Origin of the sequence: Azospirillum endophyticum (genome assembly GCF_016595245.1) — a bacterium.
GTDB classification, from domain to species: Bacteria; Pseudomonadota; Alphaproteobacteria; order Azospirillales; family Azospirillaceae; genus Azospirillum; species Azospirillum endophyticum.
Genome location: NZ_JAENHM010000035.1, coordinates 32,360 through 142,802, shown reverse-complemented (window position 1 = coordinate 142,802; position 110,443 = coordinate 32,360). Strand labels below are relative to the sequence as shown.

The window sequence follows — 110,443 nt, the reverse complement described above, 5'->3', positions numbered from 1 at the left end:
GACCGGCCCCAGCGGCAGCGGGAAGCCCAGCCCGAGATTGACGAAGGCGACCGCGGCCAACTGTCCCAGCACCGCGACCCAGCGGATCAGGATCAGCGTGCGCAGCGTGATGCGGCCGTCGGGCTGCGCCCAGTGCGGCGGGGAGACCGGAATCGGTGCGGTCAGCGCGCTGGCGATCGTCACCATGATTGGATTCCCCGGGCGTCATGCCCCTGGCGGTTGCGGCCGATCCCGCCATATTCTGTGCCCATGACCGAGCAGACCATGACGTCCCGTCCTTCCGCCGCCGCCTTGTCGGCCGCCGCCCAATCGCCCGCCATCCGCGCCGATGGGTTGACCAAGCGCTTCCCGACCCCGGACGGCCGGGGCGTGACGGCGGTCGACGCCATCTCCGTCACCGTGCCGCGCGGCAGCGTCACCGGCCTTCTCGGCGGCAACGGCGCGGGCAAGACGACGACCATCTCGATGCTGCTGGGGCTTCTGCTGCCGACGGCCGGGACGGTGGAGATCCTGGGCGTCGACATGGCGCGCCATCGGCATGCCGTGCTTCCGCGCATGAACTTCTCCTCTCCCTACGTCGAACTGCCCCATCGGCTGACGGTGCGGGAGAACCTTACCGTCTATGCCCACCTCTACGGTTTGACATGCGTCAAAAAGCGCGTCCAAGACTTGGCCGAGCATCTTGACCTGTCGCGTTTTCTCGACCGCCCGTCCGGTGGGCTGTCGGCGGGGCAGAAAACCCGGGTGGCGCTGGCGAAGGCGCTGCTGAACGATCCGGAGCTTCTGCTGCTGGACGAGCCGACGGCGTCGCTCGACCCCGACACCGCCGACTGGATCCGGACCTATCTTGAGCGGTACCGCCTTCGCACCGGCGCCACCATCCTGCTCGCCTCCCACAACATGCTGGAGGTGGAACGGCTGTGCGACGGCGTGCTGATGATGCGGCAGGGGCGGATCGTCGACCGCGGCGCCCCGTCCGCCCTGCTCGCCCGCTATGGCCGCCAGACCCTGGAGGAGGTGTTCCTGGACATCGCCCGCGCACCCGACGACAGGATCCTGGCCGGGGAGGCTGCCGATGCAGCCGAATGAAGGCGCCGTTCCGCGGGCGGATTTCTCGTTGCGCCGGGTCGGCGCCATGGTGCTGCGCTACTGGTACCTGCTGCGCGGATCCTGGCCGCGCATCCTGGAACTGGCCTACTGGCCGACCATGCAGATGATCCTGTGGGGCTACATCAACCAGTTCATGGCATCGAGCAGCGGCGGCGGCAGCGGCTGGGTGGCGCAGGGCGCCGGCGTGCTGGTCAGCGCCGTGCTGCTGTGGGACGTGCTGTTCCGCGGTCAGCTCGGCGTGTCGATCTCCTTCCTGGAGGAGATGTGGTCGCGCAACCTGGGCCATCTGTTCGTCAGCCCGCTCCGCCCCGGCGAATGGGTGACGGCGCTGATGACCATGAGCCTGCTGCGCACCCTGATCGGCGTGCTGCCGGCGGCGGGGCTGGCGATCCCCTTCTTCGGCTATTCGGTCTTCGCGCTGGGGCTGCCGCTCGCCGCCTTCTTCGCCAACCTGATCGTGCTGGGCTGGTCGCTGGGTCTGCTGATCGTGGCGCTGATCCTGCGCTACGGCATGGGGGCGGAGGGGCTGGCCTGGATCGTCGTCTTCATGCTGGCCCCGGTCAGCGCCGTCTATTATCCGGTGTCGGTCCTGCCCGCCTGGCTCCAGCCGGTGGCGCTGGCCCTGCCGTCGGCCCATGTGTTCGAGGGGATGCGGGCGCTGGTGTTCGACGGCACCCTGCGCTGGGACCATCTGGCCTGGGCGGTCGGGCTGAACATGGTCTACATGGCGGGCGGCATCGCCGTGTTCCTCTACGCCTTCCATCAGGCACGGGTGCGCGGGGCGTTGCTGCAATCCGGCGAATAGCGGATAGAGTGTCCGCCCAATTCCGTCAGCGACACCGGAGACCGCCGCCATGACCCCGCCCGCCCGCGCCCCCGGCCCCGACCTGTTCGACCGGCTCATCACCGGGGCACGGCCGGACTGGTCGGCCTATGTCGACCACGCCTTCGTGCGCGGGATGGGCGACGGGACACTGCCGCAGGACTGCTTCCGGCATTATCTGGTGCAGGACTATCTGTTCCTGATCCATTTCGCCCGCGCCTATGCACTCGCCATCTACAAGGGCCGCGACCTGCGCGAGATGCGGGCATCGCTGGGCGGGCTGAAGGCGATCCTGGACGTCGAGATGGACCTGCATGTCGGCCTGTGCGCCGGCTGGGGCCTGCCGGCCGCCGAGCTGGAACAGGCGGCGGAGGCCAAGGCGACGATGGCCTACACCCGTTATGTGCTGGAAACGGGCTTGCGCGGCGACCTGCTGGACCTGCATGTCGCGCTCAGCCCCTGCGTCATCGGCTATGCCGAGATCGGCCGCCGGCTGGCCGCATCGCCCGGTGCACTCGACGAGGCCAATCCCTACCGCGCCTGGATCGCGGAATATGCGGGTGAGCCCTATCAGGAGGTGGCGCGTTCGGCACGGGACAATTTGGACCGGCTGGCAGCAGACGGAATGACGGAAGCCCGCTTTCCCCGGCTGCTGACGATCTTCCGGCAGGCCTGCCGGCTGGAGGCGGATTTCTGGGAAATGGGGATGACGCTGGCCGCGTAGGCCGCTCACCCCGCCCCTGGCCCGCTCTCGCCGCCGGCCTCATCCGGCTGCACCCCCGTGTAGATCGCGCGGGGACGGATCAGATGCTCGGTTCCCCGCTGTTCCATCGCCTGGGCGATCCAGCCGACCGTGCGGCCGAGGGCGAACAGCATGAAGGCCGCCCCCTCCGGCAATCCCAGATGCCGCCGCAGGGCCACCAGGGCGATGTCGATCGTCGGCGCCTGTCCGGTCAGTCCTTCTGCGGCGCTCAGCAGATCGGCCGCCACCGGAAACTCCGGCAGCACCCGGGCCAGCAGCGCCTTCGCACGGACGTCGCCGTCGGGATAGAGCGGGTGTCCGAAACCTGGAATCCTCTCGCCCGCGGCCAGCCGCCGTTCGAGTTGCGTGGCCATGGTTTCCTCTGGCGCCAGTCCCGCCCAGAAATGCTCGTTTCGCATGGTGGTCGCTCCATGCCGGGTGCCGGACAAGGCACAGAGCCCGCCAACGACCGCCGCCCGCAGGCTGGCGCCGGTCGAGGCGATGCAGCGTGCCGTGAAGCTGGAGGCGTTCAGCTCATGGTCGGCACACAGCACCAGCGCCATGCGGACGAGATCGGCCCCCGCCTCGTCCAGCCTCCATGCGGTCGCCAACTGCCGGTGCAGCGGCGCCGCGCTCGGCCGGGTGCGCAGTGCCGCGGCGAAGAGCAGGCGCAGCAAGCCACCGCAACTCTCGAAGAACCGACCATCGACCGGCCGCCAGGATGCCGTCGCCTCGTCGGCAGCCGCCGCCAGCAGCAGGATGGGCAACGCCTCGGTCGGCGGGGCCTCCGCGCAATGCGGCAACAGCGCCTCATAGCCGGGCAGACAGGCCGGCGGCCCCGGCGGGAAGGCGGTTTCCACCGCGCAGCCCCATAACAGGGCCGCCGTCTCCTCCAGCGTCGCCGTGGCGGCCAGACGGACGGCGTCCTGTCCACGGTAATAGAGCCGCCCACGCCGGATCAGCGTGATCGCCGATTCCAGGACCGGCACCCCCCAATCCAACGTCGACTTGGCGACCTCCTTCGGCCGCCGTCCGCGTTTACGCTCCGCCCTCAACCGTTCGACCTCATCGGACAGATAGCGGCTTTGCCGTGGATCCGCCGCGGCGTGGGCCTGCAGCAGGCCGCGGCTGACATAGGCATAAAGGGTCTGGCGGGACACTCCCAGCCGCTTCGCCGCCTCCTCGGCCGACAGGTAGACCGCCATGGCGTCCTTCATATTGATTGAAACAATCAAGATTGACGATATGACCAGCCGGCGATGAAGTGAAGGCGGAGCGACGCAGACTTCGCTCTTCCGATGGAGAAAATCATGGCGCTGATGAACGGGGACTCCGGTTCCCCGCAACGCACGGCCCTTGCCGCGATCTGGCGGGCCGCCGGCGGCGACGACCGCCTTCTCGACTCGGTCGAGCTTCGTGGCGAAGGGAACCTTCCCTCCGTCTTCGCGGTCAGTGCGCTGGCCACCGCCGCAATGGCTGCGGCCGGTCTGGCCGTCGCCGAATTCAAGGAAGCCGCCTTCGGCCACAGCCCGTCCGTGACGGTCGACCACCATCTGGCCTCCCTGTGGTTCGGAACCTCCGTGAAGCCGCTGGGCTGGAACCTGCCGCCCGCCTGGGACCCGATCGCCGGCGACTACGAGGCGAGGGATGGCTGGATCCGCCTTCACACCAACGCCGTGCACCATCGCGACGCCGCCCTTCGCTGCCTCGGCGCATCGCCCGACCGCGATGCGGTGGCCGCCGCCGTCCGCCGCCGGGACGCCGACGCGCTGGAAAGCGCCGTCGTCGGCGAAGGCGGGTGCGCAGCGGCGATGCGCGATCTCGTATCCTGGCGAAGCCACCCGCAGGGGCAGGCGGTCGCCCGGGAGCCGCTGTTGTGGTGCGAGGCGCAGGAGCCGTCTGGCGCCGTTCGCCCCCCTGCCCGTCCCCCTGCCCGGCCGGAGCGTCCCTTGGCCGGCGTGAAGGTGCTGGACCTGACCCGCGTCCTTGCCGGACCGACCGCCACGCGGTTCCTCGCCGGCTTCGGAGCCGAAGTGCTGCGCATCGACCCGCCCTGGTGGGACGAACCCGCCCTTCTCCCTGAAATGACGCTCGGCAAGCGCCGCGCCCGCCTCGACCTGCGCGATCCCGACCAGCGGACACGCTTCACGGAGTTGCTGGCCCAGGCCGACCTGCTGGTGCACGGCTATCGCGCCGATGCACTCGAAGGTTTGGGGCTCGACCTCGGGACCCGGCAACGCCTCCGTCCCGGCCTGATCGACGTGTCGCTGAACGCTTATGGCTGGACCGGCCCCTGGCGGAACCGGCGGGGCTTCGACAGTCTGGTGCAGATGAGCGGCGGCATCGCAGCAGAAGGGATGCGCCGTTATGGCAGCGACCGGCCCAGCCCCCTGCCCGTCCAGGCGCTCGACCATGCCGCCGGCTATCTTCTGGCCACCGCCGCGGTGCGCGGCCTGACCCGCCGGCTCGCGGACGGGCGGGGATCGAGCTGGCGCACGTCGCTGGCCCGGGTCGGGGCGTTGCTGGCCAAATTGCCGTCCTTGGAGAACGGCTCCTCCATGCCGGCCGCCGACGCCCGCGACTTTGTCGGCGGTCCGGAGGATACGGCCTGGGGACCGGCCCTGCGCCTGAAGCCCGCCGCAACCGTCGAAGGATCGCCGATCCGCTGGGACCGACCGGCCGGACTGCTCGGCACGGACGAAGCGCGCTGGTGAGCGGTTGCCGCCGACAGGTGGCCGACTTACCCCAGCGTATGTTCCAGCAGGATCTTCGCCCCCAGCCCGATCAGCACCACGCCGCCGGCCATCTCGGCCCAGCGTCCCAGATGCGCACCGGCCGCACGCCCGATCAGCACGCCGCCGAACGCCACCGCGAAGGTCACCACGCCGATCAGCACCGATGTCGTCACCATGTCGACATCGACCAGCGCCAGACCGGCGCCCACGGCGGCGGCGTCGATGCTGGTGGCGACGGCGGTGGTCAGCAGGGCCAGCCATTCGGCACGCGGGCTGCGCGCCGGGCCGCAATCCTCCTCGGCGTCCTCTTCGCCGTCCAGGATGGCGTTGCGCAGCATCGCACCGCCGACAGCCAGCAACAGGCCGAAGGCGATCCAGTGATCGACCGACTCGACGAGGCTGGCGAAGGCGATGCCGACGCCCCAGCCGACCAGCGGCATGGCGAACTGGCAAACGCCGAAGGCGGCGCCGACGCGCATCGCCTCGGGCAGGCCGGCACGGCGCGAACAGGCGCCGCGACCGAGCGCGGCGGCAAAGCTATCCATGGAAAGGCTGAAGGCGAGCACGAGGGACGTGGCGATCATGGCTATTCCCGGGCCAGACAACACAGTGGAACCGGACGCACTCCGGCTGGCCGCGGAGATGTCCGATCCACTGGTCTCGCCGGGTCGACCCTCTGGCCGCCGTGCGCGCCATGGTGGTAACGGCCGGAGGCCGGAACCATCCAAGTCTGTTGACGCGAACCCCGCCGGACCGATGCCGGAGGGTGGCTACTCCCCAATGACGGCGGAACTCCTACAGGGACCAAGGTCTTGGGTCAAGCGTCCGATTGCCGCAGGTGCGAGATGCGGCCGCGCAGATAGGTCGCGGCGACCGAGCGGTCATCGCCCAGCGTCACCTGGATGAACAGCTCTTCCTCCAAATCGCCGTCGACCGTCTTCATGCGATGTCGCATAGCGGGCGTCGCCGCCGGGTCGAGGACGACGAGATCGGCCCAGCGGCCGGGCTCCAGGCTGCCGATCTCGCCGCCCATGCCCAGCGCCTCGGCATTGCCGCGGGTCATCCAGTGCAATGCTGCGAGCGCCGGCAGATTCCGGCGCCGAAGCTGCAGCACCTTGTAGGCCTCCGCCGCCGTGCGCAGCATGGAATAGCTGGTGCCACCGCCGACATCGGTGGCGATGGCGGTACGCACCGGCCGCTCCGGCTTCGACAGGGCATCGAGGTCGAACAGGCCGCTGCCGATGAACAGGTTGCTGGTCGGACAGAACACGGCGACCGACCCGCTCTCCGACAGCCGGGCCATCTCGGCTTCCGACAGATGGATGCAGTGGCCGAACAGCGAGGTCGGCCCCAGCAACCCGAAGCGGTCGTAGACGTCGGTATAGTCGCGGGCACGGGGGAACAGGCGGCGCACCTCGGCGATCTCGTCGGTGTTCTCCGACAGATGCGTCTGCATGTGGACGCCGGGATGCTCGCGCAGCAGGGCGCCGGCCGCTTCGAGCTGCGCCTCGGTCGAGGTGATGGCAAAGCGCGGGGTGACGGCATAGCGCTGCCGGCCCCGCCCGTGCCAGCGGCCGATGAGACCCTTGCTCTCGCGGTAGCTGCTCTCCGCCGTGTCGGTCAGGGCCGGCGGGGCATGGCGGTCCATCATCACCTTGCCGGCGATCAGCCCGGCGCCGCGCGCCTCGGCCTCCGCGAACAGGGCGTCGACCGACTGCGGATGGACGGACCCATAGACCACCGCCGTGGTCGTGCCGTTGCGCAGCAGCTCGTCCATGAAGAAGCCGGCATTGGCGGCGGCATGGGCCGGATCGGCGAAGCGCTGCTCCTCGATGAAGGTGTATTTCTCCAGCCAGTCGAGCAGCCGGGCACCATAGGAGGCGATGACCTGGGTCTGCGGGAAATGGATGTGGGTGTCGATGAAGCCCGGCAGGACCAGCTTGCCGCTGTGGTCGTCGACCGCCACCCCCTCCGGAACCCGACCGCGCAGATCGGTCCACGCCCCGACCTCCAGGATGCGCCCGTCGGCCCCGACCAGCAGCAGCCCGTCGTCATGATAGGTCAGGCAGTCGAGGTCCCCCGGCCCGGCGGGCGCGCGATGGAAGCTGAGCAGGCGGCCACGGATGGCGGCAGCAATGGACTGGTCGGGCATTGGGGTCCAACTGGCAAATGGTAGATACAGGGTAACGAAGTCAGGTTAACGGTATGCGACGTAAGGCCCTCTCTCCCCCGGGGAGAGGGAGGGGACCCACGCCGAAGGCGTGGGGAGGGTGAGGGGGCCGGCGCGCTTCGCGCGCCGCCAAGGGGCATACTGCCCCTTGGCAATCCCCTGGCACGGGCGTCCCGCCCGCGCTGCCCCCTCATCCAACCCTCTCCCCAGGGGGGCTACGGGATGCACAGATCTCGCGCTTGCGGCAGGAAAAGCATCTTAACGTTGCGCGTAGCCCCTCTCCCCTCGCGGGAGAGGGGGTGGGGTGAGGGGGCGCAAGTTTGATTTCCACCGACCTCCGGCCGGCCGCCCCCTCATCCCAACCCTTCTCCCGCGAGGGGAGAGGGGCTATTCGCTAGAGAAAGTTGCATCTCGTTCGCAGAAGCGCGATCTGTGCATCCCATAGCCCCAGGGGGAGAGGGCTTATAGGCGCCCTTCTTAACCCGGCTTCGGAGCCCTGATGGTAGATAGAGAGGCGAGAGAGTTATTTCGTGTCACCCGACCACGCCGCCAATACCGCGCGTTCCTGCGGGGTGATTCCGGTGATGTTGGCCGGGGGCATGGCGCTGCTGAAGCCGGCTTGCAAGCGGATCTGCTCGGCATGGCGGCGGATGCCGTCGCCCTCCAGCACGACGCCGCGCGGCGCGGTGGCGATGCCCTCCCACACCGGCTGGGCGGCGTGGCACATGCTGCACCGGGTGGAGACGATCTCCTCCACCTGATTGAAGCCGACCTTGACCGGCGCTCCGGCCGCCGTGTCGCCGGTCGCCGGCCCCAAGGTGCTGAGCCAGACGCAGCCGAGCATGCCGGCGGCGGCGATGCCCCAGGTCCACCAGGGCGTCGGCTTGCCGGCATGGCGGCTGTTGAAGAAATGGCGGATCGCCGTGCCGACCACCAGCACCAGCGCCACCATCACCCAGTTGTAACGGGTGGAGCTGACCAGCGGATAATGGTTGGACAGCATCAGGAAGACGACCGGCAGGGTCAGGTAGTTGTTGTGCAGCGACCGCTGCTTGGCCTTCTTCCCCAGCGACGGGTCCGGCGTCTCGCCGCGCAGCATGGCGGCCACCGTCCTGCGCTGGTTGGGAATGATCAGCATGAAGACGTTGCAGGCCATCATCGTCGCCATCAGGGCACCGACCTGCAGCATGGCGCCGCGCCCGCTGAAGATCCTCGTCATCGCCCAGGCCGTCGCCACCAGCATGACGAAGCCGGCAACCGCGAGCGCTCCGTCGTTGCGGCCCAGCGGCGATTTGCACATCAGGTCATAGGCGACCCAGCCCGCCACCAGCGCGCCGGCACTGATCGCCACCGCCTGCCAGGGATTGAGCGCCAATACGTCCTGGTCGATCAGGAACAGGTCGGCGCCGCGGTAATACAGCACGCACATCAGGAAGAAGCCGCTGAGCCAAGTGGCGTAGGATTCCCACTTGAACCACGTCAACTCCTCCGGCAGCTGCGGCGGGGCGACCATGTATTTGGTCATGTGGTAGAAGCCGCCGCCATGGATCTGCCAGGCGTCGCCCGCCGTCCCGGCCGGCGCACCGGCGCGGCGGCGCAGCGAGGCGTCGAGATGGATGAAGTAGAAGGACGATCCGATCCAGGCGATGGCGGTGATGACGTGCAGCCACCGCGCCAGGGCGTTGATCCATTCCCACAGGATGGGCTCCATCGCGCGCACGCTCCTTCCGGTCAGGTCGAGACGTCGACTGTACGGCGAGTGTGCGGGTGCGGAAAACCACTCGTCCATCCCAACAGCTTCAAAAAATGACGAAAGATGGAAGCCGCCCGCGAGGCGTCTTCAGGAGGGACGCAACCGCGGCACCCTTGATCGGAGTGATGCCGACAGTTTCGTCTTCCATTAGGTTGCGTAATGCATGAGATTATGATTATTCCATTTCCTAATTCCCCAGACGGTTTTAACCGGAACTCCGCTCATCGGGTCGGGGGTAGGAAGGATGCAAACGTTAGACGGTCTCGCACTTTTCGTGTTGGCGGCGACGATGTCTCCAGGCGGGGCCACGGCGCTTGCCACCGCATCGGGCATGAACTTCGGCTATCGGCGATCGCTTCCGCTGATCCTTGGAATATCCCTGGGCCTCGCCGTCATGGCCGCCGCCGCAGCGGCCGGGATCGAGGGGATATTCGTTGCCGTACCGGTGATACAAACGGCGGTGAAGATCGCAGGAACGCTTTATCTTTTGTGGCTGGCGCTCCAGCTGTCCCGAACGGGTGCCCCCAAGACGACCGGATCGGCCGCCAGCCCGGCGAGCATCGCCGGCGGCGCCTGGCTGGTCCTCTACAATCCGAAGGGTTGGGCGATGACCACCGGAGCCGCCGCATCATTTTCGTCGATCGCCGACGGGCCGGTCGCAACCGCCGTTCTCCTTGGATTCGTGTTCGGATGCTTCGCTTCGTTCTCGTTGTCGGTCTGGTGCCTGGGCGGCCAGCTGCTCCGGCGCGTCCTGACCCGGGATTGGGAATGGAGGGCTCTCAACATCGCGCTGGCGCTTCTGCTGGTTGCCTCGATCCTGCCGATCTGGACCCAGTCATGACTGCCGATCCCTTTCGCCGGAAGGCGGGTATCAGCAACAACATAGGTCGATCGCACTACCCCGATCGGCAGCGGATTGCCAATCGCGCGGTGAGTTGGTAGAGGACCCCACCCCTTCCTCGCACCGGTCGGCCATCCGCGATGCACATGTCCGGCAGCACCGTCACCCGCCGCGCCCTTCTGATGCTGCTCGCCGCCGCCTTGGCGTTGCTGGCGATCATCGTCATGTCGGGGTGGCTGGCCGACAGCACACGGCAATATTCCGGGTCCCTCAGCCGGATGACCGCCCTGCGGGTGGCCGCCGGGACCCTCCTCAGCCAGTTGCAGGACGCCGAGATCGGGCAGCGCGGTTATCTGCTCACCGAGGATCGCCGGTACCTCAAGCCTTACGAGGCCGCCGACGCCGCGGTGGAAAGCACGATCGCCCGTCTGCGCGAGCTTGCCGACGGGAACGCCGACGAGCTGCGCATCGTCGACCGCCTCGCCGTCCTTGCCGCCGGCAAACGGGAGGAACTGGCGGAGACCATCGCCCTGATGAAGGCCGGACGCCGGGACGAGTCCCTGGCCATCGTGCGCACCGGCCGCGGCATGAGTCTGATGGACGATGCCCGGCGTTCGCTCGCCGACCTGATCACCCCCGCCGACGCCCAGCTCGACACCCAGCTCGGCGCCCTGACCCGTCAGGCCAGGATATCGGGCTGGGTGGCGAACCTGGGCGGCCTGTTCATCCTGCTGGTCGTCGGCGGCGCCGTATGGATCGCGCTCAGCTACACGCGCGCCCTCATGCAGGCGCAGCGCGCGATCCAGTCCCTGAACGACTCGCTGGAACAGCGCGTGTCCGACCGCACCATGGAATTGCAGCGGGCCAATGACGAAATCCAGCGTTTCGCCTACATCGTCAGCCACGACCTGCGCGCGCCGCTGGTGAACGTGATGGGCTTCACTAGCGAGCTGGAGGCGGGGCTGGCGAGCGTGACCGCCGACCTCGACCGTCGGCCGGCGGAGGGCGACGACCCCATGGCGGCTGAGGCGCGGCGGGCGGTGGCCGAGGACATGCCGGAGGCCATCGGCTTCATCCGCACCTCGACGACGAAGATGGACCGCCTGATCAACGCCATCCTCGCCCTGTCGCGCCAGGGCAGCCGTACGCTCAGCCCCGAACCGGTGTCGATGCAGGCTCTCCTGGAAAACGCGGTCGGCAGCTTCCGCCACCGGGCCGGCGAACTGCGCTGCGCCATCGACATCGCCGGCCCCCTGCCGTCCCTGGTCTCCGACCGGCTCGCCCTGGAACAGGTGTTCGGAAATCTGCTCGACAACGCGATCAAGTATCTCGACCCGGCCCGGCCCGGCCGGATCGCCATCCGGGGACGCGCCGAGGAGGATCGCCTGACCTTCGAGGTCGCGGACAACGGCCGCGGCATCGCGCCGCAGGACCATGAACGCATCTTCGAACTGTTCCGCCGATCCGGCGTGCAGGACCGTCCCGGGGAAGGGATCGGGCTGGCCTATGTCCGGACGCTGGTTCGGCGCCTGCAGGGCGACGTCACCGTCGATTCGGTTCCTGGACAGGGCAGCGTCTTTCGCATAAGCCTTCCCAGGATCCTCACCCTGGCCTCGGAGAAGCCTGCTCATGATGCGTGACCCCCAGACGGTGTGCATCGTCATGATCGAGGACGACGAGGGCCACGCCCGGCTGATCGAGAAGAACATCCGGCGCGCCGGCGTGACCAACGAGATCGTGCCCTTCACCGACGGCACCAGCGCGCTCGCCTATCTGTTCGGAGCGGATGGGTCCGGTCAGGCCAGCATGGGCCGCGCGCTTCTGATCCTGCTGGACCTGAACCTGCCGGACATGACGGGCGTCGACATCCTGTCCAGGCTCAAGGCCAACCCCCATACCAAGCGTTTTCCCGTCGTGGTGCTGACCACCACGGACGACCGGCAGGAAATCCAGCGCTGCTACGACATCGGGGCCAACGTCTACATCACCAAGCCGGTGAATTACGAAAGCTTCGCCACCGCGATCCGGCAGCTGGGGCTGTTCTTCTCCGTCATCCAGGTCCCAGAGGCGGAGGCATGACCGACCCGGCCATACGCATCCTCTACATCGACGACGACGTTGCCCTGGCGCGGCTGGTGCAACGGCGGCTCGAACGGCGCGGTTACGCGGTGGAGTGGGCGAAGGATGGCCAGGAAGGCTTGAAGCGGCTGGAGCGGGGCGGCATCGCGGTGGTCGGTCTGGACCACGAGATGCCGGGCGCGACCGGGCTGGACATCCTGCCCGCCCTGCTGTCCAGGGAGAACGCTCCGCCGGTCGTCTATGTCACCGGCGCCGGTGACACGCGGGTGGCGGTCGCCGCGCTGAAGGCCGGCGCGGACGATTACGTTCCCAAGGAAACCGGCGAGGGATTCTTCGACCTGCTGGCGGCGGCGATCGGGCAGGCGCTCGAGAAGGCCCAACTGCGCCGGGAACGGGAACGGGCGGAGCAGGAGGTGCGCGCCGCGCGGGACCGGGCGGAACTGCTGCTGAAGGAGGTCAACCACCGGGTCGCCAACAGCCTGGCCCTGGTGGCTGCCTTCGTGCGGATGCAGCGGTCAGGCCTGTCCGATTCCATGGCCCGCGCCGCCCTGGAGGAGACCCAGGCGCGCATCACCGCGATCGCCGGCATCCACCGGAGCCTCTACACCTCCGACGACGTGCGTTCCGTCCGCTTCGATGCGTATCTGGAAACGCTTCTCGCCGAAATGCACACCGCGATGGCCTCCCGGCGCCCGGACAGCTTCGTCGTCGTCGCCGATGCGGTTTCGGTGCCGACCGACAAGGCGGTGTCCCTGGCGGTGATCGTGACAGAGCTGGTCACGAATGCCTGTAAATATGCTTATCCCGAAGGCCGGTTCGGCAGCATCCGTGTCCGGGCGAAGGCCGCCGAGGGACAACTGTCGGTGAGCGTCGAGGATGACGGCGTCGGTTTTTCCGGCGACGATTCTCCGCAGGGAACCGGTCTCGGCACCCGCATCGTCCAGGCGATGGCGACCAGCCTGGGTGCGCTGCTGCATCACGACCGGCAGCATGCCGGCACCCGGGTGACGCTGACGATGCCGTTGCAGCCGCTGTGACCATGTCCCGCTCCGGCGGGACGGCGGCATCGCCGGGATAAGCCCATCGCGGCGGAGGACAGCCGAGTCCACCGCCACGCCGATCACCGCCTTTCGAACGATCCCCGCACTTGGATGCGTCGCCACCGGCTGCCCTCCCGGCCGCTCTTGTCAGTGGCCGGGCAGGAGAGTGCGGACCGCTGCGCCAAACCCCATGGACAGGATGTCGCACCCAAGCTATACCTCCGCCAACGAGGTGAGTAAGCACTTACTTATCATAAGCGATTGTTTCGGCACCCCCCGATGGCCCCACGCCTCGACAGCAGCGCCCGCAAGCGGGCGATCCTCGACGCCGCCTTGCCGCTGTTCGCGCGCAAGGGCTTCGCCGCGACCACCACCAAGGAGATCGCGCAGGCCGCAGGGGTGTCGGAGGCGCTGATCTTCAAGCATTTCCCGTCCAAGGCCTCGCTGTACGAGTCGATCTTCCTCTGCTGCATCGACGGCGACCCGGAATATGAGAGGCTGGTGGCCCTGTCACCGGGCACCGACACGCTGGTGCAGATGATCCAGGGGATGGTGAACTACTTCGTGATCGAGCTGCCGGCCGATCCGAACGAACGCGCCCGCCACCGCCTGTCGATCATCAGCCTGCTGGAAGACGGCGAGTTCATGCGGCAGGTCTTCGAGGGCATCCGCAGCCGCTTCCTGCCCTGCTTCACCGCCTCCATCCAGGCCGCCGTCGCCTGCGGCGATCTGGTGCCGGGGCCGGTCGACGCCGAGAGCGGATTCTGGCTCGCCGAGCATCTCTGCGAGATGATGGCGACCGTCTGCCTGTCCGGCGGGGCGATCGTCCCCTATCCTTGCGGCCGTCCCGAGCTTGCCCGCCAGACCATCTGGTTCATCCTGCGCGGGCTCGGGCTCAGCGACGCGGCCATCGCCGCGCAGGAACGGGGCGGACGCTTTCCGTCCGTGCCTTCCCGATCACCGCCTGCCACATCCCTGCCTGCCAAATTCCCGCCTGAGGGCGGACCCGAGAACGACCACCCCACACCCGAGAGACCGGAGTAGCCGATCGTGACCCTGGACCATTCGCCAAAGACCGAGACGTCGTTCGGCCACCCGGCGTCCGAGCCGGGCCACGGGGCTGCTCCCCCTGCCCCGCCGCGGCCGCCGCGCAAGCCGGTCACCCGCGGCCGGCTGACCCTGCGCATCGTCATCACGCTGGTGGTGCTGGGGCTGCTGGGCGCCGGGCTCTACGGCTTCAACAGCTTCCGCTCCAAGGCGATCGCCGACTTCTTCGCCAACAACAAGCCGCCGCCCACCCCGGTGGCGCTGGCGGAGGCGACGGTGCAGACCGTGCCGAAATACCTGACGGCCATCGGCACGCTGCAGGCGGCGCGCCAGGTGACGGTGGCCCCCGAGGTCGCCGGCCGCATCGACCGCATCCCCTTCGAATCGGGTGCCCGCGTCAAGGCCGGCGACCCGCTGGTGCAGTTGAACGACGCCACCGAGCAGGCCGACCTGCTGGCCCAGCGCGCCCAGGCGCGTCTGGCCGAACTGAACCTGGAGCGCTACCGCGACCTGCGCCGCAGCCAGGCGACGCCCCAGAGCAACGTCGACCAGTATCAGGCGCAGCTCGACGAGACCAACGCGAACATGAAGCGCACCAGCGCGCTGATCGGCCAGAAGCTGATCAAGGCGCCGTTCGACGGCGAGCTGGGTATCCGCCAGGTCAATGTCGGCGACTACGTCAATCCGGGCGCCACCATCGTCACGCTGACCGACCTGTCGCAGCTCTACATCAACTTCACCCTGCCGGAGCAGTCCTTCACCAAGCTGTCGGTCGGCCAGGGAGTGCTGATCAACGTCGACGCGCTGCCGGGCCGCGATTTCGAGGCGAAGATCACCACCATCGAACCGCAGGTCAGCGCCGACACCCGCGCCGTCAAGGTGCAGGCCACCATGGACAACCGCGAACGCCAGCTGCGGCCGGGCATGTTCGCCAACGTCCGCGTCGTCCTGCCGCCGCAGCCCAACACGCTGACCGTGCCGGAAACCGCGGTCGACTACACCGTCTACGGCGATTCGGTCTTCGTCGCCCAATCGCAGAAGACCCCCGACGGCAAGGAGCAGCTGGTGGTGGAGCGCAAGCCGGTGAAGATCGGCGACCGCCTCGCCAACAAGGTGGAGATCCGCAGCGGCCTCAACCCCGGCGACCGCGTCGTGGTGTCGGGCCAGCTGAAGCTCGCCAACGGCGCCGCCGTCGTCCCGGCGGAGACGAACCCGCTGACCCCGCCGCAGACCCTGCCGCAGAACTGAGGCCGACGCCATGGGCAGTTTCACCGACATCTTCATCCGCCGGCCCATCCTGTCCGTCGTGGTCAGCCTGCTGATCCTGCTGATTGGGGCCCGCGCGCTGCTGGAGCTGCCGATCCGGCAGTATCCGCAGCTGCAGAACACGGTCATCACCGTGACCACCAGCTATCCCGGCGCCTCGCCGGAGCTGATGCAGGGCTTCATCGCCACGCCGATCGAGCAGGCGGTGTCCTCGGCCGAAGGGCTGGACTATCTGACCTCCTCCTCCACCCAGGGGCAGAGTGTCGTCACCGCCTATGTCCGGCTGAACTTCGACCCCAACGTCGCGATGACCGACGTGATGGCGAAGGTGCAGCAGGTCAAATACCAGCTGCCGCGCGAAGCGAACGACCCGGTCATCCTGAAGTCGACCGGCGAGACGACCTCGATCCTCTATATGGGCTTCTCCAGCCCCGAATTGTCGGGGGCGGCGATCTCCGACTACCTGACACGCGTGGTGCAGCCGGTACTGTCCACGGTGGAGGGCGTCGCCCGCGCCCAGATCCTGGGCGGCCAGACCTTCGCCATGCGGCTGTGGCTCGACCCGGTCAAGATGGCGGCGCGCAACATCTCGCCGGCCGACGTCTCGGCGGCGATCACCGCCAACAACTACCAGTCGGCCCCCGGACAGACCAAGGGCGTCTTCGTCATCGCCAACGTCACCGCCAACACCGGCCTGACCGACGTCGAGCAGTTCCGCGAGATGGTGGTGAAGGCCAAGGACGGGGCGCTGGTGCGCATGCGCGACATCGCCACGGTCGAGCTCAGTTCCAAGAGCTTCGACGCCAGCGTGGCGATGAACGGGCAGCAGGCGATCTTCATCGGCGTCGACGCCACCCCGACCGGCAACCCGTTGAACATCGTCGCCGACATCCGCAAGATGGAGCCCGACCTGCGGCGCAACCTGCCGCCCAACATGAACATGGAGATCGTCTACGACAGCACCCGCTTCATCCAGGCGTCCATCGACGAGGTGGTGAAGACGCTGCTGGAGGCGGTCGCCATCGTCATCGTCGTCATCTTCCTGTTCCTCGGCAGCCTGCGCTCGGTTCTGATCCCGGTGGTCACCATCCCGCTGTCGATCGTCGGTGCAGCCACCTTCATGCTGGCGCTGGGATTCTCGCTGAACCTGCTGACGCTGCTGGCGATGGTGCTCGCCATCGGGCTCGTGGTCGACGACGCCATCGTGGTGGTGGAGAACATCCACCGGCATATCGAGCACGGCAAGTCGAAGGTCGCCGCGTCGCTGATCGGCGCCCGCGAGATCATCGGGCCGGTCATCTCCATGACCATCACGCTGGCGGCGGTCTATGCCCCGATCGGCCTGCTCGGCGGCCTGACCGGCGCGCTGTTCCGCGAATTCGCCTTCACGCTGGCCGCGTCGGTGATCGTGTCGGGTGTGGTGGCGCTGACGCTGTCGCCGATGATGTGCTCCGTCATCCTGAAGGAGGGGGAGCCGGGCCGCTTCGCCGCCTTCCTCGACCGTCAGTTCGAACGGCTGGCGGGCTGGTACGAGCGGCGGCTGCACGGCATGCTCGACTATCGCGCCGCGACCCTGCTGTTCGCGGTCGGCATCCTGCTGTCGGTCGGCTACCTGTTCGCCAACACCATGTCGGAACTGGCGCCGGAGGAGGACCAGGGCATCCTGTTCGGCATCTCCAAGGGGCCGCAATACGCCAACCTCGACTACATCGACAGCTTCGGCAAGCAGATCGACGAGACCTTCGCCTCCTTCCCCGAGACCGACACCCGCTTCATCCTGACCGGCCTGCCGACCCTCAACCAGGGCTTCGCCGGCATGATCCTGAAGCCGTGGGCGGAGCGCAAGCGGTCGGCCAAGGAACTGCAGCCGCTGGCCCAGGCCGAGCTGGGCAAGGTGACGGGCATCAACGTGTTCCTGGTGTCGCCGCCGGCCCTGCCCGGCTCCACCGGCGGCCTGCCGGTGCAGATGGTGATCTCCAGCCCCGGCGATTACCGCACCATCTTCGACGCCATCGAGCGGATCAAGGACGCCGCCACCAAGAGCGGCATGTTCATCGTCACCGACAGCGACCTGCAATATGACAGCCCGGTGGTGCGGCTGAAGATCGACCGCGCCAAGGCGGCCGACCTCGGCCTGACCATGCAGTCGGTGTCGAGCACGCTGGCGGTGCTGGTCGGCGGCAATTACGTCAACCGCTTCAACCTGAACGGCCGCTCCTACGAGGTCATTCCGCAGGTGCCGCGGGCCGAGCGGCTGACGCCGGAATCGCTGACCAACTACTACGTCACCTCAGGATCCGGCGCCCAGATCCCGCTGTCCACCGTGGTGTCGGTGGAAACCGACGTCGAGCCGAACGCGCTCAACAAGTACAACCAGCTCCCCTCGGCCACCTTCTCCGCCGTGCCGATGCCCGGCGTGTCGATGGGCCAGGTCGTCGAGTTCCTGGAGGAGCAGGCCCGCACCCAGCTGCCGGCCGGCTTCAACCACGCCTACCTGTCGGAATCGCGGCAGTTCGTGACCGAGGGCAGCCAGCTGATGGTCACCTTCGCCTTCGCGCTGATCGTGATCTACCTGGTGCTGGCCGCGCAGTTCGAATCGCTGCGCGACCCGCTGGTGATCCTGGTGTCGGTGCCGATGTCGATCTGCGGCGCGCTGCTGCCGCTGTTCTTCGGCGTTGCCACCATGAACATCTACACCCAGGTCGGCCTGGTGACCTTGATCGGCCTGATCTCCAAGCACGGCATCCTGCTGGTGGAGTTCGCCCGCGAGATGCAGCTCAACGAGGGCGTCGACCGCCGCACCGCGATCGAGCATGCCGCCCGCGTCCGCCTGCGCCCGATCCTGATGACCACCGCAGCGATGGTGGTCGGCCTGCTGCCGCTGCTGACCGCGGCGGGCGCCGGTGCGGCCAGCCGCTTCTCCATCGGTCTGGTCATCGTGTCCGGCATGCTGATCGGCACGCTGTTCACCCTGTTCGTCCTGCCGGCGGTCTACACCCTGCTGGCCAAGGACCATTACGCCGCCTCGCGTTCCGACCGGGCGGAGCAGCTGCGCGGCATGACCTGAGGCGCCGGGCCGACCACGTACGGTTCAGTCACAGCGTCAACGCAAACAGGCCCTTCCCGACCGGGAAGGGCCTGTTTGCGTTGGCGTGCCATCGCCGGAAGCACGGCCGATGGGAAGGACTCTCAGCGGTGCAGTGCGGCGCGCTGGAGCGGGTCGAGACCGTCGCTCTCCATGGGAGGCGCCGAAGTCCCCGTCGCCCTGCTCAACAGTTTGGCGGTGGCCATGGCGAGCTGGTTCTGGGTGTAGGGCTTGGCAAGGCGCGGCAGGTCTGCGCCGGTGCCGTCGGGCAGGTCGGCGTAACCCGTCGCCAGAAGCACCGGCAGGCCCGGAATCATGGCCTGGGCCGCCCGGGCGAGTTCGACGCCGGTCATCCCTGGCATCGCATAGTCCGTCAGCAGCAGGTCGACCGGTTGCCCGCTGCGTAGGATTTCCAACGCTTCGCTGCCCGAATTCGCCTCGACGACCGTGTGCCCGAGATCGGCCAGCATGTCGACGGTGCTCATGGCGATCAGCATGTCGTCGTCGACCACGAGGACCAGGCCGGGAGACGCGTCGACCGCCGCGGCCGCCGGCGGCTCCGCCACCTGGACCGGAGTGGTCGCCTTCGGCAACCACAGCTCGACGAGCGTACCCTCTCCCGGCACGCTCGACAGCCGGAACGCGCCGCCGGACTGCACCGCCAGGCCATGGACCATCGACAGCCCGAGACCGGTTCCCTTGCCGATGCCTTTGGTCGAGAAGAACGGCTCGATCGCCCGCGCAAGCGTCCGCGCATCCATGCCCGTGCCGGTGTCCCGCACGCAGATATGCGGGTGGGCGCCCGGGGGCAGCTCGGAGGAGACGGAAACCGGCGTCTCGTCCAGCGACACGGTCAAGGTGCCGCCATCGGGCATCGCGTCGCGGGAGTTGATGGCGAGGTTCAGGATCGCCAGTTCGAGTTGGTTCGGATCGATCAGGGCCGGCGGCAGGGTGGCGGGTGCCTCGATCCGCACCACCACGCGTGGCCCCACCGAGCGTTCCAGCAAGGTCCGCATGCCATCCAGCAGACCCGTGAGGTCGACCGCCTGCGGCTGCAGGTCCTGGCGGCGGGCGAAGGCAAGAAGCCGCTGGGTCAGCGTCGCCCCGCGCTGCGCCCCCTGCATGGCACCGTCGAACAGGCGCTCCGTCGTCGGATCGTCGGGAAGGCGCTTGCGCAGCAGTTCCAGATTACCGAGCACCGCCATCAGCAGGTTGTTGAAGTCGTGCGCGACGCCGCCGGTCAACTGGCCGAGGGTCTCCAGCCTCTGCGTCTGGCGCAACTGCTCTTCGGCGCGTTCGCGATCGCGCATCTCGGTGCGCAAGCGTTCCAGCGTCGCCTCCAGCTCGCCGGTGCGCTCCTGCACCGTGGCCTCGAGCGTCGTCGTGAGACGCTGCAAGGCCTCCTGCGCCGCCTTCTGCGCACCGATGTCGACGATGACCGCAAGCGCTCCGGCCAGTTGGCCGGCACCGTCGCGCACCGGCACGCCGCTGACCCGGAGCCAGGTCGAGGAGCCGTCCGGAAACCGGTGGGTGAACTCGACGCCATGAACCATTTCGCCGCGCAAGGCACGCGCTCCGGGGAACTGGTCCTGGGACAGCAGGCGCCCCTGGTCGTCATACCCGATCCAGGCGTGATCGTCGCTCGGCTGCCGGGACGGGATCACCGCATCCGGCACGAATCGTTCGAACGCCGGGTTGCACAGCATGATCCGGCCATCCCGGTCCATCAGCGAGACGCCGACCGGCAGATGCTCGATCAGCGTCGTGAAGCGGGCCCGCTCGCCGGCCAGATCGGCCAGGAGGCGATCGCGCTCGACCAGATGCGCCCGCGCCTCGAATTGGCGCCGGCGCCCGCGCAGACAGGTGCGCACCACGCTGACCAGCGTGGTCGGGTGGAAGGGGCGTTCGATGAAGGTGACGTTGCCGAGCAGTTCGGTCAGGCGGGCGGCCTCGGGCGTCCGCTCGGCGCCGTCACCGCGCATGGTGAGCAGCACGACCGGAAGATCCGACCAGGGCGGCTGCGCGCCGATCCAGGCGACGAGCCCCTGGAGGTCGGCGGCGCGCACGGCTTCCTCGACCAGGATCAGCAGCCCTATCCCGTCGTCCAGCGCATGGCACAATGCCGGCAGGTCGGGACAGGTCTCCGCGGCGATCCCGATCTCGCCCAGCAGGGCGGCTGCGACGGCGGCATCCCGTCCGCGCGGCGCCAGGATCAGCGCGCGCTCCGTGGTCTCAACTTTGCTCATGCCGGCCCGCTCATGCTGGCCCCCGCTCACGCCGGATCGTCCCGGATCAACGGGATGTCCTGGCCGCTGTAGACGGGCACGCCGCGCAACACGCCCTGGAACTCCACCAGCGGCGGCCCCACGGCGATGCCGCGATCGGTAACCAAATATTCGCGGATCGTGTCCTCATGCGGACCAGCCCGCTTCTTGATCACGGAAATCGCCCGGCGGACCCGGCCCAGCGCCTCGAAATAGCGCAGCAGCACGACGGTGTCGGCGAGATACGTTACGTCGACCGGCGACTGCATGTCGCCGATCAGGCCATGCTGCGCGATGGTGAGGAAGGTCGTGACGCCTTGCCGGTTCAGGAAGAGCAGCAATTCGTGCAGATGCATGACGAGCAGTTGCTCCTCCAGCATCGCCGCCTGATAGCCGTTGAGGCTGTCGATCACCACGGTGCGGATGTGATTCTGCTCGACGCAGCTGCGCACTCGGTGGGTGAACTCTCCGGGAGACAACTCCGCCGCGTCCACCTGTTCGATCAGCAGGCTGCCGCGGTCGCGAAGCGCCTCGAGGTCGAAACCCATCGCCTTCGTTCGGGCGAACAGCAGCCCGAGTTCCTCGTCGAAGACGAACAGCGCGGCGCGCTCCCCGCGCGCGATGGCGGCGGCGGCGAACTGAACGGTTAACAGCGACTTTCCCGTTCCGGCAGGGCCGATGATGAGGGAACTCGATCCACGTTCCATTCCGCCGCCGAGCAGCGTATCGAGTTCGGCGATGCCGCTGGCCAGACGTTCCCCGGCGAAACCGGTGCGATGCTCGGCGGCGATGAGCCGGGGAAACACACGAATACCGCCTGTTTTGACGGCATAGTCGTGATAGCCGCCGCGATACGCCTGACCGCGGTACTTGAGCACGCGCAGCCGCCGCCGCTCTTCTCCATAGACAGGGGTCACCATCTCCAGGCGGATCACGCCATGGGCGATGCTGTGGACCGTCTTGTCCATAGTATCGGTCGTCAGGTCGTCGAGCAGCAGGACGGTGGCGCCATGCCGGGCGAAATAATGCTTGAGGGCGAGGATCTGGCGACGGTATCGCAGCGAATCCTGGGCCAGCAGGCGGATTTCCGACAGGCTGTCGAGAACGATCCGCATCGGCTTGACCCGCTCGATCGCTTCGAACAGGTGCTTGGTCGTCTCACCGAGTTCCAGGTCCGCGGAATAGAGCAGGCTCTGCTGATGGGCCCCGTCGAGCAGGCTCTCCGGCGGAACCAGTTCGAAGACCGTGATCTCCGCGCCGAGCGTCCAGTCATGCGTGGCCGCCGCGTCGCGCAGTTCCTCTTCGGTTTCCGACAAGGTGACGTAGAGTCCGGTTTCCCCGGCGGCGGCCCCTTCCAGAAGGAACTGCAGGGCCACCGTGGTCTTGCCGGTGCCCGGGCTGCCTTCGAGCAGGAAGACCCGGTCACGGGTGAGTCCCCCGGCGAGGATGTCGTCGAGCCCGGCGACGCCGGTTCGCGCCTTGCGCGACGGTTCAGTGGGTGCAGCCATGGCGGGTCAGGATGTCCGTCTTGAGGGGGGCTGGCAGAACGTGCGCCGGGATGCGGTCCAGGGTATCGCCAAGGGCACGCTGCGCATACCAGAGATCATGTACCAGCTGAAGGTCGAGCCAGAACCGGGCGGGTATGTCGCAGAGCCGGGACAAGCGGGCGGCCATCTCCGGCGTGACGCCGGCCTTGCCGGCCAACACGCGATGGAGCGTCTGGCGCGCGATCGCCAATTCCCGGGCCGCCTGGGTCACCGTCAGCCGAAGTTCGGGCAGAATGCGGTCGCGCAGCACGGCCCCGGGATGGGGCGGCGGATCATTGGGCGAAGTCAATCCAGCGGACATCCGATGCGATCGAAAAAGACGATCGTTCAGATGTAGCGTGTCGCGCGACAATCGGCAGCCTACGCAATCAGCATCGTCCCTTCGGAGTAGGGACCGAAGACAGGGCGTCGGCGCTGTGCCGGCAGCCCCATTGCCGGTCCGTCACCCCGCCAGCTCCGCCGGAACCGGCAAATCCTCCCCCTCCTCGCGGCGCAGCATCCAGACCAGCCAGCGTTCGGTGTGGATCAGCAGGCGCCGGGTCTCGATGCTGTCGCAGCCGCGGCTATGGACGCGCAGCAGACGGATGGCGCGGCAGATGGCTGATCGCTGATCGAGGGCTCGTTCCGGCACGGCGGGGGTCCATCGCGGCTGTGGGGGAACTCCGACACATACCGGACCGACCCGCAACGCAGCGTGATCTTTCTCGGACCCTTGCTGAATCTTGCCCCGCTTTCCTTCCAAGATTGCGGACGGCAAGCGGAATGACGCGACAGTCGACAATCCAAGCCCCACCGGCGCCGCGAAGCACAGGAGCTTTGCCTTGGCAAGCGCGAAGCCCCCTGATTCTCTGGGCTCCTGCCCCTGATTGCGGCATTTATGGAATGTTATATCTTCCCTTTTAAATCATCGTCCGGGCCATCGCCGCCATGAATTCTGTCCGTTCGTGCACCGACATTTCATGCCCGCTTATCGTGGGGATCCTAAACACATGACCAGGCGTCTGTTCACCGGTCTTGCCGCGCTCTGTTCCGCCATCCTGTGCGGCCTTGCGGGCATTCCCCCGGCAGCGGCCGAGGAGCAGGCGTTCCGTATCGGCATCGCTCCGCATACCAGCGCCCGCGTCATCATCGAACAGTACCAGCCGGTGCGCCGCGCGGTGGAGGCGGCGCTGGGCCGGCCGGTGGAGATCGTGACGGCGCCCGACTTCACCGCCTTCGCCCGCCGGGCGGTCGACCAGGACTACGACATCGCGGTGACCACCGGCCATCAGGCGCAGCTTCTGCGCGAGGATGCCGGCTACCTGCCGCTGCTGACCTACAAGTCCGACTTCCGCGCCGTGGTGGTGACGGCGGCCAAGGGACCGTACCGGACGGCGGCCTCGCTGGCCGGCACCACCGTGCTGGGACTCAGCCCGTCGTCGCTGGTGACCCTGTGGGGCCAGCACTGGCTGGCCGACGGCAAGCTGCCCGACATCCAGCTCCGCTATGTCAGCGCCGCCGACAGCGTCGCCCAGCTGATCCTGGCGGGCGATGCGTCGGCCGGCTTCATGTCGCGGGCCAATCGCGCCAAGCTGGCGCCGGAGGTCCAGGCGCAGCTCTCCACCATCGCCGAAAGCGGCCCGATGGCCGGCCGCGTCTATATGCTGAACGGCAAAGCGTCGGCCTTGGCGGAGCCGTTGCGCAAGGCCCTGTTCGCCTTCGGCGAGACGGCGGAGGGCAAGAGCTATTTCGACGTCAATCAGCTGGGCGGCTACCGTCCGGTCACCGACGAGGAACTGGCGGCGATGGAGCCGCTGGCCGACGAGGTTCGGCGCGTCCTGAAGGCCGGGAAATGATCCTGTCACGTCTGGCACCCTGGAAGACGCTGCGCGGCCGCATGCTGGCCGCCGCCATGGCGGTCGAGGCGATCATGCTGACGCTGCTGGTCGCCAACAGCGTGCGCCTGCTCTACGGCAGCCTCGCCGAGCAGGCCAAGCTGCACGCCGGACAGGTGGCGCCGGTGCTGAACGCGGCGCTGGTGGCGCCGCTGGCCCAGCGCGACCATGCGACCCTGCAGGCGGTGCTGGACGAAAGCCGCTCGACCGGCGGGATCCTCTATCTCGCCGTCAGCGACAGTACCGGCAGGCTGGTGGCGATCAGCGGCTGGCCGCGGGACCGCGCGCTGCCCGATCCCGACCCGGCCCTGACGCTGGACGTCAAGGACGGCCTCGCCCGCTACGACGTGGCGGTGCCGGTGTCGCTGGCCGGGCAGAAGCTGGGCGCGGTGCAGTTCGGACTGGATCTGGCCCACATCGTCCAGGCGCGCCGCGACCTGCTGACCCAGGGCATCGCCATCGCCCTGTCGGAGATCCTGCTGTCGGCCGGGCTGCTGACCCTGCTGGGCCTGTGGCTGACCCGCCATCTGGCGGCGCTGGCCCGGGCCAGCGAACGGGTGGCCGCCGGCGATTACAGCCCGCCGAGGCTGGCGGAGGGCGACGACGACATCGGCCGGCTGGGCGCCGCCTTCAACACCATGTCGCACGCCATCAAGGAACGCGTCGACCAGCTGACCGTCGCGCTAGACGAGCAGGAGGCGCTCGCCCACGACATGGAGCAGGAGCGCGCCCGCCTGTCCGCCCTCCTGTCGGCGATGGATTTCGGCGTGCTGTTCGTCGGCGGCGACGGGCGCATCGCCTACGCCAACCCGGCCTTTTCCTGCCTGTTCATCATCGCCGGCGAGCCGGTCGGACGCCGGCTGGACGAGACGCTGGCCGATGCCGGCAATGCGCCGCGCGACACCGACCACGCCATGCTGTCGGCGGTGGACGCCGACGAGCGGCGCGAGATGACGCTGACCGACGGACGCATCGTCGGCTGGCACAATGTGCCGGTGCGCAACGCCGCCGGGGCCGCCATCGGCAAGCTGTGGCTGTGCATCGACGTGACCGAGCCGCGCCGCGCCGCCGAACAGCTGCTGCTGGCCAAGGAAGAGGCGGAGGCCGCCAGCCGGTCGAAGACCGAGTTCCTGGCGACCGTCAGCCATGAGCTGCGCACCCCGATGAATGGGGTCCTGGGCAACCTGGCCCTGCTGGCCGACGCACCGCTGCCGGCGGAGGAGAAGCGGCTGGCCGACGTCGCCCGCCGTTCCGCCGAAGCGCTGCTGCGGCTGCTGGACGACATCCTCGATTTGTCGAAGCTGGACGCCCACCGCATCGAGCTGGAAGAGGCGGACTGCGCCCTGCCCCGGCTGATCGACGGCGTGCTGGAGGTGCTGCGCCCGAACGCGACCGACAAGGGGCTGGCCCTGTCGGCCCGGCTGATGCCGTCGGTGCCGGAGGTGATCGTCACCGACCCGACCCGGCTGCGCCAGATCCTGCTCAACCTGGTCGGCAACGCCGTGAAATTCACCGAAGACGGCCACATCGCCGTGCGGGTGCGCCGGCTGGACCCCGACTCCGGCGGCCTCACCCCTGCCCCCGTCCCCGCCTTCGCCCCCGCCTTCGCCCCCGCCTTCGCCCCCTGCGGACATCCCGAGTCCTTCCTGCTGGAGTTCGAGGTGGAGGACACCGGCATCGGCATCGCTCCCGACGCGGTGCCGAGCCTGTTCGACCGCTTCACCCAGGCCGACAGCTCCATCACGCGGCGCTATGGCGGCACGGGGCTGGGACTGGCGATCTGCCGCGACCTCTGCCTGCTGATGGGCGGCGGCATCGCGGTCGACACCGCCCCCGGCCGCGGCAGCGTCTTCCGCTTCACCATCGTCGCCCGCCCCGGCGATCCGTCGGCGCTGCGCCGCGTCGATCCCGGTCACGGCATGGGGGTCGGCGAGGCGGCGCGCGTCACGGCATTGCCGCCGCTGCGCATCCTGGCGGTCGACGACATCGAGGTGAACCGCGACATCGTCCGCGGCATCCTGGAACGCGCCGGCCACAGCGTGGCGCTGGCCGCCAGCGGCGGCGAGGCGGTGCGCATGGTGCGCGACCGGTCTTTCGACCTCGTCCTGATGGACATCCAGATGCCCGGCATGGACGGGCTGACCGCCACCCGCCGCGTGCGCGAGCTGCCCGAGCCGAAGCGCCGCGTCCCCATCCTGGCGCTGACCGCCCATGCGTCGGGCAGTTCGCGGCCGGAATGCCTGTCGGCGGGGATGAACGGCTTCGTCACCAAGCCCTTACGCCCTACCCTGCTCTTCGCCGAAATGGCGTCGGTGCTGGACGCCGCCGCTCCTGCGGGCACTTCCCTTCCCGAACCGGCCGCTCCGGAGATTGCCGTGACCGACATGCCCGACCTCCCGGCCGCCGATCCGTCGGACGCCGATCTGCTGGACCCAGATCTGCTTGACGAGGAGCAGCTGTCCCTGCTGCTGGAGGTGCTGACGGCCGATGACTGGAGCGCCTCCGTCGACGGCTTCACCGACAACGGGCGCAAGACCATCGACGGCATGGTCGCCCAGGCCCGGGCAGGGGAGCCGCACGACCGCACCGCCCACACGTTGAAGGGCACCTCGCTGAACCTCGGCGCCGCGGCCCTCGGCCGGCTGGCGAAGGAGCTGGAACAGGCTCCCTCCGCCGCGGTTCTGGAACAGGAGGACCGGCTCCGCGGCCTGTTCGACCGCTCGCTCACCGCACTGCGCGACCGCAAGCCGGTGAACGTCTGAACGGATAGGATGGCAGCGGGACAGGCACGAACAGGCAGTCGCCCCTTCCACATTCGGACAGGTGTGCATGGCACAAAAGCCTCCCCGACGTGTTGTTCCTTCAGGACCACGACCAGAGAGGCGACATGAGCGAGCTTGCGGACGATCTCGATCACTGGACCGGATCCAAGGCTGCGCCGGGGGCCGGGTTGCGAACCGGACCGCGGACCGACGGGGTCCGCATGGCGGTGCGGACGGCCATGGCCGGTGCCGGCTTCACGCCGATGGACCTGGGCGACGGCTGCCGGGCTTGGTACCGCCGGTCAGACGACGGCACCCACGCGTTGATTTCGCACAACAATGCGCTGGATGGCGACCCGGCGGTCAAGGACTGGATCGTCGGCCAGTATGGCGAGCGCGGCGGCTTCGTCGAGGTCGGCGGCCTGCCGCTGTCGCGTGCGCTGGAAGGGGCCGACGTCCTGCCGTCGCCGGTGCGGCCGGACGGATCGCTGGTCGAGGCGCTCTATCCGTCGCTCCAACAGGCGCTTGATGATCTTGGGTGATAGTCCAGCCCCAGCTTGGTGGTGGCCCAATGGGCGATGACCAAGGTCGGGGTGGACAAGCGGACGGCTGAACGGAAAAGCTCAAGCCGGTTGCCGGGAGGAGATCCCGATCCCCATCTGCCGGCCAACCACTGCCGAGAACACCGCCCCGACCAGCAGCGAGCCGCCTGTCCATGGAAGCCGACCGATCCAAGCCTTTGCGCATCCTACTCGTCGAGGACGAGCCGCTGGTGGCCATGGCCATAGAGGATTCGCTGGAAGTCCAGAATGTCGGCGTCGTCGGCCCTGCCGGCACGGTGGCGGAAGCGCTGGACCTGATCGACAAGGGCGGCATCGACGCCGCCCTGCTGGACGTCACCCTGCGGGGCGAGCGCGTCGACAGCGTCGCCGACGCGCTGAGCGCCAAGGGCATCCCCTTCGTCTTCACCACCGGCCATGGCGCCGCCGGCCTGCCGCTGAGCCATCAGGACCGCCCGGTCCTGACCAAGCCGTTCCGCGAGGTCGAGATGAACGACGCCATCGACCGCTATTTCCGCGGCGGGGCCTGAACCCCGCCCGACACGATATCCGCTTGGCCCAATCAGCCCGGCCGCCCGTCGGCCCGCGGCGACAGCAGGACCGGGGCATAGGCGACGAGATAGAGGGTGAAGGCCGCGACCCAGGCATAGCCCGAGCATTGCAGCGCCGACCACACCCACTCCACCGGCAGCAGCGGCGAAGCGGTGCGGGCCACCGCGGCGACGGTCAGCAGCACATAGGCGGCCACCGTCGACCGTGACACCACCAGCGGCCGTCCGGTATGGCCGAGCGAGGCGCGGCTCATCACCGCCAGGATCAGCGTGGCGAAGGCGCCGACCGTCAGCGCATGGGTCCCCGCCGCCGCCGGCAACCCGGCCAGGGCATGCAGCCCGCGCAGCAGCAGAGCCATAGGCACCCACAGATAGCCGACATGCAGGATCCACAGGATCGGCGAGCGCCAGGCCTTCCACCCCTGCCAGCCGGCCAGCCGCACCGTATGGGCGACGGCGGCGGCGAGCGCGATCAGCCCGGTGACCACGGAGTCCGGCGCCGCCATCGTCGCCGGGACCAGGGTCAGCGTCAGCACCAGAACCGGCCGCTCCACCATCGGCCAGGACCGGACGCCGAGCCCCGCTTTGCCCAGACCGTTGCGGGTGAAGGCCGGCAGGATGCGCCCGCCGATCACCGTCACCATCATCAGGACGATGCCGAGCCCGAGCGCGAAGCCGGCTTCCGCCCCGCCGTCCAGCAAGTCGAGCCATTCCAGGTGGATCAGCAGATTGCCGGCGGTCAGCAGGGCGATCAGGATCAGGAAGGCGCTGTTCCGCCACTTGCCCGCCGCCACCAGCGGCCGGGCGAGCGCAACCCCCAGCCCGGGCAGGAAGGCGAGGTCGATCACCGCCGCCACCGGTTCCGGCATGCCGGTCCACGGGAAGACGGCGACGCGGCCGGCGATCCACAATGCCGCGAGCGCCATCAACGGCGCCCCCGACACCGCCTTGGTGCCGGTCCAGCTCGGCACCGCGGTCAGCAGGAAGCCGGCGACGGCGGCCACCACCGTGCCGAACAGCATCTCATGCGCATGCCAGGCGCTGGCGCCGACCGCATGGTCCGGCCATTCCCCGGTCACCAGCACGCCCAGCCAGGCGCCCAGCAGGCCGACGGCGGCCACGCCGCTGAACAGGAAGAAGAAGCGGAAGCCGTATTGGAACAGGATCGGGATCGTGGGGCCGTCGTCGCGGCCGGCAAGACTGGGGGAGGACATGGACGGAAACTCCGGAAGACGGGTGCTGCAGTGCAGGATCGACCGTCAGCCTGCTCTCGCCGCCGCCACGCCGCCTTGACGAAAATCAAACGCATTCGCAAGCTGGACCCCCGTCTCTTTCCACCTCAGGTCCATGCCCCGTTCCGACAGCCTGTCCCTGCGCGAGGCCCGACGCATCGCCATCGCGGCGCAGGGCTTCCCCAACACGCCGCCCCAAGACCTCCGTGCCGCCGACATCCTCGCCACCGACCCGCTTGCCGCCGATCCGGTGGAGGCCCGCCATGTCCGGCGCCTGATCGGCCGGCTGGGGCTGGTGCAGATCGATTCCGTCAATGTGCTGGTGCGCTCCCACTACCTGCCGCTCTTCTCGCGGCTGGGACATTACGAGCCGGCGCTGCTCGACCGGCTGGCCTATGGCGGCAAGCGGCGGGCGCTGTTCGAATATTGGGGCCATGAGGCGTCGCTGATCCCGGTGGAGCAGCAGCCGCTGTTCCGCTGGCGCATGGCACGGGCCGAGCGTGGCGAGGGCACCTATGGCGAGTTGGCGCGCTTCGCCGCCGAACGCCGGCCCTATATCGACTCGGTCCTGGCGGAGGTGGCGGCACGCGGGCCGCTGGGAGCGTCCGAACTGAGCGAGGCCGGACGCGGGGCCGGCGGCTGGTGGGGGTGGAGCGATGGCAAGCGGGCGCTGGAATTCCTGTTCTGGGCCGGCCGCGTCACCACCGCCGGGCGCCGCGGCTTCGAACGGCTCTACGACCTGACGGAGCGGGTGCTGCCCGCCGCCGTCCTCGACACCCCGACCCCGTCGGAGGACGAGGCCCAGCGCGCCCTGTTGCGCATCGCCGCCCGCGCCCATGGCGTGGCGACCGAACGCGACCTGCGCGACTATCATCGGCTGGACCTCGCCGACGCCCGCCTGCGCATCGCCGAACTGGTGGAAGCCGGCGAACTGCTGCCGGTGGCGGTGGAGGGCTGGGACCGCCCCGCCTATGTCACCCCCGACCTGCGCGTCCCGCGCAAGGCGCCGGCCCGCGCCCTGCTCTCCCCCTTCGATTCGCTGATCTGGGAGCGGCAGCGCACCGAGCGCCTGTTCGGCGCCCGCATCCGGCTGGAGATCTATACCCCCGCCCACAAGCGGGAGCATGGCTATTATGTGCTGCCCTTCCTGATGGACGAACGCATCGCCGCCCGCGTCGACCTGAAATCCGACCGCAAGGCCGCCACCCTGCTGGTCCAGGCCGCCCATGCCGAACCGCATGCCCGCCCCGACGCCGTCGCCCCGCCCCTGGCGGCCGAGCTGCGCCGGCTGGCCGGCTGGCTGGGGCTGGAGCGGGTGACGATGGCCGGCGGCGGCGATCTGGCGCCGGCGCTGGCGGGGCTGCTGGAGCCGCGTCATGGATAAAGGGTCAACCTTCGACATACGGCCGGCGCGCACCGATGAGCTCGACGACGTCGCCGCCATCTGGTTCGAGAGCGCGCGCCGGATGGAGGGAGTGACGGCGGCCTTCCCCTCGCGGGCCGAACTTCGCATCCGGATCGACCGGGAACTCGCCGCCGGATGGGATCTGCGCATCGCCCTGTCGAACGGACAGGCCGTGGGGATACTCGCGCTGAACCCCGCAGAGTCCAAGCTCGATCAGTTGTTCGTCCATCCGGACAACCAGGGCCAAGGCATCGGGTTGGCGTTGCTGGAATTGGCAAAGCGCGTCATGCCGAACGGCTTCACCCTTCGCACGCCCCGGGCAAACAGGCGGGGGCGTCTGTTTTACGAGCGCCACGGCCTGGACCTGTTTGGAGAAGGCGTGCATCCCCATCTCGGCACGCCCGTCTGCTTCTATGGATGGCGCGATGGCGGGAACGCGCCGCTCACTCCAGATGATCGAGCGGCAGCCGGGTCTCGAATTTGACCTCCTTCAGGGTGACGCTCGATTTGACGTGCGAGACCGCGGGGATGGAGAAGATGCGTTCGCTGAGGAAGCGGCCGTAATCCTCCGTGGTCGGCACGACGATGCGCAGGAGATAGTCGGCATCGCCGGTGACGGCGAAGCATTCCAGCACCTCCGGCATGCCGGCGATGGCGGTCTCGAACTGGTCGACCGCATTCTCCTTGTGCCGTTCCAGCGTGACATGGGCGAAGACGCATTCGCCGAGCCCAAGCTTGCGCGGATCCAGCTGCACGGTATAGCGGCGGATGACGCCGATGTCCTCCATCGACCGCACCCGACGCCAGCAGGGGGAGGCCGACAGGCCGACGGTATCGCCCAGTTCCTGCATGGTCAGGCGGGCATTTTCCTGCAGGGCCGCCAGGATGCCCTTCTCATGCCGGTCGAGCTTGATCGCCGCCATCTGCGCCTTTCCCCTCCTCAGCATATCCAATCGTTACACCTGCAAACATAAGCAGGGCCGGCCGCCGCTGCGAGCCCCTGGATGCAACCAATCCCCTGTCCTGGTGTTGGTCGGGACGGTGGGTGGCGGGACGGCCAGTGCAGGAGGACCGACGTGTTCGATTGGATCGTCAACATGGTGCAGCAGACCGGCTATCTCGGCGTGGCTCTGCTGATGTTCGCGGAGAACCTGTTTCCTCCCATCCCATCGGAGCTGATCCTGCCGCTGGCCGGCTTCACCGCCGCGCGCGGCGACCTCGGCCTGCCGATGATCATCGTCTCGGGCACGGCGGGCGCGGTGCTGGGGGCGCTGTTCTGGTACCTGATCGGCCGCTGGGTCGGGAGCCGCCGGCTGAAGCAGTGGGCCGCCCGCCATGGCCGCTGGCTGACCATCGCGCCGGAGGAAGTGGACGAAGCCGCCGCCCGGTTCCGCGAGCATGGCGGGCGGTCGGTGCTGATCGGCCGGATGATCCCGGCGGTGCGCACGCTGATCTCCATCCCCGCCGGAGTATCGGAGATGGCGCTGGCCCCCTTCCTGCTCTACACCACCGTCGGCACCGCGATCTGGACCACCTTTCTCGCCTCCGCCGGCTATCTGCTGGAAGACCGTTACCAGCAGGTCTCCGGCTGGCTGAACCCGCTGTCCAACGTCGTTGCCGCCGGAATCGCCCTCTGGTACGTCTACCGCGTCGCCACCTTCGGCCGGCGCACGAGCCGTCAACCGGCGGAATAAGACGCAGGCCCTTTTCCGCCTGGAGAAAAATCGCCCCGCTCCGGCTGGACCCTCCCCCTGTCGCCATGCTCTGAGTGGCGGGTCCGACCGCCAGCGGGAGCCGCTTCCATGAGTTCCAATCCGACCATCATCCTCGTCCATGGCGCCTTCGCCGACGGCTCCTCCTGGGGCCGGGTGATCCCGCGCCTGCAAGCGGAAGGATTCGCGGCGGTCGCGGTGCAGAACCCGCTGGTCTCGCTCGACGACGACGTCGCCCATGTCCAGCGCGCCATCGACCGCAGCAAGGGGCCGGTGGTGCTGGTCGGCCATTCCTGGGGCGGGGCGGTGATCACCCAGATCGGCGAGCAGGAGCGGGTGAAAGCATTGGTCTACGTCGCCGCCTTCGCCCCCGATGCCGGGCAATCGCCGAACGATACGCTGAAGCCCTTCCCGCCATCCGCCGGCCTGTCGGGGGTGTCGGTCGACAAGGGCCGCTTCCTGACCCTGACGCCGGAGGGCATGGCCCGCAACTTCGCCCAGGATCTGCCGGCGGCGGAGGCCGCCCTGCTGGCTGCCACCCAGGGGCCGGTGGCGGCAGCCTGCTTCGCGACCCGGGTGACCGCCGCCGCCTGGAAGACCAAGCCCGCCTGGTATGTCGTCGCCAGCCAGGACCGCATGCTGCCGCCGGATTTCCTGCGCGCCACCGCCTCGCGCATCGGTGCCCGGACGGTGGAGGTCGAAAGCGGCCACGCCCCCCACCTGTCGCGTCCGGATGCGGTGGCGGCGGTGATCGTCGAGGCGGCCCGCGCTCTTTAGCTTCCTTTCCGCACCGCCCCCGGCGTGGTGCCGCGACAACGGCGCAAGCTGCGGGTCAGGGCGCTCTGGTCGGAGAAGCCGACGGCCAACGCCACTTCCGCCAACGGCAAGCGGCCGTCACGCAACAGGGCCTCCGCCCGGTCCAGCCGCAGCTCGGCCAGCAGGCGGGCCGGGGTACTGCCGGTGCGAGCCCGAAAGCGTTCATGGAAACGGCTGGGCGCCAGACCGGCCGCCTCGGCCAGTTCGGCTACCGTCAGCGGTTCGCCGCAGCGCTCCGCCATCAGAGCCAGGGCGCGGTCGATGGGATCGCTCGATACGGGTGGCGGCTGGCGCGCCTCCAGAGCGCGCAGCAGTAGCCCTGCCGAATGATGGGCCAGCACCGGATCGAGCGGCCGGTCGGCCGCCTCCGCCGCCAGATAGCGCACCAGCCCGTCCAGCGCGCCGTCGATGGCGAAGAAGGCGCCGCAGGCGCGGATCGCCGCCTCCGGCACCAGCCCGGCAGCCGGCACGTCCAGCACGACGAAGCGGTTGGCCCCGCCGCTGCGGAAGCTGTGCGGCACCCGGTCGGCCACCAGCACCCCATGCCCGTCTCCCACCCGCCCGCAGGCTCCGCCGACCTCCATGTCGAGGGTACCGGCGATGGGCAGCACGATCTGGTGATGGTCATGCGCGTGCCGCCGTTCATGCCCGTCGTAACTGCGGGTGCTGACGGACGGCCGATGCGGGGACGCCACGTCGGCGGACTCCTGCGTTCGGTTGGGTGGGCCGATGGTACGCCCCCATCCCCGGCGCCGACAAGCGGACGGTTGCGCCTGCACAGGATTGGCCGCTCGGCACAATTACCAGCAGACGAAACTGAATTTCAGAAAATCCCTTCTCAGACTCATCAAGTCTCCGTCCGTATTGTGCACCGGTCCGCCGATATTCGCCCACCCATTCACTTGAGGGTTGCCTGACATTCCGGACAAACGGTTGCCGCGCCGGCCGGTCCATCCTTATGAGTATTTTCAAATAAGAAATGCGGCCGGACGGGAACGGATCGGTCGCCAATCACCAAAAAACACTCATAAAGGAACGCCCGATGTACCGAGATCGCATCCGCCTGAAATCCCTGTGGGGCAAGGTGGTCCCGGCCGAAGAAGCCGCCTTCCTCATCAAGGACGGCATGACCGTGGGCATGAGCGGCTTCACCCGCGCCGGCGACGCCAAGGCGGTGCCGCTGGCGCTGGCCGAGCGCGCCGCGTCGGAAAAGCTGAAGATCACGCTGATGACCGGCGCCTCGCTGGGCAACGACGTCGACCGCATCCTGACCGAGGCGGGGGTGCTGTCGCGCCGCCTGCCCTTCCAGGCCGACCCGGTGCTGCGCAAGGCGATCAACCGCGGCGAGGTGATGTTCGTCGACCAGCATCTGTCGGAGACGGTGGAACTGCTGCGCTCGCGCCAGATGGGTCCAGTCGACGTCGCGGTGATCGAGGCCTGCGCCATCACCGACACCGGCGGCATCGTGCCGACCACCTCGATCGGCAACTCGGCGACCTTCGCCATCCTGGCCGAGAAGGTCATCATCGAGCTGAACCTGACCCAGCCGCTGGATCTGGAGGGGATGCATGACGTCTACATCCCGACCCGCCGGCCCTTCCGCGAGCCGATCCCGGTGGTGACGGCGGAAAGCCGCGCCGGCCTGCCCTACATCCCGATCGACCCGTCGAAGATCGCCGCCATCGTGGTGACGCGCAAGCAGGACAGCTCCGCCAGCATCCTGCCGCCGGATGACGAGACCAGGGCCATCGCCGGCCATCTGATCGAGTTCCTGGGTCGCGAAGTCAAGCAAGGCCGGCTCGGCCGCTCGCTGGCGCCGCTCCAGGCCGGAATCGGCACCATCGCCAACGCGGTGCTGCACGGGCTGATCGACGGGCCGTTCCACGACCTGACCATGTACAGCGAGGTGCTGCAGGACAGCACCTTCGAGCTGTTCGACGCCGGCAAGCTGACCTTCGCGTCCGGATCCTCGATCACGCTCAGCGCCGGGAAATATGCCGAGGTGCTGCCGAGGATCGGCACCTACAAGGGCCGGCTGCTGCTGCGCCCGCAGGAGATCTCCAACCACCCGGAAGTGATCCGGCGGCTCGGCGTCATCGGCATCAACACGGCGCTGGAGTGCGACATCTACGGCAACGTCAACTCCACCCACGTCAACGGCACGCAGATGATGAACGGCATCGGCGGCTCCGGCGATTTCGCCCGCAACGGCCACCTCGCCATCTTCGTCACCAAGTCGCTGGCCAAGGGCGGCGCCATCTCCAGCGTCGTGCCGATGGTCACCCATGTCGACCACAACGAGCATGACGTCGACGTGCTGGTGACGGAGATCGGGTTGGCCGACCTGCGCGGACTGGCGCCGCGCGAACGGGCGGCGACCATCATCCGCAACTGCGTCCATCCCGGCTACCGCGAGTTGGCGGCCGACTATCACCGCCGGGCGCTTCAGCGCGGCGGCCACACCCCGCACCTGCTGGAAGAGGCCTTCGCCTGGCACAGCCGCTTCCTGCAGACCGGCAGCATGATGCCGGCGGCGGCCGAATAGGGCCCCTCAGAAACGGGCGGGCCGCGGAATGCCGCGGCCCGTTCCCGTTACCCGGATGCTGTCAGACGTGCTGCCCGCCGTTTCGCTCCAAATAGAGGAGCAGGGCGGGATAATAGTGCTTGCGTTCGGACGAAATCTTCTCGCAGAAACGGCGTGCAGCTCCGCTCTTGAGCCAGTCCTCAAGCTGCCCGTTCTGACGCTTTTCCGCGACGATGGCATCGATCGCATCCAGAATCTTGTGTATCACCTCAGGCCTCGTCTTATGGAAACCGGAGCGGCGTCTTCGTCGCCCGCGCAGTCTTATATGCGCTCTGCTGCCGGTAACCGGTCCTGCGTTCTGGGAATGCCTGCGTGTTGCAATGCACAAAACGTGAGGGGTCGCGCATGTCCGTCACGAGATTTTCGGAGTGTCGGTCAACCAAGCAGCCAGACGATGGCGCAGGCGATCCAACCGTTCAGGTCCGATCTCACCAATCTCACCGCTGAACAGCGCTCCATCGATCACGGCGAGCCGACCCAGCCGCAACACGCTGGACACCTTCAGGCCGGTATCACCGAAGTCGGGATCGCCTGGTGATAGAATTTCATCGAGATCGGGTTCAGCCTGCCGGATCTGTGACGAGACCATGCAGACAAACCAATCATCGAAACGGGAAGAAACCTGCCGGATCAACAACACTGGACGCAGCTTGCTCCCGTTCAGGTCCGTGAACGGGAAGGGCACCAGGACAATCTGACCAGCCCATTTCACCGCCAGACTTTCCGGAGATCGTCACGGCCGTAGGTAACAGGGTCGTCTTCCATCCCCCGCATTGCCTGCTCCATGCCGAACTCGGCGAATTTCTCCTCGGACCACTCCTCCTTTCCCTCTTCCTTCGAGGCAGCGAAACGGGCTGTCAAGAATTCGACGAAATCGAAGACTTCGGTCTGCTTGTCTTCGGGCAAGGCTTGAAGCTTCCTGATCAGCTCAGCATAGCCCATGACGTTCCCCTTTTCGGCACCATGTCCCTACCGACAATGCATCATAACAGGATCGCATCGATCCGGCATCCCCAACGCCCGGTCGGGCACACCTTCACGCGCTCTCCCTTTCCTCCTCCGACGGGCGCAGGGCCTGTCCCGTCGGGCAGAGGCGCAGCAGCACGCAGCGGTCGCAGGCCGGCGCCTGATAATGGCAGCAGCGCTGGCCGTGCAGCATCATGACCTCGTGGTTGTCGTAGACCTGCTGGGCATCCCACCCCTCCGGCAGTTGCGCCGACAGCACGGCGTGCGACGGGCCGACGGCGAGGCTGGCGGGGATCAGGCCGGTGCGTACCGCGACGCGGTGATGATGGCTGTCCACCGGCAGCGCCGCCTGCCGCAAAGTGGAGAAGCTGAGCACCGCCGCACTGGTCTTCGGCCCCACCCCGGGCAATTCCTCCAGCCAGGCGCGCGCCTCGGGCACCGTCATGCCGGACAGCAGGTCGAGCGACAGGCTGCCGACCCGCTCGGTGATGCGGCGCAGGATGGCCTGGATGCGCGGCGCCTTCTGCTCCGGCCAGGTGACCCCGGCGATGGTCGCCTCGACCTCGGCGACCGGAGCGTCGCGCACCGACTCCCAGTCGGACCAGCGCCGCCGCAGCGCCTTGAAGGCGGCGCCGGAGGCGGCGTTGCGGGTGCGGTGCGACAGCAGCGACGACACCAGCTCGCTCAGCGGGTCGAGGCTGTGGAAATAGGCGACCGGGCAGCCGTAGACGGTGCACAGCAGCCGGTGGATTTCGAGCGCCTTGTCGCGCAATGCAGCCGGGTCGGTCATGCAACCGACAACAGCCGAACCGGTAAGGCGTTACCGGTAAATCATCATGCCTCTCCTCCGACGCCGCCCTATCCCACCAGTCCCGTCATCACCGCGCGCAGCTGCGCCGGCTTCACCGGCTTGTTCAGCACCAGACACCCTGCCGCCTTCGCCTCGTCCGCCAGTTCCGGCGTGCGGTTGGCGGTGACGATCACGGCGGGCAGGATGCGGCCGCAGGCGGCGCGCAGCCGCGCCACCTCGTCGACGCCGAGCACCCCGTCGTCGAGGTGATAGTCGGCGATCAGCAGGTCGGGCGGTTTCGGCATGCCGGAGAGCAGGGCCAGCGCCTCGTCGCCGTTGGTGGCCGACACCACGTCGCAGGCCCAGCCGCGCAGCAATGCCTCCATCCCCGCCACCACCGCCGGCTCGTTGTCCAGCACCAGCACCGAGGTTCCGGCCAGCCGGTTGGTCATCGGCCGGGCGGCGACGCTCGCCGGGCGCGCGGCACGGCGCTCCGTCCCGCGCGGCACGGTGACGGCGAAGACGGATCCCCGGCCCGGTTCCGACCGCACGGTGATGGGATGGTCCAGCATGCGGGCGACGCGGTCGACGATGGCAAGCCCCAGCCCCATGCCGCGGTCGCGCCCCTTGCTGACCGGGGTGTCGAGCCGGCGGAATTCCTGGAAGATCTCGGCGATCTTGTCGCGCGGGATGCCGGGCCCATTGTCCCACACCTCGATCCGGATGCCGTCGCCGGTCCGGCGGCAACCGACCACCACCCGACCGCCCTGGACGTAGCGCAACGCGTTGGACAGGAAATTCTGCACGATCCGGCGCAACAGCCGCATGTCGCTGCGCACCACCGCGCCGGAGCCCACCACCTTCAGGTCGATGCCCCGCTCCGCCGCCACCGCCGCATATTCGGAGGCGAGCGGCGCCAGGACGCCGCGCAAGGGGAAGTCGGTCACCTCCGGCGTCACCGCCCCGGCGTCGAGCTTGGAGATGTCGAGCAGCGCCGACAGCAGGTCTTCCACCGACGCCAGCGCCGCGTCGATGTTCTCCACCAGCTCCGCATTGGCATCCGGCTGTTCCAGGTCGGCCAGCGCCGAGACGAACAGGCGGGCGGCGTTCAGCGGCTGCAGCAGGTCGTGGCTGGCGGCGGCGATGAAGCGGGTCTTGGACAGATTGGCCTGATCGGCCTGGGACTTGGCCTGCTGAAGCTGGTCGTTCAGCATCATCAGTGCGGATTTCTCCGCCTGTTCGGATTCGCGCCGCCGCTCCTCCTCGCGCTTGATGACGGTGATGTCGGTGTAGACGCCGACGATGCCGCCGTCGCGGGTGCGCCGCTCGTTCACCTGGATCCAGCGGCCGTCGGACAGCCGGTTGAGGAAGACGCCTTTCAGGTCGTGGCGGTGCTCCATCCGCTCGCGCAGCCAGACGTCGGGCGGCGGCTCGCTGACCGCCCCGGCGGCGGCGACCATCGCCACCAGATCGTTGAAGCGGATGCCGGCCTGGATGCGCCCGGCCACCGTCGGCCAGTAGGACAGGTATTTCCGGTTGCACAGCACCAGCCGGTCGGCGGAGTCGAACAGGGCGAAACCCTCGTTCACCGACTCGATCGCCTCGAACAGGCGGGTCCGCATGGTGTCCGCCAGCTCCTTGGCGCGGGCGAGATCGCGGTTGCTGTCCTCCAGCTTGTGCAGGGCGCGTTCCAGCTCCAGCGTGCGTTCGCGGATCTTCTGCTCCAGCACGATGGCGGTCTGGAACAGGGAGAAGGCGCCGCCCTGGAAATCCATCGACCGCTCGACGCGGTCCATCAGCACCTTGTTGATGCGCTGGAGCTTGGCGTTCTCGCGCTCCAGCGCCGCGATGCGGTCGGCGGGGTCGAGGGTCCAGCTGCGGGTTTGGATGCCGGCCATGGCTTTAGCGTCCTCCGATGGCGACGCCCGTGAAGGTCTGGTTCACGTGCATGCCGTTCACCTGTTCGCCATAGGCGCAGAATCCGACGACCCGGTGGCGTGCCAGCCGGTCCGACATGACGGCGTTCAGCTGTCGCTGTTCCATCTCCAGCCGGCGCAGGATGCAGTCGCAGCCGAGGATCAGGTCGGGCGCACCGACCTCCGCCTCGATGCCCTCGATCAGCCCATCGAAGTTGGAGACCGGATCCACCCCCTCCGCCACCGTCAGCACGATGCCCTCGTCGATGGCGCAGAAGAAGGTCAGGCTCTCGTCGTCGTTCACCTTCTGGATCGAGCGGACATGGTACTGGCCGCCGACCCGCACCACCACGGGATGGGCGGCGAAGATCATCGGGGTCAGCGGCTCCCCCTCCAGCCCGACCAGCCGGGCATACTCCCGGCCGGCCGGCTCGGCGTTGATCTCATGAACGATGCGATGCTGCGGATCGGCGCCGGTGACCACCATCTTGCGGTCGGAACTGACGAAATGCTGGGTGCGGAAGACGGTGAAGGGCCGCGTCGTGGTGAACAGCGCCACCACCGCGGCATTGGGATGGAAGGCGCCCTCATGCAGCACGAAGGTGCGCTCGAAATGCAGGTCGTCGCCGGCCGACGCCCCGAACAGCGGGATGTCGATCAGGGCGTTGTGCAGCGCGCTGACCACCGTCTCCTCGCTCATCGACAGGCCGTCGATCAGCAGCATGGCGAAGCTGCGGGCATCCTCGCCCATCGGCACCGGCCGGCTCGCCATCGCGCGGTCGCGGCGCGACAGCAGCGACCGCGCGATGGCGGTGCTGTCGGCGATCTCGAAGCGGTCGACATGGTCGACCAGCGCCGTGACGATGCAGAAATCCTCGGTCGGGAAACCCACCGCCACCACCGCGTTGGTGGTGTAGCCGCCGGGTCCGATCTCCCCGGCCGTGGTGCAGCCGATGACCGGCACCATGCCGAACTCCGCCGCCAACGCGTCGGCCAAAGCATGGCGGTCGTAACTGGGAGCGCAGAAGACGACCACCAGATCCAGCGCCATCCCGCCCAGACCGGCCCGCAACTCGCGCGCAGCCTCGTCCGGCCGTTCGGCATGGGTGACGGCGCGCGGCATCCCGTCGCCGGGGGCCGTTCCTGCCGGGCCTTCCGCAGAGATCTCCCGTGTGGACATCGCTGCCCCTCCCGTCGCCCTCTCCGTCCGCGGATGCGATCCGGCAAGGGTACTCCAGGGATGGCGGCGGGCAAGACCAATCCGCGGACCGGTGAAGGAGGACATGGTGGAGGGCGGCTCCTAAAGCGTGTCGGCCGGTTGCGGATCGGGTAGGCCGGTCAATTCGTCGTCGGTGAACAGGCGGGCTTTGGCAGTGAAGCGGATGCCGTCCGGCGTTTCCAGCGAGAAGCCGCCGCCGCGCGCCTGGATAACATCCAGGATGACCTGGGTGTTGCGCCACCATTGGAAGGTGTCCTCGGCCATGCAGAAAGGGGTATCGCCGATTTTGCCAATGCAGAGGTCGCGCCCGCCCAGCCGGAACTCCCCCTGCGGCAGGCAGAGCGGCGCCGATCCGTCGCAGCAGCCGCCCGACAGATGCAGCATCAGCGGCCCGTGCTTGGCCGACAGGCGGTCCAGCAGGGCGACGGCTTCGGGTGTGGCGGCGACGCGGTTGGCTGGCATGGTCGGTTCTTTCACAAAACCACGAACGATCCCCTCTCCCCCCGCTCACGCGCAAACTTCGTTTGCGCTGACGCGACAGGCGGACCCCCGGTCCGCCGAAAGCGGGGAGAGGGTCAGGGTGAGGGGGACGCGCGGCGAGAATACTGCAAAAAACGCGAAGTCCCTCACCCGGCCGGCTTGCGCCGCCCGACCTCTCCCCAGGGGGGAGAGGCGGGTCTGCACACACCACGCGGGAGAAAGAAAAATGGCCGGGAGACATGCCCCCGGCCCAGGTTTGCCCGATAGGGAGGAGCAGGGCTCAGAAGAAGCCGAGCGCTTTCGGGCTGTAGCTGACCAGCAGGTTCTTGGTCTGCTGGTAGTGGTCGAGCATCATCTTGTGGGTCTCGCGGCCGATGCCGGACTTCTTGTAGCCACCGAAGGCGGCATGCGCCGGGTACAGGTGGTAGCAGTTGGTCCACACGCGGCCGGCCTGGATGCCGCGGCCCATGCGGAAGGCGCGGTTGCCGTCACGGCTCCACACGCCGGCGCCCAGGCCGAACTCGCTGTCGTTGGCGATGGCCAGCGCCTCTTCCTCGGTCTCGAAGGTGGTCACGGCGACGACCGGGCCGAAGATCTCCTCCTGGAAGATGCGCATCTTGTTGTGGCCTTCCAGGATGGTCGGCTGGACGTAGTAGCCGCCTTCCAGCTCGCCGCCCAGATGGGCGCGCTCGCCGCCGATCAGGACCTTGGCGCCCTCGGCCTTGCCGATCTCGATGTAGGAGAGGATCTTCTCCAGCTGCTCCTGCGAGGCCTGGGCGCCGATCATGGTACCGCCGTCCAGCGGATGGCCCTGGGCGATCTTGGCGACGCGCTCGACCGCCAGCTTGATGAAGCGGTCGTAGATCGACTTCTGGATGAGGACGCGGCTCGGGCAGGTGCAGACCTCGCCCTGGTTCAGCGCGAACATCGCGAAGCCTTCCAGCGCCTTGTCGAGGAACTCGTCGTCCTCGGCCATCACGTCTTCGAAGAAGATGTTCGGCGACTTGCCGCCCAGCTCGACCGTCGACGGGATGATGTTCTCCGAGGCGTATTGCAGGATCAGGCGGCCGGTCGAGGTCTCGCCGGTGAAGGCGATCTTCGAGATGCGCTTGTTGGTGGCGAGCGGCTTGCCGGCCTCGATGCCGAAGCCGTTGACGATGTTCAGCACGCCGGGCGGCAGCAGGTCGCCGATGATGTCGGCCAGCACCATGATCGCCATCGGGGTCTGCTCGGCCGGCTTCAGCACGATGCAGTTGCCGGCGGCCAACGCCGGAGCCAGCTTCCAGGCGGCCATCAGCAGCGGGAAGTTCCAGGGGATGATCTGGCCGACGACGCCCAGCGGCTCATGGAAATGGTAGGCGTAGGTGGTGTGGTCGATCTCGGCGATCGAGCCTTCCTGGGCGCGGATGCAGCCGGCGTAGTAGCGGAAATGGTCGATGGCGAGCGGCACGTCGGCGGCGCGGGTCTCGCGGATCGGCTTGCCGTTGTCCAGCGTCTCGGCCAGCGCGATGACCTCCAGCCGCTCTTCCATGCGGTCGGCGATCTTCAGCAGGATGTTCGAGCGCTCCGTCGGCGAGGTGCGGCCCCAGGCGTCCTTGGCCTTGTGGGCGGCGTCGAGCGCCAGCTCCACGTCGGCGGCCTGGGAACGGGCGATCTCGCACAGCGGCTTGCCGGTGATCGGGGTGAGATTGGTGAAGTATTGGCCGTCCACCGGCGCAACCCACTGACCACCGATATAGTTGTCGTAGCGGGGGCGGAGCGCGATCTGCTTCTGGAGCGTGTCGAGAGCCTGGTGGAGCATTTGGGCCGTTCCTCTCAGTGTGGTGAACCGGTCAGGTCTCCGGTCCAGCGCGTTTGTCGGAGGCCATTCAGCCACTCTGAGAGGTGGAGGGTAAATTGTACTATGGAAGGAGACGGTGCGGGGGTGGGATTGTTCGTCCACCACCCTATGCACAGTCGACCGCCGCTCACTCCGCCGGCTGGCGCCCCTCGACATAACCCTTGCGCAGCTGCTCCTCGTACCAACGGCGGTGATGCTCGATCGCCCAGTTCTCGTCGACTTCGCCGCGCCCCATGGCGTCGAAGGCGCCCTCCATGCCGATGGTGCCGATGTAGATGTGGCCGATCACCGCGGCGATCAGCCCCGCTGCCAGCAGCCCATGGACGACGTGGATGATCTGCATCCCGCCGATCCCGGAGACGGCGAAGGGCACCATCAGCAGATACCCGCTGGCCGCCATGCCGATGCCGCCCAGCACGATGCTCCAGAACACCATCTTCTGGCCGGCGTTGAAGCGCCCGGCCTCCGGATGCTGTCCGCCGGCCTTGGAAAAGAGGCCGCCCGCCGTCCTGATCCAGACCCAGTCGGCCTTCTCCGGGATGTTGTCGCGCAGCCAAAGCGCTATGATCATCAGCAGCCCGACGACGAAGGGCACGCTGACGAAGTTGTGGATCGACTTGGCATATTCCGCCAGCGGCGTGAAGGCCTGATGGCCGATCAGCGGGATCAGCAGTGGCCGGCCGAAGGTCAGGATCACCCCGGTCAGCGCCATGACCAGGAAGCTGACCGCCGTCGTCCAGTGGGCGAAGCGGTCCAGTCCGTTGAAGCGCAGGACCAGCCGCCCCGACCGGCCGGCATGGATGCGGATGGTGCCGCGGTAGAGGAAGAAGCCGGCCAGCACCGCCGTCATGCCGATGGCCAGCCCGCCGATCACGAGCCGCAGCGTGTGGGTGCGCCACTCCCGCCACTCCCGCCCTTCCGGCTGGACCAGCACCGCCAGCTTCTCGTCCGGGATGCTGACCCGGCCGATCACCTTGTCGTCCTGCGGCACGTAGAGCGGCACCTGCTCCTTGGTGGTCGGCGAGTTCTGGCCGGGCACCTGGGTGAGCTGAGCCTGTGCGAAAGTCGGAGCGGCCAAAAGGGCGATCAGCAGCAGCAGGGCGTGCAGGGGGCGCATGGTGGTCTCCCGGTTAAGCGGCATCTTTGCTTTACTTGCCCCCACCCTGACCCTCCCCCGCTGGGCGGGGGAGGGACGGCCGCTGAACGCCGACAAGCAACCAATCCCCTCCCCCGCCCAGCGGGGGAGGGTCAGGGTGGGGGTATCGTCAACCAACGCTCACGCCCCTCCCGTGCCAGGCCCGCCCGGCGCGAAGGGGGAGCCGCGGTCGTTGCGGCCGTAGGCGGTCGACCAGCCCGGCGCCCCGGACCCGTAGCCACGGCGCAGCGAGCGTTCCTGATAGATGTCGGCCAGCACCGCCCCGTCGCCGGCCATCAGCGCGCGGGTGGAACACATCTCCGCGCACAAGGGAAGCTTGCCCTCTGCCAGCCGGTTGGCGCCGTATTTCTGGTATTCCTCGACGCTGCCGTCCGGTTCGGGGCCGCCGGCGCAGAAGGTGCACTTGTCCATCTTGCCGCGGCTGCCGAAGTCGGTGGTGCGCGGATATTGCGGCGCGCCGAACGGGCAGGCGTAGAAGCAGTAGCCGCAGCCGATGCACAGATCCTTGCTGTGCAGAACCACCCCGTCGGCGGTCTGCAGGAAGCAATCGACCGGGCACACCGCGGCGCAGGGCGGGTCGTTGCAGTGCATGCAGGCCATGGAGATCGACCGCTCGCCCGGCTTGCCGTCGTTCAGCGTGACCAGACGGCGGCGGTTGATGCCCCAGGGCACCTCATGCTCGTTCTTGCAGGCAGTGACGCAGGCGTTGCATTCGATGCAGCGTTCGGAATCGCACAGGAACTTCATCCGGGCCATTGTTTTCCTCAGCTCCTGCACGTCATGCCGGTTCGACCCGGCAGAGGGTGACCTTGGTTTCCTGCATGAAGGTGACGGGGTCGTAGCCGTAGGTCGTCACCCCGTTCACCGGCTCGCCCAGCACGATGGGGTCGGTGTTGGGCGGGTAGTTGCCGCGCAAGGACTCGCCCTGCCAGAAGCCGGAGAAGTGGAAGGGCATGAACACCGTGCCGCCGCCGACGCGGTCGGTCACCAGCGCCTTGACCTTTGCCTTGCTGCCGTCCTCCGGCCCATAGACCCAGACCCAGGCGCCGTCCTTGATGTTCAGCCGCTCGGCGTCCTTGGTGTTGATCTCCGCGAACATCGACTGCTGCAACTCGGCCAGCCAGGGGTTGGAGCGGGTCTCTTCGCCACCGCCCTCATATTCGACCAGCCGGCCGGAGGTCAGCACCATGGGGAAGCGCTGGCGCAGGTCGCTGTCCGCCACCTTGAACTGGAGCGAGCGGGCGAGCTGGACCAGACGGAAGTCGCGCCGGTCCTCGATCGCCGGATAGGCCTTCACCAGCTCCGGCCGCGGGGAATAGATCGGCTCGCGGTGGATCGGCACGGGATCGGGCAGGTTCCAGGCGACGGCGCGCGCCTTGGCGTTGCCGTGCGGCACGCAGCCATGCTTCAGCGCGACGCGGATGATGCCCATCGACAGGTCGGTCTGCCAGCTGACATTGTCCACCTCGGCCCCGCCGCCGCCAATGGCCTGGATCACCCGCATCTCGTCGGGCGTCAGGTCCTTGTCCCAGCCCAGCTTCCTCAGCACGGCCATGGTGAATTCGGGATAGCCGTCCTCGATCTCCGATCCCTTGGAATAGGATCCGTCGGCCAGCAGCGAGACGCCGTTGCGCTCCACCCCGAAACGGGCGCGGAAGACGCCGCCGCCGTCCATGACATGCTTGGAGGTGTCGTAGAGCACGGCCGATCCCGGATGCCTGATCTCCGGATGACCCCAGCTCGGCCAGGGCAGGCCGTAATAATCGCCGGCGCAGGGGCCGGAGGATGCCCGCATGGTGATCTTGTCGAAATCGGCCTGATGCTTCATGTGCATCTTCAGCCGTTCCGGCGACTGGCCGGTGGCGCCGATGGACAGGCAGCTGCGGTTCATCTCGCGCAGGATGTCCTCCGGCACCGGCCGGTCCTTCTCCACCGTGATGTGCTTGAACATCTCGTCGGCGAAGCCCAGCTTGCGCGCCAGCAGATAGATGATGGCGTAGTCGTCCTTCGATTCGAAGATCGGCTCCACCACCTTCTCCCCCCACTGCATCGAGCGGTTGGAGCAGGTGCGCGACCCGTCGGTCTCGAACTGGGTGCAGGCCGGCAGGATGTAGGTGCCGTTGCGCCGCTCCTTGATGGCGGCGAAGGTGGTCGGGTGCGGATCGGCGATGACCAGCAGGCTGAGCTTCTCCAGCCCCTTCACCATCTCCGGCATGCGGGTGACGGTGTTGCCGCCATGGCCGAAGCACATCATGGCGCGGAGCGGGCTCGGCTGGTCGATCTCGCCCGGCTTGGCCAGCACGGCATCGAACCAGCGCGTGGTCGGGATGCCCTTGGCCTCCATCAGATCCTTGGAGCCGAAGCGGGCCTTCAGATCGTCGTATTCGACGTCCCAGGCGCGGGCGAAATGCTTCCACGCCCCTTCCGCCAGCCCGTAATAGGCGGGCAGCGTGCTGACATCGAGGCCGAAATCGGTGGCGCCCTGCACGTTGCAGTGGCCGCGATAGATGTTGGCGCCGCCGCCGGCCACGCCGATGTTGCCGAGCGCCAGCTGCAGGATCGACAGGGCGCGGACGTTGGCGGTGCCGACGGTGTGCTGGGTGACGCCCATGCACCAGATCACCGTGCTGGGCTTGTTCTTCGCCAGCGCCTCCGCCACCCGGCGAAGCTGCGATCCCGGGGCGCCGGTCACCCGCTCCACCTCCTCGGGAGTCCATTTCTTCACCTCGGCGCGGATCTCGTCCATGCCGTAGACGCGCTGGCGGATATACTCCTTGTCCTCCCAGCCGTTTTCGAAGATGTGCCAAAGCAGGCCCCAGGCGACCGGGATGTCGGTGCCGGGACGGATGCGGACATATTCGGTGGCATGGGCCGCGGTGCGGGTGAAGCGCGGGTCGATGACGATGAAGGGCGCGCGGTTGTGCTCCTTGCCGCGCAGCATGTGCTGCATCGACACCGGGTGTGCCTCGGCCGGGTTGCCGCCGACGATCACCAGCGCCTTCGAATTCTGGATGTCGTTGTAGCTGTTGGTCATGGCGCCGTAGCCCCACGTGTTCGCCACGCCGGCGACCGTGGTGGAGTGGCAGATGCGCGCTTGGTGATCGACGTTGTTGGTTCCCCAGAAGGCCGCCAGCTTGCGATAGAGATAGGCGCCCTCGTTGGAGAATTTCGCCGAGCCCAGCCAGAACACCGCGTCCGGCCCCGACGCCTTGCGGATGTCCATCAGCTGGTTGCCGATCTCCTCGATCGCCTGGTCCCAGCCAATGCGCTGCCAGACGCCGTCGACCAGCTTCAGCGGGTATTTGACCCGGCGGGTGCCCTTGGTCAATTCGCGCACCGAGGCGCCCTTGGCGCAGTGGGTGCCCTGGTTGATCGGGCTTTCCCAGCCCGGTTCCTGCCCGACCCAGACGCCGTTCTGCACCTCGGCGATCACCGTGCAGCCGACCGAGCAGTGAGTGCAGACGTTCTTGCGCGTCACCACCTCAACGTTCGGCAGGATGGGACCGGCCTCTGCCTTGCGGATCATCGCGCCCGGCAGCGCGCCCACGGCGGCGATGCCGCCCGCGGCAAGGCCGGACCGGCGCAGGAAACCGCGGCGGCTGACGCCCGACTCCAAGCTGTCGGCCAGCGCACCGAACAGACCGGACCGCTTGCCGCCTGCCGTTTTCGCCGAGCTGCGTTTGACCAGCATGGACACCCTCCCGATCGCCCTACAGGCGGTTCAGCGCGTAGAAGCGCTTGACGTGTTCGGTTTCGCGGTAGCGGGCCTTCACCTGCTCCTGCGGCGATTCCATCGCCTGCGCCTCGTCCCCGGCCGGCAGCATGGTGGCCGCGGCGGCGCCGGCCGCACCGAGGCCCAGCGTCTTCAGGATGTCGCGGCGTTGCAGGGGATTGCGTGTGGAAGGATTGCGGGGCGGATCTTGCGGCGTCTTCATGCGTCGACTCCCTCCAACTCTTCGATCTGTCTGTTCAGGGCTTCCTGCTCGACCTCCAGGAACAGGCGGCCGATGGTGCCGACCGGACGATAGAGGCCGGCTGCTTCCGCCTTCTCCAGATCCTGGAAGAATCGCCCGGCCCAGGGCATCAGGTGGCTGTCCAGCATGTGCCGCTGCACCGCCGGGTCGGCCCCCTCGCGGATCAGCACCGCCATCACGTCGCACAGCGCCGCGATGTGGTCCTCCGGCTCCGACACGTCGGGCGCACGCTCCAGCCCCAGCGCCTGAAGGTCGGCGCGCAGGGCCGACAGCGGCCGGTCGGTGAGGAAACCCGTGCGGTAATAGGAGGCGTAGGGGACCAGCTCGCCCTGAACGACGCCGATGAACAGCGCGTTGAACTCGCGCTCCGCCGCTTTTGGGTCGGTAGCGCCAGCGCGCGATGCCAGATCGTCGAAGGCCCGGCCGAGCGGCGTCGCATCGCCGGTGAGGTTGCCGAGCAGCGCCAGCAGATCGGCTGACGGCGGGGCCGCCAGCGTCAGTGCCAGCAGCCGGTAGACGTCGGCGCGCAAGCCATCCGCGCCGCCTTCCGGATCATGAACCGTCATCGCACTCCCGCAAGCCGCTCCGGGCCCCTCGTCCAAGGCCGTGGCCGGCCCGAACTGGGATAACGGCCGACACGGGCAAAGGTTGCCCTATCCGGTCGGGGCTACCCAGCCGGGCTCATCCCTTTTCCCCACTGACGGCGTCACTGCTGCGGACGGCCGGAGAAGTTGCGATGCTCGATCGACGCCTCCTCTCCCACCCGTGCGCCGGACGACGCGAAGGTCTCGTCGGCACTGCGGGCAAACAGGCCCGGCAGGACGGCCCAGGCGGCGCCCGCCAGGACGACGATGGCGCAGAGCGCGGCGAGGAAGGCTTTCATCGGCAATTCTCCGGACAGCGCCTGTCGGGGCAAGGCCGCCCAACCCGGCTCCACCCACGACCGGCACAACACCGCCCGAGCGAGATTGTTTCCGCATCATCATTTCCCCTTGATATGCTCTGAAAGAGTAAATATGGTTTTGCTCGTAACGAGCATAGAGGGAAGCCGTCTGATGCCCGAGGTCGCCGAACTCGCCTACACCCCCGCCGTCGCTGCGGCGACCGCGCCGATCTACGAGCGGATGAAGCGTGTCGTGCCGGCGATCGAATGGCCCTTCCACGCGCCGCTGGTCCACGCCATCAACGAACTGAAGCGCGAGCGCAACGCCGTCATCCTGGCCCACAACTACCAGACGCCGGAGATCTTCCACGGCGTGGCCGACATCGTCGGCGACAGCCTGGCGCTGGCCGCCAAGGCGACGGAAACCGACGCCGACGTGATCGTGCTGGCCGGCGTGCATTTCATGGCGGAGACGGCGAAGCTGCTGAACCCGGCCAAGACCGTGCTGATCCCCAGCCGCAACGCCGGCTGTTCTCTGGCCGACAGCATCACCGCCGCCGACGTCCGCCTTCTGCGCGAGGCCCATCCCGGCGTGCCGGTGGTCGCCTACGTCAACACATCGGCCGAGGTGAAGGCGGAGGTCGACATCTGCTGCACGTCGGGCAACGCGGTGGAGGTGGTGGAATCGCTCGGCGTCGACCGGGTGATCTTCCTGCCCGACGAGTATCTGGCGAAATACGTCGCGACCCAGACCAAGGTCGAGATCATCGCCTGGAAGGGCCATTGCGAGGTGCATGAGCGCTTCACCGGCGCGGAGATCGACGAGTTCCGCCGCCGCTTCGACCGGCTGACCGTGATCGCCCACCCCGAATGCCCGCCCGATGTGTTGCAGGCCGCCGATTTCGTCGGCTCCACCGCCCGCATGATCGACTTCGTCGGCAACGAGAAGCCGCCGCGGGTGCTGATGGTCACCGAATGCTCGATGAGCGACAACGTCGCCGCAGCCTCGCCCGAGACGGAGTTCGTGCGGCCCTGCAACCTCTGCCCGCACATGAAGACGGTGACGCTGTCGAGCATCCTGGACTCGTTGCGGACCCTGGAACCGCGCGTCGAAATCCCGGACGCGCTCGCCGCCCGCGCCCGCCGGTCCGTGGAACGCATGCTGGCGGTGAAGCCGAAGTGAGTGCCCTTAAATCCCCCTCTCCCCCCCGCTCACGCGCAAACGAAGTTTGCGCTGACGCGACAGGCGGACCTTTGGTCCGCCGAAAGCGGGGAGAGGGTCGGGGTGAGCGGGGAGAGGGTCGGGGTGAGGGGGATGCATTGCGAGGATCCCTTCGGCTTCGCCGAACCCCCTCATCCTAACCTTCTCCCCAGGGGGGAGAAGGGATCCATTCGCGTTGCGTCGAGGAGTCCCCCCATGACCTCCAGCACGCCTTACGATGTCCGCGATGCCGAGGTGATCGTCGTCGGGTCCGGCCTTGCCGGGATGACCGCCGCCCTGCAACTCGCCCCACGCACGGTGACGCTGATCACCAAGACCGCCGGCCTCCCCGGCGGCTCCAGCCTTCATGCCCAGGGCGGCATCGCCGCCGCCGTCGGTCCCGGAGACCGGCCGGCGGACCATGCCGCCGACACCGTCGCCGCCGGAGCAGGGCTGGTCGATGCCGCGATGGCCGCCCTGCTGACCCGTGACGGCGCCGCCCTGGTCCGCCGGATGCTGGAGGACGGCCTGCCCTTCGACCGCGCCGCCGACGGCTCGCCGCTGCTGGGCCGCGAGGCCGCCCATGGCGCGGCGCGCATCGTCCATGCCGGGGGCGACGCCACCGGCCGCACCCTGGTCACCGCGCTGGCCGAGCGCCTGCGCACCACCCCGTCGGTGCGGGTGGAGACCGACGCCTTCGCCGTCGATCTCGTCCTCCGCAATGGCCGGGTCTGCGGCCTGCTCGCCTGCCATGGGCAAGGCTGGGTGCTGCACCGGGCGCCGCGCGTCATCCTGGCGACCGGCGGCATCGGTGCCGCCTTCGCCCGCACCACCAACCCGGCGGAGGCGACCGGCGACGGACTCGCCATCGCCGCGCGGGCCGGTGCCCGGCTGGCCGACCTGGAGTTCGTGCAGTTCCACCCCACGGCGCTGGCGGTCGATGCCGACCCGGTGCCGCTGCTGACCGAGGCCCTGCGCGGGGCGGGCGCCCTGCTGCTCGATCGGGACGGCCGGCGTTTCATGCCCGACGAGCATCCGCTGGCGGAGCTGGCGCCGCGCGACGTGGTTGCCCGCGCCATCGGCCGGCGCGTCGCGGCGGGGGAACCGGTGTTCCTCGACCTGCGCCCGGCGCTGGCCGCCAAGCCCGGCGGCTTCCCCACCGTGCTGGCTCTCTGCGCCGAGCATGGGCTTGCCCCGTTCGCCGGGCCGATGCCGGTGGCGCCCGCCGCCCACTACCACATGGGCGGGGTGGTCACCGACGCCGACGGGCGCACCAGCCTGGAGGGGCTGTGGGCCTGCGGCGAAGTCGCCTGCACCGGTGTCCATGGCGCCAACCGGCTGGCCAGCAACTCCCTGCTGGAGGCGCTGGTGTTCGGCGCCCGCGTCGCCCGCGACGTGGCGGCACGGCCCCTGGCGCCGCTGCCGCCCTTCGCCCTGCCCCGCCCGCCGGCGGTCGCCGCCGATGCCGGCCATGCCCTGCTCGACGCCATCGGGGCAGAGGCGCGGACGGCGCTCTACGAGGGTGCCGGGCTGGTCCGCGACGGGCTGGGACTGCTTGCCGCCCGGCGCAAGCTCGACCGGCTGGCGGCGGCGCTGGACATGCTCCGCGGCGAGGACGGCGATGAGGCTCCGCCCGAGGTCGTCCGCCGCTGGGGCGAAGCGCGCAACCGGCTGCTGGTCGGCCGGCTGGTCGTCCATGCCGCCCTGGCGCGGGAGGAAAGCCGCGGCGCCCATTGCCGCAGCGACCATCCCCTCCCCAATCCCGTTTCCAGCCCCCGCACCCTGACCCTCAGCGATCTGGCCGGCACCGCCGGTCCCCTGTCCGGAGACGCCGCATGCTGCATCCTCTGACCGTCGAGCCCATCGTCCGTGCCGCCCTGGCGGAGGATCTGGGCCGGGCCGGCGACATCACCACCGACAGCATCATCCCGGCCGACGCGGTGGCGACCGCCCGCATCGCCGCCCGCAAGGACGGCCGCGTCGCCGGGCTGGAGGCGGCGCTGATCGCCTTCCGCCTGCTCGACCCCGGCATCTCGGTATCGGTCGAGCGCGCCGATGGCGACGACGTGCCCGCCGGCGGTACCATCGCCATCCTGACCGGCAAGGCCCGTGCCCTGCTGACGGCGGAACGGACGGCGCTGAACCTGATGGGCCGGCTGTCCGGCATCGCCACCGCCACCCGCAGCCTTGTTCGTGAGGTGGAGGGCACCAAGGCCCGCATCGTCTGCACCCGTAAGACCACCCCCGGCCTGCGCGTCCTGGAAAAGCATGCGGTGAAGCTGGGCGGCGGCTTCAATCACCGCTTCGGGCTGGATGACGCGGTGCTGATCAAGGACAACCACATCGCCGTCGCCGGCGGGGTGCGTCCGGCGGTGGAGCGCGTCCGCGCCGCCATCGGCCACATGGTGAAGGTGGAGGTGGAGGTCGACACGCTCGACCAGTTGGACGAGCTGCTGGGCCTGCCGGTCGATGTCGTGCTGCTCGACAACATGGACGCGGACACGCTGCGCCGTGCGGTGCGGAGGGTCGACGGCCGCCTGCTGACCGAAGCGTCGGGCAACGTCACGCTCGCCACCGTCCGCGCCATCGCGGAGGCCGGCGTCGACATGATCAGCTGCGGCTGGCTGACCCACAGCGCCCCGAACCTGGATCTCGGGCTGGATATGTGACGGAGGGAATCAAAAAGCCCCTTCTCGCCTTGATCAGGAAGAAGGGGCTTTTTTGAGTGCTTACGCCGCCAGCTTTTCGACCTTGCCGTCCAGCCCCATCAGCAGCAGCTCGACCTCGAGGTCCGGGTGGCGTTCCCTGACCATCGTCTTCAGCTTGCTCAGGTACTGGCCATGCACCTCGGATTCCTTCGCGGGATCGGGCGACAGGTCCATGCCGAGGAAGACCTTGTAGGCGCCGCAGTCGCGGTGATCCATGACGATCAGGCGCTTGATGTGGTGCAGTTCCTTGGCGACCGCGACATGGTCCCAGAAGGCGTCGCCCCAGGCCGGCTTCTTGTCGGTCAGCGCGCCCAGGCTGGCGCCGGCCAGGATGACATGGTCGTAGTTCGCCTGCATGTTGCGGGCGTTCATGTAACCGGCGACATGGCCCATCAGGCGATAGTCCATGCAGGACAGCAGGAGCGTGTCGACGCTGCCGGCCCGGGCCGGGCGGCTCATCATCATCGGCGCCATCAACGTCACGCCGGCACCCAAGGTCGCCAGCTTCAGAAACCCGCGGCGCGAGCTGTGTTCGCCTTGGCAGCAGCCATGGTGATGACCGGTCGAATGTTCCATCATGCCCTCCAACACGCCCCGAACCCATATCGAGGTTTCACGCGCGATGGTGGCAGCGGATTGTTAAAAATTTCAATAAAGGGTCTACCGCCATATGGAAAAGCAATAAAAATTCACCTTCGCGGCATTTTTCGGATAGCGCCCTCCACAACCGGATTTCCTTCCACATCGCCAGTCAAAAGAAACGGGCCGCCCGGTGAAGGGCGGCCCGTTTCCAGGCATGGGCATTTCCTGGTCGTCAGCGTTCGACCTTCAGCGTTTGGCCGTCACCCGCCGCGCGTGGTGCTGGGCGCCGGCGTTCCGGCCGACCCGACGGTGCTGGAGGCCGGCGGCGGCGATGCGCTCGCGCTGTGGTTGGGCGAACAGTCCGCGTTGGCGATCCCAGCCGTCAGGAGAGTGGCGAGACCGAACAAAGCGGCGACGACCGGACTGGCTCCATGAGACATTGGATCACCTCCTTTCTGAAACGTTGCGACCGACAACAGATTGACACAGCGCGACGCCCGGTCAATGGCCGAATTGAACATTGAGGGCGGCGTCTCCCAATGGAACAGGGTCCGGCCTTGAGCTTGAGCGAACTTATCGGGTTTCCAGAAGCCCGCTCATCGTCGCGAACAGTTCCGACTTGGCTTCGAAGCCGACGCCGGGCAGATCGGGCAGGCGCACCCGGCCATCCTCCACTGCGATACCGTCGGCGAAGCCGCAGAAGGGCTTGAAGACGTCGGGGTAGGATTCATTGCCGCCCAAGTGAAGACCGGCGGCGATGTTCAGCGACATCTGGTGGCCGCCATGCGGCACGACGCGACGGCTGGACCAGCCATTGTGTTTCAGCATGTCCAGCGTGCGCAGATACTCGACCAGCCCATAGCTCAGCGCGCAGTCGAACTGCAGCCAGTCGCGGTCGGGGCGCATGCCGCCATGGCGGATCAGGTTGCGGGCGTCCTGGTGGGAGAACAGGTTCTCGCCGGTCGCCATCGGGCGGTCGTAATGATTGGCCAGTTCGGCCTGCAGCGCGTAGTCCAGCGGGTCGCCGGCCTCCTCGTACCAGAACAGGCCGTAGGGCTTCAGCGCCTCGGCATAGGCGATGGCGGTCTTGAGGTCGAAGCGGCCGTTGGCGTCGACGCACAGGTTCTCGCCCGACCCGACCACCTCCAGCACCGCGTCGATGCGCCGCAGATCGTCCTCAAGCGGGGCGCCGCCGATCTTCATCTTCACGACCTTGTAGCCGCGATCGCGGTAGCTGCGCATCTCGTCCTGGAGCGCCGTCACGTCCTTGCCGGGATAGTAATAGCCGCCGGCGGCATAGACCCACACGCTGTCGTCGGCCACCCCGCCGCGGAAACGGTCGGCCAGCAGGCGGTAGAGCGGCACGCCGGCGATCTTCGCCACCGCGTCCCACACCGCCATGTCGATGGTGCCGACGGCGACCGAGCGTTCGCCATGGCCGCCCGGCTTCTCGTTGGTCATCAGCCGGGCCCAGATGCGGAAGGGGTCCAGGTTCTCGCCGCTGTCGTCCAGCAAGCTGTCGGGGGCGGCCGACATCAGCCGGGGGATGAACCGCTCGCGCAGCAGCCCGCCGGCGGCATAGCGGCCGTTGGAGTTGAAGCCGTAGCCGATCACCGGCCTGCCGTCGCGCATCACGTCGGTGACGACCGCGACGACGCTGCAGGTCATCTGGCTGAAATCGATGAAGGCGTTGGCGATGTCGGACTTGATGCCGGCGGTCTGCTCGCGGATTTCGACGATGCGCATGGCGGTTCCCCTTGCAGCGTTGTGGCGTGTTTCGTGCCGGCACTGTAGGGATGTTGCGGGCCGCCGGGCCAATGCCAAGGTCGGAACGCATCATGCGGGTTCGGCATGGGGTGGCCGCAAGCCGGTCCTGCCCGGCAGACGTGACGAAGATTGGGCGATGGAACTCTCCTGGCTCGACGATTTCCTGGCTCTGGTGGATTGCGGCAACTTCTCCCGCGCCGCCGACGCGCGCCACCTGACCCAGCCGGCCTTCAGCCGTCGCATCCGCGCGCTGGAGGATTGGGCCGGCACGCCGCTGTTCGACCGCAGCGCCCAGCCGGTGACCCTGACGGAGGCCGGCCGCCGTTTCCGCCCCTTCGCCGACGAGACCGTGCGCCGCCTGCTGCAAGGCCGCGAGGAAGCCCGGCTGGCCGCCCAGTCGGAGGCCGCGACCCTGCGCTTCGCCGCCACCCATGCGCTGTCCCTGACCTTCTTCCCCTCCTGGTTGCGGGCGCTCGAGAGCCGCGCCAGGCTGGGCGCCATCACCCTGTCGTCCGACAGCATGGAGGCCTGCGAACGGCTGATGCTGGCCGGACAGGCGCAGTTTCTGCTCTGCCACGCCCACCCGGCGGCGGCCGGCCGCCTGGACGCGGAGTCCTTCCGCTCCGTCGTCGTCGGCGGCGACCGGCTGCTGGCAGTGACCGCGCCCGATGCCGGCGGACGACCGCGCCATGTGCTGGCGGACGGGGACAGCACGCCGCTGCCGCACCTCTCCTACAGCCGCGAGTCCGGCATGGGCCGCATCCTGGAAGCGGTGCGGGCGGGACAGCCGTTGCCCGGCACGCTCGACACCGTTTTCACCTCCCACCTCGCCGCGGTGCTGCGCACGCTGGCGCGCGACGGGCGCGGGGTGGCCTGGCTGCCGGAGAGCCTGATCGCCGAGGATCTGGCGCGCGGCTCCCTCGTCCGGGCCGGGATGCCGGCCGGCGACGGGCGCTGGACGGTGCCGGTGCAGATCCGGCTGGTCCGCCCGCGTGCGCGCCAGAGCAAGGCGGCCGAGAGCTTTTGGACGCTGGCGGTCGAAGCCGCCCTCTGGCGCAATGCCGAGTCGTCGCCGGAACTTGCCGCACCGGTTGAAGAATAGAAATTCGACTCCCAATAAAGGTTGCGACCGCTTAGACCCAAGTTGTTTTGATCGTTGACATTCTCGGAAAAGGCTCTCCAGCCGCGTGATTTCGCTGGCGCTAGCCCTTTCGATCAGGCAAAATTTGCCTAGTTGGGGTGAGGCCGGGCTCCGACGGACCGCTATGGGCGGCCATATCCCCATATCGTTCGCCGGCTGGTTCAAGAAGCGTCGCACCAGCGACCGGAGGAACGATCATGGGCGTCAGCAGCATCGGTGGGATCGGCGGCTATCAGCAGCAGCCATACGTCACCCCGCTCAGCAGCGGCCCCGCCGCGGCGCAGCGGTCCACCTCGCCCGTCGAATCCGAACAGGAAGACCAGAGCGAGCGTACCCGCCGCCAGCAGGAGGCGCAGAACACCCAGAGCGGTTCCAGCGGCGGCAACACCACCCCCACCCGCGGCCAGACCCTGAACATCACGGTCTGATCGGGTCGCGCGGCAGCAGCAAGGGCGGCGGGGAGAGCGAAACGGGGCAGCGCCCGGCAAGGAGCTGCCTCAACGGCAATGCCTGGATAGCGGGCGAGAAGCGCGGGAGGCACCGATGGAGATCCGTGGCGTTTCCAGCTCGACGGCGAACCGCCCGACGGCTTTCGAGCCGGCGGAGTCCGGCACCGCTTCCCCATCGGGTCCGGCCCAGGGCGCCGCCGCCCAGTCGGAAAAGGCATCGAGCCCCGGCTATACCAGCCCCTTCCTGCGCTATGACCAGGGTGCGCGGGTGGCGGTGCTGTATTTCCGCGATTTCGACACCGGCGAAACCCAGGACCAGATCCCCTCCCAGCGCGTGGTCGAGGAATACCGCCGCACCGCCAGCCGCCTCGCCCAGGACGACGAACGGAAATCGGCGGCAGGGCGGGCGGGATCGCTGGACGGTGGTTCCGCCGGCAAGGCGGCAAGCGGCTCCGGACCGGTTGGTGCACCTGCCCGTGCCTCCGTCGGCGCGTCCGTCGCGAGCGGCAGCGGCGGTGCGGCGGTTGCCAATACCGCCGCCCCGGCAACCGGCGGCTTCACCCCCAGCGCGCCGGGCGGCTCCTATGGCGGATCACCGGGCGGGCTGGTTTCGGTGACCGTCTGAGCATCGCGACACGGCAGGCGCTCTCCTCACCCGGCCGCCTCCTCCTCCGCCTGCCGGCGCCGGAAGCCTACCAGCGCGGTCTCGTCCAGCATCGCGGCCTCCTTGCGCTTCTGCTTGTCGCGCTCGCGCTTCAGCCGCTCCTCTTCCGCCAGCTCGTAGCGTTTCAGCTCCTGGAAGGCTTCGGCCATCTCGTCGGTGGCGATGTTGATCTGCATCTCGACCTGCCCCAGCGATTCGCCGAGCTTGCGGCCACGCTCCATCGCCGCCTGGGCGAAGTTGGAATAGGTGAAGGAGACGGAGAAGTCCTCGCGCACCGTCTCCTGCTCCTGCACGATCTCCTGCTTGATCTTCTCGATTTCCGCACGCAGCCGGTCGGCCAGCGTGTGGAGGTCCGCCAGGACGCGACGCTTCTCGTCCAGTTGCAGCTTCTGCAGGCGGATGATCGTCTTCAGGCTCATTGCGGCCACTGCACCCCAAAGATTTCGGCAAGCATGGCGTAGCTGGTCTCCAGATCGGTGGCCTCGCGCTTGCCCTGCTTCAGGAAGCCCTCCAGCGCCGGCTGGTAATGGATCGCTTCGTCGACCTGCGGGTCGGTGCCGCGGCGGTAGGCGCCCAGCCGGATCATCTCCGCCATGTTGTCGTAGGACGACAGCAGGCGCCGGGCATAGCCGACCAGTTCGTTCTCGTTCGCCGTGTTGCAGCCCGGCATGGTGCGCGACACGCTGCGCAGGATGTTGATGGCGGGGTAGCGCCCGCGTTCGCCGATCTGGCGTTCCATCACGATGTGGCCGTCCAGGATGCCGCGCACGGCGTCGGCGATGGGTTCGTTGTGGTCGTCGCCGTCCACCAGCACGGTGAACAGGCCGGTGATCGTGCCGGATCCCACCAGCCCCGGACCGGCGCGCTCCAGCAGGCGCGGCAGCTCGGCGAAGACGGTCGGCGGATAGCCCTTGGTCGTCGGCGGCTCGCCGGCGGACAGGCCGATCTCGCGCTGGGCCATGGCGAAGCGGGTGACGCTGTCCATCATGCACAGCACGTCGCGGCCCTGGTCGCGGAAATGCTCGGCCACCGCCAGCGTCATGTAGGCCGCCTGCTTGCGCATCAGCGGCGCCTCGTCCGACGTGGCGCAGACGACGACGCTGCGGGCCAGCCCCTCCTCGCCCAGATCCTCGGTGATGAATTCCTGCAATTCGCGCCCGCGTTCGCCGATCAGGCCGATCACCGCGATCTCGGCGGCGGAAAAGCGCGCCAGCATCGACATCACCGACGATTTGCCGACGCCCGATCCGGCGAAGATGCCCATGCGCTGCCCGCGGCAGCAGGTGAGGAAGGCGTTGACGGCGCGGATGCCCAGATCCAGCTTCCCCCCCACCCGCGCACGCGCGTGGGCGTTGGGCGGAGTGTTGCGGATCGGCGTGCCCTGCGGCCCCTTGGGCAGCGGTCCCTTGCCGTCCACCGGTTCGCCCAGTGCATTGACCACCCGGCCCAGCCAGGCGTCGGTGGGGAAGATCTGGGCCTGGTCGCCCGCCACCAGCGCGCGGCAGCCCAGCCCCACCCCATCCAGCGCGCCGAACGGCATGGCGAGCGCCCGGCCCTGGCGGAAGCCCACCACCTCGCACGGGACCTGACGGCGGTCGCGGGTCTCGACGATGCAGCGGCCGCCGACCGACAGCTCCTTCTCGATGCCGCCGACCTCGACCATCAGGCCGGACACGGCGGTGACGCGGCCGTAGCGGCTGCAGTCCGGGATCTGGCCGATGTCGCGGATCAACTGATCGATATCGAACTGCATGGAACGGATACCGACACTCCCAAGACGGGGAGCGCTCCTATTAAGTGGTAGTTCTGTGGACGGAGGCGACGTTAACCACCATGATCGCATCTTGCGATGGAAGGATTAACGTTGTGTAAGCGCTTGGCACTGGCGTTAAGCTGAATCGTCTGTTAACTTGTGTAAACGGGATGGTTGAAATCGGTCATTAAGGACCGGGGATCAGTCCGGTGTCGGGTAGCGAAAGCGCGCCATCAAACGTCGGGATATCGCCATGAGGGTTCTGCTGGTTGAAGACGATTCCTCCGTCGCCAAAAGCATCGAATTGATGCTGAACACGGAAGGATTCATCGTCGACTCTACCGACCTGGGTGAAGACGGGCTGGAGATCGGCAAGCTCTATGATTACGACATCATCATTCTCGACCTGATGCTGCCGGACATCGACGGCTACGAGGTTCTTCGCCGTCTGCGCGCCGCACGGGTGACCACCCCGATCCTGATCCTCTCGGGCCTGACCGAGATGGACAACAAGATCAAGGGGCTGGGCTTCGGGGCCGACGATTACCTGACCAAGCCGTTCGACAAGCGCGAGCTGATCGCCCGCATCCAGGCCATCGTCCGCCGGTCGAAGGGTCATTCCGACAGCATCATCCGCACCGGCCGTCTGACCGTCAACCTCGACACCCGCACGGTGGAGGTCGACCAGTCGCCGCTGCATCTCACCGGCAAGGAATACGGCATCCTGGAGCTGTTGAGCCTGCGCAAGGGCACGACGCTGACCAAGGAGATGTTCCTGAACCATCTCTATGGCGGGATGGACGAACCGGAACTGAAGATCATCGACGTGTTCGTCTGCAAGCTGCGCAAGAAGCTGGCCGCCGCCACCCAGGGCGACAATTACATCGAGACGGTGTGGGGTCGCGGCTATGTGCTGCGTGACCCCCAGGAAGAAATCGCCGAAGGCAATCCGCCGCCGCCGCCGCGCGTGCCGCAGCAGCAGGCCGCCGGCTGACGCGGCACCGGGTGGCGCAACGCCGGCAGACCGGGCCGGCAGATCAGGTCGGTCCCCTTTCTTCGGACAATCAACCGCCCGGCCGTCTTTCGCCTTGAAAGTCGGACCGGGCGTTCCCATATTTGAAAAGTCATTCTGCTTCGGACTGCGGGGTTCTCAACCGCCCCCACGCTTAGCCTCCCCATTCTTCGGACCTGTTCGCCCGTGCGAATAATCTTCGCCGGTACGAACTTCGGGGGGCCGCCAATCCCACACCCAGTCTGATGCGCCGCACCGGTGGTGTGGCGCCCTTTGCGTTATGGGAGACAGAGATGCCCGTCGGCACCGTCAAATGGTTCAACAGCACCAAGGGCTTCGGTTTCATTCAGCCGGAAAGCGGTGGCCCGGATGTGTTCGTTCACATCTCCGCTGTCGAACGCGCCGGACTGCGCAGCCTGGTCGATGGTCAGAAGATTTCCTACGAGGAGCAGCGCGATCCCAAGCGCGGCAAGACCTCGGCGGAAAATCTGAAGGCGGTCTGACCGCCTGACCGCCGATTTGCGGAAAAAGGGGCATCGGGAAACCGATGCCCTTTTTCCGTGTTGCACCAGTCCCAGTTGCTCGATCGCGATTGTCCGATCGCAATTGCTGGGCTTCCTGTCGCCCAAACGCCGGGCTCTGCCCAAGGAGAACCGCTATGGCTTTCAAACCGAACTACAACCAGCAGCGGGCCGAGCGCAACCGGTCCAAGGAACAGAAGAAGCAGGAAAAGCTGCAGCGCCGCGAGGAAGGCGTCGCCGCCCGCCGCGCCGGTGAGCCCGACGGGACGGAGACGCAGGACGACACCCTGGTGACCGAAACCGATACCGATACCAAGACCGATACCAACAATGCCTGACCGGTCGACCGCTCGCGCGGCCGATCGCGACCACACGGAGGACAGGCCATGGCCCGTCAAAAGAAACAACCCGTCGAGAACGCCTTCGCGCTTTTCGACGTGATCTATCAGGATGGCGCGCGCACCTCGAACCGCAAGGTGCCGACTGCCGACATCGACCAGTTCGACCGCGAGAATTCCATCCGCACCTTCCTCGAGGCGCAGGACCGCAAGATCGCCGAAATGTCCGGCAATCCGCGCGGCCCGATCAAGTCGATCACGCCGTCGGCCTGAAGCGCTTTCGAAGCTACCCTTGATCGAGTGGGGGCGGCTCTCCCGCCCCCGTCGCCTTTCCGGCTCTCAGGCGACCTTGGCGCCGGCGGCGGAGAAGCCGCCCAGGCTGTAGAGGCCGCGCTGGCCCTCGACCGGCTTGAACCTGTCGGTGATGCCGAGCACCGTTTCCGCACCGCCCAGATACAGAACGCCATCCTGCGGCATCTGGCGGGAAATCGATTCCAGCACCTTCGCCTTGGTCGGCTGGTCGAAATAGATCAGCACGTTGCGGCAGAAGACGATATCGAACTGGCCCAGCGCCGACAGGTCGCCCAGCAGGTTCCATTCACGGAACGATGCCATCTGGCGCAGCTGCTGACTGATCTGCCACTTGTCGCCGTTCTGCTTGAAATGCTTCACCAGCATGGTGATCGGCAGGCCGCGCTGCACCTCGAACTGGGTGTAGACGCCCGACTTCGCCCGCTCCACCATTTCCGCCGAGATGTCGGTTCCGACGATCTCGATGCGCCAGCCGGCCAGCTTCGCCGCCTCGTCGTTCAGGATCATCGACAGCGAGTAGGCTTCCTGCCCCGACGAGCAGGCGGCCGACCAGATGCGCAGGGAGCGCTTTGCCGCCCGCGCCGCCATCATCTTGGGCAGCACCAGCTGGCGGAACTGGTCGAAGGGCTTCTGGTCGCGGAAGAAGGACGACTCGTTGGTCGTCATCGCCTCCGTGATGTCGCGCAGCAGCGCCTCGTCCTTGCGGGTGCGGACGGTGGTCGCCAGCTCCTCCAGTCCCTTCATGTTCCACTTGCGCGCCACCGGCATCAGCCGGGATTCGAGCAAATAGGCCTTGTCGCGGGTGAGGACCAGGCCGGAACGCTGCTTGAGCAGCGTGGAGAACATGTCGAAATCTTCGACTCTCATGCTGCCCTCGAAGCGAGCTTGCGGATGTGGGGACCGATTTCCTTGAGCGGCAGGATGGCGTTGCAGATGCCGGCATGCGCCACGGCACCGGGCATGCCCCAGACCACGCTCGACGCCTCGTCCTGGGCGATCAGGGTGCCGCCGCCATTGACCACGTCGGTGCAGCCCTTCAACCCGTCCTGACCCATGCCGGTCAGGATGCAGGCCAGGATCTTGCGGCCGCTGAAGGCCTTGAGGATCGACCGCATCATCGGATCGACCGCCGGGCGGCAGAAATTCTCGGGCGGGTCCTTGCTCAGCGTGATCACGTTCGCCCCCCCGCGCTGCGCCACCAGCATGTGGAAATCGCCGGGCGCGATGTAGCAGCGGTTCTGGACGACCGGCTCGCCGTCCTTGGCCTCGCGCGCATCGATCCCGCACTGGCGGGTGATGTGCTCGGCCAGGATGGTGGTGAAGGTCGCCGGCATGTGCTGGGTGATCAGGATCGGCTGGGTGACGCCGGCCTTCAGGTGAGACAGCACCTCGAACAGGGCCTGCGGGCCGCCGGTAGAGCTGCCGATGGCGATCACGTCCGGCTTCACCGCGATGGCGCCGGCGGGGGTCGGGCGGGTGACGATCGGCCCGACATCGCGCTTCATCAGCCCCAGCGGAGTCGCCGGGGTCAGCGGGCGGATTTCGCCGCGCGAGCGTGATCCGGCACGCTTGGCCGCGGCCCCCAGCGCCTTGACCTTAGCGACCAGTTCGCGCTTGAAATCCTCCGCTCCGCCGATCTCCCGGGTGGAGGTCGGCTTCGGGATGTAGTCGGCGGCACCCGCCGACAGGCAGCGGATGGAGACGTCGGCCCCGCGCAGCGTGAGCGTGGAGGCCATGATGATCTTGACCTGCGGTGCCACGGCCAGCAGCTTCGGGATGGCGGTCAGCCCGTCCATCACCGGCATCTCGATGTCCAGCACGATGACGTCGATCGAGTTGCGCTGCAGCGAATTGACCGCCATCTGGCCGTCGCCGACGGAGGTGACGACGCGGATATCCGGGTCGCCTTCCAGCGCACGGGTCAGCAGGCCGCGGATGACGGCCGAGTCGTCCACCACCATGACCCGGACGGGATCCGGGTTGGCCGGTCGCGCGGTGGTGAGGGGACCTCTGCCAAAACTTTCCGACATAACGGCGACTAGCCTTTCAACTCGACTGGTTCAACGCGGCTTCTCCCGGCGCTCCCGGCGGGATCGGGTCCCCAGCCGGTCCATGGTCCCGAGACCAGGCGCCGGGGGGGCCGTGCCCGCCTTCGGCAGGGCGTCAGAGAAGACCGACCTGCGCGAACTTGGTCTGGATGATGTCGCTGTCGAAGGGCTTCATGATGTATTCGTTGGCCCCGGCTGACAGCGCTTCCTGGATGTGGGCGAGGTCGTTCTCGGTCGTGCAGAACACCACCTTGGGCTGCTCGCCCCCGCTCATCTTGCGCAACCGGCGCAGGAACTCGATTCCGGTCATCACCGGCATGTTCCAGTCCAGCAGGATGGCGTCGGGCATCTGCGCCGCGCAGGCCTCCATCGCCTGCTTGCCGTCCTCCGCCTCGGTGCAGGCGAAGTTCAGCTCTTCCAGGATCTTGCGCGCGACCTTGCGGACCACGCGACTGTCGTCGACCACCAGGCAGGATTTCATTGCGGCAGGGCCTCGGTCATCTGTTCGTCGGCAAGAGCCGGCCGCGGCCGCGGCGCCCGAAGGCGCCGCAGGACGTCAGGCCGTCTCGATGGTCGTGAAGTTGAGCAGACGGGGCACGTCCAGCACAACCATCAACTGGCCGTTCAGCCTATAAATTCCGGTCGAGACCTCGCGCCAGCGCGGATCCAGGGTCGCCGGGTTCCGCTCGAAGTCCTCCTTGGTCAGGCTCAGCACCTCCCCGACCGAATCGACCATCAGGCTGTACAGCTCGCCGCGCAGGTCGACGACGATCGACATGCCCGGCTTGTCCTTCGGCCGGCCGGTCAGGCCGAGCCGGAGGCGGACGTCGATGGCGGTGACGATGCGCCCGCGCAGGTTCAGCGATCCGGCCACCTCGGGCGGCGCCAGCGGGATCCGGGTGATCCGCTGATGGCCCAGCACGTCCTGCACCTGAAGGACCGGGATGCCGAACATCTGGTCGGCGATCGTCATGGTCACGAAATCCTGGTTGCCCGAGACGACGATGTCGTCGCCCTTGGACTTCCGGACGGTGGACGGCAGCTTGGCGTTGCTCATGCGGCACCTTTCTGGTCGGTCAGCGTCTGCTGCAGCGCGAAGAGCAGCGCGTCACGGTCGAACTTGGCGACATAGTCGTTGAAGCCGGCGATCCGGCCGCGGTCGAGGTCGCGGGCGCTGGCGTGGCTGGACAGCGCCACCATCGGGATGCGGTGCCAGCGGCTGCCGTGGCGCACCGCCTCGGCGAAGTCGAAGCCGCTCATGCCCGGCATCTCGATGTCGGAGACGATGACGTCGAAATCCTCGCCCGCTTCGCAGAGCGCCAGCGCGTCGCCGGCATTCTCCACCGCCGTCACGTCGTAGCCGGCGACCGACAGCAGCGGCGTCAGCAGGTTGCGGAAGAAGGGGCTGTCGTCCACCAGCAGCACACGCTGCAGCTTCTCCTCCTCGAAGCCCTCCTGGGCGGAGCCGAACCAGTCCTTGTAGGCCTGGGTCAGGTAGAAGCCGGCGTCGATCACCTCGGTCGCCTTGCCGGCGATGATGGCGGACCCCATCAGGCCGGGACGCTCCGCCGCCAGCTGGACGTTCAGCTTCTCTTCCACGATGTCGACGATCTCGTCGACGATCAGGCCCATCGAGCGGTCGCCGTCGGCGAAGACCAGCACCGGCTGACGACCTTCGCTGGCGACGACGAAGTTCGGGTCGATCGGCACCAGGGGCATCAGCTTGCCGCGGTACTGGACGACCGGCAGGCCGTTCGACAGCTCGACCGTGGCGAGATCGACGTCCTCCAGGCGGGCGACCAGCGACAGCGGCACCGCCTTGGGGGCGCCATGGCCGGCGCGGAACAGCAGGAGAGCCATCTTGTCCTCCTGGCGCTGGGTCTGGACCGCGGTGGTCTCCTTCCCGGCGGCCTCGCCCATCGCCATCTCGCCGGTGGCCGACGCGATGCCGTTGGGATCCAGGATCATGATGACCGAGCCGTCGCCCAGGATCGTGTTGCCCGAGAACATCTCGATGTGGCGCAGGATCGGCGCCACCGGCTTCACCACGATTTCCTCGGTGTCGAACACGCGGTCGACCATGATGCCGAAGGTGTAGGTCCCGACCTGGGTGACGACGATGAAGGTCTCGTCCGCCGGCTTCTTGGCGTCCTCGCTGTCGTCCAGCCGCAGCAGCTGCTGGAGCGAGACCAGCGGCAGCAGGCGGTTGCGCAGGCGCAGGACCGGGGTGCCCTTCAGCCGCTCGATGGTGTGCTCGCTGTCCGACGCGGCGCGCACCAGCTCGACCACGCTGATCTGCGGGATGGCGAAGCGCTCGCCGGCGCATTCCACGATCAGGGCCGAGACGATGGCCAGCGTCAGCGGGATCTTGATGACGAAGGTCGAGCCCTTGCCCTGGGCCGACTTGATCTCGATCGTGCCGCCGATCTTCTCGATGTTGGTCTTCACCACGTCCATGCCGACGCCGCGGCCCGACACGTTGGTGACCTTGGCGGCGGTGGAGAAGCCCGGCTTCATGATGAACTGGATGATCTGCTGGTCGGTCATCGAGGCCAGCTCGCCTTCCGACGCCATCCCGTTCTGGATCGCCTTCTGCTTGATCCGGTCGATGGCCAGACCCCGGCCGTCGTCCTGGATCTCGATGATGATGTGGCCGCCTTCGTGATAGGCGTTCAGCGTGATGCGGCCGGTCTCCGTCTTGCCGGACTTCAGGCGCTCCGCCGGGATCTCCAGGCCATGGTCGGCGCTGTTGCGCACCATGTGGGTCAGCGGGTCCTTGATCAGCTCCAGCACCTGGCGGTCCAGCTCGGTGTCGGCGCCGAGCATCTGGAGGTCGATCTTCTTGTTCAGTTCATGCGCCAGGTCGCGCACCAGGCGCGGCAGCTTGGCCCAGGCGTTGCCGATCGGCTGCATGCGCGTCTTCATGACGCCTTCCTGCAGTTCCGACGTCACGTGGTTCAGGCGCTGCAGCGGGGCGGCGAACTCGCTTTCCTTCTGCGACCGCAGGATCTGGAGCAGCTGGTTGCGGGTCAGCACCAGCTCCGACACCATGGTCATCAGGTTTTCGAGCAGGTCGACGTTGACCCGGATGGTCTGGGCGGCGACCGCCGATTCCTTGGTCGCCGCCTCGGCCCCCGCATCGGCGCCGCCGGCATGACCGCCGGAAGCGGCCGGCGCCACCGGTGCCGGCATCTTGGCGGCGACCGGTTCGGCGTCGGGGACGACGAGATCCTGCGAGTGGACCGGCTCTTCGACCGGTTCGGGCGCGCGGGCGACCATGGCGGTGCTCGCCGGGACGGCGGGCGCGGGCGGCGGGTCATTGGGGCCGGGGATGGAGTTCCACAGCGCTTCCAGCTCGTCCAGCGTCGCCGGGCGAGACTCGGCGGCGGCGACCGCGGGTGCGGTCGGCGGCGGCGCGGCGGCAACCACCGGAGCGGGACCGCCCAGCTTGCCTTCGGCGCACAGGTTCAGCCGCTCGATCAGCGGCAGGTCGTCGCCGGGCGGCTCCGCCTCGGTCGCTTCCAGGACCGCCAGCAGGCTCTTGATGGTGTCCAGAGCCTGCAGGATCAGCGAAACGGCTTCCGGATTGATCGTCAGCTCGCCGTCGCGGAACTTGCCCAGCACGTTCTCGGACGCGTGCGCCACCTTTTCCAGGCGGGGCAGGCCGAGGAAGCCGCAGGTGCCCTTGATGGTGTGGACGAGCCGGAAGATGTTCGACAGCAGTTCCGGATTGTTGGGATTCTGCTCCAGCCGGACCAACTCGACGTCGAGTACCGAGAGGTTTTCGTTGGTCTCCGTCAAAAACTCTGACAGCAGATCATCCATGTCGCATTCCCCAGGCCCAATGTTTATGGTCCGCGCCGGCCTGCGGCTCGAACGGCGGCATCGATAAGGCCGCCAGTTACGCTCCAGTCCAGGTAGGATGGGAGCCTGTCAAACACTGATTAAGAGAACCTTACCTCTTCCGATAGGGAGTCTTCCCAGGGCTTCCACCGGGAGGATCGGGGTTCCATTGTCACAGGGAGGATCGATGACCGACACTGAACTCGCCCAATCCGTGCGCGATGCCGTGGACCGCCTCAACGCCGCGTTGGCGGAGGCGGCCCGCCACAATCTGGCGGTCACGTTGCGCAGCACGGCCCACCAGACCACCGGCGGGGTGGAGCAGATCGTGGTGGAGCCGAGAATCTTCAAGCAGTTGTGACGGCGCCCGGTTGCGACGGGGGTTGCGACGGGGCCGGAAGGGTCACCACTCCGCGGTGAAGACCAGCCGCTCGCTGCTTTCGGTGGCGACCCCGATGCGGAAGCCGTCGCTCTCGGCCAGCCGGCCGGCCAGATAGGCGTGGATGGTGCGCGGACTCAGCGCCTCGGGCGATGCCGTGCCGGCAAGCGCCGCCGCGGCCTCCGGTTTGAGCGTGCCGGGCCGGCCGGCGGCGGTCACCGTGATGCGGCCGGAAGTCTCGTCCCCATCCGCGGCGACGGAGACGAGACCTCCGTGGGTCAGCGCCTCGTCCGCCAGCATCACCAGGTTCAGCACGAGCTTCACCACGCCGCGGCGCTGGGCGGTCATGTCGTGGGGCACCCGTTCCGGCCAGTCGAGCCGGGTGCGCCCGCCCTCGACATAGCCGGACGCGGCGGCACGGGCGTCGCCGAAACCCTTCTGGTCGCGCCCGGCCAGCCCATAGGCCAGCCGGAACACCCGCAGCCGGCGGTCGGCCTGCTCGGAGGAATGGTCGATCAGCTTGACCGCCTCGCCCAGGAAGCCGCCGACGGCTGCCGGGCCGCCGTCCTCGTCCTCCTGCATCTCCTCGATCAGTTCCAGCCCGTTGCGGATCGCGCCGACCGGGCTGACCAGATCGTGGCAGAGCTTCGACGCCAGCAGTTCCAGCACGCGGATGTCGACGCTGACGGGGAGTGAGGACGATTCGGTCACGAGGCGGACTCCGGGGAAAAAGGAACGGCGACGGCGCGGTGCCGGAGATTCTATACTTTCCGGGCGCAGCCGCACAGGCGGCCGCATTTCCTATGAACAATAGTGTGACGGATGGGGGGCGACATGGACGATTCGCTGGTTCCGGGCGCCTGGGTGCGCCATCCCGACCAACCCGACTGGGGGTTGGGGCAGGTGCAATCGGCCATCCGCAACCGTATCACCGTCAATTTCGAGCATGTGGGCAAGGTGCTGATCGATAGCGACGTCATCGCGCTGACGCTGGTCGACCCGGACGGGGGCTGATTCCGGCCTCTCGTCGGGATCCGGGAAAGCGCCGATTGCGCCGCTCCGGCGGCTTTGCTTTTATGCCGACGAATTCGGACAGGTGACTTCGAACAGGTGACAGGGAGGGACGGGATGAAGGCAATGCTCCTCGGCTTCGCCGCCGCGGTCGTGATCGCGCTGGGCGCCGCCGCCGCGTTCAACGCGGTCGACCACTCGACCGCGGAGCGCTATTCCAGCCCGTCTGTCCGCCTATAGGCGCTGGACCGGGCACGGACCGCATCGGCCTGATGCGAAGGAACCGAGTCCGGTGACGCTCAGGCCCGCCGCGTCTTCCCGGTGATGACCAGGGCGATGCCGCCCAGCACGGCGATCGACGACACCGCCAGCGTCGGCGTGATCCGTTCGCCCAGTGCCAGCACCGCGGCAAGGGCGGTGATGACCGGCACGCTCAACTGGACCGAGGCGGCGCGGGCGGCGGTCAGCGCGGGAAGCGCGGCATACCAGATGGAATAGCCGACGCCCGACGCCAGCGCTCCCGACAGCACCGCATAGACCAGCCCACCCCGGTCCCAGCCCAGGCCTCCGCCTGGAAGATGGCCGCCCCCATGCGGACCGGCCAGTGCCGCCATCAGCGCCAGCACCGCAGCCATCGGTGCAGCCCGCAGGAAATTGCCGGCGGTGGTGGCGATCGGATCGCGGCTGGCCCGCCCAAGCAGCGAATAGACGCCCCAGGCCGCTCCGGCCGCGACCATCAGCAGCGCCCCCAGCGGGTCCGGTGCCGACAGGCCCGGCGCCAGCAGCAGCGCCAACCCGCCGAGCGCCAGCCCCAGCCCGCCCCATTGCAACGGCGCCAGCCGCTCGCCGCGGGACAGCCCGCCCAGGATCATGGTGGCCTGCACCGCCCCGAACAGCAGCAGCGCCCCTGTTCCCGCCGTCATGGTCAGATAGGCGAAGGAGAAGGCCGCGGCATAGGCCAGCAGCGCTGCGGCACCGCGCCAGCTGCCCGCACCCGATTTGGCCCCGGGTTTGGACCCGGGTTTGGCCCCGGATTTGGCCCCGGATTTGGAATGCCCGGCGATGCGGGCGATCAGCCACAGGCTGGCGGCGCCGGAGGCGATGCGCACCAGGGTGAAGCTGGCGGGGTCGATGGCGGTCTGGGTCAGCGCCAGCCGGCAGAGGATGGAGTTCGCGGCGAAGGCCAGCATCGCCAGCAGGGTCAGCACCGCCGCCCGCCCGGCGCCGGGCACCGATGGAGCCGGACTTGGTGCGCTTCCGAACTTATCGCTTGCTGCCACGATTGTTTCCCTTGCGACCATTCCCGGCCAGCAAGCCGCAAGGGCCGCCCCGCTGTCAAACACCGGACGATGCGGACACCCTCCGACTTTGGTCGGAAAGCAAGGTCACGAGGACGGGCCGTGCAGGGCGAACAACAGAAGGTAGGTGCGCTGGAGCGAACTGAAATTGTTGTCTGAGACCAGATAGACCAGCGTTTGTCCCGCCGGCCCCGGCCGGGTGGCGATGCCTTCGAAATTGTCGTTCACCAGGGGAGCCTCCAGGCGGCCAAGCTCCTCTCCCTCCACCACCGCCTCGGCCACCACCGCACCGGCCGCAAGCTGCCGCGGCGCGACGCGCACCAGCCGCGACGACCAGCCTCCCAGCAGCGACACCCGGCGTTCCAGAACCAGTGCGCCGCCGTCCGGCAGCGGGGCGGCGGCGGTCGGGCGGTAGCGCGGCGCCGCAAGATAGGTGAAGGGCTGCCAGTCGGCGACGCCGCGCGGCACCCCGTCCCCCGCAAGGCCCGCCCGCGTGATCCAGGCGCGGCGCTCGCGGCGGCCATCGTCCTCCCCCTCCTCGACAGCCAGCAGCCGGCCGTCGGAAAGGAGGGTCAGCGCCTCCAGCCCGCCATTCTCCGGCGCGTCCTCCATGCCCGACGGCAGAGGAATCGGTGTCGGCGTGCCCTCCGGTCCCCGGTCGCCGCCGCCGTAGCGCAGGATGCGATGGTCGCGCTCCAGCGAGACCAGCCAGCCGCCGTCGGGCAGGCGCGTCAGATCCTCCGCATCGGTGCGGCGCTTGCGGCGGGACGCCCCCTCCTCCACCCTCAGCGGGCGGGCATGGACCTCGGACAGACCGTCCAGCCGGCCATCGGCATCGGTCCGCAGCCGGCCGTCCACCACCAGCCCGGTGTCGCCGACAGCGACGAAGCGGTCGCCGGCCGGGGCCACCCAAAGGCCGGACAGCCCGCCGACCCGGTCACCGCCGGCGATGTCCAGCCCGCCCAGGAAACGCAGCGGTCCGACGACACTCCTGTCCGGCCGTCCACGGTCGAGCGGCACCGCGGAGGCGGTGACCGACTCGGTGTCCGTACCGCCGGCACCGACCATGGCGGCGCAGCCGCCCGACAGGGCCAGCAACGACAGGCCCCACGCCAGCAGGGTCCGGTCCGAGGATTTTCGCATCGTCATCGCGCCACTCTTGTCAGTGCAATCCAGGGACACAATCTTTCTTTTGGGGCTTTGCTCGGACATACGGCAGGATGCAGCGCAACCGTCGTGCCGACCCCCGTCGTAACGGCTAGGCGCGGCGGGTTACTCCCTCAGAACCGGTGGGGCCGGGCGGACAAGCGCTTAGATTGACGAATGTTTTCGACGATGCCCACCTGTGACGACCGAGCCGAGTCCGTTCCCATGCCGATGCTTCCGCGGTCGCAGGCCGCTTATTCTCCTCCGGACCAGACCGGCGACGGCGTCGCGACCGGCATGTCCGGCGTGTCCATGGCCGACCGGCTGACGGCACGCATCCAGGAGCTGGAAGCGGAGCTGAGGGAACTGCAGCACCGCGCCAAGAACAGCCTGCAGCTGGTCATCAGCCTGCTGAAGCTGCAGGCCGGCCGCATCCGCGATCCGGACGCCCGCGCCGCCTACGAGCAGACCATGGTCCGCATCGAGGCCTTGGCGATCCTCTACCGTCAATTGCACGAGAGCGGCGCCGGCACCCATGTGGACCTCGGCCGCTACGTCACCGCCCTGTGCGAGGCGGTGCGGGAGGGCACGCCGGGCGCGCTGTCGCGCGTGCCGGTGACGGTCAACTCCGACCCGATCCAGATCGGCCTTTACGAGGCGATGCCGCTCGGCCTGATCATCGCGGAGCTGGTGACGAACTGCCTTCACCATGCCTTCCCCGACGACGGCTGGATCCGCATCACCGTGCGCCAGCAGGGCGACAGCGGCCGCGCCCGCCTGACGGTGGAGGACAATGGCCGCGCCCTGCCCGCCGGATTCGACACCACCGCCGAAGACGGGCTGATGCTGGCCGAGGCGCTGGCCGGCCAGCTCGGCGACACGCTGTCAACCGACAGCGACGCCGCCGGCACCACCGCCAGCGTCAGCTTCCCGGTCTGATCGACGGACCCGAGTGGCCGGCCCGAGTCGCCGGCCGGACCGGCCTGTCAGTGGCCGCGTCCCTCACCGTCATCATGCTCGTGCGGGTGCTCGGGTTCGGGCGCCGGTTCCAGCGTGCCGGCGAACCAGCCGCGGATCGCCCGGACCGGATCGGTCTCCGTCGTCGTCACCGGCTCGATGCCGCGCCGCTTCATATGGGCGACGAAGCCGGCACCGGACGAGCCGGCGATGACCACCCGAACCGCATCGATCGGGTGCGGCCGGCCGTCGCCGCAGAGGTGCAGCACCTCGGCTTCCGCCAGTTCGATCCGGCCGGTTTCGACCGGATCGGTTCCGGCCTCCGCCTCATAGACCAGGAAGCGGCGGGTGCGGCCGCCATGGGGGACGATGGTCTCGAAATCCTTGGTGCCGACGGCGATCTTCATGCCCTGCGGTTCCCTTGCGATGGTGCCCGGCGACGGCGCAGTCCTGCCACGCTTCGGTTTGCCCCGCACTGAGGGAGGTCAATCGGCGGCTGCGCCCGGGCATGACGATCGCGCCGCGCGTGGCCGCACCTGATAGCTGCGCGCGATACCTGACCGCCAAGCTTGACTTTCAGCACCGATTTTGTACTATATCCCTGCCTGCTCCGCCGGAGAGGCCGAGGTTCGCCGGATGGGAGCCTCGAACCCGTCATATCGCTTTGCACGAGGATGTGACATGAGCACCGCCATTGCGCTCCGTTCGCCCGATTCCGGCGAATCCCTGTCCCGCTACATCAACGAGACGCACCGTTACCCGGTCCTGGCGGCCGAGGACGAGTATATGCTGGCCAAGGCCTGGACCGAGCATGGCGACGTCGATGCGGCGCACAAGCTGGTCACCAGCCACCTTCGGCTGGTCGTCAAGATCGCCGGCGGTTATCGCGGCTACGGCCTGCCGCTGTCCGACCTGATCGCCGAGGGCAATCTCGGCCTGATGACCGCCGTCAAGAAATTCGAGCCGGAACGCGGGTTCCGCCTGTCCACCTACGCGATGTGGTGGATCAAGGCCTCGATCCAGGATTACATCCTGCGGTCCTGGAGCCTCGTGAAGATCGGCACCACCGCCGCGCAGAAGAAGCTGTTCTTCAGCCTGGGCCGCCTGAAGCGGAAGTTGGGCGAATACGGCAGCGGCGACCTGCAGCCCGACAGCGTCACCCGCATCGCCACCGACCTGTCGGTGCCGGAGGACGACGTCGTCGCCATGAACCGCCGCCTGTCGGGGCCGGTGGCCTCGCTCAATGCGCCGATGAGCGCCGACGGCGATTCGGGCGAATGGCAGGATCTGCTGGCCGACGACCGCCCGTCGGTCGAGGAGTCGCTGGTCGAACGCGGCGAGGCCCGCCAGCGCAGCGCCCTGCTGCACGAGGCGATGGGCGTGCTGAACGACCGAGAACGCGACATCCTGACCAGCCGCCGCCTGTCGGACAGCCCGCTGACCCTGGAAGATCTGTCGGTGCGCTACGGCGTCAGCCGCGAACGCATCCGCCAGATCGAGGAGCGCGCCTTCGAAAAGGTCGCCCGCCAGACCCGCGTCCTGGCCGCCGCCGTCGCGGCCTGACGACCGCCACCGCAGCTGCGCCGGGAATCGGTCCGGAGCGTGATCCGATCGCCGCGCAACGGCTTGCAGCGCCGTGCGTTTCACCGTGAACGCAAGACGCTGCAGCGGCGCCGGACGGTGCCCGGACGCGGGCGGCCTGCATCGGCCCACCATCTAAGCAGGTTTTCCGAACTCCGCCCACAGATGGGCGGGCTCGAAAAACCTGCAAAACCATAGAGTCCGCAGGTTTCTCCAGGCCGGGCCTGTAGCCCGATCTGGAGAAACCTGCTTAGACCAGCCTGCGGCGCATCAGAAGGCAAAGCCGGTAAGCTGCTGCGAGACCTCCCACAGGCGGGCCGAAACCGATGGATCCCGGGCCTGGGCGGGAACCCTCGCCTCCGATGGATGCCCACGCGTCTCGCTCAGTCTGTCCGGTCCATAATAGACCCCGGGCTTCGCCTCGGGCGCCGTCGCCGCGAACAGGGTCGGCAGCGCACCTTGCGCCGCCGGTTGGAACAGGAACCACAAGAGCGACCGCGCGATGCCTGACGGGCTCCATCGGCCGGGCGCATTGTGCAGAAGATCCGTGCGGGCGATGCCCGGATGCGCAGCGACGCTTGAGAGGCCCCAGCCGTTCGCCTCGCTGCGACGCTGCAGCTCAAAGGCGAACATCAGGCAGGCAAGCTTCGACCGGCTGTAGACCGCCATCGGGCGATAGCTCCGTTCGGCATTGAGATCGTCGAAGTCGATCGCGCCGCCGCGCGCCGCGAGGCTGGACAGGGAAACCACGCGGGCGCCGCCCTTCCGCAGAATCGGCATCAGCGCCGCCGTCAGCGCGAAGTGGCCGAGATGATTGGTGCCCAGTTGCAACTCGAACCCGTCCGCGGTTTCGCGCCGGTTGGGCGGCATCATGACCCCGGCATTGTTGACGAGCAGATCCAGGCTGTCCTGCTGCCCCTGCAGGCGGTGGCCGAATTCCGCGATGGATTCGAGGTTGGCAAGGTCGAGCCGTTCGAACCGCACCCGGGCGGACGGCGTTTCGGTTCGGATCCGCGCTACCGCGGCTTCTCCCTTGTCCGGGTTGCGGCCTGCGATGACCACCCCTGCACCCGCCCGCGCCAGCGCCAGCGCGCTCTCGAAGCCGAGGCCGCCCGTACCGGTGACGATGGCCGTGCGCCCCTCCTGCGGGGGAATGTCCGATGCCGTCCACTTTGCCAAGATCCTGCCTTCCTAAAATTTTGCACTTGGTGTAATATTGATATCGCACTCAGTGTAATTTTCAAGGGGCTAAATCGCTTGCCGAAGCGCGACGTACGGGAAGGCCTTTCCGAGGGCCTGCGGGAGCGCAAGCGCCGCGGAACGCAGCAGCGCATCACCGATGCCGGGCTCCGCCTGTTCATCGAAAAGGGCTACGACGCGGCGACGATCGACGAGATCGCCGCAGCCGCGGGCATTTCGCGGCGGACCTTCTTCTACTATTTCAAGTCTAAGGACGAGATCCTGCTGTCCCTGCAAAGCGGGATGGGCGAGATGATCGCAGACGAGGTCCGCCGGGCGCCGCCGGACGCCCGTCCACTCGATGCCATCCGCGATGCGGTCGTGAAGGTCTGCGCCTCGATCCACACCGATGACATGATCGCGATCGACCGACTGATGCGCTCCAGCGAGGCAGTCCAGGCGCGGAAGCAGGCCAGCTACGTCCAGCATGAGGAGACGCTGTTCGCCGCCTTGCGCGAGCGATGGCCCGACCCTGCACGCTCGACCGGTTTGCGGCTCGTGGCGATGCTTGCCATCGGCGCGACGCGTCTGTCGTCCGACATGTTCAGCCGGGAGGGCGGCAGACGTCCGATCGGGGAGGTGTTGCGCGACTGCTTCCGTGACCTGGAAACGGAAATCGCCTCGCCCTGCCCTTCCCTGGCCTCTTCGGCGACGGAGGGGGGCTGAGGCCGGACTCGCAGGACTTGTCCGTGCAAGCGTGTGCTGCCTTCGGCCCTCCCGAACGCCACGGGTGGGCAATGGGGCGAGGATCGACGGCGATTGCCGGATTTCCCGAGCGGTCGCCCCGGGGCTGGCGGCCCAGCCCCCTTGCACGGGATGGTCGTCCATCGCCATGATCGCCATCCGGCCTGAAGCCGTCGGTCCACCGCCAGGAGTCCGCCATGCCCAGCTATCCCGCCGCCTATCAGGCCAGCAAAGGATCGGCGCTCGATGTCGACCGCGCCTTCTACGGGCGCATCGGGTCGCAGACCGCAGGGCGGGAGCTCGTCGACGAGTTCGTGGTGCCGATCCGCTCCGGCCGGGCCTGGACGGTGCCGGCGGGCCATGTCTTCCGCATCGTCACCGTCGAGGGCCCGCAGGTCGCCGACCTCAACATCTGGAACCGCCACAACCCGCGCGAACGCTTCTGGGCCTCGCGCACGCGGCAGCTCCAGCAGGCGCATGTCAGCATGTTCGACCGGCTGTGGTCGACCCTGCCCTATCTGCGGCCGCTGGCGACCATCACCCACGACACGCTGGCCGATTACGGCATCGACGAGTATGGCGGGCGGGTCCACGACCTGCTGGGCACCCGCTGCGATCCCTACGTCAACCGCATGCTGACGGGCGAGGATTTCCACCATCACTGCCATTCGAACCTGACTCGCGCCGTCGCCCCCTATGGCCTGACCGAGTTCGACGTGCATGACGTGCTGAACGTCTTCCAGGTTACCGGGCTGAACGCCGAGGACAAGTATTTCATGAAGGCCTGCCCGGCCAAGACGGGCGATTTCCTGGAATTCTTTGCCGAAATCGACCTGCTCTGCGCCCTGTCCACCTGCCCCGGCGGCGATCTCAGCGTGCCGCTGTGGGGGCCGGACGCCCGCGACCCGCTGGAGGTCTGCCGCCCGCTGGGCGTCGAGGTCTACCGGCTGGATCCGGCGCTGCTGGCCGGCTGGTCGTCGCCGGACGTCGCGGCCTATCGCGGCAACCACGGCATGGCGCTGCAGACGCCGCCCTGGGAGCAAAAGGACCAGGCTTGATGCCGACGATCCTGCTCACCGGCTTCGAGCCGTTCGGTGGCGAGACCGTCAACTCATCCTGGGAAGCGGTACGGCAGCTCGACGGCTGGGAATGCCGCGGCCACCGCGTGGCCGCGCGACTGATGCCCTGCGTCTTCGGCGCCGCGCTCGACGCGCTCGACCGCGCGGTGACGGAGACCGATCCGGTCGCCCTGCTCGGCGTCGGGCAGGCGCAGAACAGGGCGGAGCTTTCGCTGGAACGGGTTGCGGTCAATCTGGACGATGCCCGCATCCCCGACAATGCCGGCAACCGGCCGGTCGACAGGGCGGTGGTGGCGGGTGGACCGGCGGCCTATTTCGCCAGCCTGCCGGTGAAGGCCATCGCCGCCGCCCTGCGCGACGCCGGCATACCCGCCGGCCTGTCGCACAGCGCCGGCAGCTTCGTCTGCAACCACCTGTTCTACGGCGCCTGCCATCTGCGGGCGGCGCGGCGGCCGGATTTGCGCGTCGGCTTCGTCCACATCCCGCTGGCCCCGCAACAGGCGGTGCGCCATCCGGGATCCCCGTCGATGGCGGTGGACCAGGTGGTCACCGGTCTCCGCATCGCGGTGGACACCCTGATGGCGACCGCGGAGGACCGTCACGAGGCGGCCGGGACGCTGGAGTAGCGCCCTACTCCACCTCGGCCAGCAGCCACTCCTTGAAGCGGCGCACGCGACGTGCCCGCTCGGCCCCCGGCGCGTGGGCGATCAGGTAGCGGCCGCGCGGCCGGAGCGTCTCGGCGAAGGGCTGGACCAGCCGCCCGGATGCCACATCGTCACCGGCGAGGAAGACCGGCAGCAGAGCCACCCCCATTCCCGCCGACGCCGCTTCGATGATCATGAAGAAATGTTCGAAGGCCAGCGACAGCGCCGCCTCGGGCAGCGGCAGGCCGAAGGCGGCGAGGTAGACGCGCCAGGAATCGGGCCGGGTGGTGTGCTGCAACAGCCGGTGCTGCGCCAGATCGGCGGGATGGCGCAGCGGCGGCCCCTGCTCCAGCAGCGACGGCGCGCAGAAGATGCCCATCGTCTCCGGCATCAGGGTCGCCATCTCCGCTCCCGGCCACTCCTCCACGCCGTAGCGGATGGCGACGTCGATGCGCTCCTTGGCGAAATCGACGCGATGCTCGCCGACGCTGACCTCGACCTGGATGTCGGGGTTCTCCGCCTGGAAGCCCTTCAGGCGGGGGATCAGCCAGCGCTGGGTCAGGGTGGGCAGCGCACTGACCCGCAGCACCCCGCCCTCCTGCGCGCGGGCCGCCCGCGCGGCCGCGGCGATCCGGTCGAGCGCCGCCGACGCCTCGCCATAGAAGGCCGCCCCGGTCGGCGTCAGCTCGATCCCCCGGCCGACGCGGCGGAACAGCTCGACGCCCAAATCCGCCTGCAGGGTCTGCATCATGCGGCTGACCGCCCCCTGGGTCACCGCCAGCTCGTCGGCCGCCTTGGTGAAGCTGAGATGGCGGGCCACCGCGACGAAGCTGCGAACGGCATTGAGCGACGGCAAATGGCGTCCAGAGGCACGGTCGGGCATGGGCGAACCGAATCATGAGTTGAACTCATAAATCTTTGCCCGAGAACTCGTTTGTCAAGTCCGAAGGGATACGCTCTGCTGAGCCCACCAACAGCCATCTGCCAAACGGTCCCGAAAGGCCACGCCCCGATGACGACGCTGACGCCCTTCCACATCGCTTTTCCGGTCGACGATCTGGCCGCCGCCCGCCATTTCTACGGCACCGTGCTCGGCTGCCCGGAAGGGCGCAGCAGCGACGAGTGGATCGATTTCGACCTGTTCGGCCACCAGATCGTCGCCCACCTGAAGCCGCGCGATCCCAATGCCGCTCCGGCCCACCACAACCCGGTGGACGGCCATGACGTGCCGGTCCCGCATTTCGGCGTCGTGCTGCAGCCCGCCGACTGGGATGCCTTTGCCGAGAAGCTGAAGGCCGCCGGCATCAGGTTCGTGATCGAGCCCTATACCCGCTTCAAGGGTCAGGTCGGCGAGCAGTCCACCATGTTCTTCCTCGACCCCGCCGGCAACGCGTTGGAGTTCAAGGCCTTCGCCGACATGTCTCAGCTTTTCGCGAAGTAAACGGTTCAGGGGACGCGGCGCGGGTCATTCCTGCGGATAGGCCCGCCGGCACACTGTCGCGATGGTCTCGCGCAGCCAGCGATGAGCCGGGTCGGCTTGCAGGCGCGGATGCCAGATGGCGGAGATGGCGAACTCCGCCGTCCGGACCGGCAGATCGAAACTTTCCAGCCCCAGGCCGGCAGCGTGGTCGGCCGCAAGGCCGTTGCCCAGGCAGGAGCGCGGCACCGCCGCGATCAGGTCCGACCCGGCAGCGACCCGCATCGCGTCGGGATAGCGGGGAACGACCAGGGACACGCTGCGGCTCAGGCCCAGCTCCGCCAGCGCGTCGTCGACCGGTCCATGGAACTCGCCCCGGCGCGATGCGGCGACATGGCCGCAGGCGGCATAGCGCTCCGGCGTCACCGTGCCGGCCGCGAGGATGGGGTGTCCGCTGCGGGCGACGCCGACCAGCCTGTCGCGGAACAGAAGCTGCGTCAGCAATTCAGGCGCCGAGGTTCCGAGCACGCCGATCTCCAGGTCGACCCGCCCGTCCCGCAGCGGATCCGCCTCCTTGTCCGGCTTCGGCACGAAACGGAGGCGGACATGCGGAGCGGCTTCCGCCACCGCCGCCATCACCGCCGCCGCCAGCAACTCCACAAAACTCTGGCCGGCCCGGATGGTGAAGGTGCGATGGACCGATGCCAGATCCAGCCGGCCGGCCGCGGGCCGAAGAACCGCCTGCACATCACGGCAGAGCGTATGGACCTGTCCGGAAATCTCCTCTGCGTATGGCGTGGGGACGAGGCCGCGACCGGCCTGGACCAGCAGTGGATCGCCCGTCACCCGGCGCAGGCGGGCCAGCGTGCGGCTCATCGCGGAAGGGCTCAAGCCCAGACGGCGGGCGGCACCGGTCACGCTGCGTTCGGTGAGCAGCGCGTCCAACGGCAGGAGAAGGTTCAAATCGACGGCCCGCATGGTCACAAGATAGGCGGGATACCAGCCGACGCATAGCGCCGGACACAATCGATCTTTGCGTCCTGTGCGTCTGGCGCACAGGACGGGTGGCGCGCATATCGGCATGGACATCCACAGCGAAAGCCGCGATCCCATGCAACAGTTCCCCAAGACGTCTCGCCGCAGCATTCTTCTCGTCGGCGCGTCACGCGGCCTCGGCCATGCCATGGCGGCGGAGTTCCTGAAGAAGGGCTGGAGCGTCCTCGGCACGGTGCGCGGAAGCGCCCGCACCGAACTCCACGATCTGGCGGACGACCATCCCGGCCGGGTCGAGATCGAAAGCCTGGACATTTGCGCGCCCGATCAGCTGGCCGCCCTGCGCGAAAAGGTGTCGGGCAGGCAGTTCGACATCTTGTTCGTCAATGCCGGAACCGCCAACCGCGACCCCTCCCAGACCATCGGCGAGGTCTCGACCGACGAATTCGTCCATATCATGCTCACCAACGCCCTCGGCCCGATGCGGGTCATCGAAAGCCTGGAGGGCAACGTCTCCGCCACCGGGCTGATCGGAGCGATGTCCTCCGGACAGGGAAGCATCGCCAACAACGTCTCCGGCCAGCGCGAGCTCTATCGCGGCAGCAAGGCGGCGCTGAACATGTTCATGCGCAGCTTCGCGGCGCGCGAAGCCGGCACCGGCCGTGCCCTCGCCGTGATGGCACCGGGCTGGATCCGCACCGCGCTCGGCGGTGCCGATGCGCCGCTGTCGATCGAAGACAGCATTCCCAAGCTGGTGGACGTCCTTCTCGCCAAGCAGGAGAGGCCGGGACTGGAATATCTCGACTATCTGGGCCGGACGGTCCCCTGGTGACGGCAAGCCGCACCATCATGCACAGCCCGCCATCATCAGCCCCAGCGTCTTCTCGTCCGCCTGGTCCGGCATCACCTCGCCGACGATGTGCCCATCGAACATGACGACGATGCGATCGGACAGGGCCCGGATCTCATCCAGCTCGACCGACACCAGCAGGATCGCCTTGCCCTGGTCGCGCAAGGCCACCAGCCGGCGGTGGATAAACTCGATGGCGCCGATGTCGACGCCGCGGGTGGGCTGGCCGACCAGCAGCAGGTCGGGGTTCCGCTCGATCTCGCGGGCCAGCACGATCTTCTGCTGGTTGCCGCCGGAGAAATTGGCCGCCGCCAGCCGGCCGTCGCGCGGGCGGGTGTCGTATTCCTCCATCCGGCGGGCGCAATCGGCGGCAATGGCCTCGCGGTCCAGCAGCAGCCGGCCGTTCCAGGCCGGATCGTCCTGGAAGCCCAGGATCGAGCATTCCTCCGCCGAGAAGCTGGTGACCAGCCCGACCTTCTGGCGGTCCTCCGGCACATGGCCGACGCCCAGGCCACGCAGCGCGCGGGCGTTGAAGCGGCCCGGCCGGCCGGCCAGCTCCTCCCCGCGCAGGCGGACGGCGCCGCCGGCGATCGGCCGCATGCCGGCCAGCGCCTCCAGCAGTTCGGACTGGCCGTTGCCGGACACGCCGGCGATGCCGACGATCTCGCCGGCCCGCACCGACAGGCCGACGCCCTTCACCCGCTCCACGCCGGAAGGATCGCGCACCCGCAACCCCTCGACGCGCAGCACCTCCGCCCCCGGCCGCGCCGGGGTCTTGTCGACGCGCAGCAGGACCTTGCGGCCGACCATCAGCTCCGCCAGCTGCTCCCGGCCGGTGTCGCGGGTGGCGACGTTGGCGACCACCTGCCCGCGCCGCATCACCGTGACGTTGTCGGTCAGCTCCATGATCTCGCGGAGCTTGTGGGTGATGATGATCACCGTCTTGCCCTGCTGGCGCAGCGCCCGCAGGATGCGGAACAGATGGTCGGCCTCCTGCGGGGTCAGCACGCCGGTGGGCTCGTCCAGGATCAGGATGTCGGCGCCGCGGTAGAGCGCCTTCAGGATCTCCACCCGCTGCTGGGCTCCGACCGGCAGGTCGCCCACCGGGCTGTCGAGATCGACCTCAAGCCCATAGTCGCGGGCCAGCCGGGTCAGCTCGGCCCGGGCACGGGCGAGGCCGCCGGCCAGCGTGACGCCGCCCTCCGCCCCCAGCAGCACGTTCTCCAGCACGCTGAAGGGATCGACCAGCATGAAGTGCTGGTGGACCATGCCGATGCCGGCGGCCAGCGCGTCGCGCGGCGTCCGGATGGCGGCAGGATTGCCGTTCACCCGGATCTCCCCGCCGTCGGCGCGCAGATAGCCGTAGACGATGCTCATGATCGTCGACTTGCCGGCGCCGTTCTCGCCGATCACCCCGTGGATCGTCCCGGCCGGCACCGACAGCGACACGTCGCGGTTGGCATGGTTGGTGCCGAACCACTTGTTGACCGCCACCGTCTCCAGGGCGATCCTTTCCGGTGCCGGGCCGGACCGGACGGACGGCGCGCTTTCCTGATGCATCGACGGGTCCAGAGTCAGGGCCGGGCTCAGGGCTGATACGGCTTGACCGCCAGCGAGCCGGCGATGATCTGCTTCTTGGCCTCTTCCAGCTTCGCTTCCATCTCCGGCGCGATCAGCTTGCGGTTGTTGTCGTCCAGGGCATAGCCGACGCCATCCTCCTTCAGCCCGACGACGCGGTGGCCGGGCTTCCAGCTGCCGTCCTTCGCCGACTTCATGCAGTCGTAGACGACGACGTCGACCCGCTTGACCATCGAGGTCAGGACGCTGCCGGGATGGACGTGGTTCTGGTTGCTGTCGACGCCGATGGACAGCTTGCCGGCATCGGCCGCCGCCTGCAGCACGCCGAGGCCGGTGGCGCCCGCCGCGGCGAAGACGACGTCGGCGCCGCGCGCGAACTGGCTCTTCGCCAGCTCCGCCCCGCGGCCGGGATCGTTCCAGGCGGCCGGCGTCGTGCCGGTCATGTTGACGAACACCTCGTCGCCCGCCGCGACATGCTTCACGCCCTGCTCGTAGCCGGTCAGGAAGTTGCGGATCAGCGGGATGTCCATGCCGCCGACGAAGCCGACCTTGGCCGTCTTCGAGGCCAGCGCCGCCGCCATGCCGACCAGGAAGGAGCCCTCCTCCTCCTTGAAGGTCACGGACTGCACGTTGGGGGCGTCCAGCTTGTCGTCGATCAGGCAGAACTTGGTCTTGGGCGATTCCTTCGCAACCTTGTCCACCGCCGCGGTCTGGGAGAAACCGACGGCGACGATGACCGAGGCGCCGCGGCGGACCAGCGTGCGCATGGCCTGTTCGCGCTGGCCCTCGTTGGTGATCTCGAACTCGCGGTAGGCGGTGCCGGTTTCCTTCTTGAACCGCTCGGCGCCGTTGTAGGCCGCCTCGTTGAAGGACTTGTCGAACTTGCCGCCCTGGTCGAACACCACGGCCGGCGAGAACTCGTCGGCCAAAGCCGGGGCGCCGATGGCCCCGGCCGCGGTCATCGCCAGCATGGCTGCAAGAATACGCGTCTTCATGTCCCACCCACTCCCGACTGCGGAAACTTGACCCAAAGGATAACCGCGCCATCATTTCACACAACAGGGAAAGCGGACCAGACGATGGAGCAAATCGGGGCGCCCCCGGTTGACGACGGGGACGGGGGCGTTTATCACCCCCGCCGATGGTCGTTGCGGCAAACCGGTCGCGGCAAACCGGCACGACCGGCCACGGGAAACTCGGGAGGCGACGCTCGGTGGACGAAGTCTGGGTGCTCTTGCAGGGAATCGTTCTTGGATTCGCCATCGCCGCACCCGTCGGACCGATCGGTCTGCTGTGCATCCGCCGCACCCTGCGGCACGGGCCCCTGATGGGCTTCTTCACCGGCTTCGGCGCTGCCGTGGCCGACACCTTCTACGGCGCCATCGCCGCCTTCGGCGTGTCGGCGGCGCTCAGCTTCCTGCGCGGGCACGAGATCGCCTTCCAGCTGGTCGGCGGCATCTTCCTGCTCGTGGTGGCGGTCCGCACCTTCCGCCAGCATCCCGACGCCGACGAGCGGGAGGCCGCCACGGCTCCCGACAGCAAATCCTGGTTCACCGGCTTCATGACCGGCCTCTCGCTGACCCTGACCAACCCGGCGACCATCATGGCCTTCATCGCCATCTTCGCCGGGTTCGGCCTGGGCGGCACGCTGGACCGGCTGGAGGCCTCGACCCTGGTGCTGGGCGTCTTCATCGGCTCGTCCCTGTGGTGGATGACGCTGGCGATGGGGGTGGCCGCCGTTCGCCACCGCATCTCCGACCGCGGGCTGGCCATGCTGAACCACTGCACCGGCGTGGCGCTCGGCCTGTTCGGCCTGTGGGCCCTGGGCATGGCCGCCACCGGCATCGTCGGGATGGCGACGGCCTGATCGCGGTTCGACAGCCGGCCTTCGGCAGCCGGTCCTCAGCAGCCCGGTGACGGCGTGACGGTCGGCGCCTCCGGATTAACGCCGCCCTTGCGCAGCAAATGCAGCTGCTTGGTCAGCCGCCACAGATACAGCCCGACCAGCACCACCAGCAGACCGATGGTGAAATAGCCGACCAGCCGGTGGGCGAAGGGCCAGGTGGACAGCATATAGCCGGTCCAGGCCAGCAGCAGCGTCCACAGCACCGACCCGATGCCCGAGGCCAGCGCGTAGTTCAGGATCGACATCCGGCAGGCGCCGGCCGGGATCGAGATCAGAGTCCGTACCCCCGGCACCGGTTGCGAGAACAGCACGGCCAGCCCGCCGCGCTTGGCGAACCAGTCGGTGCTCTGCCGCACCTTCTTCGGGTTGATCGTCAGCCAGGGTCCGTATTTCTTCAGGAAGGCTTCCAGGCGGTCGCGCCCCATCAGCCGGCTGGGCAGGAACCATACCAGCTGCCCGGCCAGGGAGCCGAGCCCGCCGGCGATGGCGACTCCGAACAGGGTGAACTCCCCCGTCGCCGCGCCGATTCCGGCGAGCGGGATCACGGATTCGGCCGGCAATGGCGGAAAAACCCGCGCCAGCGCGACGAGAAAGAAAATTCCGACATAGTGGAGGTTGTGCATCACCTGCACCAGCCAGTCCGTCAAGCCGCCTGCCAAGCTTCGTCTCCCATGCCGGAATCCAGCCGCATCCCGAAAACGGTCGTCCGGCAGGAAGGGTTCCCGACCGCAAAACGGGAAATGGGGAACGAGGTCTGGCAGCTTGCCAACCAGACCGCCGAAGCGACCGAGGACATCTCCACCCGGATCACGGAAATCCAGCCCCAGACCGCCGGGAACGCGACCGCAGCCCACAACATCGGCCGGACCATCACCCAGGGGAACGAGCCCTCCAACGGCATCGCCGGCGTCAGCGCCTGACACCACGCGCCGGCGGTTGAAAGGCCAGGACCGGAAGGGAGGAGAGCGCGGGGCGTTGGATTGAACGTGCCCGCACATCCCCGAAGTCTCCGCCCTTCCGGGAGGCCGGCCATCCTTGGCACCGAACGGATGGCCGGCCGGAACAGGATGCCCCGGATCGGGACTCCTGTCTGGAACGATTCAAAGAATGGACTTAACTGCCTGATCCGTCCAATCGTTTTTTCAGAGTGCCTCGATAGGCAAAACCAATCGACGCGGAGAGGGGACCGATTTGTCCGTCCCCTCACCCGTTGAACAGGGTCGCGTCGATCCGCCGGACCATCGCCACCAGCCGCGGCGCATACTCCTCCTCCAGCGTCTTCAGATCGACCATGAAGGCCGGCCCGCCGCAGTTGAAGGCGAGCACCTGCGAGCCGTCGCGCGGCACGAAGGGGACGCCGACGGCATGCACCTCCGATTTCCAGGCACCGAGGGAGCGGCAATAGCCGCGCGTCCGGTAATCCTCGATGGCCTGGAGGATGCCGTCGCGGATCTCCGGCCAACGCTCCCCCTCATGCTCCTCCAGCTTCGCCATCAGCGGCGCGCGCTCCGCCTCCGGCAGTGCCGCCAGATAGGCGCGGCCCATGGCGGTGGTCGACAGCTTGATATGGGACCCGACATCCAGCGACAGGGTGATCGGCCCGGTCGCCTTGCAGCATTCCAGATAGATCATGCTCAGCCGGTCGCGCCCGCCCAACGCCACGGCAAGCCCGGTCTGGTCGGCCAGTTCCTGCATCAACGGCCGGGCGACCTGCCGGATGCCCATGCCCGACAGGCTGGCATAACCCAGCGCCAGCACCGAAGTGCCGAGCCGGTATTTGCCGGTGCTCTGGTCGTAGACGAGATAGCCCAGCTTCGCCAGCGTGTAGGTCAGCCGCGACACCGTCGGCTTGGGCAGGCCGGTGCGCTGCGCCAGTTCCAGATTGCCGAGCATCGCTTCGTTGCGGCGGAAGGCGCGCAGCAGTTCCAAACCGCGCGCCAGCGCGGTGACGAAGCGCGGGTCCTTCTCGTCCTCCGCCAGATCGTCGGCGACCAGAGCCTCTTCCCGCCTGCGCATGCCCCGACCCTCCCACAGGAAACCGCGGGGGCGATCCTGCCAGCCGCCGGATGGCGCGTCAATGGAACGCTATTTCGTGATACGAAATTTGTGGCCGGAGGTCGATGGCCGCGCCTATTGTGTCGCCCCCAGCCCCAGCGTCACCATGCGTTCGTACAGCGAGGCGCGCGAGATGCCCAGCAGCTTCGCGGCCCGCGCCTTGACGCCGTTGGCCTCCTCCAGCGCGGCGGCGATGGCATGGCGTTCGGCGGCGTGCAGCACCTCCTGCAACGGCCGCGCCCCCGCCGCCAGCGGCAGCACGGATGCGCCGGCCGGATGTTGCATGCCGGGGAGCACGCTGCGGATGTGGGGTGCGGTCAGGATCGGCGCGTCGGTCAGCGCCACCACCCGTTCCAGCGTGTTGTAAAGCTCGCGCACATTGCCGGGCCAGTCATAGTCGCGCAGCACCTGGACCGCCGATTCCAGAAGCTCGCGCGGCGGGGTGCCCTGCTGGATCGCCAGCTGCTCCAGGATGCGGTCGGCGATGCTCTCGATGTCCTCCGGCCGGTCGCGCAGCGGCGGCAGGGTGATCGGCACCACGTTCAGCCGGTAATAGAGGTCGGCGCGGAACTGCTTCTCGCGCACCAGGGCATGGAGGTCGCGGCTGGTGGCGGCGATGATGCGCACGTCGACCCGCACCACCTTGTTGGAGCCGAGCGGTTCGATCTCCCGTTCCTGCAGCACACGCAGAAGCTTGGCCTGCACCGGCAGCGGCATGTCGCCGATCTCGTCCAGGAACAGGGTGCCGCCATTGGCGAGCTGGAACTTGCCTTCGCGGTGGCGACGGTCGGCGCCGGTATAGGCGCCGGGGGCGACGCCGAAGAACTCCGCCTCCAGCAGGGTTTCGGGGATGGCGGCGACATTGACGCCGACGAAGGGCTTGGACGCCCGCGGACTGGCGGAATGGATGGCCTGGGCCAGCAACTCCTTGCCCGTCCCGGTTTCGCCCAGCAGAAGGACGGTCGAGTCCATCTGCGCGGCGCGACGGCCCAGCCGCTTGATCTCACGGATCGATTCGCTGGCGCCGAGGAACTGCGAGAAGGAGTATTTGGCGCGGCGCTCATGCGCCAGCTCCTGCTGGGTCCGGGCCAGTTCCTCCTGCATCTTCTCGTATTTGCGGACCAGCGGCCGGAGATATTCGGCGCGGTCGAACAGTACGAAGCCGATGGCGCCGATGATCGAGCCGTCTATGCCGAACAGCGGCATCCGCGTCACCACGAAGGACCGGTCGTCGAACTCCATGATGTCCAGCGGTTGGGGCTGGCCGCTGTCGATGACCCGGCGCAGCTGGCTGTTGGGGATGACCTCCTCCACCGGCCGGCCGCGCGGATCGCCGGGGACGCCCAGCAGCGCCTTGTACTTCTCGTCCATCCAGGCGATGCGGGCGTTGTGGTCGACGGCGACGGCGCCGACGCACATGGATTCCAGATGCTCGAACAGGGAGTGGACCGCCCGCTGGCGCAACGCTTCGAAATCGACGGTGTCGCCCACGTCACCCTCCCAAACGGGTCCGATCTTCGTCGTCCCGGTGTCGAGGCCCCTCGCGATGCCAGCGGCGGAGCCTGCTGCGGTGCAGCGCAATTTGCCAACGATATCAGAGGTCAACATAGTAGCCCATCCGTCGGATTAAAGGGAAGGCGCACAGGATCGGTCGGGTGCGCGGAGTCGATCCGCACCCGTTCATCAGACCAGACCTTGGCGGCACGCCGTGTCGGGAGGCTTTTTAAGAAGGCAACCCGGACCTGTTCTCTACATCCTCCACCCACGCCATCCGCATTTCCGTGATCGACAACCCATACGAGTGTTGGAAAAGGGAAAAAGAGGGGGACCTTCCGGTCCCCCCTGGGGGAGTTGCGGAGAAGACGGGCGGGCTCAGTGCCCCCGTCTGGGCAGGCGGGCGAGCAGCTCGCCGACGATGCCGCGGCGGAAGACCAGGACGCAGACGACGAAGATGCAGCCGATCACCACCGGCACCGGCAGGCTGGTGGAGGCGAGATAGCTTTCCAGCGTCACCACCAGCCCGGCACCCACCACCGGGCCGAACAAAGTGCCCATGCCGCCCAAGAGCGTCATCAGCACCACCTCGCCCGACATCTGCCACGTCACGTCGGTCAGGCTGGCGAGCTGGAACACCAGCGCCTTGGTCCCGCCGGCAAGTCCTGCCAGCGAGGCCGACAGCACGAAGGCGACCAGCTTGTAGCGGTCGGTGCGGTAGCCGAGCGAGACGGCGCGCGGCTCGTTCTCGCGGATCGCCTTCAGCACCTGGCCGAAGGGCGAGTGGACGGTGCGCCAGATCAGGGCGAAGCCGGCGACGAAGATCGCCAGCACGGTGTAGTACATGGTCAGCGGCTGGCTGAGGTCGAACAGCCCGAACAGGGTGCCGCGCGGCACGCCCTGGATGCCGTCCTCGCCATGGGTGAAGGGAAGCTGGAGCGCCAGGAAGAACACCATCTGGCTCAGCGCCAGCGTGATCATGGCGAAGTAGATGCCCTGGCGGCGGATGGCGATCAGCCCGAAGACCAGCCCCAGCCCGGCCGCGACCACGGTGGCGGCAAGCAGCCCGAACTCAGGCGCCCAGCCCCATTCCTTCACCACATGCGCGGTGACGTAGGCGGCCCCGCCGAAGAAGGCGGCATGGCCGAAGCTGAGCAGGCCGGCGAAACCGATCAGCAGGTTGAAGGCGCAGGCGAACAGCGCGAAGCACAGCACCTTCATCAGGAAGACGGGATACAGCACGAAGGGCGCGGCGACGGCGATCAGCAGCAGGACCGCGGCGATCAGTGTGGTGGCCATGGTGGAGCCGCGGGAAGGACCACGCATGGCGACGGAGGTGGAATTGCTGGCGGCGCTCATGGATCAACGCTCCCGTCCGAAGAGGCCCGCAGGCTTGATGAGAAGGACGATCGCCATCACGACGAACACGACGATGTTGGAGGCCTCCGGGTAGAAGACCTTGGTCAGCCCCTCCAGCAACCCCAGACCGAGGCCGGTGATGATGGCACCGAGGATCGAGCCCATGCCGCCGATCACCACCACGGCGAAGACGATGATGATCAGGTTGGTGCCCATCAGCGGCGACACCTGGTAGATCGGTGCCGCCAGCACCCCGGCCAGCCCGGCCAGCGCCACGCCGAAGCCGTAGGTCAGCGACACCATCACCGGCACGTTGATGCCGAAGGCCTGCACCAGCGTCGGGTTCTCCGTCGCCGCCCGCAGATAGGCGCCCAGCTTGGTCCGCTCGATGGCGAACCAGGTGCCGAAGCAGACGGTCAGCGAAGCGACGACGACCCAGGCGCGGTAGTTGGGCAGGAACATGAAGCCCAGGTTCTGCCCGCCCTGGAGGGCCGCGGGGATCGGATAGGGTTGGCCCGACACGCCATACTGGTGGCGGAAGGCGCCTTCCAGGATCAGCGCCAGACCGAAGGTCAGCAGCAGGCCGTAGAGGTGGTCGAGCTTGTAGAGCCGCGACAGCATCGTCTTCTCCAGCACGATGCCGAGCAGCCCGACCACCACCGGTGCCACCACCAGCGCCCCCCAGTAGCCGACCCCGGCATAGGTCAGCAGCAGCCACGCCACGAAGGCGCCGACCATGTAGAGCGCGCCGTGGGCGAAGTTGATGACGTTCAACATGCCGAAGATCACCGCCAGCCCCAGGCTGAGCAGCGCATAGAAGGACCCATTGATCAGGCCGAGCAGAAGCTGCCCGAACAGCACTTGGGGCGGAACTCCCAGCAGGCTGAACATATCCGCATCTCTCCCGGTTCGTGGTCGTTGTTCTTTTGGGTGGGAATTGTCGGCTTCGAATGCCCCCACCTAACCTCCCCCGCTGGGCGGGGGAGGGACTGCCGCCGCTCTCCCACACAAGCACCAATCCCCTCCCCCGCCCAGTGGGGGAGGGTTAGGGTGGGGGTCTAACTCCGACGCCTCCCTCACTTCACCAGCGCGCAGCCGCTCTGCTTGGGATCCATGAAGGCGGTGTCGGCCGGGATGGTCTTGACAATCTTGTAATAGTCCCAGGCCCCCTTCGACTCGGCCGGGGTCTTCACCTGGGCCAGATACATGTCGTGGAACATCCGGCCGTTGGCGGCGATCTTGCCCTTCTTGGCGAACATGTCCTCGACCGGCAGCTCACGCATCTTGGCGGCGACCTTGTCGGCGTCGTCGGTCTTGGCCGCCTCCACCGCCTTCAGATAATGCTTCACCGCCGAGTAGACGCCGGCCTGCACCATGGTCGGCTTCTTGCCGACCTTTGCTTCGAACTTCTTGGACCAGTCGCGGGTCTGGTCATCCATGTCCCAATAGAAGCCGGTGGTCAGCATCAGCCCCTGTGCCGACTGCAGCCCCAGCGCATTCACGTCGGAGATGAACATCAGCAGGCCGGCCAGGCTCTGGCCCGACTGGGTGATGCCGAATTCCGCGGCCTGCTTCACGGCATTGACGGTATCGCCGCCGGCGTTCGCCAGCCCGATCACGTCCGCCCCCGACCCCTGCGCCTGCAGCAGGAAGGACGAGAAGTCGGCGGTGCCCAGCGGATGGCGCACGGAGCCCACGATGGTGCCGCCCAGCGACTTCACCATCTTGGTGGTCTCTTCCTCCAGCGACTGGCCGAAGGCGTAGTCGGCGGTCACGAAGAACCACTTCTTCTTGCCCTGCTCGTAGAGCGCGCGGCCGGTGCCGGCGGCCATGGCGTAGTTGTCGTAGGTCCACTGGAAGCCGTAGGGGCTGCACTGCGCGCCGCTCAGCGCCGTGGCGCCCGGGCCGGACATCAGGAAGATGCGCTTCTTCTCCTTGGTGATGCCCTGCACCGCCAGCGCCGCAGCGGAGTTCGGCACGTCGGCGATGGCATCGACGCCACCGGTGTCGACCCATTCGCGCGCCTTCGATGCGGCGATGTCGGCCTTGTTCTGGTGGTCGGCGACGACGATCTCGACCGCGGCACCGGCGACCTTGTTGCCGAACTCCTCGGCCGCCATCCGCGCCGCGACGGCCGAGCCCTCGCCGGCCAGATCGGCGTAGATGCCGGAACGGTCGTTCAGCACGCCGATGCGGATGACGTTGTCCGACACCTGGGCGGAGGCCGGAACCACGGTCCCGGCGAGCGTCAGCAGGGCGGTGCCGGCGAGAAGAAGCGTACGCATCAGAAAATTTCTCCCTCTTGGTATTATTGTCGGCCGGTCCCCGTTGGGGTGACCGGGGCCGTGGTCGGGACCGGATCCGGCGGTCCGCCATCCCGGCCCCACCCTGCATGTCGGGCACGGGAACCGGGCGGCGGCCTTACCGGCATTGTCGGGTGGCTGGACGGCCTACACGCCGAGATAGGTGTGCAGCTTGTCCATGTTGGCTTGGAGCTGGTCATTGGGGATCATGTCGACCACATGGCCCTCCTCCATCACGTAATGGCGGTCGGCGATGGTGGCGGCGAAGCGGAAGTTCTGCTCGACCAGCACGATGGTGAAACCGCGGGCCTTGAGCGCCCGCACCGCGACGCCGATCTGCTCGATGATCACCGGGGCCAGACCCTCGGTCGGCTCGTCCAGCAGGATCAGGGTGGCGCCGGTGCGCAGGATGCGGGCGATCGCCAGCATCTGCTGCTCGCCGCCCGACAGCCGCGTGCCCTGCGTGCTGCCACGGCCCTTCAGGTTGGGGAACAGGTCGTGGATCTGCGGGACCGTCATCCCGCCCTCCTTGACCACCGGCGGCAGCGTCAGGTTCTCGTCCACGCTGAGGGAGGAGAAGATGCCGCGCTCCTCCGGCACATAGCCGATGCCGAGCCGCGGGATTTTGTGCTGCGCCATGCCGATCAGTTCGGTGCCCTGGAAGCGGATCGAGCCGGTGCGCTTGCCCATGATCCCCATGACGGCGCGCATGGTCGAGGTCTTGCCGGCACCGTTGCGGCCCAGCAGCGTCACCACCTCGCCCTGCCGCACCTCCAGGCTGACGCCGTGCAGCACATGGCTCTCGCCGTAGAAGCCGTGCAGGTCGGCGATCTCCAGCATCGCCGTTCCAGTGCGGGCGGTCTTCGTCTGCATTCCGTCAGGCATGTCCGGTCCCCCCCGTGCCCATATATGCTTCCATCACCTGCGGGTTCTTCGAGACGACCTGATAGGGCCCTTCCGCCAGGATCTCGCCGCGGCGCAGAACGGTGATGGTGTCCGACAGGTGGGCGACGACCGACAGGTTGTGCTCGACCATCAGCACGGTGCGGTCGGCGGCGACGCGCTTGATCAGCGCCGCGGTGCCTTCGATGTCCTCATGCCCCATGCCGGCCAGCGGCTCGTCGAGCAGCATCACCTCGGGGTCGAGCGCCAGGGTGGTGGCGATCTCCAGCGCGCGCTTGCGGCCATAGGGCAGTTCGGCGGCGGTGTGGTTGGCCCACGGGGTGAGGTTGACCGCCTCGATCAGCTCCTGCGCCCGGCCGTGCAGATCGTAGAGCGACGATTCGGACTTCCAGAAATGGAAGCTGGTGCCGAGCGGCCGCTGCAAGGCGACGCGGACATTCTCCAGCACGCTCAGATGCGGGAAGACGGCGGAGATCTGGAAGGAGCGGACCAGCCCCATCAGCGCGATGTCGGCGGGCTTGGTGCGGGTGATGTCGCGGCCCTTGTAGAGGATCTGGCCGCGGGTGGGCGTCAGGAACTTGGTCAGCAGGTTGAACACCGTGCTCTTGCCGGCGCCGTTCGGGCCGATCAGCGCGTGGATGGTGCCGCGGCGAACCTGGAGGTTCACCTCCTTCACCGCCACGAATCCCTTGAATTCCTTCGTTAGATTGCGCGCTTCCAGGATGATGTCGTCGTTCGGTGCGGCGTTCATCGGTCGCGAATTCTCCTCCCGTTCGTCCTTATGTCCAGGCTTTCAGGCCTGGTCTTTTGTCCGGCGTCCTGCACCGGGGCCGCCATAGGGCGGAACGTTTCACCGATTGTCGTACGCACAAAGCATGCCAGTTCGCGGTCGCTTCGTCCGGACCGCCACACGCTTTGCTTCTTCGCCGGTTTCGCTGCGGCGCCCTCCGTCTCCCCACCAATTCCTGACAGAGGAAAGTGTCGGATTTCCGGACACTCTGTCCAGCAAACATGACAGCATCCAAAATGTCGGCGCGCAAGATCGTCTGCATGGCCGACGCCTTATTGCGGGCTTGCCAAACGCGGGCGGCGCTGCGATGGTGACCGTCCGACGGTGCCCTGCCCGTCCTGACGGACGGCGGGGATAATAGGGAATGCGGTGCGGACTTCCCTCGATGCGAAGTCCCAAGCCGCGGCTGCCCCCGCAACTGTGTGCGGCGAGCATCCCGTCCATCATGCCACTGGCCCCCGGGCCGGGAAGGCGGACGGCGATGCGGCGACCCGCAAGCCAGGAAACCTGCCGCCGGATGTCTCAACCTTTCCCAACCCCGCCGGGTGTGGCGGGAGAGCAAGGATTTCTTCGATGACCACCCATTCGATCCACACCGCCGGCGCCTCCGCGAGCCGCAGCGCCGCCCAGACCGCGGTCGCCGCCTTCGCCGCGATCCTGCTCGGCAGCTTCCTGCTGTACGGCGTCGGCTTCGCCCAGCCGCAGCAGATCCATGACGCGGCCCATGATGCCCGTCATTCCTTCGCGTTCCCCTGCCACTAAGCAGCGGGTCATGGATCTGATCCGGCGGCTGTTCACAGCCGCTTTGGTCGCGGGCGTGCTCTCCGGCACGGCCGCTTCCGTCGTTCAGCAGGCGACGACCGTCCCGCTGATCCTCGAAGCCGAAAAATACGAGGTGGTGACCCCGCCTCCCGCAACCGCTGCGACTGCCGCCGGCCCCGCTGAGGCACATCAGCATGGCCCGGTGCGCGAGGTCGGCGAAGGCGTGCCGACCACGTTGGACGAGGCGATGCAGCGCATCGGCCTGACCATCGCCGCCAACCTGATCACCGGCGTCGCCTATGCGCTGCTTCTGGGCGCCGCGATCCTGCTGGCCGGACGGCCGGTCGATGCGCGACGCGGGCTGGTCTGGGGCATGGGCGGCTTCATCGCCGTCTCGCTGGCACCCTCCTTCGGCTTGCCCCCGGAGCTGCCGGGCATGGCCGGAGCCGAGCTGGAGCTGCGCCAGTTCTGGTGGCTGTCCGCGGCGGCCGGTGCCGGTGCCGCCATGCTGGCCTTGGCCTTCGCCCGCAATCGCCTCGTCATCGTCGCCGCCGTCCTGGCCGCGGCATTGCCCCACCTGATCGGCGCTCCCCATCCGGAAAGCGCCGAGGGCGCCGTCCCGCCGGAACTGGCCGCCCGCTTCGTCGCCGCCTCGCTGGGCGGTGCCGCCCTGTTCTGGGCGATCCTGGGATCCGTCTGCGGCTGGCTGATCAGCGGCCTGGTGACTTCGGCCGAATCCCGCCCGGCCCTGCGGGTCCAGCCCGGCGCGCGTTAAGGAGCCAACACCCATGTCTGCCCCTGCGAAATCGGCTGCCGGCAAGGTTCCGGCGACCGTCATCACCGGCTTCCTCGGCGCCGGCAAGACCACGCTGATCCGTGGCCTGCTGGAAAAGGCCGAAGGCCGCCGGCTGGCGCTGATCATCAACGAGTTCGGCGATGTCGGCATCGACGGCGACATCCTGCGCGCCTGCGGCAGCCCGACCTGCACCGAAGACGACGTGATCGAACTGGCGAACGGCTGCCTGTGCTGCACCGTCGCCGACGATTTCGTCCCGGCCATCGAGAAGCTGCTGGCCCGGCCGGATCCGCCCGAGCATATCGTGATCGAGACCAGCGGTCTGGCGCTGCCCAAGCCGCTGGTGCAGGCCTTCCATTGGCCGGCGATCAAGACCCGCGTGACGGTCGACGGCGTCATCGCCGTGGTGGACGCCTCCGCCGCGGCGGAGGGCCGCTTCGCCCCCGATCCCGCGGCGCTGGAGGCGCAGCGCGACGCCGCCGGCACCGTCGATCATGAAACCCCGATCGAAGAGGTGTTCGAGGACCAGCTGCTCTGCGCCGACCTGATCGTCGTCAACAAGACCGATCTGGTCGCAGCCGGCGACCTCGCCCGCGTCGAGGAGCTGATCCGCGGCGCGCTCAACCATGCAGTCGGCCGTGACGCCAAGCTGGTGCGTGCCTCCCAGGGCGCCGTCGACCCGCTCGTCCTGCTGGGCGTCGGCGCAGCGGCGGAGGACGACCTCGCCAACCGCCCCAGCCATCATGACGACGAGGAGGGGCACGACCACGACGATTTCACCAGCTTCGTGGTGGAGCTGCCGGCCCAGCCCGATCCCGCCGCTCTGGCGATGACGCTGGAGAAGGTCGCCGCCCTGCATGGCGTTTTGCGTCTGAAGGGCTTCGTCGACGTGCCCGGCAAGCCGATGCGCCTGCTGGTCCAAGGCGTCGGCACCCGTATCCAGACCCACTACGACCGCCTGTGGAAGCCCGGCGAGGAGCGCCGCAGCCGACTCGTGGTGATCGGCGAGACCGGGCTGGACCGCGATGCGGTGACGCGGGCGGTTGTCGGGTAAGGGGGGCGGCGGCGTTAGAGCCCCCACCTAACCTCCCCCGCTCTCAGCGGACCTACGGTCCGCCTGTCGCGTCAGCACAAAGCGAAGCTTTGTGCGAGAGCTGGGCGGGGGAGGGACTGCCGCTGCTTTTATGGACAAGCGCTTAGTCCCCTCCCCCGCCCAGCGGGGGAGGGTTGGGGTGGGGGCAAGTGTCCCCACTCTTTGAACGTATCCGCGGACACCCATGCACCTGCTCGCCGCCCGCCAGGACGAACTGGACGCCGGCCCCCAGGCGGAAGATCTGGGGCAGACGCCGGCCGACCTCGTCATGCTGTCCTTTTCCGACAGCGACCTGACCGCGCTCGCCGCCGCGTGGCGGGCCGGGCGCGATCGGCTGCCCAGCCTCCGCCTCGCCAACCTCAATCGCCTCGGCCATCCCCTGTCGGTGGACCTTTATGCCGACGGCATCGTCGCCAAGGCGAAGCTGGTTGTCCTGCGCCTGCTCGGCGGCAGCGGTTACTGGCGCTACGGCCTCGACCGCCTGTCCGCCCTCTGCCGTGAGCGCGGCATCCCCCTCGCCGTCCTGTCCGGAGAGGCGCAGCCCGACCCGAACCTCACCGCCTACGGCACCGTTCCGTCGGAAACCGCCGACCGCCTGTGGCGCTATTTCACCGAGGGCAGCCCGGCCAACATCGGCCATCTGCTGGCCTGCGCCGCAACGCTGGCCGGCACGCCGCTGCCCCACGAGGATCCGGCCCCCGTCCCGCGCTTCGGCGCTTACGACGGCTGGAGCGGCCCCTCACCCGCCGGCGCCCCGGTCGCGGCGGTGGTCTTCTACCGCTCCCACCTGCTGGCCGGCGATCTGGCACCGATCCATGCGCTCTGCGACGCACTGGCGGCCCGCGGCCTCGCTCCCCGTCCGCTGTTCGTCGCCAGCCTGAAGGAACCGGACTGCGCCGCCTGGATGCGCGCCAGCCTGACCGCGCGCAACGCCGCCGTCGTCGTCAACACCACCGCCTTCTCGGCCGCGCGGGAGGATGGTTCCCCCCTGGAGGCCAACGGCACGCCGGTCCTGCAAGCCATCCTCTCGACCACCCCCGAGGCGGGCTGGCAAGCGTCCTCGCGTGGTCTCGCCCCCTCCGACCTCGCGATGAACGTCGTGCTGCCGGAGATGGACGGCCGCATCATCGCCCGCGCCATCGCCTTCAAGGCGGCGGGAGAGCCCGACCCCGACCTGCAATTCGCCGCCCCGGCCCTGCGCCCGATCGCCGACCGGGTGGCCGCCACCGCCGACCTCGCGGCGAGTTGGGTCCGCCTGTCCCGCACCCCGCGGGCGGAGCGGCGGCTGGCGCTGGTGCTGTCCGACTATCCCGGCCCCGGCGGCGGCATCGGCCATGCGGTCGGCCTCGACAGCCCGGCCAGCACCGTGGCGATGCTCCACCGCCTGTCCGCCGAGGGCTACGGCCTTTCCGCCATCCCGGACAGCGGTGCCGCCCTGATGGCGGCCCTCACGGCCGTGCCCGGCCCGACCCTGTCGCTCGCCGACTACCGGCGCCTCGCCCCGCCGGAGCTGCGCGCCCGCGTCGCCGAAACCTGGGGCGAGCCGTCCGCCGACCCCGCCTGCCGCGACGGCGCCTTCTGTTTCCGCATCCTGCCCTGCGGCAATGCCGTCGTCGCGGTGCAACCCAGCCGCGGCCACGGCCCGCTGACCACCGCCCAGCACCACGATCCCGACACCCCGCCCAGCCACGGCTATCTCGCCTTCCATCTCTGGCTGCGCCATGTCGTCGGCATCCATGCCCTGGTGCAGATCGGCGCCCATGGTACGCTGGAATGGCTGCCGGGCAAGGCGGTGGCGCTGTCGGCCGAGTGCTGGCCGGAGATCGTCGGCGGCACCCTGCCGGTGCTCTATCCCTTCATCGTCAACAACCCCGGCGAGGGCGTGCAGGCCCGTCGCCGTCTCGGCGCCGTGCTGATCGGCCATCTGACGCCGCCGCCGGTGGAGTCCGGCCTCTACGGCGACCTCGCCGGTCTGGAAACTGCCATCGACGAGTATTCGCAGGCGACCGGGCTCGACCCACGGCGGCTGGGCATGCTGCGCGAGACGATCCTCGACCTCGCCTGGAAATCCGGCATCGCCGCCGACTGCAACCTGCGCCCCGGCGACGATCCCGACGCCATCCTGTCGCGGCTGGACGCCCATCTCTGCGACGTGAAGGAATTGCAGATCCGCGACGGCCTGCATGTCTTCGGTCTCAGCCCGGCCGGCGAACGCCGCGATCGCCTGACCGCCGCCGTCGCGCGGACGGCCGATCCCGCGACGGTGGCCGCTGCCGTCGATGCCAGCGGCGAGGCCGAGATGCGGGCGCTGCTCGACGGGCTGGACGGCCGCTTCGTCCGCCCCGGCCCCGGCGGCTCGCCGGCGCGCGGGCGGGCGGATACGCTGCCGACCGGGCGCAACCTCTATGCGGTCGACCCGCGCGGGGTGCCGACGCCGACCGCATGGACTCTCGGCTGGCAGGCCGCCGACGCGCTGATCACCCGCTATCTGCAGGATCATGGCGACTGGCCGCGGCGGCTGGTGGTCGATTGCTGGGGCACCCCGGCCATGCGCACCGGCGGCGACGAGTTGGCCCAGGCGCTGGCCCTGCTCGGCGTCCGCCCGCTCTGGGAGAACGGCTCCGGCCGCGTCACCGGCTACGAGATCATGCCGGCCGGCGTGCTGGGCCGGCCGCGGGTGGATGTGACGCTGCGCATCTCCGGCCTGTTCCGCGATGTCTTCCCGCAGCAGATCGCCCTGTTCGACCAAGCGGTCCGCGCCGTCGCCGGACTGGACGAGCCCGACGACACCAATCCGCTGGCCGCCACCGCGCGGGCCGAGGAACAACGCCTCTCAGCATCCGGCACCGGCACCGAGGACGCCCGCCGCTGGGCCACCGCCCGCATCTTCGGCGCCGCCCCCGGAATCTACGGCACCGCGCTGTCCGGCATGATCGCGCGCGGCGACTGGACCGCGCGGGCCGATTTCGGCGCCGCCTATCTGGAGGGCGGCTGTCACGCCTATGGCGCCGGGTTGGACGGCGTTCCGTTGCCGTCCCTGTTCCGCCGCCGGGTCGGCGGGGCCGACGCGCTCGTCCACCACCAGGACCAGCGCGAGCATGACGTGCTGTCCACCGACGGCTTCATGCAGTTCGAAGGCGGCTTTGCCGCCGCGGCGGCGCTGGAGGACTCCGAACCGGCGCTCTACCATCTCGACAGCGCCGATCCGGAACGGATTGCAGTGCGCACGCTGGCCGAGGAGATCGCCCGCACCCTGCGCGGCCGGGCGGCCAACCCACGCTGGATCCGGGGCATGATGCGCCACGGCTATCGCGGCGCGGCGGAACTGGCGGCCGGCGTCGACACGCTGTTCGCCTTCGCCGCCACCACCGACGCCGTACGCCCCGCCCATTTCGACCTGCTGTACGACGCCTATGTCGAGGATGCGGAGGTGTGGGACTTCCTGTCGCAGGCCAATCCCGCCGCCGCCCGGCACATCCTGGCGCGCCTGGGCGAGGCGCTCGACCGCGGCCTGTGGCATCCCCGCCGCAACTCCACCGCGGAGGATCTGCGGCGCCTGCGGGAGACCGCCGCATGACGAACCCTGGTCACAACCGGCCGCGGCGGCGCGGTACCTGCCCCGGCGTGCTGGCGCCGATGCAGGTCGGCGACGGGTTGCTGCTGCGCATCCGCGTTCCGGCCGGCGTTCTGCCCGCCGATCATGCACGCCAAATCGCCGGGCTGGGGGATCGTTACGGCAACGGCCTGATCGACCTCAGCCAGCGCGGCAACCTGCAGCTTCGCGGCATCTCTACCGACAGGCTCGAGCCGGTGACCGAAGCCCTGCGCGGCATGGGGTACGTTTCCGGCGACGCCGCGGGCGAGGCGGTGCGCAACGTGCTGTGCTCTCCCACGGCCGGGCTCGACCCGGCCGCATCGATCGACGTACGGGGGGTGGCGCGTACGCTCGACGCGCGGCTGGCGGCGGACGCCGGCCTGCACCGCCTGCCGCCGAAGTTCGGCTGGCTGGTCTGCGGCGGCGGGATCGGGCATCTGGCGGACAGCAGCACGGACGTGCGCTTCGACGCGGTGGACGGTGAGCGGTTCCGGGTGTCGTTGGGTGGCACGCTGACGACGGCGGCACCGCTGGGGCTGTGCCGGGCGGAGGACGTTACGGATGTGGCGTCGGCGCTGGGACGTGCCTTCCTGGAGCGGCGCGCATCGCTGCCCGAGCCGCCGCGCCGCATGGCTGGTTTGGTCGCCGCGATCGGCACCGATCCGTTTGTAACGCGCCTCTCCTCCCTGATTTCTCCTCTCCCCCCCGGGGAGAGGATCAAGGTGAGGGGGACGCATCTCATGGATCTCTTCGGCTCCGCCGAACCCCCTCATCCCAACCTTCTCCCCGGGGGGGAGAAGGAGCAAGCCCCGGCGCTGGTAACGGCCTTCCCCTTCGGCCGCCTCACCGCCGCCACCTTCGCCGCCCTCGCATCCGCGTGCACCGAGATCCGCATCACCCCCTGGCGCGCCCTGATCCTCGTCTCCCCTTCCGGCGATGCCGAGCAAACCGCGCGCGCCCACGGCGCCATCCTGTCCCACACCGACCGCCGGCTGAAGCTGACCGCCTGCAGCGGGGCCGGCAGCTGCGATGTCGGCACCACCGACACCCATGCGACGGCGCTCGCCATCGCCGACCGCGCAGGCCCCTTGCTGGATCATGTGCGAATGGTGCATGTGTCGGGCTGCGCCAAGGGCTGCGCCCATCCCGCCATCGCCGATGTCACCCTGACCGCGCGCGACGGGCTGTATGACGTCGCCCTGAACGCCAAACCCGGTGACGCCACCCGCCTGATGCAGGGGCACACCGGCCTGTCTCCCGCCGACGCCGTGGCCAGCGTCGCGGATCTGTTGACCGAGGAGTCCACCGGTGCCTGAGCCGCTCTACGACTATATCCGCGACGGAGCGGCCATCTACCGCCAGTCCTTCGCCACCATCCGGGCGGAAGCCGACCTGTCCGCCATCCCCGACGACCTGAAGCCGGTGGCGGTGCGCGTCATCCACGCCTGCGGTATGGTCGATGCGGCCCAAGACCTGCTGTTCTCCACCGATGTCGCCGTCGCCGCCCGTACGGCCCTGCGGGCCGGCGCCCCGATCCTCTGCGACAGCGAGATGGTCGCCCATGGCGTGACCCGCACCCGGCTGCCGGCCGACAACGCGGTGGTCTGCACCCTGCGCGACGCTTCGGTGCCCGATCTGGCGAAACAGATCGGCAACACCCGGTCCGCCGCGGCCCTCGATCTGTGGAGCGAGCGGCTGGGCGGGTCGGTGGTCGCCATCGGCAACGCGCCGACCGCGCTGTTCTACCTGCTGGAGCTGCTGGCGGCCGGCGCGCCGAAGCCGGCGGCGATCCTCGGTTTTCCGGTCGGCTTCGTCGGCGCGATGGAAAGCAAGCAGGCGCTGGCCGAGAACCCCTTCGACGTGCCCTATCTGGCGATCCGCGGCCGGCGCGGCGGCAGCGCCATGGCCGCCGCCGCCGTCAACGCGCTGGCGAGCGACGTCGAATGAGCGGCGACAGCCTCCCCCCCGGCACCCTGTTCGGCGTCGGCGTCGGCCCCGGCGACCCGGAGCTGATGACGCTGAAGGCGGTGCGCACCATCGGCGCCTGCCCGGTCGTCGCCTATTTCTGCAAGCGCGGCACCCGGGGCCAGGCCCGCCGCATCGCCGACCAGGCCATCTCGGCGACCCAGCTCGAGCTGCCGATGGTCTATCCGGTGACGGTGGAACTGCCGCCGACCCACCCGGACTATGGCCGGCAGATCGAGGCCTTCTTCGACGACTCCGCCGAACGCATCGCCGCCCATCTCGCCGCCGGCCGCTCGGTGGCGGCACTCAACGAGGGGGACCCGTTCTTCTACGGCTCCTTCATGCACCTGTTCCTGCGGCTGTCCGGCCGCTTCAGGGCGGAAGTGGTCCCCGGCGTCACCAGCATGGTGTGCAGCGCCTCCCTGCTGCCGCGCCCGCTGATGCTGCGCGACGACGTGCTGTCGGTGATCCCCGGCACGCTGGACGAGGCGGCGCTGGTCCGCGCGCTGACCTCGGCGGATGCCTGCGTGGTGATGAAGCTGGGCCAGAATCTGCCCAAGGTCCGCCGTGCCATCGCCGCCGCCGGGCTGGCCGAGCGCGCCTGGTATGTCGAGCGCGCCAGCATGGACGAACAGCGCTTCATGCCCTTCCTGGAGGCGCCGGACGTCGCCCCCTACTTCTCCCAGATCGTCATTCCGGGCGAGGGCAAGCGGGGATGAGCGGCTGGTTGAAAGTCGTGGGCCTTGGCCCCGGCCCCGAGGACTGGCTGACGCCGGAGGCACGGCGCGATCTGGCCGAGGCGACCGACCTCGTCGGCTATTTCCCCTATGTCGAGCGCGTGCCGCCGGGAGATCAGGTGCGCCACGCCTCCGACAACCGGGTGGAGCTGGACCGCGCCCGCTTCGCGCTCGATCTGGCGGCGCAGGGCCGGCGGGTCGCGGTGGTGTCGGGCGGCGATCCCGGCATCTTCGCCATGGCCGCCGCCCTCTTCGAGGCGCTGGACGATCAGGATGCGCCCGACGCTTGGCATGCGGTGCCGCTGTCGGTCGATCCCGGCGTCTCCGCCATGCAGGCCGCCGCCGCGCGGGCCGGGGCACCGCTGGGGCACGATTTCTGCGCCATCTCGCTGTCCGACAACCTCAAGCCTTGGGAGGTGGTGCTGAAGCGCCTGCGTCTGGCGGCGGAGGCGGATTTCGTCATCGCGCTCTACAACCCGATTTCCAAGGCCCGGCCCTGGCAGCTGGGGGCCGCCTTCGACGCCCTGCGCGATATCCGCGCGCCCGAGACGCCCATCGTTCTGGGCCGCGCCGTCGGCCGCCCGGACGAGGACCTGACCGTCACCACGCTGGGCGAGGTGCGGGCGGAGCAGGCCGACATGCGCACGCTGGTGATCATCGGCGCCTCGCACACGCGGTTCGTGCCCAAGGCCGACGGTGGGCGCTGGGTCTACACGCCTCGGCATTACCGGGGGTGAGGATGGGTGAGACGGCAGTGCTGGCTGGGATGCCCGCGACCAACCCACCGCGAGCAACCCTCTCCCCCCCGGGGAGAGGGCTGGGTGAGGGGGTCGCGCGGCGGGATCTTCGGGATAGCCACGCAGTGCATCCCCCTCACCCCGACCCTCTCCCCGGGGGGGAGAGGGGGAATCAGTTGGGGGGAAAGTCAGCCCACCCCCTCCAGCCATCCCACCGCCCCGTCCACGCCGTGCAGTTCCGCCACGCCGTTGCCGGCCGGCCGCTCCACCATCACCACCGGCAAGCCCAGTTCCCGCGCAGCCTCCAGCTTCGCGTCGGTCGCCCGTCCACCGCTGTTCTTGCTGACGACCACCTCCACCCCCTGCCCGCGCATCAGCGCCAGCTCTCCCTCGACGGTGAACGGCCCGCGGTCGAGGATCAGGGTCATGCGCGGCAGAGCCGGCATCGGCTCCGGCGGATCGACGGCGCGGATCAGGTAGCGCTTGTCCGGCACCGCCTCGAAGGCCTCGACCTCCTGCCGGCCGATGGTCAGGAACACGGTGTCGTCCAGGTCGCGCAGGGCCAGCGCCGCAGCATCCATGTCCGGCACGCCGATCCAGCGGTCGCCCGGCCCCGCCACCCAGGCCGGCCGGGTCAGCAGGCGCAGCGGCACGCCGACCCGTGCGCAGGCCGCGGCGGCATTGGCGGAGATCCGAGCCGCGAAGGGATGGGTCGCGTCGATCACCGCGTCGATGCCCTCGGCATGCAGGTAGCCGGCCAAACCCTCGACCCCGCCGAAGCCACCGATGCGGGTCGGCAGCGGCGGCAGAACCGGGTTCCTGGTGCGGCCGGCCAACGACACCCGGGCGTCGATACGCGAATGGCCGGCCAGCCGCCTCGCCAGCGCCGTCGCCTCCGTCGTGCCGCCCAGGATCAGTACTTTGACCATCAGCGCCTTGACCAATTCCCCCTCCCCACCCGTCAGGATCGGCGCCATGGATAGCATGGGAACGCCCCGCTGGCTCACCATCGTCGGCATCGGCGAGGATGGCTGGGACGGTTTGCCGCCCGCCGCTCGCGCGGCGGTCGAAAGCGCTTCGATCCTCTACGGCGGCACCCGCCATCTGGATTTCGTGCCGGTCGTTGCGGGCCAGGAACGGCTGCCCTGGCCGTCGCCGATGACCGACGCCTTCCCCGCCCTGCTCGCCCGCCGCGGCCGGCCGGTCTGCGTGCTGGCGAGCGGCGATCCATCCTGGTACGGGGTGGGCGCCACACTGTCGCGGCTCGTTCCGGCTGCGGAAACGATGGTCATTCCGGCCGCTTCCGCCTTCAGCCTCGCGGCATCCCGGCTGGGATGGCCCTTGCAAGACTGCCGCTGCCTGACACTTCACGGCCGCCCGCTGGAACAGGTCGTTCCGCATCTGCAACCGAATGCCAAGCTGTTGCTTCTTTCCTGGGACGGAACGACTCCCGCCAAGCTTGCCGCCCTGCTGCGCGCTCGCGGCTTCGGCGCCGCGCGCCTGACGGTGCTGGAGGCGATGGGCGGCCCGCGCGAGGCCCGTCTGGAGGCCACCGCCGATGCCTGGAATACGGAGCGGGTCGCCGACCTCAACACCATCGCCCTCGACTGCGTCGCCGCCCCCGGCGTCCGAATCCTGCCGCTGGCGCCCGGCCTGCCCGACGACTGGTTCGACCATGACGGCCAGATCACCAAACGCGAGGTGCGCGCCGTCACCCTGTCCTTCCTGGCGCCGCGCCGGGGGGAACTGCTGTGGGATGTCGGCGCCGGCTCGGGCTCCATCGGCATCGAATGGATGCTGCGCGATCCCGCCAACCGCGCCATCGCCGTCGAGCACCATCCGGAGCGCATCGCCCGCGTCCTCGCCAACGCCTCCGCCTTCGGCGTGCCCGGCCTGACCCTGGCGCGCGGCAAGGCCCCGGCGGCGCTGGAGGGTCTGGAGCGGCCGGACGCCATCTTCATCGGCGGCGGGCTTACCGCGGACGGGGTCCTGGCGGCCTGCTGGGATGCCCTGTCCCCCGGCGGACGGCTGGCAGCCAACGCGGTGACGCTGGAAAGCGAGGCGGTGCTGATCGACGCCCACAAACGGCTGGGCGGCGAGCTGACCCAGATTTCGGTGGCCCGCGCCTCGGCGGTCGGCGGCTTCCGCGGCTGGCGCGCGGCGATGCCGGTCACGCTGTGGCGCGTGGAGAAACCGTATGGCGAAAGCCCTGGGGCGGAGGGCGCATGGACCGCCTGACGCCCGACACCCTGCTGTTCGGCCCGGTCTTCGTCGGGTTGGGCTGCCGCCGCGGCTGCGGCTGGGAGGAGATCGCCAATCTGGTCGCCGTCGCCTTTGACGAAGCGGTCCTGCCCGACGCCGCGCGCCAGCTGGCAACGCTTGCCGCTCCGGGGATGAAGGCCGACGAGGCCGGCTTGGCGGAGGCCGCCCGTGCGCTCGGCTTGCCGCTGCGCTTCATCGAAGAGGACGCGATGCTGGCGGCGCAGGACCGCGCCCACACCCGCTCCGCCACCGTGCTGGCCGCGGTCGGGCTGGCGTCGGTCGCGGAGGCCGCGGCGCTGGTTGCCGCCGGACCGGGATCGCGCCTGCTGCTGCCGCGCCGCTCCACCCCCCGCGCCACCGTGGCGCTCGCCTTGCCTGCCGTCGCTCTTCTGGAGACCCGTTCATGACCGTCCATTTCATCGGTGCCGGACCGGGCGCTCCAGACCTGCTGACGCTGCGTGGCCGCGACCTGATCGCGCGCTGCCCGGTCTGCCTCTATGCCGGCTCGCTGGTCCCGACGGAGATCGTCGCCCACGCGCCGGCCGGGGCGCGCATCGTCGACACCGCCCCGCTGACGCTGGAGGAGATCGTCGCCGAGTTCCAGGCGGCCCACGCCGCCGGCCAGGACGTCGCCCGGCTGCATTCCGGCGACCTGTCGGTCTACAGCGCGCTCGGCGAGCAGACCCGCGCGTTGCGGGACCTCGGCATTCCCTATACCATCACCCCCGGCGTGCCGGCCTTCGCCGCGGCGTCGGCCGCCCTGGGGCGGGAGCTGACCCTGCCGGAGGTCAGCCAGACGCTGATCCTGACCCGCACCGAAGGCCGCGCCTCGGCGATGCCGGCGAACGAGACGCTGGAAGTGTTGGGTGCCTCGGGGGCGACGCTGGCGGTCCACCTGTCGATCCACGTCATCGACCGGGTGGTGGAGCGTCTGACTCCGCTCTACGGCGCCGACTGCCCGGCCGCGGTGGTCTACCGCGCCACTTGGCCGGACGAACGGGTGCTGCGCGGCACGCTGGCCGACATCGCGGCCCAGGTGGCGGCTTCACCGATGGAGCGCACCGCGCTGATCCTGGTCGGCCCGGCACTGGGCCATGAGGAGTTCCGTTGCAGCGCGCTCTACGACGGCAGCCATGTGCGGCGCTACCGGGGGCTGGAGGAGTGAGGCTGTACGTCCCACATGCGAAAAGGCCCTCTCCCCCCCGGGGAGAGGGTTGGGTGAGGGGGATCCGTTTGCCGGACGCTCCTCGCCGCGCATCCCCCTCACCCTGCCCTCTCCCCGGGGGGGAGAGGGTTCACGAGAGCGGGAGAGGGAGCGCTCCCCACGATCCGTCCCTGCCGGTCGGTGACCAGCACCTCGACCGCGACCGGCGCGTCCTCCAGCACGTCCTGCGCGGCGCGGCGGGCCAGTTCGGCGACATGGTCGGCCAGGGCCAAGCCGGCGGCGTCCGCCATGCCCAGCACCTGCGCCGCGGTATTGGCGCCGCGCGCCCCGACGACGAGCTCCGGACCGGCCCCGAGATCCGCCAACCGTTCGGCCAGCCAGTCGAAGTCCACGCCGTTGCGCTTGCTGTGCAGATCCATCAGCCCGCGCGCCAGCTTGCCGAACTTGGCGAAGCCGCCGCACAGGGTCAGGCGCGGGATCGGGTGTCGGCGCAGGTACTTCAGCGTGCCGCCGACGAAATCGCCCATGTCGATCAGCGCCTGCTCCGACAAGCCGTAGCGCGCCACCACCGCCTTTTCCGACAGGTCGCCGGTGCAGGCCGCGGCATGGGTCAGCCCGGCGGCGCGCGCCACGTCGATGCCGCGCTGGATCGACGCGATCCAGGCCGCGCAGGAATAGGGCACGACGATCCCCGTCGTCCCCAGGATCGACAGCCCGCCGAGGATGCCCAGCCGGCCGTTCATGGTGCGGCGGGCAAGCTGCTCGCCATTCTCCACCCCGACCTCGACCACCAGATCGCCCGGCTGCCCGGCCGCTGCCGCCGCCTCCCCCACCGCCTGCGCGATCATGCTGCGCGGCACCGGGTTGATGGCCGGCTCGCCGACGGCCAGCGGCAGGCCGGGCAGGGTCACGGTGCCGACGCCGGGACCGGCGCGGAAACACACGCCGCTGCCGGCCGCGCCGCGCCAGACCCGCGCCCGCACCAGCGCGCCATGGGTCACGTCGGGATCGTCGCCGGCATCCTTGACCACGCCGGCCATGGCCCAGGAACCGTCCGCCCCCTCGCCCCGCCCGGTCACCGCCAGGGCGAAGGCCGGGGTCTGGCCGCCGGGCAGGGTCACGGTCACCGGGTCGGGAAACTCCTTGCCGAACAAAGCCTCTGCCGCCGCCCGCGCCGCGGCGGTGGCGCAGGTTCCCGTCGTCCAGCCGCGGCGCAAGGGTGTAGCATGCTCCGCACCGCTTTCCGTCTTCTCCGAGCCCGAGTCCGCGTTCATGTCGTTTGAGTCGTCCATTCCCGAAAGCGTCCTGGTCCCCTTCGCGCCCGGCAGCGTCTGGCTTGCCGGCTCCGGCCCCGGCGATCCCGGCCTGCTGACCCTGCTGGCCCTGCAAGGTCTAAGGCAAGCCGACGTCATCGTCCATGACGCGCTGGTCGGCGAACGGATCATGGCGCTCGCCGGCCCGTCGGCAAGGCTGGAGTTCGCCGGAAAGCGCGGCGGCCGCCCCTCCGCCCACCAGGACGACATCACCAGCCGCCTGATCGAACTGGCGAAGGAGGGGCACCGGGTGCTTCGCCTGAAGGGCGGCGACCCCTTCGTCTTCGGCCGCGGCGGCGAGGAGGCGCAGGCGCTGGCCGCCGAGGGCATCCCCTTCCGCATCGTCCCCGGCATCACGTCGGGCATCGCCGGCCCGGCCTATGCCGGCATCCCGGCGACCCACCGCGACACCAACCAGGCGGTGATCCTGGCGACCGGCCATTCGCTGGGCGGCGGACCGGACTGGCGAGCGCTGGCCGCCACCAAGGTGCCGCTGATCCTCTATATGGGCTGGAAGGCGCTGCCGACCATCGTGGCGGAGCTGATGGCCGGCGGCCTGTCCGCCGACACCCCCGTCGGCGTGGTGACGGAGGCGACGACCGCCAACCAGAAGAGCCTCGTCACCAGCCTCGGCACCTGCGTCGCCGATCTGGCGGCGAGCGGGCTGGAGCCGCCCGCCATCATCGTGATCGGCGACATGGTGCGGCTGCGCCCGGCGCTGGACTGGCTTCCGGCCCAGGCGGCGCTTCGGAATGCCGGAGGGACGAATGGCTAGCGGCCTCATCATCGCCGCCCCGGCGTCGGGCACCGGCAAGACGACGCTGACGCTGGGGCTGCTGGCGGCGCTCCGCGCCCGCGGAATCGGGGTGGGAGCGGCGAAGTCGGGGCCGGACTATATCGACCCGGCCTTCCACCGTGCCGCCACCGGCCGGCCGAGCGTCAATCTCGACACCTGGGCGATGGGACCGGACCTGCTGGACGGGCTCGCCGCCCGCGCCGCCGAGGGGGCCGATCTGCTGGTCTGCGAAGCGTTGATGGGCCTGTTCGACGGCGTCGCCGCCTTCGGCGCCACCGGCACCGGATCGACGGCGGAGATCGCGGCGCGCACCGGCTGGCCGGTGCTGCTGGTGGTGAACGCCAAGGGCCAGTCGCAGTCGGCCGCCGCCTTGGTGAAGGGCTTCGCCACCTACCGCGACGACGTGACCATCGGCGGCGTGGTGCTGAACAATGTCGGCAGCCCGCGCCACACCGCGCTCGCCGGCACCGCCATCGAGGCGCTGGGCATCCCCGTCCTGGGCGCCCTGCCCCGCGCCCCGGATCTCAGCCTGCCCGAACGCCATCTCGGCCTCGTCCAGGCCGACGAGACGGAGGGGCTGTCGGAGCGGCTGGCGGCACTCGGCCGCTTCATCGCGGAGCATGTCGACCTCGACCGCGTCGTCGCTCTCGCCAAGCCGTCGCAGGCCGGACGCGGCAGCGATGTCCCGGCCCTGGCGCCGCTGGGCCAGCGCATCGCCATCGCCCGGGATGCCGCCTTCACCTTCGTCTATCCGCATCTGACCGCCGGCTGGCAGGCCGCAGGGGCGGAATTGCGCTTCTTCTCCCCCCTGGCGGACGAGGCGCCGCCGGCGGATGCGGACGCCGTCTATCTGCCCGGCGGCTATCCGGAGCTGCATGCCGCCCGCCTCGCCGCCAACCACGCCTTCCGCGGGGCCTTGCGCGCGGCGGCGGAACGGGTGCCGGTCTATGGCGAATGCGGCGGCTACATGGTGATGGGCGAGACGCTGGAGGATGCCGACGGCGTCACCCACCCGATGGCCGGGCTGCTGGGAGTTCGCACCTCCTTCGCCAAGCGGCGGCTGCATCTGGGCTACCGCCGGGCGGCCCTGCTGGCCGACGGGCCGCTGGGACCGGCCGGCACGGTGCTGATGGGGCACGAGTTCCACTATGCCTCGACCCTCGCCCGCGGCGAGGACGCGCCGCTGCTGCATGCCACTGCGGCCGACGGCGGCGACCTGGGTGCGCTGGGCAGCCGGCGCGGTCTGGCGCTGGGGTCCTTCGTCCACCTGATCGCAAGGGGGGGGACGGCGCATGGATGACGAGAGGGACGAGGCCTTCACCCCGGCGGAACGGGAGGCGCTCTACAAGGCGATCTTCTCCCGCCGCGACGTGCGCGGCCAGTTCCGCCCCGACCCGGTGCCGGACGAGGTGCTGACCCGCATCCTGCTGGCCGCCCACCATGCGCCGTCGGTCGGCTTCATGCAGCCCTGGAACTTCATCGTCGTCACCGACCCGGCCGTGAAGTCGCGCATCCACGCCGACTTCGCCCGCGCCAACGACGAGGCGGCGGCGCTGTTCGAGGGCGAGCGGCGCGGTCTCTACAGCCGTCTGAAGCTGGAAGGCATCCGCGAGGCGCCGGTGAATCTCTGCATCACCTGCGACCGCGAACGCTCCGGCCCGGTGGTGCTCGGCCGCACCCACATGCCGGCGATGGACCTCTACAGCTGCGTCTGCGCCGTGCAGAACCTGTGGCTGGCGGCACGGGCCGAAGGGCTGGGGGTGGGCTGGGTCAGCATCCTGCACGAGGACGCGCTGAAGGAGGCGCTCGGCATCCCGGAGCGGATCGTGCCGATCGCCTATCTCTGCCTCGGCCACGTCACCCATTTCGAGGCGATGCCGGAATTGGAGACCAAGGGCTGGCGCAAGCGCCTGCCGCTGGAGGATCTGGTGTTCAGGGACCGCTGGCAAGAGATTGTCCCCTCTCCCCCCCGGGGAGAGGGTTAGGGTGAGGGGG

Annotated in this window: 111 protein-coding genes and 2 riboswitches (1 of these 113 only partly in view); of the genes, 56 read left to right on the top strand and 55 right to left on the bottom strand. The window is 68.7% G+C overall.

Features of this window, described 5'->3' with window-relative positions:
- Positions 1-186 carry the 5' end (the start) of an ActS/PrrB/RegB family redox-sensitive histidine kinase gene (locus tag JHL17_RS12520; RefSeq protein WP_200193519.1) on the bottom strand. It extends 1,203 nt beyond the left edge of the window, so 186 of the gene's 1,389 nt are visible here — the first part of the coding sequence; the start codon lies at positions 184-186; its stop codon lies beyond the left edge, outside the window.
- A 78-nt stretch (positions 187-264) separates the two neighbouring features.
- Between JHL17_RS12520 and JHL17_RS12515 the strand changes: the two genes are divergently transcribed.
- Genes JHL17_RS12515 through tenA form a run of 3 tightly spaced genes read left to right on the top strand, consistent with a single transcriptional unit; the run spans position 265 to position 2,657 of the window.
- Positions 265-1,089, top strand: a complete 825-nt coding sequence (locus JHL17_RS12515; protein ID WP_200193517.1) for an ABC transporter ATP-binding protein — start codon at positions 265-267, stop codon at positions 1,087-1,089.
- Positions 1,076-1,915 carry an ABC transporter permease gene (locus JHL17_RS12510; protein WP_200193515.1) on the top strand — a complete coding sequence of 280 codons (840 nt, stop codon included), beginning with the start codon at positions 1,076-1,078 and terminating at the stop codon, positions 1,913-1,915. Before JHL17_RS12515 ends, JHL17_RS12510 begins: the two co-directional genes overlap by 14 nt.
- A 49-nt stretch (positions 1,916-1,964) precedes the next feature.
- On the top strand, positions 1,965-2,657 hold the full coding sequence (gene tenA / locus JHL17_RS12505) for a thiaminase II (RefSeq protein ID WP_200193513.1): 693 nt from the start codon (positions 1,965-1,967) through the stop codon (positions 2,655-2,657).
- A gap of 5 nt (positions 2,658-2,662) precedes the next feature.
- Here tenA and JHL17_RS12500 read toward each other — a convergent pair whose 3' ends face one another.
- On the bottom strand, positions 2,663-3,892 hold the full coding sequence (locus tag JHL17_RS12500) for a citrate synthase family protein (RefSeq protein WP_247893492.1): 1,230 nt from the start codon (positions 3,890-3,892) through the stop codon (positions 2,663-2,665).
- Positions 3,893-3,985: 93 nt separating this feature from the next.
- Between JHL17_RS12500 and JHL17_RS12495 the strand changes: the two genes are divergently transcribed.
- Positions 3,986-5,389, top strand: coding sequence for a CoA transferase (locus JHL17_RS12495; protein ID WP_200193511.1), 1,404 nt, complete (start codon positions 3,986-3,988; stop codon positions 5,387-5,389).
- Between the two features lie 26 nt (positions 5,390-5,415).
- Here JHL17_RS12495 and JHL17_RS12490 read toward each other — a convergent pair whose 3' ends face one another.
- The 3 genes from JHL17_RS12490 to JHL17_RS12480 all read right to left on the bottom strand — a co-directional run bounded on the left by JHL17_RS12490 (position 5,416) and on the right by JHL17_RS12480 (position 9,291).
- Positions 5,416-5,994: a manganese efflux pump MntP gene (locus JHL17_RS12490; protein WP_200193509.1), complete on the bottom strand. Its 579-nt coding sequence runs from the start codon at positions 5,992-5,994 to the stop codon at positions 5,416-5,418.
- Positions 5,995-6,076: 82 nt separating this feature from the next.
- A riboswitch (yybP-ykoY riboswitch) is annotated at positions 6,077-6,201 on the bottom strand.
- 26 nt (positions 6,202-6,227) lie between these two features.
- Entirely contained in the window at positions 6,228-7,562 is a 1,335-nt protein-coding gene (gene guaD / locus JHL17_RS12485; protein WP_200193507.1) for a guanine deaminase, read from the bottom strand.
- A 541-nt stretch (positions 7,563-8,103) separates the two neighbouring features.
- Positions 8,104-9,291, bottom strand: a complete 1,188-nt coding sequence (locus JHL17_RS12480) for a urate hydroxylase PuuD (RefSeq protein ID WP_200193505.1) — start codon at positions 9,289-9,291, stop codon at positions 8,104-8,106.
- 286 nt (positions 9,292-9,577) lie between these two features.
- On the opposite strand from JHL17_RS12480, the gene JHL17_RS12475 reads away from it, so the two are divergent.
- From JHL17_RS12475 to JHL17_RS12445, 7 genes are all read left to right on the top strand, one after another.
- Positions 9,578-10,174: a LysE family translocator gene (locus JHL17_RS12475; RefSeq protein WP_200193503.1), complete on the top strand. Its 597-nt coding sequence runs from the start codon at positions 9,578-9,580 to the stop codon at positions 10,172-10,174.
- A 146-nt stretch (positions 10,175-10,320) separates the two neighbouring features.
- On the top strand, positions 10,321-11,814 hold the full coding sequence (locus tag JHL17_RS12470; RefSeq protein WP_247893491.1) for a sensor histidine kinase: 1,494 nt from the start codon (positions 10,321-10,323) through the stop codon (positions 11,812-11,814).
- Positions 11,804-12,253: a response regulator gene (locus JHL17_RS12465; RefSeq protein WP_200193499.1), complete on the top strand. Its 450-nt coding sequence runs from the start codon at positions 11,804-11,806 to the stop codon at positions 12,251-12,253. The genes JHL17_RS12470 and JHL17_RS12465 overlap by 11 nt, the downstream gene beginning before the upstream one ends.
- Positions 12,250-13,290, top strand: coding sequence for a sensor histidine kinase (locus tag JHL17_RS12460; RefSeq protein WP_200193498.1), 1,041 nt, complete (start codon positions 12,250-12,252; stop codon positions 13,288-13,290). The genes JHL17_RS12465 and JHL17_RS12460 overlap by 4 nt, the downstream gene beginning before the upstream one ends.
- Positions 13,291-13,572: 282 nt before the next feature.
- On the top strand, positions 13,573-14,337 hold the full coding sequence (locus JHL17_RS12455) for a TetR/AcrR family transcriptional regulator (protein WP_200193496.1): 765 nt from the start codon (positions 13,573-13,575) through the stop codon (positions 14,335-14,337).
- A gap of 6 nt (positions 14,338-14,343) precedes the next feature.
- A complete protein-coding gene (locus JHL17_RS12450; protein ID WP_345773792.1) occupies positions 14,344-15,588 on the top strand; it encodes an efflux RND transporter periplasmic adaptor subunit in 1,245 nt (414 codons plus the stop codon).
- Positions 15,589-15,598: 10 nt separating this feature from the next.
- Positions 15,599-18,673, top strand: coding sequence for a multidrug efflux RND transporter permease subunit (locus tag JHL17_RS12445; protein WP_200193494.1), 3,075 nt, complete (start codon positions 15,599-15,601; stop codon positions 18,671-18,673).
- A 122-nt stretch (positions 18,674-18,795) separates the two neighbouring features.
- On the opposite strand, the gene JHL17_RS12440 is transcribed toward JHL17_RS12445, so the two are convergent.
- The 4 genes from JHL17_RS12440 to JHL17_RS12425 all read right to left on the bottom strand — a co-directional run bounded on the left by JHL17_RS12440 (position 18,796) and on the right by JHL17_RS12425 (position 23,133).
- Positions 18,796-20,937 carry a hybrid sensor histidine kinase/response regulator gene (locus tag JHL17_RS12440; protein ID WP_200193493.1) on the bottom strand — a complete coding sequence of 714 codons (2,142 nt, stop codon included), beginning with the start codon at positions 20,935-20,937 and terminating at the stop codon, positions 18,796-18,798.
- 26 nt (positions 20,938-20,963) lie between these two features.
- Positions 20,964-22,463: an ATPase domain-containing protein gene (locus JHL17_RS12435; RefSeq protein ID WP_200193491.1), complete on the bottom strand. Its 1,500-nt coding sequence runs from the start codon at positions 22,461-22,463 to the stop codon at positions 20,964-20,966.
- Positions 22,447-22,791, bottom strand: a complete 345-nt coding sequence (locus JHL17_RS12430) for a HigA family addiction module antitoxin (RefSeq protein ID WP_200193489.1) — start codon at positions 22,789-22,791, stop codon at positions 22,447-22,449. The genes JHL17_RS12435 and JHL17_RS12430 overlap by 17 nt, the downstream gene beginning before the upstream one ends.
- Positions 22,792-22,944: 153 nt before the next feature.
- Positions 22,945-23,133 carry a hypothetical protein gene (locus JHL17_RS12425; RefSeq protein WP_200193488.1) on the bottom strand — a complete coding sequence of 63 codons (189 nt, stop codon included), beginning with the start codon at positions 23,131-23,133 and terminating at the stop codon, positions 22,945-22,947.
- A gap of 358 nt (positions 23,134-23,491) precedes the next feature.
- On the opposite strand from JHL17_RS12425, the gene JHL17_RS12420 reads away from it, so the two are divergent.
- From JHL17_RS12420 to JHL17_RS12405, 4 genes are all read left to right on the top strand, one after another.
- Positions 23,492-24,337: a phosphate/phosphite/phosphonate ABC transporter substrate-binding protein gene (locus JHL17_RS12420; RefSeq protein ID WP_200193486.1), complete on the top strand. Its 846-nt coding sequence runs from the start codon at positions 23,492-23,494 to the stop codon at positions 24,335-24,337.
- Positions 24,334-27,138 (top strand): response regulator, encoded by a 2,805-nt coding sequence (locus tag JHL17_RS12415; protein ID WP_200193484.1) that lies wholly within the window; start codon positions 24,334-24,336, stop codon positions 27,136-27,138. The genes JHL17_RS12420 and JHL17_RS12415 overlap by 4 nt, the downstream gene beginning before the upstream one ends.
- A 125-nt stretch (positions 27,139-27,263) precedes the next feature.
- A complete protein-coding gene (locus tag JHL17_RS12410) occupies positions 27,264-27,680 on the top strand; it encodes a hypothetical protein (RefSeq protein WP_200193482.1) in 417 nt (138 codons plus the stop codon).
- A 173-nt stretch (positions 27,681-27,853) separates the two neighbouring features.
- Entirely contained in the window at positions 27,854-28,228 is a 375-nt protein-coding gene (locus tag JHL17_RS12405; protein ID WP_200193480.1) for a response regulator, read from the top strand.
- 32 nt (positions 28,229-28,260) lie between these two features.
- Here the strand turns inward: JHL17_RS12405 and JHL17_RS12400 are convergent, their stop codons facing one another.
- On the bottom strand, positions 28,261-29,463 hold the full coding sequence (locus JHL17_RS12400; protein WP_200193478.1) for an NnrS family protein: 1,203 nt from the start codon (positions 29,461-29,463) through the stop codon (positions 28,261-28,263).
- A gap of 133 nt (positions 29,464-29,596) precedes the next feature.
- On the opposite strand from JHL17_RS12400, the gene JHL17_RS12395 reads away from it, so the two are divergent.
- Complete coding sequence (locus JHL17_RS12395) at positions 29,597-30,865, top strand: winged helix-turn-helix domain-containing protein (protein WP_200193476.1); 1,269 nt, start codon at positions 29,597-29,599, stop codon at positions 30,863-30,865.
- The gene (locus tag JHL17_RS12390; RefSeq protein ID WP_200193474.1) at positions 30,858-31,370 is read left to right on the top strand and encodes a GNAT family N-acetyltransferase; all 513 of its coding nucleotides are present in this window, start codon (positions 30,858-30,860) and stop codon (positions 31,368-31,370) included. Before JHL17_RS12395 ends, JHL17_RS12390 begins: the two co-directional genes overlap by 8 nt.
- Here JHL17_RS12390 and JHL17_RS12385 read toward each other — a convergent pair.
- A complete protein-coding gene (locus tag JHL17_RS12385; RefSeq protein WP_200193473.1) occupies positions 31,330-31,809 on the bottom strand; it encodes an Lrp/AsnC family transcriptional regulator in 480 nt (159 codons plus the stop codon). The genes JHL17_RS12390 and JHL17_RS12385 overlap by 41 nt on opposite strands.
- A gap of 153 nt (positions 31,810-31,962) precedes the next feature.
- On the opposite strand from JHL17_RS12385, the gene JHL17_RS12380 reads away from it, so the two are divergent.
- Both JHL17_RS12380 and JHL17_RS12375 read left to right on the top strand, forming a co-directional pair.
- A complete protein-coding gene (locus JHL17_RS12380) occupies positions 31,963-32,580 on the top strand; it encodes a VTT domain-containing protein (RefSeq protein WP_200193471.1) in 618 nt (205 codons plus the stop codon).
- A 108-nt stretch (positions 32,581-32,688) separates the two neighbouring features.
- Positions 32,689-33,375: an alpha/beta fold hydrolase gene (locus tag JHL17_RS12375; protein ID WP_200193469.1), complete on the top strand. Its 687-nt coding sequence runs from the start codon at positions 32,689-32,691 to the stop codon at positions 33,373-33,375.
- Here the strand turns inward: JHL17_RS12375 and JHL17_RS12370 are convergent.
- A complete protein-coding gene (locus tag JHL17_RS12370; protein WP_200193467.1) occupies positions 33,372-34,109 on the bottom strand; it encodes a helix-turn-helix domain-containing protein in 738 nt (245 codons plus the stop codon). The genes JHL17_RS12375 and JHL17_RS12370 overlap by 4 nt on opposite strands.
- Positions 34,110-34,456: 347 nt before the next feature.
- Between JHL17_RS12370 and scpC the strand changes: the two genes are divergently transcribed.
- Positions 34,457-35,959 carry a succinyl-CoA:acetate CoA-transferase ScpC gene (gene scpC / locus JHL17_RS12365; RefSeq protein WP_200193465.1) on the top strand — a complete coding sequence of 501 codons (1,503 nt, stop codon included), beginning with the start codon at positions 34,457-34,459 and terminating at the stop codon, positions 35,957-35,959.
- Between the two features lie 61 nt (positions 35,960-36,020).
- Here the strand turns inward: scpC and JHL17_RS12360 are convergent, their stop codons facing one another.
- The 14 genes from JHL17_RS12360 to JHL17_RS12295 form a co-directional block, all read right to left on the bottom strand.
- Positions 36,021-36,206: a hypothetical protein gene (locus JHL17_RS12360; RefSeq protein ID WP_109152762.1), complete on the bottom strand. Its 186-nt coding sequence runs from the start codon at positions 36,204-36,206 to the stop codon at positions 36,021-36,023.
- A 144-nt stretch (positions 36,207-36,350) separates the two neighbouring features.
- On the bottom strand, positions 36,351-36,710 hold the full coding sequence (locus JHL17_RS12355) for a type II toxin-antitoxin system PemK/MazF family toxin (RefSeq protein ID WP_200193463.1): 360 nt from the start codon (positions 36,708-36,710) through the stop codon (positions 36,351-36,353).
- Complete coding sequence (locus tag JHL17_RS12350; RefSeq protein ID WP_200193461.1) at positions 36,707-36,940, bottom strand: DUF2281 domain-containing protein; 234 nt, start codon at positions 36,938-36,940, stop codon at positions 36,707-36,709. Before JHL17_RS12350 ends, JHL17_RS12355 begins: the two co-directional genes overlap by 4 nt.
- 94 nt (positions 36,941-37,034) lie before the next feature.
- Complete coding sequence (locus tag JHL17_RS12345; protein WP_200193459.1) at positions 37,035-37,754, bottom strand: endonuclease III domain-containing protein; 720 nt, start codon at positions 37,752-37,754, stop codon at positions 37,035-37,037.
- Positions 37,755-37,822: 68 nt separating this feature from the next.
- On the bottom strand, positions 37,823-39,652 hold the full coding sequence (locus JHL17_RS12340; RefSeq protein WP_200193457.1) for an ATP-binding response regulator: 1,830 nt from the start codon (positions 39,650-39,652) through the stop codon (positions 37,823-37,825).
- A gap of 4 nt (positions 39,653-39,656) precedes the next feature.
- Entirely contained in the window at positions 39,657-40,850 is a 1,194-nt protein-coding gene (gene nosP, locus JHL17_RS12335) for a nitric oxide-sensing protein NosP (RefSeq protein ID WP_247893490.1), read from the bottom strand.
- A 120-nt stretch (positions 40,851-40,970) separates the two neighbouring features.
- On the bottom strand, positions 40,971-41,351 hold the full coding sequence (locus JHL17_RS12330) for a DUF779 domain-containing protein (RefSeq protein ID WP_200193453.1): 381 nt from the start codon (positions 41,349-41,351) through the stop codon (positions 40,971-40,973).
- A 298-nt stretch (positions 41,352-41,649) separates the two neighbouring features.
- Positions 41,650-43,170, bottom strand: a complete 1,521-nt coding sequence (gene adh, locus JHL17_RS12325; RefSeq protein WP_200193451.1) for an aldehyde dehydrogenase — start codon at positions 43,168-43,170, stop codon at positions 41,650-41,652.
- Between the two features lie 166 nt (positions 43,171-43,336).
- On the bottom strand, positions 43,337-44,326 hold the full coding sequence (locus JHL17_RS12320) for a formate dehydrogenase subunit gamma (RefSeq protein WP_200193449.1): 990 nt from the start codon (positions 44,324-44,326) through the stop codon (positions 43,337-43,339).
- A 159-nt stretch (positions 44,327-44,485) separates the two neighbouring features.
- Positions 44,486-45,121: a formate dehydrogenase FDH3 subunit beta gene (gene fdh3B / locus JHL17_RS12315; protein WP_200193447.1), complete on the bottom strand. Its 636-nt coding sequence runs from the start codon at positions 45,119-45,121 to the stop codon at positions 44,486-44,488.
- A gap of 22 nt (positions 45,122-45,143) precedes the next feature.
- Positions 45,144-48,056 carry a formate dehydrogenase subunit alpha gene (locus tag JHL17_RS12310; protein ID WP_200193445.1) on the bottom strand — a complete coding sequence of 971 codons (2,913 nt, stop codon included), beginning with the start codon at positions 48,054-48,056 and terminating at the stop codon, positions 45,144-45,146.
- 19 nt (positions 48,057-48,075) lie between these two features.
- Entirely contained in the window at positions 48,076-48,300 is a 225-nt protein-coding gene (locus JHL17_RS12305) for a twin-arginine translocation signal domain-containing protein (RefSeq protein ID WP_200193444.1), read from the bottom strand.
- The gene (locus tag JHL17_RS12300) at positions 48,297-48,905 is read right to left on the bottom strand and encodes a TorD/DmsD family molecular chaperone (RefSeq protein ID WP_200193441.1); all 609 of its coding nucleotides are present in this window, start codon (positions 48,903-48,905) and stop codon (positions 48,297-48,299) included. The genes JHL17_RS12305 and JHL17_RS12300 overlap by 4 nt, the downstream gene beginning before the upstream one ends.
- Before the next feature lie 140 nt (positions 48,906-49,045).
- Positions 49,046-49,222 (bottom strand): hypothetical protein, encoded by a 177-nt coding sequence (locus JHL17_RS12295; RefSeq protein WP_200193439.1) that lies wholly within the window; start codon positions 49,220-49,222, stop codon positions 49,046-49,048.
- 172 nt (positions 49,223-49,394) lie between these two features.
- Here JHL17_RS12295 and nadA point away from each other — a divergent pair, with 172 nt between their 5' ends.
- The 3 genes from nadA to nadC all read left to right on the top strand — a co-directional run bounded on the left by nadA (position 49,395) and on the right by nadC (position 53,092).
- On the top strand, positions 49,395-50,405 hold the full coding sequence (gene nadA, locus JHL17_RS12290; RefSeq protein ID WP_200193437.1) for a quinolinate synthase NadA: 1,011 nt from the start codon (positions 49,395-49,397) through the stop codon (positions 50,403-50,405).
- 234 nt (positions 50,406-50,639) lie between these two features.
- Positions 50,640-52,274: an L-aspartate oxidase gene (locus tag JHL17_RS12285; RefSeq protein WP_200193435.1), complete on the top strand. Its 1,635-nt coding sequence runs from the start codon at positions 50,640-50,642 to the stop codon at positions 52,272-52,274.
- The gene (gene nadC / locus JHL17_RS12280; RefSeq protein WP_200193433.1) at positions 52,259-53,092 is read left to right on the top strand and encodes a carboxylating nicotinate-nucleotide diphosphorylase; all 834 of its coding nucleotides are present in this window, start codon (positions 52,259-52,261) and stop codon (positions 53,090-53,092) included. Before JHL17_RS12285 ends, nadC begins: the two co-directional genes overlap by 16 nt.
- A 60-nt stretch (positions 53,093-53,152) precedes the next feature.
- Here the strand turns inward: nadC and JHL17_RS12275 are convergent, their stop codons facing one another.
- The 3 genes from JHL17_RS12275 to JHL17_RS12265 form a co-directional block, all read right to left on the bottom strand.
- Complete coding sequence (locus tag JHL17_RS12275; RefSeq protein WP_247893489.1) at positions 53,153-53,710, bottom strand: carbonic anhydrase; 558 nt, start codon at positions 53,708-53,710, stop codon at positions 53,153-53,155.
- 263 nt (positions 53,711-53,973) lie between these two features.
- Complete coding sequence (locus tag JHL17_RS12270; RefSeq protein WP_158280168.1) at positions 53,974-54,153, bottom strand: hypothetical protein; 180 nt, start codon at positions 54,151-54,153, stop codon at positions 53,974-53,976.
- Between the two features lie 133 nt (positions 54,154-54,286).
- The gene (locus JHL17_RS12265) at positions 54,287-55,459 is read right to left on the bottom strand and encodes a mandelate racemase/muconate lactonizing enzyme family protein (RefSeq protein WP_200193431.1); all 1,173 of its coding nucleotides are present in this window, start codon (positions 55,457-55,459) and stop codon (positions 54,287-54,289) included.
- Positions 55,460-55,616: 157 nt separating this feature from the next.
- Here JHL17_RS12265 and JHL17_RS12260 point away from each other — a divergent pair, with 157 nt between their 5' ends.
- From JHL17_RS12260 to JHL17_RS12250, 3 genes are all read left to right on the top strand, one after another.
- Positions 55,617-56,582, top strand: a complete 966-nt coding sequence (locus JHL17_RS12260) for a LysR family transcriptional regulator (protein ID WP_200193430.1) — start codon at positions 55,617-55,619, stop codon at positions 56,580-56,582.
- Positions 56,583-56,818: 236 nt separating this feature from the next.
- Positions 56,819-57,049, top strand: coding sequence for a hypothetical protein (locus JHL17_RS12255; protein WP_200193428.1), 231 nt, complete (start codon positions 56,819-56,821; stop codon positions 57,047-57,049).
- A 115-nt stretch (positions 57,050-57,164) separates the two neighbouring features.
- Entirely contained in the window at positions 57,165-57,695 is a 531-nt protein-coding gene (locus JHL17_RS12250; RefSeq protein ID WP_200193426.1) for a hypothetical protein, read from the top strand.
- A 26-nt stretch (positions 57,696-57,721) separates the two neighbouring features.
- Here JHL17_RS12250 and JHL17_RS12245 read toward each other — a convergent pair whose 3' ends face one another.
- On the bottom strand, positions 57,722-58,153 hold the full coding sequence (locus tag JHL17_RS12245) for a flagellar export protein FliJ (RefSeq protein WP_200193424.1): 432 nt from the start codon (positions 58,151-58,153) through the stop codon (positions 57,722-57,724).
- Positions 58,150-59,487, bottom strand: a complete 1,338-nt coding sequence (gene fliI, locus JHL17_RS12240; protein WP_200193422.1) for a flagellar protein export ATPase FliI — start codon at positions 59,485-59,487, stop codon at positions 58,150-58,152. Before fliI ends, JHL17_RS12245 begins: the two co-directional genes overlap by 4 nt.
- 253 nt (positions 59,488-59,740) lie before the next feature.
- Here fliI and ctrA point away from each other — a divergent pair, with 253 nt between their 5' ends.
- From ctrA to JHL17_RS12220, 4 genes are all read left to right on the top strand, one after another.
- On the top strand, positions 59,741-60,481 hold the full coding sequence (gene ctrA / locus JHL17_RS12235; RefSeq protein ID WP_042694679.1) for a response regulator transcription factor CtrA: 741 nt from the start codon (positions 59,741-59,743) through the stop codon (positions 60,479-60,481).
- A gap of 311 nt (positions 60,482-60,792) precedes the next feature.
- Complete coding sequence (locus JHL17_RS12230; RefSeq protein ID WP_012977930.1) at positions 60,793-61,002, top strand: cold-shock protein; 210 nt, start codon at positions 60,793-60,795, stop codon at positions 61,000-61,002.
- A gap of 155 nt (positions 61,003-61,157) precedes the next feature.
- The gene (locus tag JHL17_RS12225) at positions 61,158-61,358 is read left to right on the top strand and encodes a hypothetical protein (RefSeq protein ID WP_200193420.1); all 201 of its coding nucleotides are present in this window, start codon (positions 61,158-61,160) and stop codon (positions 61,356-61,358) included.
- Between the two features lie 48 nt (positions 61,359-61,406).
- On the top strand, positions 61,407-61,631 hold the full coding sequence (locus JHL17_RS12220; protein WP_200193418.1) for a hypothetical protein: 225 nt from the start codon (positions 61,407-61,409) through the stop codon (positions 61,629-61,631).
- Between the two features lie 66 nt (positions 61,632-61,697).
- On the opposite strand, the gene JHL17_RS12215 is transcribed toward JHL17_RS12220, so the two are convergent.
- From JHL17_RS12215 to JHL17_RS12195, 5 genes are all read right to left on the bottom strand, one after another.
- The gene (locus JHL17_RS12215) at positions 61,698-62,537 is read right to left on the bottom strand and encodes a CheR family methyltransferase (RefSeq protein ID WP_200193416.1); all 840 of its coding nucleotides are present in this window, start codon (positions 62,535-62,537) and stop codon (positions 61,698-61,700) included.
- Positions 62,534-63,700 carry a protein-glutamate methylesterase/protein-glutamine glutaminase gene (locus JHL17_RS12210; protein ID WP_200193414.1) on the bottom strand — a complete coding sequence of 389 codons (1,167 nt, stop codon included), beginning with the start codon at positions 63,698-63,700 and terminating at the stop codon, positions 62,534-62,536. The genes JHL17_RS12215 and JHL17_RS12210 overlap by 4 nt, the downstream gene beginning before the upstream one ends.
- A gap of 133 nt (positions 63,701-63,833) precedes the next feature.
- Positions 63,834-64,199 (bottom strand): response regulator, encoded by a 366-nt coding sequence (locus JHL17_RS12205; RefSeq protein ID WP_109085968.1) that lies wholly within the window; start codon positions 64,197-64,199, stop codon positions 63,834-63,836.
- 75 nt (positions 64,200-64,274) lie between these two features.
- On the bottom strand, positions 64,275-64,775 hold the full coding sequence (locus tag JHL17_RS12200) for a chemotaxis protein CheW (protein WP_200193412.1): 501 nt from the start codon (positions 64,773-64,775) through the stop codon (positions 64,275-64,277).
- Entirely contained in the window at positions 64,772-67,543 is a 2,772-nt protein-coding gene (locus JHL17_RS12195) for a hybrid sensor histidine kinase/response regulator (protein ID WP_200193410.1), read from the bottom strand. The genes JHL17_RS12200 and JHL17_RS12195 overlap by 4 nt, the downstream gene beginning before the upstream one ends.
- A gap of 205 nt (positions 67,544-67,748) precedes the next feature.
- On the opposite strand from JHL17_RS12195, the gene JHL17_RS12190 reads away from it, so the two are divergent.
- The gene (locus tag JHL17_RS12190) at positions 67,749-67,922 is read left to right on the top strand and encodes a hypothetical protein (protein ID WP_200193408.1); all 174 of its coding nucleotides are present in this window, start codon (positions 67,749-67,751) and stop codon (positions 67,920-67,922) included.
- 42 nt (positions 67,923-67,964) lie between these two features.
- On the opposite strand, the gene JHL17_RS12185 is transcribed toward JHL17_RS12190, so the two are convergent.
- The gene (locus JHL17_RS12185) at positions 67,965-68,651 is read right to left on the bottom strand and encodes a histidine phosphotransferase family protein (RefSeq protein WP_200193407.1); all 687 of its coding nucleotides are present in this window, start codon (positions 68,649-68,651) and stop codon (positions 67,965-67,967) included.
- 123 nt (positions 68,652-68,774) lie between these two features.
- Here JHL17_RS12185 and JHL17_RS12180 point away from each other — a divergent pair, with 123 nt between their 5' ends.
- Both JHL17_RS12180 and JHL17_RS37605 read left to right on the top strand, forming a co-directional pair.
- Entirely contained in the window at positions 68,775-68,954 is a 180-nt protein-coding gene (locus JHL17_RS12180) for a DUF3553 domain-containing protein (RefSeq protein ID WP_200193405.1), read from the top strand.
- A gap of 114 nt (positions 68,955-69,068) precedes the next feature.
- On the top strand, positions 69,069-69,191 hold the full coding sequence (locus JHL17_RS37605; protein ID WP_282189302.1) for a hypothetical protein: 123 nt from the start codon (positions 69,069-69,071) through the stop codon (positions 69,189-69,191).
- Between the two features lie 59 nt (positions 69,192-69,250).
- Here JHL17_RS37605 and JHL17_RS12175 read toward each other — a convergent pair whose 3' ends face one another.
- Entirely contained in the window at positions 69,251-70,231 is a 981-nt protein-coding gene (locus tag JHL17_RS12175; RefSeq protein WP_345773791.1) for a DMT family transporter, read from the bottom strand.
- A gap of 105 nt (positions 70,232-70,336) precedes the next feature.
- Positions 70,337-71,398, bottom strand: coding sequence for an esterase-like activity of phytase family protein (locus JHL17_RS12170; protein WP_200193401.1), 1,062 nt, complete (start codon positions 71,396-71,398; stop codon positions 70,337-70,339).
- A gap of 222 nt (positions 71,399-71,620) precedes the next feature.
- Between JHL17_RS12170 and JHL17_RS12165 the strand changes: the two genes are divergently transcribed.
- Entirely contained in the window at positions 71,621-72,334 is a 714-nt protein-coding gene (locus JHL17_RS12165) for a sensor histidine kinase (RefSeq protein ID WP_247893488.1), read from the top strand.
- Between the two features lie 47 nt (positions 72,335-72,381).
- Here the strand turns inward: JHL17_RS12165 and JHL17_RS12160 are convergent, their stop codons facing one another.
- Positions 72,382-72,759 (bottom strand): NifB/NifX family molybdenum-iron cluster-binding protein, encoded by a 378-nt coding sequence (locus tag JHL17_RS12160; RefSeq protein ID WP_200193397.1) that lies wholly within the window; start codon positions 72,757-72,759, stop codon positions 72,382-72,384.
- 274 nt (positions 72,760-73,033) lie between these two features.
- Here JHL17_RS12160 and rpoH point away from each other — a divergent pair, with 274 nt between their 5' ends.
- On the top strand, positions 73,034-73,915 hold the full coding sequence (rpoH, locus tag JHL17_RS12155; protein ID WP_200193395.1) for an RNA polymerase sigma factor RpoH: 882 nt from the start codon (positions 73,034-73,036) through the stop codon (positions 73,913-73,915).
- A 288-nt stretch (positions 73,916-74,203) separates the two neighbouring features.
- Here the strand turns inward: rpoH and JHL17_RS12150 are convergent, their stop codons facing one another.
- Positions 74,204-75,112, bottom strand: a complete 909-nt coding sequence (locus tag JHL17_RS12150; RefSeq protein ID WP_200193393.1) for an SDR family oxidoreductase — start codon at positions 75,110-75,112, stop codon at positions 74,204-74,206.
- 78 nt (positions 75,113-75,190) lie between these two features.
- Here JHL17_RS12150 and JHL17_RS12145 point away from each other — a divergent pair, with 78 nt between their 5' ends.
- From JHL17_RS12145 to pcp, 3 genes are all read left to right on the top strand, one after another.
- Positions 75,191-75,838 (top strand): TetR/AcrR family transcriptional regulator, encoded by a 648-nt coding sequence (locus JHL17_RS12145; RefSeq protein WP_200193391.1) that lies wholly within the window; start codon positions 75,191-75,193, stop codon positions 75,836-75,838.
- Positions 75,839-76,053: 215 nt separating this feature from the next.
- Entirely contained in the window at positions 76,054-76,914 is an 861-nt protein-coding gene (locus JHL17_RS12140) for an urea carboxylase-associated family protein (protein WP_200193389.1), read from the top strand.
- Positions 76,914-77,561: a pyroglutamyl-peptidase I gene (gene pcp, locus JHL17_RS12135; protein WP_200193388.1), complete on the top strand. Its 648-nt coding sequence runs from the start codon at positions 76,914-76,916 to the stop codon at positions 77,559-77,561. Before JHL17_RS12140 ends, pcp begins: the two co-directional genes overlap by 1 nt.
- 4 nt (positions 77,562-77,565) lie before the next feature.
- Here pcp and gcvA read toward each other — a convergent pair whose 3' ends face one another.
- Positions 77,566-78,462 carry a transcriptional regulator GcvA gene (gene gcvA, locus JHL17_RS12130; RefSeq protein WP_200193387.1) on the bottom strand — a complete coding sequence of 299 codons (897 nt, stop codon included), beginning with the start codon at positions 78,460-78,462 and terminating at the stop codon, positions 77,566-77,568.
- Positions 78,463-78,591: 129 nt separating this feature from the next.
- Between gcvA and JHL17_RS12125 the strand changes: the two genes are divergently transcribed.
- On the top strand, positions 78,592-79,020 hold the full coding sequence (locus tag JHL17_RS12125) for a VOC family protein (RefSeq protein ID WP_200193386.1): 429 nt from the start codon (positions 78,592-78,594) through the stop codon (positions 79,018-79,020).
- Positions 79,021-79,044: 24 nt separating this feature from the next.
- On the opposite strand, the gene JHL17_RS12120 is transcribed toward JHL17_RS12125, so the two are convergent.
- Positions 79,045-80,022 carry a LysR family transcriptional regulator gene (locus tag JHL17_RS12120; protein WP_345773790.1) on the bottom strand — a complete coding sequence of 326 codons (978 nt, stop codon included), beginning with the start codon at positions 80,020-80,022 and terminating at the stop codon, positions 79,045-79,047.
- Positions 80,023-80,077: 55 nt separating this feature from the next.
- On the opposite strand from JHL17_RS12120, the gene JHL17_RS12115 reads away from it, so the two are divergent.
- On the top strand, positions 80,078-80,821 hold the full coding sequence (locus JHL17_RS12115) for an SDR family NAD(P)-dependent oxidoreductase (protein ID WP_247893487.1): 744 nt from the start codon (positions 80,078-80,080) through the stop codon (positions 80,819-80,821).
- A 15-nt stretch (positions 80,822-80,836) separates the two neighbouring features.
- Here JHL17_RS12115 and JHL17_RS12110 read toward each other — a convergent pair whose 3' ends face one another.
- Together JHL17_RS12110 and JHL17_RS12105 are read right to left on the bottom strand one after the other, a co-directional pair.
- On the bottom strand, positions 80,837-82,399 hold the full coding sequence (locus JHL17_RS12110) for an ABC transporter ATP-binding protein (RefSeq protein WP_211113396.1): 1,563 nt from the start codon (positions 82,397-82,399) through the stop codon (positions 80,837-80,839).
- Positions 82,400-82,425: 26 nt separating this feature from the next.
- The gene (locus tag JHL17_RS12105; protein WP_200193385.1) at positions 82,426-83,412 is read right to left on the bottom strand and encodes a BMP family lipoprotein; all 987 of its coding nucleotides are present in this window, start codon (positions 83,410-83,412) and stop codon (positions 82,426-82,428) included.
- Between the two features lie 218 nt (positions 83,413-83,630).
- Between JHL17_RS12105 and JHL17_RS12100 the strand changes: the two genes are divergently transcribed.
- On the top strand, positions 83,631-84,284 hold the full coding sequence (locus tag JHL17_RS12100; protein ID WP_200193384.1) for a LysE family transporter: 654 nt from the start codon (positions 83,631-83,633) through the stop codon (positions 84,282-84,284).
- A 35-nt stretch (positions 84,285-84,319) separates the two neighbouring features.
- On the opposite strand, the gene JHL17_RS12095 is transcribed toward JHL17_RS12100, so the two are convergent.
- On the bottom strand, positions 84,320-84,982 hold the full coding sequence (locus tag JHL17_RS12095) for a DedA family protein (protein ID WP_200193383.1): 663 nt from the start codon (positions 84,980-84,982) through the stop codon (positions 84,320-84,322).
- A 12-nt stretch (positions 84,983-84,994) separates the two neighbouring features.
- Between JHL17_RS12095 and JHL17_RS12090 the strand changes: the two genes are divergently transcribed.
- Positions 84,995-85,243, top strand: a complete 249-nt coding sequence (locus JHL17_RS12090; protein ID WP_200193382.1) for a hypothetical protein — start codon at positions 84,995-84,997, stop codon at positions 85,241-85,243.
- A gap of 283 nt (positions 85,244-85,526) precedes the next feature.
- Here the strand turns inward: JHL17_RS12090 and JHL17_RS12085 are convergent, their stop codons facing one another.
- From JHL17_RS12085 to JHL17_RS12055, 7 genes are all read right to left on the bottom strand, one after another.
- The gene (locus JHL17_RS12085; protein ID WP_200193381.1) at positions 85,527-86,339 is read right to left on the bottom strand and encodes an IclR family transcriptional regulator; all 813 of its coding nucleotides are present in this window, start codon (positions 86,337-86,339) and stop codon (positions 85,527-85,529) included.
- A 114-nt stretch (positions 86,340-86,453) separates the two neighbouring features.
- Positions 86,454-87,869, bottom strand: coding sequence for a sigma-54 interaction domain-containing protein (locus tag JHL17_RS12080; RefSeq protein ID WP_345773789.1), 1,416 nt, complete (start codon positions 87,867-87,869; stop codon positions 86,454-86,456).
- A 381-nt stretch (positions 87,870-88,250) separates the two neighbouring features.
- Entirely contained in the window at positions 88,251-89,171 is a 921-nt protein-coding gene (locus JHL17_RS12075; RefSeq protein WP_247893504.1) for a branched-chain amino acid ABC transporter permease, read from the bottom strand.
- Positions 89,172-89,234: 63 nt separating this feature from the next.
- Entirely contained in the window at positions 89,235-90,122 is an 888-nt protein-coding gene (locus tag JHL17_RS12070; protein WP_200193378.1) for a branched-chain amino acid ABC transporter permease, read from the bottom strand.
- A 185-nt stretch (positions 90,123-90,307) separates the two neighbouring features.
- Positions 90,308-91,516 carry an ABC transporter substrate-binding protein gene (locus JHL17_RS12065; RefSeq protein WP_200193377.1) on the bottom strand — a complete coding sequence of 403 codons (1,209 nt, stop codon included), beginning with the start codon at positions 91,514-91,516 and terminating at the stop codon, positions 90,308-90,310.
- A 165-nt stretch (positions 91,517-91,681) separates the two neighbouring features.
- Positions 91,682-92,419: an ABC transporter ATP-binding protein gene (locus tag JHL17_RS12060; protein WP_200193376.1), complete on the bottom strand. Its 738-nt coding sequence runs from the start codon at positions 92,417-92,419 to the stop codon at positions 91,682-91,684.
- Positions 92,412-93,188: an ABC transporter ATP-binding protein gene (locus JHL17_RS12055; RefSeq protein ID WP_200193375.1), complete on the bottom strand. Its 777-nt coding sequence runs from the start codon at positions 93,186-93,188 to the stop codon at positions 92,412-92,414. Before JHL17_RS12055 ends, JHL17_RS12060 begins: the two co-directional genes overlap by 8 nt.
- 344 nt (positions 93,189-93,532) lie before the next feature.
- A riboswitch (cobalamin riboswitch) is annotated at positions 93,533-93,756 on the top strand.
- 44 nt (positions 93,757-93,800) lie between these two features.
- On the opposite strand from JHL17_RS12055, the gene JHL17_RS12050 reads away from it, so the two are divergent.
- The 8 genes from JHL17_RS12050 to cobJ all read left to right on the top strand — a co-directional run bounded on the left by JHL17_RS12050 (position 93,801) and on the right by cobJ (position 102,912).
- Positions 93,801-93,989, top strand: coding sequence for a CbtB domain-containing protein (locus JHL17_RS12050; RefSeq protein ID WP_200193374.1), 189 nt, complete (start codon positions 93,801-93,803; stop codon positions 93,987-93,989).
- A 10-nt stretch (positions 93,990-93,999) separates the two neighbouring features.
- Complete coding sequence (locus tag JHL17_RS12045) at positions 94,000-94,764, top strand: CbtA family protein (RefSeq protein ID WP_200193373.1); 765 nt, start codon at positions 94,000-94,002, stop codon at positions 94,762-94,764.
- Between the two features lie 13 nt (positions 94,765-94,777).
- Complete coding sequence (gene cobW / locus JHL17_RS12040; RefSeq protein ID WP_200193372.1) at positions 94,778-95,839, top strand: cobalamin biosynthesis protein CobW; 1,062 nt, start codon at positions 94,778-94,780, stop codon at positions 95,837-95,839.
- A 223-nt stretch (positions 95,840-96,062) separates the two neighbouring features.
- A complete protein-coding gene (cobN, locus tag JHL17_RS12035; protein WP_200193371.1) occupies positions 96,063-99,455 on the top strand; it encodes a cobaltochelatase subunit CobN in 3,393 nt (1,130 codons plus the stop codon).
- Positions 99,452-100,789, top strand: coding sequence for a precorrin-3B synthase (gene cobG / locus JHL17_RS12030; protein ID WP_200193369.1), 1,338 nt, complete (start codon positions 99,452-99,454; stop codon positions 100,787-100,789). The genes cobN and cobG overlap by 4 nt, the downstream gene beginning before the upstream one ends.
- Complete coding sequence (locus JHL17_RS12025; protein WP_200193367.1) at positions 100,782-101,420, top strand: precorrin-8X methylmutase; 639 nt, start codon at positions 100,782-100,784, stop codon at positions 101,418-101,420. Before cobG ends, JHL17_RS12025 begins: the two co-directional genes overlap by 8 nt.
- Positions 101,417-102,157, top strand: a complete 741-nt coding sequence (locus JHL17_RS12020; RefSeq protein WP_200193365.1) for a precorrin-2 C(20)-methyltransferase — start codon at positions 101,417-101,419, stop codon at positions 102,155-102,157. Before JHL17_RS12025 ends, JHL17_RS12020 begins: the two co-directional genes overlap by 4 nt.
- Positions 102,154-102,912, top strand: coding sequence for a precorrin-3B C(17)-methyltransferase (cobJ, locus tag JHL17_RS12015; RefSeq protein WP_200193363.1), 759 nt, complete (start codon positions 102,154-102,156; stop codon positions 102,910-102,912). The genes JHL17_RS12020 and cobJ overlap by 4 nt, the downstream gene beginning before the upstream one ends.
- A 188-nt stretch (positions 102,913-103,100) precedes the next feature.
- Here the strand turns inward: cobJ and JHL17_RS12010 are convergent, their stop codons facing one another.
- Complete coding sequence (locus JHL17_RS12010) at positions 103,101-103,898, bottom strand: cobalt-precorrin-6A reductase (protein WP_247893486.1); 798 nt, start codon at positions 103,896-103,898, stop codon at positions 103,101-103,103.
- Between JHL17_RS12010 and cbiE the strand changes: the two genes are divergently transcribed.
- From cbiE to cobM, 3 genes are read left to right on the top strand one after another with little or no spacing between them, the layout of a single operon-like run.
- A complete protein-coding gene (gene cbiE / locus JHL17_RS12005; protein WP_200193666.1) occupies positions 103,897-105,150 on the top strand; it encodes a precorrin-6y C5,15-methyltransferase (decarboxylating) subunit CbiE in 1,254 nt (417 codons plus the stop codon). The genes JHL17_RS12010 and cbiE overlap by 2 nt on opposite strands.
- Positions 105,138-105,581 carry a cobalamin biosynthesis protein gene (locus JHL17_RS12000; protein ID WP_200193361.1) on the top strand — a complete coding sequence of 148 codons (444 nt, stop codon included), beginning with the start codon at positions 105,138-105,140 and terminating at the stop codon, positions 105,579-105,581. The genes cbiE and JHL17_RS12000 overlap by 13 nt, the downstream gene beginning before the upstream one ends.
- Positions 105,578-106,339 (top strand): precorrin-4 C(11)-methyltransferase, encoded by a 762-nt coding sequence (gene cobM, locus JHL17_RS11995; protein WP_200193359.1) that lies wholly within the window; start codon positions 105,578-105,580, stop codon positions 106,337-106,339. The genes JHL17_RS12000 and cobM overlap by 4 nt, the downstream gene beginning before the upstream one ends.
- 98 nt (positions 106,340-106,437) lie before the next feature.
- Here the strand turns inward: cobM and JHL17_RS11990 are convergent, their stop codons facing one another.
- Positions 106,438-107,613 (bottom strand): cobalt-precorrin-5B (C(1))-methyltransferase, encoded by a 1,176-nt coding sequence (locus tag JHL17_RS11990; RefSeq protein ID WP_200193357.1) that lies wholly within the window; start codon positions 107,611-107,613, stop codon positions 106,438-106,440.
- On the opposite strand from JHL17_RS11990, the gene cobA reads away from it, so the two are divergent.
- The 3 genes from cobA to bluB are packed head-to-tail and all read left to right on the top strand — an operon-like array spanning position 107,612 to position 110,433.
- Positions 107,612-108,427, top strand: coding sequence for a uroporphyrinogen-III C-methyltransferase (cobA, locus tag JHL17_RS11985; protein WP_200193355.1), 816 nt, complete (start codon positions 107,612-107,614; stop codon positions 108,425-108,427). The genes JHL17_RS11990 and cobA overlap by 2 nt on opposite strands.
- A complete protein-coding gene (locus tag JHL17_RS11980) occupies positions 108,405-109,748 on the top strand; it encodes a cobyrinic acid a,c-diamide synthase CobB (protein ID WP_200193353.1) in 1,344 nt (447 codons plus the stop codon). The genes cobA and JHL17_RS11980 overlap by 23 nt, the downstream gene beginning before the upstream one ends.
- The gene (gene bluB, locus JHL17_RS11975; protein WP_200193351.1) at positions 109,741-110,433 is read left to right on the top strand and encodes a 5,6-dimethylbenzimidazole synthase; all 693 of its coding nucleotides are present in this window, start codon (positions 109,741-109,743) and stop codon (positions 110,431-110,433) included. The genes JHL17_RS11980 and bluB overlap by 8 nt, the downstream gene beginning before the upstream one ends.
- The last annotated feature ends 10 nt before the right edge of the window (positions 110,434-110,443 follow it).

Excerpts from the sequence above, each read along its gene's own strand:
- JHL17_RS12515 (WP_200193517.1), top strand. The coding sequence starts at position 265 with ATGACGTCCCGTCCTTCCGCCGCCGCCTTGTCGGCCGCCGCCCAATCG.
- JHL17_RS12510 (WP_200193515.1), top strand. The coding sequence starts at position 1,076 with ATGCAGCCGAATGAAGGCGCCGTTCCGCGGGCGGATTTCTCGTTGCGC.
- tenA (WP_200193513.1), top strand. The coding sequence starts at position 1,965 with ATGACCCCGCCCGCCCGCGCCCCCGGCCCCGACCTGTTCGACCGGCTC.
- JHL17_RS12500 (WP_247893492.1), bottom strand. The coding sequence starts at position 3,892 with ATGAAGGACGCCATGGCGGTCTACCTGTCGGCCGAGGAGGCGGCGAAG.
- JHL17_RS12495 (WP_200193511.1), top strand. The coding sequence starts at position 3,986 with ATGGCGCTGATGAACGGGGACTCCGGTTCCCCGCAACGCACGGCCCTT.
- JHL17_RS12490 (WP_200193509.1), bottom strand. The coding sequence starts at position 5,994 with ATGATCGCCACGTCCCTCGTGCTCGCCTTCAGCCTTTCCATGGATAGC.
- guaD (WP_200193507.1), bottom strand. The coding sequence starts at position 7,562 with ATGCCCGACCAGTCCATTGCTGCCGCCATCCGTGGCCGCCTGCTCAGC.
- JHL17_RS12480 (WP_200193505.1), bottom strand. The coding sequence starts at position 9,291 with ATGGAGCCCATCCTGTGGGAATGGATCAACGCCCTGGCGCGGTGGCTG.
- JHL17_RS12475 (WP_200193503.1), top strand. The coding sequence starts at position 9,578 with ATGCAAACGTTAGACGGTCTCGCACTTTTCGTGTTGGCGGCGACGATG.
- JHL17_RS12470 (WP_247893491.1), top strand. The coding sequence starts at position 10,321 with ATGTCCGGCAGCACCGTCACCCGCCGCGCCCTTCTGATGCTGCTCGCC.
- JHL17_RS12465 (WP_200193499.1), top strand. The coding sequence starts at position 11,804 with ATGATGCGTGACCCCCAGACGGTGTGCATCGTCATGATCGAGGACGAC.
- JHL17_RS12460 (WP_200193498.1), top strand. The coding sequence starts at position 12,250 with ATGACCGACCCGGCCATACGCATCCTCTACATCGACGACGACGTTGCC.
- JHL17_RS12455 (WP_200193496.1), top strand. The coding sequence starts at position 13,573 with ATGGCCCCACGCCTCGACAGCAGCGCCCGCAAGCGGGCGATCCTCGAC.
- JHL17_RS12445 (WP_200193494.1), top strand. The coding sequence starts at position 15,599 with ATGGGCAGTTTCACCGACATCTTCATCCGCCGGCCCATCCTGTCCGTC.
- JHL17_RS12440 (WP_200193493.1), bottom strand. The coding sequence starts at position 20,937 with ATGAGCAAAGTTGAGACCACGGAGCGCGCGCTGATCCTGGCGCCGCGC.
- JHL17_RS12435 (WP_200193491.1), bottom strand. The coding sequence starts at position 22,463 with ATGGCTGCACCCACTGAACCGTCGCGCAAGGCGCGAACCGGCGTCGCC.
- JHL17_RS12420 (WP_200193486.1), top strand. The coding sequence starts at position 23,492 with ATGACCAGGCGTCTGTTCACCGGTCTTGCCGCGCTCTGTTCCGCCATC.
- JHL17_RS12415 (WP_200193484.1), top strand. The coding sequence starts at position 24,334 with ATGATCCTGTCACGTCTGGCACCCTGGAAGACGCTGCGCGGCCGCATG.
- JHL17_RS12410 (WP_200193482.1), top strand. The coding sequence starts at position 27,264 with ATGAGCGAGCTTGCGGACGATCTCGATCACTGGACCGGATCCAAGGCT.
- JHL17_RS12405 (WP_200193480.1), top strand. The coding sequence starts at position 27,854 with ATGGAAGCCGACCGATCCAAGCCTTTGCGCATCCTACTCGTCGAGGAC.
- JHL17_RS12400 (WP_200193478.1), bottom strand. The coding sequence starts at position 29,463 with ATGTCCTCCCCCAGTCTTGCCGGCCGCGACGACGGCCCCACGATCCCG.
- JHL17_RS12395 (WP_200193476.1), top strand. The coding sequence starts at position 29,597 with ATGCCCCGTTCCGACAGCCTGTCCCTGCGCGAGGCCCGACGCATCGCC.
- JHL17_RS12390 (WP_200193474.1), top strand. The coding sequence starts at position 30,858 with ATGGATAAAGGGTCAACCTTCGACATACGGCCGGCGCGCACCGATGAG.
- JHL17_RS12385 (WP_200193473.1), bottom strand. The coding sequence starts at position 31,809 with ATGGCGGCGATCAAGCTCGACCGGCATGAGAAGGGCATCCTGGCGGCC.
- JHL17_RS12375 (WP_200193469.1), top strand. The coding sequence starts at position 32,689 with ATGAGTTCCAATCCGACCATCATCCTCGTCCATGGCGCCTTCGCCGAC.
- scpC (WP_200193465.1), top strand. The coding sequence starts at position 34,457 with ATGTACCGAGATCGCATCCGCCTGAAATCCCTGTGGGGCAAGGTGGTC.
- JHL17_RS12350 (WP_200193461.1), bottom strand. The coding sequence starts at position 36,940 with ATGGGCTATGCTGAGCTGATCAGGAAGCTTCAAGCCTTGCCCGAAGAC.
- JHL17_RS12345 (WP_200193459.1), bottom strand. The coding sequence starts at position 37,754 with ATGACCGACCCGGCTGCATTGCGCGACAAGGCGCTCGAAATCCACCGG.
- JHL17_RS12340 (WP_200193457.1), bottom strand. The coding sequence starts at position 39,652 with ATGGCCGGCATCCAAACCCGCAGCTGGACCCTCGACCCCGCCGACCGC.
- nosP (WP_247893490.1), bottom strand. The coding sequence starts at position 40,850 with ATGTCCACACGGGAGATCTCTGCGGAAGGCCCGGCAGGAACGGCCCCC.
- JHL17_RS12330 (WP_200193453.1), bottom strand. The coding sequence starts at position 41,351 with ATGCCAGCCAACCGCGTCGCCGCCACACCCGAAGCCGTCGCCCTGCTG.
- adh (WP_200193451.1), bottom strand. The coding sequence starts at position 43,170 with ATGCTCCACCAGGCTCTCGACACGCTCCAGAAGCAGATCGCGCTCCGC.
- JHL17_RS12320 (WP_200193449.1), bottom strand. The coding sequence starts at position 44,326 with ATGCGCCCCCTGCACGCCCTGCTGCTGCTGATCGCCCTTTTGGCCGCT.
- fdh3B (WP_200193447.1), bottom strand. The coding sequence starts at position 45,121 with ATGGCCCGGATGAAGTTCCTGTGCGATTCCGAACGCTGCATCGAATGC.
- JHL17_RS12310 (WP_200193445.1), bottom strand. The coding sequence starts at position 48,056 with ATGCTGGTCAAACGCAGCTCGGCGAAAACGGCAGGCGGCAAGCGGTCC.
- JHL17_RS12305 (WP_200193444.1), bottom strand. The coding sequence starts at position 48,300 with ATGAAGACGCCGCAAGATCCGCCCCGCAATCCTTCCACACGCAATCCC.
- JHL17_RS12300 (WP_200193441.1), bottom strand. The coding sequence starts at position 48,905 with ATGACGGTTCATGATCCGGAAGGCGGCGCGGATGGCTTGCGCGCCGAC.
- JHL17_RS12295 (WP_200193439.1), bottom strand. The coding sequence starts at position 49,222 with ATGAAAGCCTTCCTCGCCGCGCTCTGCGCCATCGTCGTCCTGGCGGGC.
- nadA (WP_200193437.1), top strand. The coding sequence starts at position 49,395 with ATGCCCGAGGTCGCCGAACTCGCCTACACCCCCGCCGTCGCTGCGGCG.
- JHL17_RS12285 (WP_200193435.1), top strand. The coding sequence starts at position 50,640 with ATGACCTCCAGCACGCCTTACGATGTCCGCGATGCCGAGGTGATCGTC.
- nadC (WP_200193433.1), top strand. The coding sequence starts at position 52,259 with ATGCTGCATCCTCTGACCGTCGAGCCCATCGTCCGTGCCGCCCTGGCG.
- JHL17_RS12275 (WP_247893489.1), bottom strand. The coding sequence starts at position 53,710 with ATGATGGAACATTCGACCGGTCATCACCATGGCTGCTGCCAAGGCGAA.
- JHL17_RS12270 (WP_158280168.1), bottom strand. The coding sequence starts at position 54,153 with ATGTCTCATGGAGCCAGTCCGGTCGTCGCCGCTTTGTTCGGTCTCGCC.
- JHL17_RS12265 (WP_200193431.1), bottom strand. The coding sequence starts at position 55,459 with ATGCGCATCGTCGAAATCCGCGAGCAGACCGCCGGCATCAAGTCCGAC.
- JHL17_RS12260 (WP_200193430.1), top strand. The coding sequence starts at position 55,617 with ATGGAACTCTCCTGGCTCGACGATTTCCTGGCTCTGGTGGATTGCGGC.
- JHL17_RS12255 (WP_200193428.1), top strand. The coding sequence starts at position 56,819 with ATGGGCGTCAGCAGCATCGGTGGGATCGGCGGCTATCAGCAGCAGCCA.
- JHL17_RS12250 (WP_200193426.1), top strand. The coding sequence starts at position 57,165 with ATGGAGATCCGTGGCGTTTCCAGCTCGACGGCGAACCGCCCGACGGCT.
- JHL17_RS12245 (WP_200193424.1), bottom strand. The coding sequence starts at position 58,153 with ATGAGCCTGAAGACGATCATCCGCCTGCAGAAGCTGCAACTGGACGAG.
- fliI (WP_200193422.1), bottom strand. The coding sequence starts at position 59,487 with ATGCAGTTCGATATCGATCAGTTGATCCGCGACATCGGCCAGATCCCG.
- ctrA (WP_042694679.1), top strand. The coding sequence starts at position 59,741 with ATGAGGGTTCTGCTGGTTGAAGACGATTCCTCCGTCGCCAAAAGCATC.
- JHL17_RS12230 (WP_012977930.1), top strand. The coding sequence starts at position 60,793 with ATGCCCGTCGGCACCGTCAAATGGTTCAACAGCACCAAGGGCTTCGGT.
- JHL17_RS12225 (WP_200193420.1), top strand. The coding sequence starts at position 61,158 with ATGGCTTTCAAACCGAACTACAACCAGCAGCGGGCCGAGCGCAACCGG.
- JHL17_RS12220 (WP_200193418.1), top strand. The coding sequence starts at position 61,407 with ATGGCCCGTCAAAAGAAACAACCCGTCGAGAACGCCTTCGCGCTTTTC.
- JHL17_RS12215 (WP_200193416.1), bottom strand. The coding sequence starts at position 62,537 with ATGAGAGTCGAAGATTTCGACATGTTCTCCACGCTGCTCAAGCAGCGT.
- JHL17_RS12210 (WP_200193414.1), bottom strand. The coding sequence starts at position 63,700 with ATGTCGGAAAGTTTTGGCAGAGGTCCCCTCACCACCGCGCGACCGGCC.
- JHL17_RS12205 (WP_109085968.1), bottom strand. The coding sequence starts at position 64,199 with ATGAAATCCTGCCTGGTGGTCGACGACAGTCGCGTGGTCCGCAAGGTC.
- JHL17_RS12200 (WP_200193412.1), bottom strand. The coding sequence starts at position 64,775 with ATGAGCAACGCCAAGCTGCCGTCCACCGTCCGGAAGTCCAAGGGCGAC.
- JHL17_RS12195 (WP_200193410.1), bottom strand. The coding sequence starts at position 67,543 with ATGGATGATCTGCTGTCAGAGTTTTTGACGGAGACCAACGAAAACCTC.
- JHL17_RS12190 (WP_200193408.1), top strand. The coding sequence starts at position 67,749 with ATGACCGACACTGAACTCGCCCAATCCGTGCGCGATGCCGTGGACCGC.
- JHL17_RS12180 (WP_200193405.1), top strand. The coding sequence starts at position 68,775 with ATGGACGATTCGCTGGTTCCGGGCGCCTGGGTGCGCCATCCCGACCAA.
- JHL17_RS37605 (WP_282189302.1), top strand. The coding sequence starts at position 69,069 with ATGAAGGCAATGCTCCTCGGCTTCGCCGCCGCGGTCGTGATCGCGCTG.
- JHL17_RS12170 (WP_200193401.1), bottom strand. The coding sequence starts at position 71,398 with ATGACGATGCGAAAATCCTCGGACCGGACCCTGCTGGCGTGGGGCCTG.
- JHL17_RS12165 (WP_247893488.1), top strand. The coding sequence starts at position 71,621 with ATGCCGATGCTTCCGCGGTCGCAGGCCGCTTATTCTCCTCCGGACCAG.
- JHL17_RS12160 (WP_200193397.1), bottom strand. The coding sequence starts at position 72,759 with ATGAAGATCGCCGTCGGCACCAAGGATTTCGAGACCATCGTCCCCCAT.
- rpoH (WP_200193395.1), top strand. The coding sequence starts at position 73,034 with ATGAGCACCGCCATTGCGCTCCGTTCGCCCGATTCCGGCGAATCCCTG.
- JHL17_RS12140 (WP_200193389.1), top strand. The coding sequence starts at position 76,054 with ATGCCCAGCTATCCCGCCGCCTATCAGGCCAGCAAAGGATCGGCGCTC.
- pcp (WP_200193388.1), top strand. The coding sequence starts at position 76,914 with ATGCCGACGATCCTGCTCACCGGCTTCGAGCCGTTCGGTGGCGAGACC.
- gcvA (WP_200193387.1), bottom strand. The coding sequence starts at position 78,462 with ATGCCCGACCGTGCCTCTGGACGCCATTTGCCGTCGCTCAATGCCGTT.
- JHL17_RS12125 (WP_200193386.1), top strand. The coding sequence starts at position 78,592 with ATGACGACGCTGACGCCCTTCCACATCGCTTTTCCGGTCGACGATCTG.
- JHL17_RS12115 (WP_247893487.1), top strand. The coding sequence starts at position 80,078 with ATGGACATCCACAGCGAAAGCCGCGATCCCATGCAACAGTTCCCCAAG.
- JHL17_RS12110 (WP_211113396.1), bottom strand. The coding sequence starts at position 82,399 with ATGCATCAGGAAAGCGCGCCGTCCGTCCGGTCCGGCCCGGCACCGGAA.
- JHL17_RS12105 (WP_200193385.1), bottom strand. The coding sequence starts at position 83,412 with ATGAAGACGCGTATTCTTGCAGCCATGCTGGCGATGACCGCGGCCGGG.
- JHL17_RS12090 (WP_200193382.1), top strand. The coding sequence starts at position 84,995 with ATGCCGGAATCCAGCCGCATCCCGAAAACGGTCGTCCGGCAGGAAGGG.
- JHL17_RS12085 (WP_200193381.1), bottom strand. The coding sequence starts at position 86,339 with ATGCGCAGGCGGGAAGAGGCTCTGGTCGCCGACGATCTGGCGGAGGAC.
- JHL17_RS12075 (WP_247893504.1), bottom strand. The coding sequence starts at position 89,171 with ATGGCCACCACACTGATCGCCGCGGTCCTGCTGCTGATCGCCGTCGCC.
- JHL17_RS12070 (WP_200193378.1), bottom strand. The coding sequence starts at position 90,122 with ATGTTCAGCCTGCTGGGAGTTCCGCCCCAAGTGCTGTTCGGGCAGCTT.
- JHL17_RS12065 (WP_200193377.1), bottom strand. The coding sequence starts at position 91,516 with ATGCGTACGCTTCTTCTCGCCGGCACCGCCCTGCTGACGCTCGCCGGG.
- JHL17_RS12060 (WP_200193376.1), bottom strand. The coding sequence starts at position 92,419 with ATGCCTGACGGAATGCAGACGAAGACCGCCCGCACTGGAACGGCGATG.
- JHL17_RS12055 (WP_200193375.1), bottom strand. The coding sequence starts at position 93,188 with ATGAACGCCGCACCGAACGACGACATCATCCTGGAAGCGCGCAATCTA.
- JHL17_RS12050 (WP_200193374.1), top strand. The coding sequence starts at position 93,801 with ATGACCACCCATTCGATCCACACCGCCGGCGCCTCCGCGAGCCGCAGC.
- JHL17_RS12045 (WP_200193373.1), top strand. The coding sequence starts at position 94,000 with ATGGATCTGATCCGGCGGCTGTTCACAGCCGCTTTGGTCGCGGGCGTG.
- cobW (WP_200193372.1), top strand. The coding sequence starts at position 94,778 with ATGTCTGCCCCTGCGAAATCGGCTGCCGGCAAGGTTCCGGCGACCGTC.
- cobN (WP_200193371.1), top strand. The coding sequence starts at position 96,063 with ATGCACCTGCTCGCCGCCCGCCAGGACGAACTGGACGCCGGCCCCCAG.
- cobG (WP_200193369.1), top strand. The coding sequence starts at position 99,452 with ATGACGAACCCTGGTCACAACCGGCCGCGGCGGCGCGGTACCTGCCCC.
- JHL17_RS12020 (WP_200193365.1), top strand. The coding sequence starts at position 101,417 with ATGAGCGGCGACAGCCTCCCCCCCGGCACCCTGTTCGGCGTCGGCGTC.
- cobJ (WP_200193363.1), top strand. The coding sequence starts at position 102,154 with ATGAGCGGCTGGTTGAAAGTCGTGGGCCTTGGCCCCGGCCCCGAGGAC.
- cbiE (WP_200193666.1), top strand. The coding sequence starts at position 103,897 with ATGGGAACGCCCCGCTGGCTCACCATCGTCGGCATCGGCGAGGATGGC.
- JHL17_RS12010 (WP_247893486.1), bottom strand. The coding sequence starts at position 103,898 with ATGCTATCCATGGCGCCGATCCTGACGGGTGGGGAGGGGGAATTGGTC.
- JHL17_RS12000 (WP_200193361.1), top strand. The coding sequence starts at position 105,138 with ATGGACCGCCTGACGCCCGACACCCTGCTGTTCGGCCCGGTCTTCGTC.
- cobM (WP_200193359.1), top strand. The coding sequence starts at position 105,578 with ATGACCGTCCATTTCATCGGTGCCGGACCGGGCGCTCCAGACCTGCTG.
- cobA (WP_200193355.1), top strand. The coding sequence starts at position 107,612 with ATGTCGTTTGAGTCGTCCATTCCCGAAAGCGTCCTGGTCCCCTTCGCG.
- JHL17_RS11990 (WP_200193357.1), bottom strand. The coding sequence starts at position 107,613 with ATGAACGCGGACTCGGGCTCGGAGAAGACGGAAAGCGGTGCGGAGCAT.
- JHL17_RS11980 (WP_200193353.1), top strand. The coding sequence starts at position 108,405 with ATGCCGGAGGGACGAATGGCTAGCGGCCTCATCATCGCCGCCCCGGCG.
- bluB (WP_200193351.1), top strand. The coding sequence starts at position 109,741 with ATGGATGACGAGAGGGACGAGGCCTTCACCCCGGCGGAACGGGAGGCG.